The 115,343-nt window shown below is 58.7% G+C and carries 94 protein-coding genes and 5 pseudogenes; 36 read left to right on the top strand and 63 right to left on the bottom strand.

Features of this window, described 5'->3' with window-relative positions:
* Nucleotides 1-319: 319 nt before the first annotated feature.
* The 3 genes from ATC00_RS15930 to ATC00_RS15920 all read right to left on the bottom strand — a co-directional run bounded on the left by ATC00_RS15930 (nucleotide 320) and on the right by ATC00_RS15920 (nucleotide 2,446).
* On the bottom strand, nucleotides 320-613 hold the full coding sequence (locus tag ATC00_RS15930) for a hypothetical protein (protein WP_037381353.1): 294 nt from the start codon (nucleotides 611-613) through the stop codon (nucleotides 320-322).
* Nucleotides 614-1,185: 572 nt separating this feature from the next.
* The gene (locus ATC00_RS15925; RefSeq protein WP_064253533.1) at nucleotides 1,186-1,794 is read right to left on the bottom strand and encodes a hypothetical protein; all 609 of its coding nucleotides are present in this window, start codon (nucleotides 1,792-1,794) and stop codon (nucleotides 1,186-1,188) included.
* A 193-nt stretch (nucleotides 1,795-1,987) separates the two neighbouring features.
* Nucleotides 1,988-2,446, bottom strand: coding sequence for a transposase (locus ATC00_RS15920; protein WP_037381347.1), 459 nt, complete (start codon nucleotides 2,444-2,446; stop codon nucleotides 1,988-1,990).
* Between the two features lie 651 nt (nucleotides 2,447-3,097).
* Between ATC00_RS15920 and ATC00_RS15915 the strand changes: the two genes are divergently transcribed.
* Both ATC00_RS15915 and ATC00_RS15910 read left to right on the top strand, forming a co-directional pair.
* Entirely contained in the window at nucleotides 3,098-3,307 is a 210-nt protein-coding gene (locus ATC00_RS15915) for a hypothetical protein (protein ID WP_037381343.1), read from the top strand.
* Nucleotides 3,308-3,654: 347 nt separating this feature from the next.
* Nucleotides 3,655-4,080, top strand: a complete 426-nt coding sequence (locus tag ATC00_RS15910; RefSeq protein WP_064253532.1) for a Ros/MucR family transcriptional regulator — start codon at nucleotides 3,655-3,657, stop codon at nucleotides 4,078-4,080.
* Between the two features lie 121 nt (nucleotides 4,081-4,201).
* Here ATC00_RS15910 and ATC00_RS31180 read toward each other — a convergent pair.
* The 6 genes and pseudogenes from ATC00_RS31180 to ATC00_RS15885 all read right to left on the bottom strand — a co-directional run.
* Nucleotides 4,202-4,427 (bottom strand): annotated as a pseudogene (locus ATC00_RS31180) (pyridoxal-phosphate dependent enzyme); the annotation flags it as partial.
* Nucleotides 4,428-5,259: 832 nt separating this feature from the next.
* On the bottom strand, nucleotides 5,260-7,209 hold the full coding sequence (gene acs, locus ATC00_RS15905; protein ID WP_064253531.1) for an acetate--CoA ligase: 1,950 nt from the start codon (nucleotides 7,207-7,209) through the stop codon (nucleotides 5,260-5,262).
* A gap of 51 nt (nucleotides 7,210-7,260) precedes the next feature.
* Nucleotides 7,261-7,989 (bottom strand): glutamine ABC transporter ATP-binding protein GlnQ, encoded by a 729-nt coding sequence (glnQ, locus tag ATC00_RS15900; protein WP_064253530.1) that lies wholly within the window; start codon nucleotides 7,987-7,989, stop codon nucleotides 7,261-7,263.
* Nucleotides 7,986-8,642 carry a glutamine ABC transporter permease GlnP gene (gene glnP, locus ATC00_RS15895; RefSeq protein WP_037381332.1) on the bottom strand — a complete coding sequence of 219 codons (657 nt, stop codon included), beginning with the start codon at nucleotides 8,640-8,642 and terminating at the stop codon, nucleotides 7,986-7,988. Before glnP ends, glnQ begins: the two co-directional genes overlap by 4 nt.
* Before the next feature lie 90 nt (nucleotides 8,643-8,732).
* Entirely contained in the window at nucleotides 8,733-9,464 is a 732-nt protein-coding gene (gene glnH, locus ATC00_RS15890) for a glutamine ABC transporter substrate-binding protein GlnH (RefSeq protein ID WP_064253529.1), read from the bottom strand.
* Between the two features lie 186 nt (nucleotides 9,465-9,650).
* Nucleotides 9,651-10,997 (bottom strand): ArgE/DapE family deacylase, encoded by a 1,347-nt coding sequence (locus ATC00_RS15885; RefSeq protein ID WP_082912368.1) that lies wholly within the window; start codon nucleotides 10,995-10,997, stop codon nucleotides 9,651-9,653.
* 146 nt (nucleotides 10,998-11,143) lie between these two features.
* Here ATC00_RS15885 and ATC00_RS15880 point away from each other — a divergent pair, with 146 nt between their 5' ends.
* Nucleotides 11,144-11,560 (top strand): Lrp/AsnC family transcriptional regulator, encoded by a 417-nt coding sequence (locus ATC00_RS15880; RefSeq protein WP_234782321.1) that lies wholly within the window; start codon nucleotides 11,144-11,146, stop codon nucleotides 11,558-11,560.
* Nucleotides 11,561-11,794: 234 nt separating this feature from the next.
* Here the strand turns inward: ATC00_RS15880 and ATC00_RS15875 are convergent, their stop codons facing one another.
* A complete protein-coding gene (locus tag ATC00_RS15875) occupies nucleotides 11,795-12,274 on the bottom strand; it encodes an Lrp/AsnC family transcriptional regulator (RefSeq protein ID WP_064253528.1) in 480 nt (159 codons plus the stop codon).
* Between the two features lie 125 nt (nucleotides 12,275-12,399).
* Here ATC00_RS15875 and alr point away from each other — a divergent pair.
* The 4 genes and pseudogenes from alr to ATC00_RS15855 form a co-directional block, all read left to right on the top strand.
* Nucleotides 12,400-13,532: pseudogene (gene alr / locus ATC00_RS15870) on the top strand (alanine racemase).
* Between the two features lie 31 nt (nucleotides 13,533-13,563).
* Nucleotides 13,564-14,814, top strand: a complete 1,251-nt coding sequence (locus ATC00_RS15865) for a D-amino acid dehydrogenase (RefSeq protein WP_037381322.1) — start codon at nucleotides 13,564-13,566, stop codon at nucleotides 14,812-14,814.
* 35 nt (nucleotides 14,815-14,849) lie between these two features.
* Nucleotides 14,850-15,230 (top strand): RidA family protein, encoded by a 381-nt coding sequence (locus ATC00_RS15860; RefSeq protein WP_037381320.1) that lies wholly within the window; start codon nucleotides 14,850-14,852, stop codon nucleotides 15,228-15,230.
* A gap of 123 nt (nucleotides 15,231-15,353) precedes the next feature.
* A pseudogene (locus tag ATC00_RS15855) lies at nucleotides 15,354-15,900 on the top strand (aldehyde dehydrogenase family protein); the annotation flags it as partial.
* A 2-nt stretch (nucleotides 15,901-15,902) separates the two neighbouring features.
* Here ATC00_RS15855 and ATC00_RS15850 read toward each other — a convergent pair.
* The 3 genes from ATC00_RS15850 to ATC00_RS15840 form a co-directional block, all read right to left on the bottom strand.
* Nucleotides 15,903-17,204, bottom strand: coding sequence for an aspartate ammonia-lyase (locus ATC00_RS15850; RefSeq protein WP_064253527.1), 1,302 nt, complete (start codon nucleotides 17,202-17,204; stop codon nucleotides 15,903-15,905).
* 104 nt (nucleotides 17,205-17,308) lie between these two features.
* Nucleotides 17,309-18,718, bottom strand: coding sequence for an aldehyde dehydrogenase family protein (locus tag ATC00_RS15845; protein WP_064253526.1), 1,410 nt, complete (start codon nucleotides 18,716-18,718; stop codon nucleotides 17,309-17,311).
* A 147-nt stretch (nucleotides 18,719-18,865) separates the two neighbouring features.
* Entirely contained in the window at nucleotides 18,866-20,269 is a 1,404-nt protein-coding gene (locus ATC00_RS15840) for an aspartate aminotransferase family protein (RefSeq protein ID WP_064253525.1), read from the bottom strand.
* 178 nt (nucleotides 20,270-20,447) lie between these two features.
* Between ATC00_RS15840 and ATC00_RS15835 the strand changes: the two genes are divergently transcribed.
* Nucleotides 20,448-20,918: an Lrp/AsnC family transcriptional regulator gene (locus ATC00_RS15835; RefSeq protein ID WP_037381455.1), complete on the top strand. Its 471-nt coding sequence runs from the start codon at nucleotides 20,448-20,450 to the stop codon at nucleotides 20,916-20,918.
* A 270-nt stretch (nucleotides 20,919-21,188) separates the two neighbouring features.
* Here ATC00_RS15835 and ATC00_RS15830 read toward each other — a convergent pair whose 3' ends face one another.
* From ATC00_RS15830 to ATC00_RS15745, 18 genes are all read right to left on the bottom strand, one after another.
* A complete protein-coding gene (locus ATC00_RS15830) occupies nucleotides 21,189-22,628 on the bottom strand; it encodes an amidase (RefSeq protein WP_052035422.1) in 1,440 nt (479 codons plus the stop codon).
* A 924-nt stretch (nucleotides 22,629-23,552) separates the two neighbouring features.
* On the bottom strand, nucleotides 23,553-25,379 hold the full coding sequence (gene glmS, locus ATC00_RS15825) for a glutamine--fructose-6-phosphate transaminase (isomerizing) (RefSeq protein WP_064253524.1): 1,827 nt from the start codon (nucleotides 25,377-25,379) through the stop codon (nucleotides 23,553-23,555).
* Between the two features lie 410 nt (nucleotides 25,380-25,789).
* Nucleotides 25,790-26,842, bottom strand: coding sequence for a hydrogenase expression/formation protein HypE (hypE, locus tag ATC00_RS15820; protein WP_064253523.1), 1,053 nt, complete (start codon nucleotides 26,840-26,842; stop codon nucleotides 25,790-25,792).
* On the bottom strand, nucleotides 26,839-27,996 hold the full coding sequence (gene hypD / locus ATC00_RS15815) for a hydrogenase formation protein HypD (RefSeq protein ID WP_064253522.1): 1,158 nt from the start codon (nucleotides 27,994-27,996) through the stop codon (nucleotides 26,839-26,841). Before hypD ends, hypE begins: the two co-directional genes overlap by 4 nt.
* A complete protein-coding gene (locus ATC00_RS15810; protein ID WP_064253521.1) occupies nucleotides 27,993-28,220 on the bottom strand; it encodes a HypC/HybG/HupF family hydrogenase formation chaperone in 228 nt (75 codons plus the stop codon). Before ATC00_RS15810 ends, hypD begins: the two co-directional genes overlap by 4 nt.
* Nucleotides 28,211-30,487 (bottom strand): carbamoyltransferase HypF, encoded by a 2,277-nt coding sequence (hypF, locus tag ATC00_RS15805; protein ID WP_064253520.1) that lies wholly within the window; start codon nucleotides 30,485-30,487, stop codon nucleotides 28,211-28,213. The genes ATC00_RS15810 and hypF overlap by 10 nt, the downstream gene beginning before the upstream one ends.
* Nucleotides 30,488-30,490: 3 nt before the next feature.
* On the bottom strand, nucleotides 30,491-31,375 hold the full coding sequence (gene hypB, locus ATC00_RS15800) for a hydrogenase nickel incorporation protein HypB (RefSeq protein WP_064253519.1): 885 nt from the start codon (nucleotides 31,373-31,375) through the stop codon (nucleotides 30,491-30,493).
* Nucleotides 31,375-31,716 (bottom strand): hydrogenase maturation nickel metallochaperone HypA, encoded by a 342-nt coding sequence (hypA, locus tag ATC00_RS15795; RefSeq protein ID WP_064253518.1) that lies wholly within the window; start codon nucleotides 31,714-31,716, stop codon nucleotides 31,375-31,377. The genes hypB and hypA overlap by 1 nt, the downstream gene beginning before the upstream one ends.
* The gene (locus ATC00_RS15790; protein ID WP_064253517.1) at nucleotides 31,709-32,821 is read right to left on the bottom strand and encodes a nickel-dependent hydrogenase large subunit; all 1,113 of its coding nucleotides are present in this window, start codon (nucleotides 32,819-32,821) and stop codon (nucleotides 31,709-31,711) included. Before ATC00_RS15790 ends, hypA begins: the two co-directional genes overlap by 8 nt.
* Nucleotides 32,818-33,336, bottom strand: coding sequence for a [NiFe]-hydrogenase assembly chaperone HybE (hybE, locus tag ATC00_RS15785; RefSeq protein ID WP_064253516.1), 519 nt, complete (start codon nucleotides 33,334-33,336; stop codon nucleotides 32,818-32,820). The genes ATC00_RS15790 and hybE overlap by 4 nt, the downstream gene beginning before the upstream one ends.
* Nucleotides 33,326-33,583, bottom strand: a complete 258-nt coding sequence (locus ATC00_RS15780) for a rubredoxin (RefSeq protein WP_153045223.1) — start codon at nucleotides 33,581-33,583, stop codon at nucleotides 33,326-33,328. Before ATC00_RS15780 ends, hybE begins: the two co-directional genes overlap by 11 nt.
* Entirely contained in the window at nucleotides 33,534-34,370 is an 837-nt protein-coding gene (locus ATC00_RS15775) for a hydrogenase expression/formation protein (protein WP_064253515.1), read from the bottom strand. The genes ATC00_RS15780 and ATC00_RS15775 overlap by 50 nt, the downstream gene beginning before the upstream one ends.
* Nucleotides 34,367-34,810, bottom strand: coding sequence for a thioredoxin domain-containing protein (locus ATC00_RS15770; protein WP_064253514.1), 444 nt, complete (start codon nucleotides 34,808-34,810; stop codon nucleotides 34,367-34,369). The genes ATC00_RS15775 and ATC00_RS15770 overlap by 4 nt, the downstream gene beginning before the upstream one ends.
* Before the next feature lie 132 nt (nucleotides 34,811-34,942).
* Nucleotides 34,943-35,239 carry a HypC/HybG/HupF family hydrogenase formation chaperone gene (hypC, locus tag ATC00_RS15765; RefSeq protein ID WP_064253513.1) on the bottom strand — a complete coding sequence of 99 codons (297 nt, stop codon included), beginning with the start codon at nucleotides 35,237-35,239 and terminating at the stop codon, nucleotides 34,943-34,945.
* A gap of 297 nt (nucleotides 35,240-35,536) precedes the next feature.
* Nucleotides 35,537-36,112 carry a HyaD/HybD family hydrogenase maturation endopeptidase gene (locus ATC00_RS15760; protein ID WP_037381278.1) on the bottom strand — a complete coding sequence of 192 codons (576 nt, stop codon included), beginning with the start codon at nucleotides 36,110-36,112 and terminating at the stop codon, nucleotides 35,537-35,539.
* Between the two features lie 25 nt (nucleotides 36,113-36,137).
* Complete coding sequence (gene cybH, locus ATC00_RS15755; RefSeq protein ID WP_064253511.1) at nucleotides 36,138-36,833, bottom strand: Ni/Fe-hydrogenase, b-type cytochrome subunit; 696 nt, start codon at nucleotides 36,831-36,833, stop codon at nucleotides 36,138-36,140.
* Nucleotides 36,834-36,845: 12 nt separating this feature from the next.
* A complete protein-coding gene (locus ATC00_RS15750) occupies nucleotides 36,846-38,636 on the bottom strand; it encodes a nickel-dependent hydrogenase large subunit (protein ID WP_064253510.1) in 1,791 nt (596 codons plus the stop codon).
* Entirely contained in the window at nucleotides 38,633-39,739 is a 1,107-nt protein-coding gene (locus ATC00_RS15745) for a hydrogenase small subunit (protein ID WP_064253509.1), read from the bottom strand. Before ATC00_RS15745 ends, ATC00_RS15750 begins: the two co-directional genes overlap by 4 nt.
* A 564-nt stretch (nucleotides 39,740-40,303) precedes the next feature.
* On the opposite strand from ATC00_RS15745, the gene hemN reads away from it, so the two are divergent.
* Nucleotides 40,304-41,749 carry an oxygen-independent coproporphyrinogen III oxidase gene (hemN, locus tag ATC00_RS15740; RefSeq protein ID WP_234782320.1) on the top strand — a complete coding sequence of 482 codons (1,446 nt, stop codon included), beginning with the start codon at nucleotides 40,304-40,306 and terminating at the stop codon, nucleotides 41,747-41,749.
* 149 nt (nucleotides 41,750-41,898) lie between these two features.
* Nucleotides 41,899-43,120, top strand: a pseudogene (gene chrA / locus ATC00_RS15735) (chromate efflux transporter).
* Nucleotides 43,121-43,371: 251 nt separating this feature from the next.
* Here chrA and ATC00_RS15730 read toward each other — a convergent pair.
* Complete coding sequence (locus tag ATC00_RS15730; protein ID WP_064253508.1) at nucleotides 43,372-44,715, bottom strand: M16 family metallopeptidase; 1,344 nt, start codon at nucleotides 44,713-44,715, stop codon at nucleotides 43,372-43,374.
* Nucleotides 44,712-46,109 (bottom strand): M16 family metallopeptidase, encoded by a 1,398-nt coding sequence (locus tag ATC00_RS15725; protein WP_412458390.1) that lies wholly within the window; start codon nucleotides 46,107-46,109, stop codon nucleotides 44,712-44,714. The genes ATC00_RS15730 and ATC00_RS15725 overlap by 4 nt, the downstream gene beginning before the upstream one ends.
* Nucleotides 46,110-46,732: 623 nt before the next feature.
* Between ATC00_RS15725 and ATC00_RS15720 the strand changes: the two genes are divergently transcribed.
* The 9 genes from ATC00_RS15720 to ATC00_RS15675 all read left to right on the top strand — a co-directional run bounded on the left by ATC00_RS15720 (nucleotide 46,733) and on the right by ATC00_RS15675 (nucleotide 60,889).
* Nucleotides 46,733-47,689 carry a sulfotransferase family protein gene (locus tag ATC00_RS15720; RefSeq protein WP_064253506.1) on the top strand — a complete coding sequence of 319 codons (957 nt, stop codon included), beginning with the start codon at nucleotides 46,733-46,735 and terminating at the stop codon, nucleotides 47,687-47,689.
* 444 nt (nucleotides 47,690-48,133) lie between these two features.
* Nucleotides 48,134-49,576 (top strand): condensation domain-containing protein, encoded by a 1,443-nt coding sequence (locus tag ATC00_RS15715; protein WP_199275546.1) that lies wholly within the window; start codon nucleotides 48,134-48,136, stop codon nucleotides 49,574-49,576.
* Nucleotides 49,573-51,057, top strand: a complete 1,485-nt coding sequence (locus ATC00_RS15710; protein ID WP_064253505.1) for a GMC oxidoreductase — start codon at nucleotides 49,573-49,575, stop codon at nucleotides 51,055-51,057. Before ATC00_RS15715 ends, ATC00_RS15710 begins: the two co-directional genes overlap by 4 nt.
* A 13-nt stretch (nucleotides 51,058-51,070) precedes the next feature.
* A complete protein-coding gene (locus ATC00_RS15705) occupies nucleotides 51,071-52,318 on the top strand; it encodes an aminotransferase class III-fold pyridoxal phosphate-dependent enzyme (protein ID WP_064253504.1) in 1,248 nt (415 codons plus the stop codon).
* Between the two features lie 16 nt (nucleotides 52,319-52,334).
* Nucleotides 52,335-53,024 carry an HAD-IA family hydrolase gene (locus ATC00_RS15700; RefSeq protein ID WP_234782319.1) on the top strand — a complete coding sequence of 230 codons (690 nt, stop codon included), beginning with the start codon at nucleotides 52,335-52,337 and terminating at the stop codon, nucleotides 53,022-53,024.
* 33 nt (nucleotides 53,025-53,057) lie between these two features.
* On the top strand, nucleotides 53,058-54,470 hold the full coding sequence (locus tag ATC00_RS15695; RefSeq protein ID WP_064253503.1) for a glycosyltransferase: 1,413 nt from the start codon (nucleotides 53,058-53,060) through the stop codon (nucleotides 54,468-54,470).
* 320 nt (nucleotides 54,471-54,790) lie between these two features.
* Nucleotides 54,791-55,789 carry a helix-turn-helix transcriptional regulator gene (locus tag ATC00_RS15690; protein WP_064253557.1) on the top strand — a complete coding sequence of 333 codons (999 nt, stop codon included), beginning with the start codon at nucleotides 54,791-54,793 and terminating at the stop codon, nucleotides 55,787-55,789.
* 899 nt (nucleotides 55,790-56,688) lie between these two features.
* Entirely contained in the window at nucleotides 56,689-57,747 is a 1,059-nt protein-coding gene (locus ATC00_RS15680) for an efflux RND transporter periplasmic adaptor subunit (RefSeq protein ID WP_064253501.1), read from the top strand.
* A 4-nt stretch (nucleotides 57,748-57,751) separates the two neighbouring features.
* Nucleotides 57,752-60,889 carry an efflux RND transporter permease subunit gene (locus tag ATC00_RS15675; protein WP_064253500.1) on the top strand — a complete coding sequence of 1,046 codons (3,138 nt, stop codon included), beginning with the start codon at nucleotides 57,752-57,754 and terminating at the stop codon, nucleotides 60,887-60,889.
* Between the two features lie 246 nt (nucleotides 60,890-61,135).
* Here ATC00_RS15675 and ATC00_RS15670 read toward each other — a convergent pair whose 3' ends face one another.
* From ATC00_RS15670 to ATC00_RS31160, 5 genes are all read right to left on the bottom strand, one after another.
* Nucleotides 61,136-63,106: a flavin-containing monooxygenase gene (locus tag ATC00_RS15670; protein ID WP_064253499.1), complete on the bottom strand. Its 1,971-nt coding sequence runs from the start codon at nucleotides 63,104-63,106 to the stop codon at nucleotides 61,136-61,138.
* A gap of 595 nt (nucleotides 63,107-63,701) precedes the next feature.
* Nucleotides 63,702-64,580 (bottom strand): aldose epimerase family protein, encoded by an 879-nt coding sequence (locus ATC00_RS31170; RefSeq protein ID WP_072642885.1) that lies wholly within the window; start codon nucleotides 64,578-64,580, stop codon nucleotides 63,702-63,704.
* 528 nt (nucleotides 64,581-65,108) lie between these two features.
* Nucleotides 65,109-67,445: a S9 family peptidase gene (locus ATC00_RS15665; RefSeq protein WP_064253556.1), complete on the bottom strand. Its 2,337-nt coding sequence runs from the start codon at nucleotides 67,443-67,445 to the stop codon at nucleotides 65,109-65,111.
* Nucleotides 67,446-68,280: 835 nt separating this feature from the next.
* On the bottom strand, nucleotides 68,281-69,306 hold the full coding sequence (locus tag ATC00_RS15660) for an L-histidine N(alpha)-methyltransferase (RefSeq protein WP_234782318.1): 1,026 nt from the start codon (nucleotides 69,304-69,306) through the stop codon (nucleotides 68,281-68,283).
* A gap of 817 nt (nucleotides 69,307-70,123) precedes the next feature.
* The gene (locus ATC00_RS31160; protein ID WP_072597298.1) at nucleotides 70,124-70,417 is read right to left on the bottom strand and encodes a DUF982 domain-containing protein; all 294 of its coding nucleotides are present in this window, start codon (nucleotides 70,415-70,417) and stop codon (nucleotides 70,124-70,126) included.
* 667 nt (nucleotides 70,418-71,084) lie between these two features.
* Between ATC00_RS31160 and ATC00_RS32605 the strand changes: the two genes are divergently transcribed.
* The 5 genes from ATC00_RS32605 to ATC00_RS15645 all read left to right on the top strand — a co-directional run bounded on the left by ATC00_RS32605 (nucleotide 71,085) and on the right by ATC00_RS15645 (nucleotide 75,984).
* On the top strand, nucleotides 71,085-71,252 hold the full coding sequence (locus ATC00_RS32605) for a hypothetical protein (RefSeq protein WP_156877995.1): 168 nt from the start codon (nucleotides 71,085-71,087) through the stop codon (nucleotides 71,250-71,252).
* Between the two features lie 33 nt (nucleotides 71,253-71,285).
* Nucleotides 71,286-71,450 (top strand): class IIb bacteriocin, lactobin A/cerein 7B family, encoded by a 165-nt coding sequence (locus tag ATC00_RS31155; protein WP_082912367.1) that lies wholly within the window; start codon nucleotides 71,286-71,288, stop codon nucleotides 71,448-71,450.
* A 117-nt stretch (nucleotides 71,451-71,567) separates the two neighbouring features.
* Nucleotides 71,568-72,653 (top strand): HlyD family secretion protein, encoded by a 1,086-nt coding sequence (locus tag ATC00_RS15655; RefSeq protein ID WP_037381437.1) that lies wholly within the window; start codon nucleotides 71,568-71,570, stop codon nucleotides 72,651-72,653.
* A gap of 30 nt (nucleotides 72,654-72,683) precedes the next feature.
* On the top strand, nucleotides 72,684-74,843 hold the full coding sequence (locus ATC00_RS15650) for a peptidase domain-containing ABC transporter (protein ID WP_064253497.1): 2,160 nt from the start codon (nucleotides 72,684-72,686) through the stop codon (nucleotides 74,841-74,843).
* 313 nt (nucleotides 74,844-75,156) lie between these two features.
* Nucleotides 75,157-75,984: a calcium-binding protein gene (locus tag ATC00_RS15645; RefSeq protein ID WP_037381231.1), complete on the top strand. Its 828-nt coding sequence runs from the start codon at nucleotides 75,157-75,159 to the stop codon at nucleotides 75,982-75,984.
* A 756-nt stretch (nucleotides 75,985-76,740) separates the two neighbouring features.
* Here ATC00_RS15645 and ATC00_RS15640 read toward each other — a convergent pair.
* Nucleotides 76,741-77,316, bottom strand: a complete 576-nt coding sequence (locus ATC00_RS15640; protein ID WP_037381228.1) for a hypothetical protein — start codon at nucleotides 77,314-77,316, stop codon at nucleotides 76,741-76,743.
* A 158-nt stretch (nucleotides 77,317-77,474) separates the two neighbouring features.
* Entirely contained in the window at nucleotides 77,475-78,779 is a 1,305-nt protein-coding gene (locus tag ATC00_RS15635) for an ROK family protein (RefSeq protein WP_037381435.1), read from the bottom strand.
* Between the two features lie 667 nt (nucleotides 78,780-79,446).
* Between ATC00_RS15635 and ATC00_RS15630 the strand changes: the two genes are divergently transcribed.
* On the top strand, nucleotides 79,447-80,724 hold the full coding sequence (locus ATC00_RS15630) for a DegT/DnrJ/EryC1/StrS family aminotransferase (protein WP_037381225.1): 1,278 nt from the start codon (nucleotides 79,447-79,449) through the stop codon (nucleotides 80,722-80,724).
* A 73-nt stretch (nucleotides 80,725-80,797) separates the two neighbouring features.
* Here the strand turns inward: ATC00_RS15630 and ATC00_RS15625 are convergent, their stop codons facing one another.
* The 3 genes from ATC00_RS15625 to ATC00_RS15615 form a co-directional block, all read right to left on the bottom strand.
* Complete coding sequence (locus tag ATC00_RS15625) at nucleotides 80,798-81,217, bottom strand: SDR family oxidoreductase (RefSeq protein ID WP_234782317.1); 420 nt, start codon at nucleotides 81,215-81,217, stop codon at nucleotides 80,798-80,800.
* Nucleotides 81,218-81,347: 130 nt separating this feature from the next.
* Nucleotides 81,348-81,848: a GNAT family N-acetyltransferase gene (locus ATC00_RS31150; protein ID WP_037381219.1), complete on the bottom strand. Its 501-nt coding sequence runs from the start codon at nucleotides 81,846-81,848 to the stop codon at nucleotides 81,348-81,350.
* 213 nt (nucleotides 81,849-82,061) lie between these two features.
* Complete coding sequence (locus ATC00_RS15615; protein WP_037381433.1) at nucleotides 82,062-82,733, bottom strand: HAD family hydrolase; 672 nt, start codon at nucleotides 82,731-82,733, stop codon at nucleotides 82,062-82,064.
* Nucleotides 82,734-83,399: 666 nt separating this feature from the next.
* On the opposite strand from ATC00_RS15615, the gene ATC00_RS15610 reads away from it, so the two are divergent.
* A complete protein-coding gene (locus tag ATC00_RS15610; RefSeq protein WP_052035411.1) occupies nucleotides 83,400-84,113 on the top strand; it encodes a GntR family transcriptional regulator in 714 nt (237 codons plus the stop codon).
* A 553-nt stretch (nucleotides 84,114-84,666) separates the two neighbouring features.
* Here ATC00_RS15610 and ATC00_RS15600 read toward each other — a convergent pair.
* From ATC00_RS15600 to ATC00_RS15575, 6 genes are all read right to left on the bottom strand, one after another.
* Nucleotides 84,667-84,984: a hypothetical protein gene (locus ATC00_RS15600; RefSeq protein ID WP_037381215.1), complete on the bottom strand. Its 318-nt coding sequence runs from the start codon at nucleotides 84,982-84,984 to the stop codon at nucleotides 84,667-84,669.
* A 164-nt stretch (nucleotides 84,985-85,148) separates the two neighbouring features.
* On the bottom strand, nucleotides 85,149-86,315 hold the full coding sequence (locus tag ATC00_RS15595) for an ABC transporter ATP-binding protein (protein ID WP_037381212.1): 1,167 nt from the start codon (nucleotides 86,313-86,315) through the stop codon (nucleotides 85,149-85,151).
* A 77-nt stretch (nucleotides 86,316-86,392) separates the two neighbouring features.
* Nucleotides 86,393-87,418 carry a Gfo/Idh/MocA family protein gene (locus ATC00_RS15590; protein WP_037381210.1) on the bottom strand — a complete coding sequence of 342 codons (1,026 nt, stop codon included), beginning with the start codon at nucleotides 87,416-87,418 and terminating at the stop codon, nucleotides 86,393-86,395.
* 30 nt (nucleotides 87,419-87,448) lie between these two features.
* A complete protein-coding gene (locus ATC00_RS15585; protein WP_037381207.1) occupies nucleotides 87,449-88,279 on the bottom strand; it encodes a carbohydrate ABC transporter permease in 831 nt (276 codons plus the stop codon).
* A 1-nt stretch (nucleotide 88,280) separates the two neighbouring features.
* Nucleotides 88,281-89,210 (bottom strand): carbohydrate ABC transporter permease, encoded by a 930-nt coding sequence (locus ATC00_RS15580; protein WP_037381205.1) that lies wholly within the window; start codon nucleotides 89,208-89,210, stop codon nucleotides 88,281-88,283.
* Between the two features lie 69 nt (nucleotides 89,211-89,279).
* Nucleotides 89,280-90,740, bottom strand: coding sequence for an ABC transporter substrate-binding protein (locus ATC00_RS15575; protein WP_037381203.1), 1,461 nt, complete (start codon nucleotides 90,738-90,740; stop codon nucleotides 89,280-89,282).
* A 271-nt stretch (nucleotides 90,741-91,011) separates the two neighbouring features.
* On the opposite strand from ATC00_RS15575, the gene ATC00_RS15570 reads away from it, so the two are divergent.
* The 8 genes from ATC00_RS15570 to ATC00_RS15540 all read left to right on the top strand — a co-directional run bounded on the left by ATC00_RS15570 (nucleotide 91,012) and on the right by ATC00_RS15540 (nucleotide 100,922).
* Nucleotides 91,012-92,262: an ROK family transcriptional regulator gene (locus ATC00_RS15570; RefSeq protein ID WP_037381201.1), complete on the top strand. Its 1,251-nt coding sequence runs from the start codon at nucleotides 91,012-91,014 to the stop codon at nucleotides 92,260-92,262.
* A gap of 644 nt (nucleotides 92,263-92,906) precedes the next feature.
* A complete protein-coding gene (locus tag ATC00_RS31145; RefSeq protein ID WP_018097662.1) occupies nucleotides 92,907-93,110 on the top strand; it encodes a cold-shock protein in 204 nt (67 codons plus the stop codon).
* 659 nt (nucleotides 93,111-93,769) lie between these two features.
* A complete protein-coding gene (locus tag ATC00_RS15565) occupies nucleotides 93,770-94,045 on the top strand; it encodes a hypothetical protein (RefSeq protein ID WP_052035410.1) in 276 nt (91 codons plus the stop codon).
* A 206-nt stretch (nucleotides 94,046-94,251) separates the two neighbouring features.
* On the top strand, nucleotides 94,252-95,649 hold the full coding sequence (locus tag ATC00_RS15560) for a radical SAM family RiPP maturation amino acid epimerase (protein WP_327290354.1): 1,398 nt from the start codon (nucleotides 94,252-94,254) through the stop codon (nucleotides 95,647-95,649).
* A gap of 644 nt (nucleotides 95,650-96,293) precedes the next feature.
* Nucleotides 96,294-97,151, top strand: coding sequence for a sterol desaturase family protein (locus ATC00_RS15555; protein WP_037381195.1), 858 nt, complete (start codon nucleotides 96,294-96,296; stop codon nucleotides 97,149-97,151).
* 267 nt (nucleotides 97,152-97,418) lie between these two features.
* Nucleotides 97,419-97,931 (top strand): flavin reductase, encoded by a 513-nt coding sequence (locus tag ATC00_RS15550; RefSeq protein WP_037381191.1) that lies wholly within the window; start codon nucleotides 97,419-97,421, stop codon nucleotides 97,929-97,931.
* Nucleotides 97,932-98,697: 766 nt separating this feature from the next.
* Nucleotides 98,698-100,707, top strand: a complete 2,010-nt coding sequence (locus tag ATC00_RS15545; RefSeq protein ID WP_037381186.1) for a HAMP domain-containing methyl-accepting chemotaxis protein — start codon at nucleotides 98,698-98,700, stop codon at nucleotides 100,705-100,707.
* Nucleotides 100,708-100,718: 11 nt separating this feature from the next.
* A complete protein-coding gene (locus ATC00_RS15540) occupies nucleotides 100,719-100,922 on the top strand; it encodes a hypothetical protein (protein WP_037381183.1) in 204 nt (67 codons plus the stop codon).
* A 192-nt stretch (nucleotides 100,923-101,114) separates the two neighbouring features.
* Here the strand turns inward: ATC00_RS15540 and ATC00_RS34060 are convergent, their stop codons facing one another.
* From ATC00_RS34060 to ATC00_RS15520, 5 genes and pseudogenes are all read right to left on the bottom strand, one after another.
* On the bottom strand, nucleotides 101,115-101,249 hold the full coding sequence (locus ATC00_RS34060) for a hypothetical protein (RefSeq protein WP_412458391.1): 135 nt from the start codon (nucleotides 101,247-101,249) through the stop codon (nucleotides 101,115-101,117).
* Nucleotides 101,250-101,332: 83 nt separating this feature from the next.
* A pseudogene (locus ATC00_RS31135) lies at nucleotides 101,333-101,535 on the bottom strand (IS66 family transposase); the annotation flags it as partial.
* 34 nt (nucleotides 101,536-101,569) lie between these two features.
* Nucleotides 101,570-102,778, bottom strand: a complete 1,209-nt coding sequence (locus ATC00_RS15530) for an MFS transporter (protein ID WP_052035409.1) — start codon at nucleotides 102,776-102,778, stop codon at nucleotides 101,570-101,572.
* A 221-nt stretch (nucleotides 102,779-102,999) separates the two neighbouring features.
* Nucleotides 103,000-103,728 (bottom strand): siderophore-interacting protein, encoded by a 729-nt coding sequence (locus ATC00_RS15525; RefSeq protein ID WP_082912363.1) that lies wholly within the window; start codon nucleotides 103,726-103,728, stop codon nucleotides 103,000-103,002.
* A gap of 306 nt (nucleotides 103,729-104,034) precedes the next feature.
* Nucleotides 104,035-104,862 carry an AraC family transcriptional regulator gene (locus ATC00_RS15520; RefSeq protein WP_037381174.1) on the bottom strand — a complete coding sequence of 276 codons (828 nt, stop codon included), beginning with the start codon at nucleotides 104,860-104,862 and terminating at the stop codon, nucleotides 104,035-104,037.
* A 704-nt stretch (nucleotides 104,863-105,566) separates the two neighbouring features.
* Here ATC00_RS15520 and ATC00_RS32600 point away from each other — a divergent pair.
* Complete coding sequence (locus ATC00_RS32600) at nucleotides 105,567-106,010, top strand: helix-turn-helix domain-containing protein (RefSeq protein ID WP_161951915.1); 444 nt, start codon at nucleotides 105,567-105,569, stop codon at nucleotides 106,008-106,010.
* Nucleotides 106,011-106,046: 36 nt separating this feature from the next.
* Here the strand turns inward: ATC00_RS32600 and ATC00_RS34195 are convergent, their stop codons facing one another.
* The 9 genes from ATC00_RS34195 to ATC00_RS15480 all read right to left on the bottom strand — a co-directional run bounded on the left by ATC00_RS34195 (nucleotide 106,047) and on the right by ATC00_RS15480 (nucleotide 113,900).
* Nucleotides 106,047-106,496, bottom strand: coding sequence for an FAD-dependent oxidoreductase (locus ATC00_RS34195; RefSeq protein WP_459550345.1), 450 nt, complete (start codon nucleotides 106,494-106,496; stop codon nucleotides 106,047-106,049).
* Between the two features lie 536 nt (nucleotides 106,497-107,032).
* Nucleotides 107,033-107,356 carry a hypothetical protein gene (locus ATC00_RS34190; RefSeq protein ID WP_459550344.1) on the bottom strand — a complete coding sequence of 108 codons (324 nt, stop codon included), beginning with the start codon at nucleotides 107,354-107,356 and terminating at the stop codon, nucleotides 107,033-107,035.
* A gap of 105 nt (nucleotides 107,357-107,461) precedes the next feature.
* Nucleotides 107,462-108,256: an alkyl hydroperoxide reductase subunit C gene (gene ahpC, locus ATC00_RS15510; RefSeq protein WP_459550343.1), complete on the bottom strand. Its 795-nt coding sequence runs from the start codon at nucleotides 108,254-108,256 to the stop codon at nucleotides 107,462-107,464.
* A gap of 125 nt (nucleotides 108,257-108,381) precedes the next feature.
* On the bottom strand, nucleotides 108,382-109,353 hold the full coding sequence (locus ATC00_RS15505; protein ID WP_037381171.1) for a 1-aminocyclopropane-1-carboxylate deaminase/D-cysteine desulfhydrase: 972 nt from the start codon (nucleotides 109,351-109,353) through the stop codon (nucleotides 108,382-108,384).
* 27 nt (nucleotides 109,354-109,380) lie between these two features.
* Nucleotides 109,381-109,800, bottom strand: a complete 420-nt coding sequence (locus ATC00_RS15500) for a RidA family protein (protein WP_052035404.1) — start codon at nucleotides 109,798-109,800, stop codon at nucleotides 109,381-109,383.
* A gap of 145 nt (nucleotides 109,801-109,945) precedes the next feature.
* A complete protein-coding gene (locus ATC00_RS15495; protein ID WP_072642888.1) occupies nucleotides 109,946-111,166 on the bottom strand; it encodes a MalY/PatB family protein in 1,221 nt (406 codons plus the stop codon).
* Nucleotides 111,167-111,204: 38 nt separating this feature from the next.
* The gene (locus ATC00_RS15490) at nucleotides 111,205-112,002 is read right to left on the bottom strand and encodes an amino acid ABC transporter ATP-binding protein (protein ID WP_064253496.1); all 798 of its coding nucleotides are present in this window, start codon (nucleotides 112,000-112,002) and stop codon (nucleotides 111,205-111,207) included.
* Complete coding sequence (locus ATC00_RS15485) at nucleotides 111,999-112,946, bottom strand: amino acid ABC transporter permease (RefSeq protein ID WP_037381161.1); 948 nt, start codon at nucleotides 112,944-112,946, stop codon at nucleotides 111,999-112,001. Before ATC00_RS15485 ends, ATC00_RS15490 begins: the two co-directional genes overlap by 4 nt.
* Before the next feature lie 108 nt (nucleotides 112,947-113,054).
* The gene (locus ATC00_RS15480; RefSeq protein WP_064253495.1) at nucleotides 113,055-113,900 is read right to left on the bottom strand and encodes an ABC transporter substrate-binding protein; all 846 of its coding nucleotides are present in this window, start codon (nucleotides 113,898-113,900) and stop codon (nucleotides 113,055-113,057) included.
* Between the two features lie 247 nt (nucleotides 113,901-114,147).
* Here ATC00_RS15480 and ATC00_RS15475 point away from each other — a divergent pair, with 247 nt between their 5' ends.
* Nucleotides 114,148-115,110: a LysR family transcriptional regulator gene (locus ATC00_RS15475; RefSeq protein WP_037381158.1), complete on the top strand. Its 963-nt coding sequence runs from the start codon at nucleotides 114,148-114,150 to the stop codon at nucleotides 115,108-115,110.
* The last annotated feature ends 233 nt before the right edge of the window (nucleotides 115,111-115,343 follow it).

Genomic DNA, 115,343 nt, shown 5'->3' with positions numbered 1-115,343 from the left:
TCACTGACGAAGACCGGTACGGGTGACAATAGATAAATGGTTTTTACTGAGAGCGCAGGCAGGCGATGGACTCCTAAGGTGCGTTCGATCATCCGGAATATGGACGCGGCCCAATGTCAAAACGCTCTCAGCTGAAGCATGACTCTGAGGGTCACCTTCCGTGACAGGCAAGTTTTGAGCTACGCCGGGCGCCGCGGGGTCAAACATTGAACGTTGACGTCGTGCTGGCCGCAACAGTGCGGCTAGCAGGCGCCTACTACTGGATTTCGCGGGTGTTGCGGCTTTCCATCGTGAAAGGAACTCAACGTCAGAAAAGGGGTTAGAAATATGATCGTGCGAGCGGTCCCACATATTCGACTTTAAATCCATCCATGCGCGCCTTCTGTATAAAGGCGTTCGCTTCGGCAAGACCGGCCTCAAATACGTGCCCCTCTTGAGTGCTTCCAACGAAGTTGGTCTCGAACCAGCGGATTGCTCTAGGCGAGAGAAGGCTGATGCGCCATTTTTGCGCCTCCTTCCTTTGAATGCGGAAATCGGCGGCCGGAGAGCTCTGCTCGGGTAGCTCCAGGGTGTCCGGCTTGCCAGGTGTAAGACCTCCATCTGCGTGGGGCATAATTACGCTCCTCCTCTTGGTTGGCGCTCGGAGACAGGCCAGATACTTACCTTACCGAGAGTGGTCGGGGATGCGGCTAGCCCTGATCTCCCTTGCGGTATGTCACAAAATTGCTGTCGGTTGTGACAAAGCCTCCGGCTTTACAATAGCGACTGTATTGATCCCCATGCGTCATCGCCGGTCTTTGAGGGAGATCAATTTTTTCCGATAAATGCACGCTGTTGGCGAACATGGGTCGGGCCAACGGTTCCTGTCACTACCAGGGAAAGGTTTCAGATTGAAGACACGCTACATTATTGAGGAAAGCGTGCTCCGGTGCGCCGTCCTCGCGCCGGCAATCGATGCGAACGTATCTTGTAATCGTTCCCGCCACATACTCGGCTTTTTGAAGATCTTCATTCTAATGTCGCTTCGATAGAGGGAAGTGGGTGGCTCGCTCCGATCGCGGGCAAGTGTTCCCCCTAGGGTCTGGCGGTAGAGAATTTCGGCGGTGTATACGTCTGCATCCACCACCACTGCCCAGCCACACGATCACACCTTCGGGTCGCGGCGGCTGTGGCGGCACTCCCTGCTCATATGACATCGAATCGCTCAAGCATCCTCTTGAGCTGCAAGTTCTGTGCATAAAGCTGTTCAGCCAGCAGTCTCTTTAGCCGCTTGTTTTCTGCATCAAGGGCGGCCACGTCCCCCAGGGAGCTCGCGTCGTCAGCGTTCGTGGGTGGCCCGTTTTGGCGCTCGTTCGAATGCGTCGAACTAGGCGCAATCGCCCGGGCGGGTGTATGCCTGGCCCGCTTTCGAGTACGGCCCGTTGACGTTGCTTGGGGCCTCGACGCCGGCTGCGTCTCTTTTACAACAGGCTCCTCGGGCAGGCGCTCGGCCTCACGCTGCTGTTGTTCTTCACTGCCTGCGGCAAGGTCCAACGGCACCGCTTCTGCTGCAACGTCGATACCGCCCGAATGTTCGCTGGCAGAGCCAACATCGATCTGCTGAGATACCATATCCCCACTTGCGTCAGGCGTGACAGGTACTTCAGTCGAATTGAACAGGTGGGACGACTCCTCTTCTACTGCGCGGGTCAAAGCCTTGAGGTCTGTGTCCCCCCAAATGGAGTTTGTCCTCGCCTTGGCCTGTCGACGCCCCGACTTGAATTCAACGATGAAGCTCCGTTGTGGTACTTTCATATACCCTGAACCTTAAGCATCCTAAAAACCACTCCTTAGCCAGCGCCGGTGCTCCTGATTGCGGACGCATATATCTCCTCACCTAGCGCTTCAACTCACTAGCACGCGAGCCGCGGGAACATTCGCGTGACTGATCGCCCATCATGGACAATATCAGGCCGGCGGTTACGGGCCTGCGCGGGTCCTAGCTGGCTTAGTCTAGTCCGAGTCTTTTGCGCAGGTCGGCATTCTCCGCTCGCAACTTTTCCGCCAGAAGCTTGCGGAGCCGCTGGTTTTCCTCTTCCAGTCGAACGAAATCTGCCAACTCGTCGTCAACGGCCAGAACAGCCTTCTCGGGCTTTTGTTCAGCGGGCTTTGCCGTCCGTTTCCACTGATAGTAGGTCTGCTCCGATATGCCGGCGCTCTTGATGGCGTCTTTGAGTGTGCCTTTGCCTTCATTGACTTGCGTCTCGATCAGCTTGAGCTTCTCGGCTTTCTCTTGTTCGCCATACCTTCTGGACTTTGCGGCCGGCGCCTTCGATTCGGTGCGAGCTGGTTCGGCAGCCGCCTTCTGCCGTCTCGGCGACTTCTGCTTCTTACCCGTTGGTGTTTTCACCTCAGCATTCGTCTCTGCAACTGCAGAATTCAGTCCTGTGTTACTCTCGTCAGCCATCCTAAACCCTCCTTAGGCAACCACCTGTTTTGGTCTGAGTGAACTACAGAGTCAACAGACCGTCAAACTCCTAGTTTTTGCATACTTAATCTTGGGCTTGTGCCGTCAAGTGATGTCGCAAGAAGGACTTTCGCCTTCGCAATTGGAGCCTCGTGTCTCATCCTTATCGCGTCGACGCGAAATCACCTATACTGCGCGGGGATGGCCTTAGTACCACGCGCGGATCGGGAGCCGGCAACCCAAGCTGAAACGCATCGCCGCGTCTGTGCAATGGCGCTGCATGCGGTCAGCGGATTCTCGCCAACTCGGATGACAGTTTGTAAGCGACAAGGTCGGCTGCAACGCCTCGCAAAGGAAACCGGCATAACGTTAGAGTGACCCCGCAGCGGCATCGCAATCGTCGGGCTTTGGACCGCTCATCCAATTCATTTCGCCCCGGATGCAAGAGGCCCAGTGACTTGCGCAAAACCCGTGTGCGACCCGCAGCCTTACAAGGAAGGCGACGTGATACCCGCATTCGATCTCGCGAGAGTTGGCCCGTTCCAAGGCGAAGTTGGGATGATTATAGTGATCCGCCAAGAATCGACTTTTGGGACTGTGTTATCCCCCTCGGTTCGCTATACAGCATCCGTCCAGCAATCAGGAGAATTCATGGAAACCGTGGAAATCAGCAGCCGTAGCGAGTTTGCCCTGTGGGCGATCCAACGGGCGCAGGAAATTGTGACGACGGAGGGCGCAGCGTTTGTCATGGCCGCTCATGACATGAATGAGGAAGCGCTGACGGATACCGCAGTGATGCTTGGAAAGGCCATAAGTGACGCGTTGTTGGAGGTGTTCGATAGCCTGACAGCTGATACGTGATAGGTTCCGCTCTCCTTAGAAGTCGCGCCATGTCTTCGACGTCGGGTCGTTTCGCGTCGTCACTTCAAAGACGGCTGAAGCTTCATGACGGATTTCGGTTGCCTCACGCGACGCGCGAAGCATATCAAGCTGTGATGCCATTCCTCGGCGGGCTCCCGTGCTCCGAGTACACCAGGTGGGAGGAGCGTCGGACCCTGCAAATGCGAATGAATCGACAGCCCAAGACAAGTCAAAGACACCAAAGTCTGTTAAAAAAGGCATCCTAGGCCTGTCCCCGCCTTCCTTCCGACCGAAATACCTGCACGCTGAGCGAATCTGAGCGACTTGCAAAACAAAGGAGAAGACCGTTGAGCGAATGGAGTTCGGGCAATGAGGAACGGAGGCTCGAGCTGACGAGCCGTATTGTCGCCGCTTATCTGAGCCGCAATGTCGTTCCACCCGCGGATCTGCCTGATCTTATCGAGCAGACGTATTCCTCGCTGAGCAGCACATCTCAGTCAGACAAGGCCGACCTTGCCGTTGAAGAACGTCGCCCCGCCATTCCGATCAAGAAGTCGGTGACATCCGAATTCATCATTTGCCTTGAGGATGGCCAAAAGTTCAAATCGCTGAGGCGGCACCTGATGGCAAAGTACGGGCTCACACCTGAGGAATATCGTGCAAGGTGGGACCTTCCGGCTGACTACCCGATGGTTGCTCCAAACTATGCTGAACAACGCTCCGCGCTTGCGCGTGCAGCCGGCTTTGGCAAGAGACGGGAGGTACGCGAGTAGGACCTGCAGCTTCGACCGGCAAGACATCGGCCTGAGGTGTCGTTGAACTCTGCCTGAGACAGCTGTTGCACCCGTTGCGCAAGATGCAGGACTGCCTCTCCTGCATCGCGTCTCCGCAACCCTGGAGCTTGGCGGCATAGGCAAGCGCCTGAGCGTGATGACCGGATGAGTAGGCGACGACACCATTTAGCCGTGACAGACCGTCCAGCGCGGCGATGGCGTTGTAGGCCCCACGAAACTTGAATGCGCCGGCCCGCTGAAGGTTCTCGCCTTGAAGAAAACGGCCGCTCCGGTTCGCGCGTCCGCAGTTATGTCAATACGAGCGCGTGGTACGCAACGCCGTAAATGCGTACCTGCGCGGTAGGGCAGGCCCGAGACGTCGTAAGCGAACAAGGTCGTCGTGATATTCGATTGCAGAAGCATTCCCCGATGGTTACCGGGGAAGTTCTGCTGCCTATTATGCGATGAGCTTGCCGATGTCACCTCTGAAAGCGTGGCATTTTATGTTCGGTCGGGAGACCAGCGCACGTGCCTATATCGCGTCGAATCGAGGCACCCGATCCGTTAAATGGTGCGCGAGGGTGACTTGCTTCCACTGGCGACGGGTTCGGGCGGCCGTGTCGTGCTGCGTTTTCTGGTGAAGGCGGAGAACCTTAGAAACTATTCGGCGTCGAGGTTTCTACAGCTCGATTGGTGAGCGGGGCCCGGATACGGCCGGTATATCCGCACCTGTTTTTGGTCCGCGTCACGTGGTCATGGGGGCAATGACCCTCGCAGGCCCACGCACCCCGGTAGACGAAGGCCTCTCGCGGTTCGAACGCCCCCCTTTGCTTGAGGCGGCAGCGCGCGCTACCCGTGCGTTTGGCGATGAAGTGATCATTCGCTAACTGGTTATTGTTCAATCAGCAGCAAACCCAATCTACACTTAAGGTCCTCCAAAAGGGCCATAAGTAGCGTCGAAAACGCTCGACGGCCGCTTCTCGCGCGCGAAGCGGCTTGTCGGCGCATTGCGTCGGACTTCCGTCCCCACCCATATGAGACGATCGGCAGACCGGACCGCCTGCGCCGTTTGTCAGCTGTGTATCCCTCGCCTCGAAGGGATCTCAACCGGCGACTCCTTACATTGATGGGTTAAGTGCTTGATAAATTTGGCTTCGGGCATAACGCCAGGTTGCCGCTTCAACGTTCCTTGTTTTGGCGGTTGGCGATCAAATCGTCGACGACAGCAGGATCGGCCAGCGTTGACGTATCGCCCAATGCGCCGAAATCGTCCTCGGCGATCTTGCGCAGGATGCGGCGCATGATCTTGCCCGAGCGGGTCTTCGGCAGGCCGGGCGTGAACTGGATCTTGTCTGGCGAGGCGATCGGGCCGATTTCGGCACGGACGTGTTTCACCAGTTCCTGGCGAAGCGTATCCGTCCCCTCGTGGCCGGCCATCAGCGTCACGTAGCAATAGATGCCCTGGCCCTTGATCGAATGCGGAAAGCCGACGACCGCCGCTTCCGAAACAAGGCTGTGCGAGACAAGTGCGGATTCAACCTCCGCCGTGCCGAGCCGGTGGCCGGAAACGTTGAGCACGTCATCGACGCGGCCGGTGATCCAGTAATAGCCGTCTTCATCACGGCGGCAACCGTCGCCGGTGAAGTACTTGCCCTTGTAGGTGGAGAAATAGGTCTGGATGAAGCGCTCGTGGTCGCCGTAGACCGTGCGCATCTGGCCGGGCCAGCTGTCAGCAATGACGAGATTGCCGTCTGCGGCGCCTTCCAGCACCTTGCCTTCATTGTCGACCAACTGAGGCTTGACGCCGAAGAACGGGGTTGTCGCCGCGCCGGGTTTCAGGTCGGTGGCGCCCGGCAGCGGCGCGATCATGTGGCCGCCGGTCTCGGTCTGCCACCATGTATCGACGATCGGGCAGCGCGCGTCGCCAACCACGTTGTAATACCACTCCCAGGCCTCCGGATTGATCGGCTCGCCGACCGACCCCAGCAGCCTGAGCGACGAACGAGACGAGCGTTTGACGAAATCGTCGCCCGCACCCATCAGGGCGCGAATCGCCGTCGGGGCGGTGTAGAAGATGTCGACCTTGTGCTTGTCGATCACGTCCCAGAACCGGCCCTGGTCGGGGTAGTTCGGCACGCCCTCGAACATCAGCGTCGTGGCGCGGTTCGCAAGCGGACCGTAGACGATGTAGGAATGGCCGGTCACCCAGCCCACATCGGCCGTGCACCAGTAGATATCGCCGTCATGATAATCGAAGACGTATTGATGCGTCATCGAGACATAAACGAGATAGCCGCCAGTCGTGTGCAACACGCCCTTCGGCTTGCCTGTCGAGCCTGACGTATAGAGGATGAAGAGCGGGTCTTCCGCGTTCATCGGCTCGGGCGGGCAGTCGGCGGCGACCGTTCCGGCTTCGTCGTGATACCAGAAGTCGCGGCCCGACGCCCAGCCGACATCCGTGCCGGTGCGGCGGACGACCAGCACGCTCTTGACATGGACATGATGGCGCGCGGCGATGTCGATTGCCTTGTCGACATTGGCCTTCAGCGGCACGGATTTGCCGCCGCGCAGGCCCTCGTCGCAGGTGATGACGAAGGTCGATTCGCAATCGACGATGCGGCCGCCCAGCGCGTCCGGGCTAAAACCGCCGAAGACGACCGAATGCACGGCGCCGATGCGCGTGCAGGCGAGCATCGCATAAGCCGCTTCCGGAACCATCGGCATATAGATGGTGACGCGGTCGCCCTTCTTGACGCCATACTTCTTCAGCACGTTGGCGAAGCGGCAGACATGCTCGTGGAGCTCGCGATAAGTGATCTTCCTGTCGAGCGAGGGATCGTCGCCTTCCCAGATGATCGCGACCCGGTCGGCATGATTTTCCAGGTGCCGGTCGATGCAGTTATAGGAAACGTTGGTCTGGCCATCCTCGAACCACTTGATCGAAACCTTGCCGGTGAAGGAGGTATTCTTGACCTTGGTATAGGGCTTGAACCACTCGATGCGCTTGCCGTGCTTGCCCCAGAACTTGTCGGGATTCTCGACGCTCTCCTTATACCACTTCTCGTATTTCGCCTTGTCGATCAGGGCATGGCTCTCTGCGGATTGCAGCACCGGATAGGTTTCTGCCATGAGTTCCTCTCTTTGCACGCGTGTTATGCCGTCCGATAAAACGGATGTCGCTTAATGGACATGTTGTAGGAAGTCCTTGAGCCGCGGGTTCTCCGGATTATCCAGCAGCACCTTCGGGTCGCCATCAACGGAGATTTTGCCACCCTCCATAAAAATCAGTCGGGTGCCAACTTTTCGTGCGAATCCGATTTCATGGGTTACGACAACCATCGTCATGCCTTCCTCCGCCAGTGACTGCATCACGCGAAGGACTTCGTGCCGAAGTTCCGGATCAAGAGCTGAGGTCGGTTCATCAAACAGCATGATCTTTGGCTTGACGGCCAGTGCACGAGCAATGGCTACGCGCTGCTGTTGCCCGCCCGACAGTTCTGCTGGAAAATGATCAGCCCTCTCAAGAAGACCAACCTTTTTCAACAGGTCGCGGGCAAGTTCCTCAGCTTCGCGCCTCTGTAAACGTCTTACCCACCGGGGGCCACAGGCAACGTTCTGCAGCGCCGTCAATTGTGGAAAAAGATTGAATTGCTGGAACACCATTCCGGCTTCCTGCCTGATCAACCGTACCTTGTTCTTGCCGTCATGGACGCTGATCCCATCAACGATGAGGTCGCCGCCATTGATTCTCTCCAAGGAGTTTATGCACCTCAGGAGGGTTGATTTTCCTGATCCCGAGGGGCCAATGAGAACCACGACTTCACCCTTGTGGATTTCGAGGTCCACATTGGTCAGCACCTTTATGCTGCCGAACTCCTTGGTCACATTCTTAAACTGGACGATACTCATAGCACGCGCATCCTTTTTTCCGTGACCCGCAACAGAAATGACAGCACACCGGTCATGATGAGGTAGAGGACCGCCACGGCGCTCCAGATTTCGACCGCTCTGAAATTGGTCGCCATGATTTCCTGGCCCGCCCTCGTAAGCTCGGCCACACCGATCACGATAAAGAGTGACGTGTCTTTGATGCTGACGATGAACTGGTTCCCGAGCGGTGCTAGGACACGCCGTAATGCCAACGGGCCGACAACATTCGTGAGAACCTTCCAACCCGGCATGCCCAGCGCTAACCCGGCCTCCGACAGTCCCTTGTTGATCGAAAGCAGGGCGCTCCTGAAAATCTCGGCAATGTAAGCACCCGAATTAATGACAACGGCAATGACCGCAGCAAGGAAAGGATCGATCCGGATGTCGACCAGCAGCGGCAAGGCAAAATAGATGAACATCACCTGCACCAACATGGGCGTGCCACGGATCACCTCGACATATACGAATGCGATCGCGTTCAATATGATACCGCCATAGACGCGGCAGAGGCCCGCCAAGGCACCGACAGCTGATCCGCCGAAAAGGCCGATAAGTGCGATGACGATGGTAATCCGTGCGCCCGCCAGAAGTTCTGGCAACGCTGTCGCTACGACAGACCAATCAAGTTCCATTTCTCCCCCTATGAAGGGTCATGCGGAGCCTGCTCCGCATGACTTCTTCCTTGCTCCAGAAAATTGAGCGGCCTCTACAGCCGCTCGCCGTCAGTTGAACCACTTCTTGTAGATGGCGTCGTAGGTTCCGTTGGCCTTCAGCTTGGCGAGCGAAACATTCACCTTGTCGCGAAGTTCACTACCCTTGGGGAAGGTGATCCCGTATTCCTCGGACTGCTTCGCATCGCCGATGGCTTTGACCTTGCCCTGGCCATTGGTCTTGATGAAGTAGAGAATGTTCGGCTTGTCATGGAGTGCGGCGTCGGCCCTGCCGGTCACGACTTCCAAGAACATGTTGTCACCATTCGGGAACTGCCGAAGCTCCGTCTTCGGAAGGTTTTTCTTGGCATAGGCCTCGCTGGTCGTTCCCGTCTTGACGGCAAGAACCTTTCCTTCCAGGCCGGCCGGGCTGCTGACCTTGCTATCGGCCGGCACCATGAACGTCAGATCGCTGGTGTAATAACCGTCGGAAAAGTCAATGACATTTCCCCGTTCCTTGGTGATGGTGATGCCAGCAATCCCGACATCGACCTGCTTTGTCTGAAGCGCAGGCAGGATCCCGTTGAAGTCCATCGGCTGCAGCTTGTAGGTAATCCCGATATCCTTTGCGATGGCATCCCAAAGCTCGATATCGAAGCCAGTATATTTGTCGCCGTCCTTGAATTCGAACGGTACGAAGTCGGCGACGGTGGCGACGGTTACGTCCTCGGCAAACGCCGGAACCGACAACGACATCAACGAAACGAACGCGCCGGTGCATAGCGCAGTAATGAAGCCCTTCATTTCAAATCCTCCCATTCAGGTCAGGTTGGGTTGTCACGTGAGCACGCCCTCCAGAGTGCCCGGTATAAGAGGAGCGCCGACAAAACAGCCCTCCTCGCCGCAAGTGCATTGCGGCTGAGTTCGATAATCAGGAATGTCGGGTGGATCTGACCAACAGCCGTCCGGGACAGCCTAGTTCATCAGATATCACGCGTCCTCAACGCCGCACCAGGCCGCTGCAAACAAGGCGATCGTCTTGGTTACGTGCTTGAGGGATGCCAGGCTGACGCGCTCATCCACGGCATGGATGGCCTCGGCAACGGGTCCGTAGACAAGACTGGTCATGCCGCCATGTCGGGCAAAAACGGAAGCATCGAGATAGCAGGGCATCACGAACCTTTCGAGAGACCGGCCCTCGCCATCAGCCGTGCGATGGGCCATCGCAAGGCAGCTTTCGGCCTGCGAACCCGGCTCCAGTACGAATCCACCTTGCTTGACACCTACCCATTCGATCTCGGGACGCGGACATCCAGCGAGAAATGTATCCGTTTGAAACGCGTCCTCGACGAATTCCTCGAACTCCTTCGCGCGCGCCGAGACATCTTCATGAGGATAAAAACCAATTCGGCCTTCGAAGCGGCATTCGCTGGGCACTGATGCAAGCCATTCGCCCCCCGAGATCGTGCCGATGGTCAATGCGATCGGGTTGTCGACGGCATCGAACAACTCGCCTGCTTCCGAATGCTGGCTTCTCCATCGGCTTTCCAGAACACGAAGCTGTTCTATCGTCCGATAAGCTACATCGATCGCGCTTCTACCCCGCGCAACCTCGAAGGGATGCGCTGGCACGCCCTGTACCGTGATTGCGAATTTCATCACGCCGGTATTGGCCGCAACCAGCTTTTCATCCGTGGGTTCAGAGATCAGAACTGCATCGGCCTTGTAACCTGCGGCCAGCACCATTGCGGCACCGTTGCCGGTCACTTCCTCTTCTATCACGGACTGGATTTGCACCTGGCCTTTCAGCTTGAGTCCGGCTGCCTCCAATGCGTCCAAGGCAAACAGATTGGCACAGAGCCCAGCCTTCATATCACCGGCACCGCGACCATAGAGCCAGTCGCCTTCACGCTTGGCCGAATATGGCGGATACTTCCAACGCTGCTCGGGACCGGTTGGCACGACGTCGACATGGGCGTTCAGCGCCAGCGACCTGCCGCCTCCCCGCTCCGCCTCGCGCGTGCCAATAACAACACCCGTATCCCTAAGCTGGGTATTCATCGGCGAGAACGCCGGATCCACACCAATCAGCCTTTCATCAATAGCGAACCGGTCCACCTTGTAGCCACGTTCAGACAATGCATCGGCAACGATCCTCTGCACGCCCGCCTCGTTTCCCCGAAGAGAGGGCGACTGGACAATTTCCGTAAGGAAGGCCACTTGGCGTTCGAAACCCTCTTCCACGGCCTGCAGTATTTTATGCACTCGAGTCGAGCCCAACGCCTGCGCGGGAGAGGAGCCGTCCATGCCGGTAAGCGAAACCGCGTTTGCCTGCATTGTCACCAAGACCTCCCTCCAATCCGTTGAAGGCAAGAATAGCCTTGCGGTTTGCTGACCGTAAAGCGCACATATGCTAGCTAAACGCTTCTTTTTTTGATCAGTTTGCTATAGCATGAAACGCAAATTGCTGCATGAGGCTCGAAATGGATGATTTGGATAGGAAGCTTATCGCGCAGCTTCGGCTGGATGGGCGGATGCCAGTAGCGATCCTGGCGGCCAAGCTCGACGTGTCGAGAGGCACAATTCAAAAGAGGTTGGACAAGCTCATTAGCTCGAATGCCATCCGGGGGTTTACGGTCCGCACACGCGAGGAAATCGACGCGAATGTTTTGCGTGCGATGATGAATATCAAGACTTCGGGCAAAAAGCCTGCAGCCATCATAAAGGCGCTGAATGGATTGCCTGAGGTCGTCGCTCTCTACACGACAAATGGTGTATGGGATTATGTAGCAGAACTCCGCGCTGAAACGCTGGCGGATTTTGACCGGGTATTACGCGAAGTCCGAAGCATCGATGGAGTAGCGACTACCGAAACGAGCATATTGCTTGGTTCCGTTTGACGCGTTTTGAAACGAATACCTGATTTGCGATAACCAGTAAGAATCGAAAATGAAGGCGGGCTATTGCGGCGCCAGATATTCGGCAGGGGGACGACCTGCCCGTCGCCAAGCTCTGATGGTGCTCAAACGGGCACGCCTCTGATGCAGGGTTAACTCCCGATCGTCGTTTGCGGACGAACAAACATCACCCGCTGACCCGTGACCGAAAAGCTGTACGGCAACCCGGAAGAGTTTTCAGCCTTGGGCGCCAGATCGACGTGCTTTGGGCCGTACCGCCAAGACATTTCGAATTGAGAAGCTCGAATGGATACGCAGCACCCCGGGCAGGGTCGAGAGGATTTCCTTATGGATGCGCTCGAACTCGCCAGCACTGGCTACTTCCACGCGTAGCATGTAGTCCGATCCACCGGTCATCAGGTAGCATTCCCGTATTTCGGGATGCTTACGGACGGCGGCCTCGAACTTGTCGAGATAATCCTCCGTCTGCCGCTCAAGGGTAATGTTGATGATGACGGCGATCGTCGCATCCGCATTGACCGTATCGACCAACGCCGTGTAGCCGCGGATGACGCCCGCCTTTTCCATGATCTTGATGCGCCGCAGGCAGGCAGAGGGAGACAATCCCACCTCGCTTGCGAGTTTGGCATTGCTCGTGCGCGCGTCAACGCGCAGCAGCCTCAGGATATTGCGGTCGATATTGTCTAAAGCGGTCATGGCAGAATGTTCCAAACTATGAAATATTATGCGAGCCTGTTCTCGTTTTTGCTCGTTTCGAGCACAGATTCGCAGGCCTTGTCACCGATTATTTCATATTTTTCGCGCCGTCCAGGGAGTGAAAGATGAGCAGCACCTTTTCGCCACATCGTGTGAGCGCCAGCGCAGCAGTCGCGGGGGCAACGGGCTATCTCGCGATCGACCTTGCGGCGCTCGGTCGCAATTATCAGAAGCTCGCCGCGATGCTCGCCCCGGGGCGCGCCGCCGCGGTCGTCAAGGCCGACGCTTATGGCCTCGGAGCGGAGCGCGTCGCAAAGACTCTCTCCGAAAGAGGTTGCCGGCATTTTTTCGTGGCCCAGTTCGTCGAAGCGCAAAAGTTGCGCCCAACGCTCAGGAGCGATGCGCAGGTCTTCGTGCTGAACGGATTGCAGCCAGGCACCGAGATCGAGTGTGCCGAGGCGGGCATCATCCCTATTCTCAATTCGCTCGAGCAGTACCAGCGCTGGTCGGACGCTGCGGGCGAACTGAGGCGCACCCTCCCCGCGGTCCTTCAATTCGATACCGGCATGTCGCGGCTCGGCTTTCCGCCGCAAGAGCGCGCTGAGCTGGCGCAGGCTCTTGGTGAAAATAGCAATGTCGAAGTCCTTTTCATCATGAGTCATCTCGCCTCGGCAGACGAAGTGGATGACGTACAGAACGCTGAACAACTCGCCGAAATGTGCCGCATTGCCGACGAGTTCACCGGCTTCGACATTTCCTTCGCGAATTCCGGCGGTGTGTTTCTCGGCGGTGCCTATCATGGTGTGCTTGCCCGCCCCGGCATTGCCCTCTACGGCGGCGCTCCAACCTCGGGGGTGCCGAACCCGATGGAGCCGGTCGTCAGCCTCGATGTAGCGGTCGTCCAGACCCGGACGGTGCCGGCGGGGGCCAAGGTTGGTTATGGCGCAGCGCATGTCACCACGGGAGAAACACGGCTCGCGACCATCGCGGCCGCTATGCCGACGGCCTGCCGCGAGTCTTAAGCGGACGTGGCGCTGTCTATTATAAGGGGACTCGCCTGCCGATCGTGGGCCGCGTGTCGATGGATAGCATCACGGTCGATGCCTCCGCCCTGCCCGATGGCACGCTGACGCTTGGCAGCCTCGTTGAGGTCATTGGTCCGCACCAGACGCTCGAAGACATCGCCCGCGACGCCGGCACCATATCCTACGAAATCCTGACCAGTCTCGGTCACCGCTATGTCAGGCAGTATCGCTAAGAGCCTTGCTGGCTCCGTTATTGAGGAAATCATGAAAGTTGTAGTTCTTGGATCCGGCATCGTCGGCGTCACATCTGCTTATCAATTGGCGAAGGCCGGTCATGAGGTCACGGTCATCGATCGTCAGCCGGGTCCAGCGCTGGAGACAAGCTTTGCCAATGCCGGTCAGGTCTCCTTCGGCTATTGCTCGCCGTGGGCGGCACCCGGCATTCCCTTGAAAGCGTTGAAATGGCTGTTCATGGAGCATGCGCCGCTGATCCTGCGCCCGAAACTGGACGCAGCCATGCTGTCCTGGTTGCTCAGGATGCTGTCGAACTGCACCTCGGAACGCTATGCGATCAACAAGAGCCGGATGCTTCGGTTGGCGAATTACAGCCGCATTGCGCTTGCCGAGCTGCGTTCGGAGACCGGGCTCACCTATGACGAAGGCATGCAGGGCACGGTGCAGCTGTTCCGGACCCAGCAGCAACTCGATGCATCGACAAAGGACGTTAAGGCTCTCGCCGCCGACGGCGTGCCCTATGAGGTTCTCGACCGGGACGGCTGCGTTCGGGTCGAGCCGGCGCTGGCTCATGTCCGCGACAAGATCGTCGGCGGCCTGCTGACGCCGAAGGACGAAACAGGCGACTGCTTCAAGTTCACCAATGCGCTTACCGCCAGGGCAGAGGAAATTGGCGTGCGCTTCCTCTTCAATACGACGGTCAAGCGGCTCGATGTCGAAGGGAACCAGGTGCGCGGTGTCGTCATCGATCATGAGCGGGTCGCGGCGGACGCGGTCGTGGTAGCGTTCGGCAGCCATTCGCCAGTGTTCCTCCAGCGCTACGGCATCAAGCTGCCGGTCTATCCGGTCAAGGGCTATTCGCTGACCATCCCGATCACCGACGCCGCGCGCGCCCCGAAGTCGACCGTCATGGACGAAACCTACAAGATCGCGATCACCCGGCTTGGCGACCGCATCCGCGTCGGCGGCATGGCGGAGATCTCGGGCTACACCAATGATCTCGGCCAAGCGCGCCGCCGCACGCTGGAACATTCCGTCACCGATCTGTTCCCCGGCGGCGATGTTTCCAAGGCGAGCTTCTGGTCGGGGCTGAGACCGATGACCCCAGATGGCACGCCGGTGATCGGCCCAACGAAAATCGGCGGGCTCTATCTCAATACCGGCCATGGCACGCTCGGCTGGACGATGAGCACCGGCTCGGCCCGGGTGATCAGCGATCTCGTCAGCGACCGCAAGCCGGAGATCGACGCGACCGAATTGGCGGTTGCCCGCTACGCCTGAGGCTATCCTGACAATTTCATCCAAGGAGGACTGATTTGATCACCGCTATTTCCACCGCCGATGCGCCGGGCGCCGTTGGCCCCTACTCCCAAGCCATCAAGGTCGGCAATCTCCTGTTCGTCTCCGGGCAGCTGCCCATCGATCCCGCGACCGGCGAATTCAACTCTGCCAATGCCGTCGAGCAGGCCGAACAGTGCCTCAGGAACATGGCCGCCATTGCAAGGGAGGCGGGCACGAAGCTTTCGAACACGGTCAAGACCACGGTGCTCTTGACCGACCTTGGCGATTTCGCCGAGGTCAATCGCGTCTATGCCGAGTTCTTCTCGAAACCGTTCCCGGCCCGCGCCTGCTACGAGGTCAAGGCCTTGCCGAAGGGAGCCAAGGTCGAGATCGAAGCTGTCATCGCGGTCGACTGATCCGCCGCAGGTCAGCTATCACGCTCCATAACCGAGCGATCGGCAAGGATCGCTGTGCTGCCGTTTTCAGGACGACGGGCTAGAGACTGCGGCAAGCTTCAAAGGCCATGAGGAGGATCACCGTTGACGCTGACGCGTTCACTGACCGGGCATCTCAAGAACCCTGCGCTGTTCGCCGACCTGGCGTCAGTCCCCCACCTCACCACCACAAGCGACGCCGGACGCTTTGCACCCCTCCACCGGTGAACTTCTGGCAGAGCTTCCCGACATGGAGATAGCGGATGTCGCCGTAGCGATCGACCGGGCTGACGCCGCGAGAGAACGTCGGGCGGGTCTCACCGCGCGCGAGCGCTCCGATGCCCTGTAGCAATGGCACCAGCTGATCCTCGAACACAGCGACGATCTCGCGCGCATTCTGACGGCCGAGATGGGCAAGCCGCTTGCCGAGGCGAAATCCGAAATCGTCCATGCCGCGGCCTATCTGCAATGGTATGCCGAGGAGGCCCGAATCTATGGCGAGACGATTTCAGCGCCATCCAACGATCGTCGGATGCTGGTGATCAAGCATCCGATCGGAGTCGTCGGTGCGATCACGCCCTGGAACTTTCCCGCTTCGATGGTGGCGCGCAAGATCTCGCCGGCGCTTGCCGCCGGCTGCTCAGTCGTCCTGAATTAGCCGGCCAGCTTCTCCTTAACGAGCTCGGCCGCGGCTTCGTAGCCGATCGTTGCGACGAGTTCCGTTGCAAAGGCCGTACTGCTCGTGAGGTGCGCTTCGCATCTTGCCGCATTGGCTTGGACACCTTCAACACACGCCCGGGCGAAGCTCAGCACCGCGTTGCGAAGAAGGCTCATGGCGTTGTGGATGCTGAATACGATAACGGGTTCCATGGCATTAAGCTGCAGCTGCCCGGCCTCGGCGGCGATACCGACCGTCGTGTCCATGCCATAGACGTAGAAGCAGACTTGGTTCAGCGCTTCGGCGGCAACGGGATTGATCTTCCCCGGCATCAAGGATGAACCGGGCTGCAGGGCCGGCAGGATGATTTCGCCGATCCCGCCGCGCGGACCGCTCGACAGGAGCCGGAAGTCGTTCGCGATCTTGGACAGCTTGGCTGCGGTACGCTTCAGAAGGCCCATATGGAGCATGAAGGCTCCCATATCCCAGCTCGCCTCCAGCAGATCCTTGCAACCGACGACAGGAAGGCCGGTGTTTTTGGCAAGATGCCCAAGCGCGCGGGTGCGATAGGAGGAGGAGGCCGCGACCCCGGTTCCGATGGCCGTCCCGCCAAGATTGACTTCCAGAAACAGGCGCTCGGTTTCGATCAGGCGGTCGCAGTCTTCCAGAAGCGTTGTTGCGAATGCCGCAAATTCCTGACCAAGCGTCATCGGGACGGCGTCCTGCAACTGTGTCCGACCAAGCTTTCGAATACCGCCAAATTCTTCCGCCTTGTCATTCAGAGCCGATGCAAGAACGGCAAGCGCATCCCGCAGCGCGCGGCTCGCCGGGATCATCGACAGGCGAACGGCCGTGGCATAGGCATCATTCGTTGACTGAGACCTATTGACGTCGTCATTGGGGTGAACGAGCCGTCCCTGCCCTCGTGCGCTGCCCAGAATCTCGCTCGCGCGATTGGCGAGCACTTCATTCATGTTCATGTTTGTGGAGGTGCCGGCTCCGCCCTGAAACACATCGACGAGGAACTCCTCGTCGTATTTGCCGGCAAGCACCTCCTGGCAGGCCTGGAGTATCGCGTCGCGCTTCGCTTCTGATAGCAAGCCTTCGTCGAAATTGGCTTGCGCGGCAGCCATCTTGACGTGGGCCAATGCTTGAATGACGAACGGCATGCTTCTGATCGCGATCCCTGAGATCGGAAAATTCTCGATCGCTCTCGCTGTCTGTGCCCCGAAATATCGGTCCAATGGCACGCTTACGGCACCCAAGGGATCATATTCAATACGACTGTCGCTAGACATCCTATCCTCGACGAGGTTGCACTCGCCGTCCACCGGGTCAGTTCAGAACCCGTGCGGTCTATCGCGAGCTGCAGGTTTGATGGAAAAAACCAGTTCGCAATCGCTCACCCGCGATTGATGCAAACGACCTTCGGCTGGGTCATTTCCTCGTAGGCAAAGCGAACGCCCTCACGGCCCATGCTGCCATATTTGGACCCGCCGAAGGGCATGGCGTCAAAGCGGTAGTCCGAGGAATCGTTGACCATCACCCCGCCAGCCTCGATTCTGCTTGCGGCTCCCAGCGCGACAGACAGGTTGTTGGTGAAGATACCGGCGTGCAGGCTGTATTCGGGTTCATTCGCCAGTTCGATCGCTTCATCGAGCGTCTCAAACGGAGCCAGCATGACTACAGGGGCAAACACTTCCTCGTGCCACAGGCGGCAGGTCGTCGGCGTGCCTTCGAGCACCGTCGGATGATAAAGCGACCCTTCGCGCTTGTGACCGCAGAGCAGCTTTGCCCCGGCCGCGATCGCGTCATTGACTGCCGCTTCGGTGCGTTCGGCTGCTTGTTTCGAGATCATCGGTCCCACATCGGTATCCTCGCGCAACGGATCTCCCGCCTTCAGCTTCTCCGTCGCTGTGATGAACGCATCGCGGAAGCGATCATAGATTTCGGCCTGCACGAGTACACGCTGGGCACCGATGCAGTTCTGCCCTGCAGCCCAGAAGGCCCCGGAAACGCAAGCCTCAACAGCCCTGTCGAAGTCGCAATCGCCCATGACGATCACGGGCGCATTGCCGCCAAGTTCCATCGCCAGCTTCTTCAAGCCCGCCGTGCGGCTGATGGCTTCGCCAGTGGCAAAGCCGCCGGTGAACGACACCATGCGTACCTCGCGCGCAGCGACCAAGGCCCTGCCCAGATCGGTTCCACCTACCGCCACTGTAATGACCTCGTCGGGCAAGCCCGCCTCGCGAAGCGCGTCAACAAGGTTGATCGCCGAAAGCGGCGTCAGCTCCGACGGCTTCAGAAGCACGGCATTACCGCCGGCGATTGCCGGACCGAGCTTGTGAGCGACGAGGTTCAGCGGGTCGTTGTAGGGTGTGATGGCGGTTATGATACCAAGCGGCTCACGGCTGAACCAACCCTGCCGCTGCTCCGATCCGGCATAGGCGTCGAAGGGTACGATTTCGCCGGCGTTGCGCTTGGCCTCTTCTGCCGAGAGCTTCAGAGTGTTGACGCAGCGGAGAACCTCCTTGCGTGCCTGGACAATCGTTTTTCCGGCTTCGCAGACGATGGTTTCGGAAAACCGATCGCGGCTGACTTCGACGATCTGCGCAGCCCCTTCGAGAATGCTGGCGCGCTGGTGCCTTGCAAGCCCGCGCGACAGCTCGGCGCCGCGCCGGGCGCGTGCAAGAAGAGCGTCGATTTCACTTGCGTCCGTCGCCTCGACCGTTCCCACAACTGACCCGTCGAAAGGGCTTTGGACGGTAATCGACGCCAGGCTGGTCGTAACTTGAAGTTTCGCAGCGGTCATGGCCGGCTCTCAGTTCCTTGGTACGCCTCCATCCGGAGGACGAGTTCATCCATCAAGGCTGGCTCAATGACCAGCCCAATCCCAATTCGCTTCTGATGATATCTGTGCTGCCTGATCGGCGTCGCGGCCGGTGACGGCCGCGCTCGCTCAGATCTTCTGGCCGTCGCGCACCAGGTCGTCCATTACCGAGCGGACTGCCTTCTCAGCGATAGAGACGATCTCGTCGACTTCTTCCTTGGTTATGACCAACGGCGGTGCAAAGCCGAGGATGTCTCCATGCGGCATGGCGCGGGCAATCAGGCCGCGGTCGCGGGCAGCCTTGGAGACGCGGGCGCCGACCTTCAGCGACGGATCGAACCGAGTCTTGTTTTCCCGATCGCCGACAAACTCGATGGCGCCCATCAAGCCGACGCCGCGCACTTCGCCGACGATCGGCAGCTGCGCGAACTTTTCCTTCAGCTGCGCCTGGAAATAGGCGCCGACCTCGCGGGCGTTGCCGGGCAGGTTTTCCTTTTCGACGATGTCGAGCACCGCATTGGCGGCTGCCGCGCCGATCGGATGGCCGGAATAGGTATAGCCGTGCGAGAAGGCACCGACCTTGTCAGCCCCCTCTTCCATAACCTTGTAGACCTTCTCACCGACGATCGAGGCCGAAAGCGGGAAATAGGCCGAGGTGAGACCCTTGGCGACGGTGATCAGATCGGGTTCGATGCCATAATGCTGCGAGCCGAACATCGAGCCGGTACGGCCGAAACCGGTGATGACTTCGTCGGCGATCAGAAGCACGTCGTGCTTCTTGAGCACCGCCTGGATTGCCTCCCAATAGCCTTCCGGCGGCGGCGTGATGCCACCGGTGCCGAGAACCGGCTCGGCGATGAAGGCGCCGACATTATCCGGGCCAAGCGTTTCGATCATTTCGTCCAACTCGGCAGCACGGCGAGCAGAGAATTCGCGTTCGGTCTCGCCGGGGTTGGCGCCCCAGTAGTGGTGCGGGACACCGGTATGGTCGATCTGCGGCAGCGGCAGATCCATATGGTCGTGGTAGAAGCTCATCCCGGTCATCGAGCCGGAGACGACGCTGCAGCCGTGATAGCCGCGTTCGCGCGAGATGATCTTCTTCTTGGTCGGCTTGCCGCGCAGGTTGTTGTAGTACCAGACGAGCTTCGCCTGGGTCTCGTTGGCGTCCGAACCGGACATGCCGTAGAACACCTTGCTCATCTTGCCTGGGGCCATCTTCACCAGACGATCCGACAGGATCGCAAGCTCGTCGGTCGTGTGCGCCGCGTAGGAATGATAGTAGGCCAGGCGATAGGCCTGACGCGAGATTGCTTCGGCAACCTCGGTGCGGCCATAACCGACATTGACGCAGTAGAGTCCGGCAAAACCGTCGATCAGCTGGTTGCCATGCGCATCCTGGATGCGGATTCCCTTCCCCGTCTCGACGATTGTCGGCTCGCCGAGCTTGCCGGTCGCAAAGTCCTTAAGCTGCGTGAAAGGATGCAGGACCGTGTTGCGATCCTTCGCGGCGATGTCTTTGATATTGATGGTCACGGTAATGATCCTCTTGGCGGAAACTTCTCAAGCAAACGGGCTTTCGACACATCGTGTGCCGGCGTGCTTGCTTTGGCCTGATCGGAGAGTAGAGCCAAGCGGTAGTCACTTGACGGCGATTGTTGCCGCCCCTATGCAAGAATTTTGCATCCTGAACAAGCCTGACGCAAGATTCTACATGAGCCAGGAACTCGATCGAATAGACGCCGCTCTTCTCAACGCTGTCCAGCGAAATAACCGGCTCACATCCGATGAGCTTGCGGAGCTGGTCAACCTGTCACCCACGGCTTGCCACCGAAGGCTGAAGCGGCTGAGGGCGGAAGGTGTCATCGAAGCGGATGTCTCGATCGTCTCCCCAAAGGCTGTGGGCCGCCAAGTCACGGTGATCGTTCTGGTCTCACTGGAGCGCGAACGCGCCGATATCATTGACCGCTTCAAGACAGCGATCCGCAACACACGAGAGGTAATGATCGGCTACTACGTGACTGGTGACGCGGATTTCATTCTTGTTGTCACTGCGAAGGACATGGAAGGCTACGAAGAATTCACCCGACGTTTTTTCTACGAAAACCACGACATCAAGGGATTCAAGACGATGGTCGTGATGGATCGCGTCAAAGCGAGCTTTGTCCTTCCGATCGACGTCTAGTCAGGCTCCGGACACCGCCAGGCCAATTGAGTTGCCGAGATCACAGCCTGAGTGCACCTGAATAACGGAGCAAACCACGTTCCGCTTGGCGGATGGGGCCCGAACGATCACCAGAAGTGATGGCTTTGCGCGCTCATCTAAGTAAGCCGAGCCATAGCGCGAACTCGACAATAAAGCGCCCAACAGGAGGCGTTGGACCCTGAATGGCTCAACGACCTCCATGAGCGACTGCCGACGGTAACCTCAGACACGAGTTGGCCATCCGCTGCCTCACAATGACGCGTGGGCCAAAAGCGCCGGGGCTTGACGGACCCATGGTGCATTTCGTTCGAAGCACGAGACGATCTGCAGGAGCTCACGGTCGGCGCGCGCTCGTCCAAGCAGTTGGATACCCATTGCTCGACCGCTCCCATCGAAGCCTGCCGGAACCGCGGCAACGGGATGGCCGGACAGGCTGCCCGGAACGACTATTTCCATCCATCGATGATATGTGTCCATCGGACGGTCGTTGATTGAACTGGGCCAGGTGAGCTCAGCAGGAAACGCGAAGATTTGTGCTGTCGGGAGGGCGAGGACGTCGAACTGCGAGAACAGCTTTTGGAGGTACCGCACCCAATCGCTTCTGGTCACGCTTGCCCAATGTACGTCACCGGCGGTCAGTCGCAGGCCCTGCTCGAGTTCCCAGCGTGCTTCGGGTTTCAAAAGCTCGATTGATCCGTCACTGACAAGCAGTGGCTGCAGCCGTTGTGAAACGGCCCATTGGCGGAGGACAAGCCAAGCGTCCCACAGACGGTTTGCTTCGAACTCGGGCGTCAGGTCCTCGACCGTTGCGCCCTGATCGGCGAGAGCGCCAAGTCCCGCCCGCGTCAGTTCCAGTACGCCATGCTCCGTAGGGTAGTAACCTCCCCAGGACCCAATCCAACCGATCCGCAAGTCCTTGACGTCACGATCCAAGCCTTCGGCAAAGCTCGTCGGTTCGGTCGCCAAGGACAGAGGAGCCTCCGGCGCGTAGCCTGCAATGACGTCCAGGAAGCGCGCCAGATCACGCGCAGTCTTTGCCATCGGTCCGTTGGTGGATAGTTGATGCAGGAAGACATCCGGACTTGGAGCGCTCGGGACCCGTCCGAACGAGGGTCGGAAGCCAAAGACATTATTCCAGCCAGCCGGGTTGCGCAGGCTCCCCATCATGTCACTCCCATCGGCGATGGGAACCATGTCGAGGGCAAGGGCGACGGCCGCGCCACCAGAAGAGCCTCCAGCACTGAGATTGGAATCGTAGGCGTTGCGAGTAACGCCGAAAATGGGATTATAGGTGTGAGATCCCAGACCGAACTCAGGCGTGTTGGTCTTGCCTATGATAATCGCACCAGCTTCGCGGATCCTCTTTACCATGAGGCTATCTTCGGCCGGCAGGTTAGTTGCTTGCAGGGGCGATCCATACGTCGTGCGGATACCGGCCGTAGCGGATAGGTCCTTGATCGCGATCGGGAGCCCATGCATCCACCCGCGTCGATCGCCGCGTGTCAGCGCCATATCGGCGTTGCGCGCTTGCGCCAGCAGTTCGTCTTCGGGCTGCAGCGACACAATCGCATTGACCGAAGGATTGAGCCGCGCGATTTGATCGAGATAGGCTCGCATGACCTCTTCGCATGTGATCTGCCTGCACGAGATCTGCTCCGAAAGATCTGTCGCATCTGCGTGGGACGACATAGGTGTCATGTGGGTCTTTCAAAAAATCCAGGTTGAAAGGTCAGGTTGACTACCCATACTCACTGGGAAATGAAGCTGTCCGGAACCGGTCGATCTCGAGGCAGCCATATCTCACTTCTTGGGCGTGGCGTACTCGATGCCTCAGCAAGGTTGCGGGCCGTGGGCGTGATACGCCCCTTGAATTGCGGCTCATCGATATTTCTCCAAGTTCCCCTTTCCGACGGCAATCTTTTGTTGCTTGACCGGACAGCTGAAAAATACCGTTGGAGAGCCCGCGATTTCCGGCGGCTTCCGACGCGCTGGCGCAGCAATCCACCAATTTGACACAAGATTTTTGCTCCTGCGAAGATGTGGGCGTAGTTGCTGCGATCCCGTGATCTCCACACGAGTTCACGCAGTTGGTCGGCTGATCGCGAATAGAAGAAGAAGTTTGCTAAATCAAGCCTACGGGAAGGGAAACGGCGCCACATATAAGAGTAGCCAATCCCACATTCGGTCATAGTTGCCTCGCATCGCTCACGATCCACCCGGCCGTTCTCACATTGGTTGACCGTCGAGAAGAGTCTGGTACCCGCCCCGTGATGAACCGTTCGTTTGGAATAGGTAGCCAACGCTTCTCGTGGACGCCACGACCAGTGCGCAGCAGTTGTCACCAACCGTCAAATTGCTGATATCCGTCCGCTTTTCGGGAGGGCGGGTGAGGCGCGGCCGTCCGACGCGAAATTGCAATCCGCGCAACGGAGATTTAAGCAAAGGCAGACATCGACGCTGAGTTAATTAATTATGCGAGCGCCCGAGCGAGCGCTGTTATGGAGGAGGTGAACGACCAAAAAGCAGGGATCCATCGGAGCGATCAAGGGCGTCATCGTTTGCTGGCGCTAGGAAACTACGAATTCGCAACCCCTTGCGTCTCCGGCCGAATGATCATTCGACGGTGACCGATTTGGCGAGGTTGCGAGGCTGATCGACGTCGGTGCCCATGAAGACCGCCGTGTGATAAGCGAGCAGTTGGACCGGCAGCGAGAAGATCATCGGCGCGATGATTTCGTCGACGTTCGGAAGCACGATCGTATGCATCGTGTCGAGCTTCGAAGCGGCCGCCCCCTTCCCGTCGGTAATCAGAATGATCCGCCCGCCACGCGCCGCCACTTCCTGCATGTTGGAAACGGTCTTGTCGAAAAAGCGGTCATGCGGCGCGATCACGATCACCGGCATGTTTTCGTCGATCAGAGCGATCGGACCATGTTTCAGCTCGCCGGCGGCATAGCCTTCCGCGTGGATATAGGAGATTTCCTTGAGCTTCAGGGCACCTTCCATGGCGAGCGGGAAGCTTGTGCCGCGACCGAGATAAAGCACATCGCGGCACTTCGACAATTCGCGCGACAGGAACTCGATCTTCGGCTGGATGCTGTTGAGCACCTGCCCCATGAGGCGCGGCATCTCGGCAAGGCTCCTCACCAGCGCCTGCTCCTCCTGCTCGCTGACAGTGCCGCGCGCCCTGCCGGCAGCGACGGCGAGCGCAGCCAGGACCGCAAGCTGGCAGGTGAAGGCCTTGGTCGACGCCACGCCGATCTCCGGCCCCGCGAGAATCGGGAAGACGGCGTCGGACTCGCGCGCGATCGTCGATTCGCGCGTATTGACGACCGCGCCGATCTTCAGGCCGTGTTCCTTGCAGTAGCGCAGGGAAGCAAGCGTGTCGGCGGTCTCGCCCGATTGCGAGATGAAGAGAGCGGCCGACTGCGGCGAAAGCGGAATTTCGCGGTAGCGGAACTCCGAAGCGACATCGATTTCGACCGGCAGGCGTGCATAGCGCTCGAACCAGTATTTGCCGATCAGCCCGGCCAAATAGGCGGTGCCGCAGGCGGAGATCGCCAGGCTCGGCACCTTGGCGAAGTCGATCGCGTCCGAAACCGGCAGCACCCGATGGTCGACGAAGTTGATATAGTGGCTGAGCGCGTGGGAGATGACCTCCGGCTGCTCGTAGATTTCCTTCTCCATGAAGTGGCGATGGTTGCCCTTGTCGACCGGAAAGGCGACGTTTGCGAAGACCTCCCGCGGCCGGGCGGCTACATTGCCGTCGATATCAAAGATCTGGGCACCGGTCTTGTCGATGATCGCCCAATCGCCATCGACGAGATAGGTGATTTCATTGGTGAACGGCGCGAGCGCGATGGCGTCGGAGCCAAGGAACATCTCGCCCTCGCCATGGCCGATCGCCAGCGGCGGGCCGTTGCGGGCCGCCATGATCGTGAACGGATCATCTTCGTAAAGGACAGCGAGTGCATAGGCGCCCTTCAAACGCCTCAGCGTCGCAAACATCGCCTCCCGCCGCCCAAACCCATCCCGGCGAAATCTTGCCAGCAGCTGCGCGACGGCTTCGGTGTCGGTCTCGCTCTCGAATTCGGCACCCGCTTCGGAGAGCTCGTCCTTCAGCTCGGCAAAATTCTCGATGATGCCGTTGTGAACGACAGCGACGCCATCGGTAAAATGCGGATGGGCATTGCGTTCGGTCGGCGCACCGTGGGTCGCCCAGCGCGTATGGCCTATGCCGATGGCGCCGGCCAGAGGCTGTTCTCTCAATCTTGCCTCGAGATTGACGATCTTGCCCTCGGCGCGCCGGCGATCGAGCGCGCCGCCATCGATGGTCGCGACGCCGGCCGAATCGTAGCCGCGATATTCAAGCCGCTTCAACGCATCGACCAACCGCTCCGAGACCGGCTGCTGCCCGACGATACCCACAATCCCGCACATATCCCCTCTTCGCGTTCCTTCCGCCGATAACGGCATACTCAAATACCCCGTCTGAGCGGGCTATACCGATAGCTTCCCGGTCGCCTCACGGGCGATCGTGTCTTCGTTGCGCGTCACCTGCTGTTGCCAATCGGCCGAGCGAAATGCCGGCAGGTAAAAGCTACGTACCAGTGGACTTGATTTTCGTTAGTTTCAGCATTTTCTAATGGCGCTCGATGGATTGGGAAAATTGATTGTTTGGATAACACCCATTTACGTCATGGATGCATTGCGCTGATACGCTTCAAGGGCTCTGGCCTCAAAGTGCTCGCTGTGCTCGACGGGATGATGACGGAGCATCTCGCAAGTCGACATGCAACCGGTGGAACAGAGAATTGAAGCTGTAGCAGAGAAGCAGGACGGCATCTGCCCTAGCAGATTCTTGGCAACTGCTCACCCGTAAGCCAGTCAACGACCCGGCGGCCGCCGAAGGAGGTCGCCATCTGCACGAAACAGTAATCGTCAGCGACGACATGACCAATGAGGGCCGCCTCGCGCCCGAGGGGATGTGCACGCATCGCAGCCAAAATTGCTTCGGCGCCTTCCGGCGCGGCGACGGCGACAAGCTTGCCCTCATTGGCGACATTGAGCGGATCGAGCCCGAGCAACTCGCAGACCGCGGCCACCTCCGGCTTGATCGGGATCGCCTCCTCATCGATATGGAAGCCGACCTTCGACTGACTCGCGACCTCGTTGAGAGTGGCGGCGAGGCCGCCGCGCGTGGGATCGCGCATCAGCCGGATATGCCTCCCACCGGCTTCTGCCATCATGGCCACCAGCGTGTGCAGGGGAGCGCTATCGGAGACGATCGCCGCATCGAATTGCAAGTTCTCGCGGTTCGACATCACGGCGACGCCGTGATCACCGATCGAGCCGGAGAGGATGACCGCATCGCGCGGCCGGGCGGCATCGGCGCGCAGATCGAGCCCGTCCAGGACCCTGCCGACACCAGCCGTCGAGATGAAGACACCGTCGGCTTTGCCTCGCTCCACCACCTTGGTATCGCCGGTGATAATCGGCACAGCGGCCTCGCGCGAAGCCACGCCCATGCTGTCTGCGATGCGTTTGAGATCGGCGAGCGGAAAGCCCTCCTCGATAATGAAGCTCGCTGAGAGATAGAGCGGCCGAGCAGCGGCCATGGCGATGTCGTTGATCGTGCCGTGCACGGCGAGCGAGCCGATATTCCCGCCGGGAAAAAACAGCGGCGAGACGACATAGCCGTCGGTGCTCATCACCATGCGGCCGCCCGAAACGGCGAAGGCTGACTGGTCATTCCCGGCACGCAGCCATTCGTTGTCGAAAGCCTCGTGGAAGATGCCCTCGATGAGTTGTCTCATGGCACGTCCGCCGGCGCCATGCGAGAGGTCGACCCGGCCTTCCGCAAGATCGAGCTTTCGTGTGTAGGCGTCGGTCATCATGCTCATGTGACCACCTTCATGGCATTCGCCTGCCGTGCCTTCTCGCGGAAGCGGCCATAGGTCCAGTGTGCGGCGCAGGCGCCTTCCGAAGACACCATGCAGGACCCCATCGGCGTATCGGGCGTACAGACCGTGCCAAACAGTTTGCATTCGGCAGGTTGCTTGGCTCCGCGCAGAATGGCGCCGCAGTCACAGGCCGGATTGTCCTTGGCCCTGGGGGTCACCATCGAAAAACGCTTCTCGGCATCGTAGGCCGCATATTGTGGGCGCAGCCGCAGCCCGCTCAAAGGCAGTTCGCCAAGGCCTCGCCACTCGAAGCTCTCGCGCAGCTCGAAGAAATTCGCCACCTCCGCCTGCGCCTTCTCATTGCCGTGTCTGGTCACCGCGCGGATGTATTGGTTTTCCACCACATGCCTCCCGTCGTTGATCTGCTGCACAAGCATCAGGATTGCCTGAATGACGTCGAGTGGCTCGAAGCCTGCCACCACGACCGGCTTGCAAAATTTCTCGGCGAACAATTCGTAGGGCTTTGTGCCTATCACGGCGCTGACATGAGCTGGGCCGATGAAACCATGGATCTTGATCGTGCCGAGCTTGCGGACAGGCGGGCTTTCGAGAACGTGGTGCATCGCCGCCGGCGTCACTACATGATTGCAGAAGACCGAGAAATTGCCGAGGCCTTTGGCGATAGCCGTCTTGAGTGCAAGCGCAGTTGGCGGCGTCGTAGTCTCGAAACCAATCGCGAAGAACACCACCTCGCGCTCCGGCTCGGCTTCGGCGATCCTCAACGCGTGGAGCGTCGAATAGACTACACGGACATCGGCGCCGGCCGCCTTGGCCTCAAGCAGGCTCGAACGGTTTGTGCCCGGGACTCGCATCAGGTCGCCATAAGTACAGAGCGTGATCTCGGGACGGGTCGCAAGCGCGATCGCTGCGTCGATCCGGCCGATCGGCAGCACGCAAACCGGACAGCCCGGGCCGTGGATCATCCGGACATTGGCAGGTAGCAGATCCTCAAGCCCGTAACGAGAGATCGCGTGAGTGTGCCCACCGCAGAACTCCATGAGGCAATAGGAGCGGGCCGCATCGGCAAGAGCCGCTATCCGATCCCCAATAAGCTTGGCGAGCCTTCCGTCTCGATATTCGTCGATATACTTCATGGCGCAACACCCATCGAAGCCTCTTGGATCAGCGTGAGCGTCCGTTGCGCCTCCTCAGGTTTAATCTTCGTCAGCGCATAGCCTACATGGAGGATGACGTAGTCGCCCGGCCGGACATCGTCTATCAAGGCCGTCGATATGACCTTCAAGACGCCGTCAAGCGTGACTTTCGCCATATTGCCGGAGAGCACTTCGGTGACCTTGACCGGTATGGCTAGGCACATGTCGGGCTCTCCAGCGCCGATGCATGCTTGTTCATGATAACCTGCCGCGCATAGGCCGCTTGCCCCAGCGCAACTCCCCCGTCATTGGCCGGAGCCAGTCGTGGCAAATATGGCTTAAGGCCGTGCTGCCTCAGCGCCTGCGCTAGACCCGCCGCAAGGACGCGGTTTGTCATGCATCCGCCGCTGAGCGCGACCTGCTGCGAGCCGAGGTTTGTTGCACCCTTGGCCGCCCAAGCTGCAAGGCCGGCAATCAGCGTGCCATGGAAGAGGTCGGCGGCATCGGCGGCGCCGCTCCCTGTCTCAGTCAGACGCAGAATGAGCGGCCGGAAGTCGAGCACCCCGTTCTTTATGGCATACCCGCCAGGAAGGCAGCGCGGCGCCCGAACGAGCGCCTCGAATTCCATCGCCGCCTGTCCCTCATAGGTCTGGACAAGGCGAGTTCCCGATATCGCCGCGGCAGCATCGAAGAGCCGGCCCAGGCTGCTCGTAACAGGGGGCCGCACGCCGCGGCTGAACATCGCCGTTAATTGCGCCATGCCGCAATGAGCCGGCACGAGCGACAGCGCCAGGTCGATGCGGCCCGCGGCCTGAAGCGCCGCGACCCCCATGCGCCAAGGTTCGCGCGCCGCGCGGTCGCCACCCGGCAGCGGCAGCTGCATGAGTGATCCCAAGCGCCGCCAGCCATGTCGCTCGACTGCAAGCATCTCGCCGCCCCAACTGCTGCCGTCGGTGCCAAAGCCGTAGCCGTCAAGCGCGAGCCCTAGAACCGACCCGGCAAGCCTATGCTCCGCAGCGACGGCGGCGATATGAGCGAGATGGTGCTGGACTCGCACGACCGGCAGACCGAAGCTCTCCGCCATCCGCACCGAGCGAAAATCTGGATGCAGGTCGCAGGCAGCGAACTCCAGCTTCACATCAAGGATCGAACAGAGATGGACAGCCGCCTCAAGCTGGAAGCGTATCGTCTCCCTATTGTCGAGGCCGCCTACATGTTGCGACAGGAAGGCCTCGCTCCCCCGTGTGACGCATAGGGTGTTCTTGAGGTCTGCACCGGTAGCAATAACGGAAGGTCCGTCCTCGCCGAGGTCGATGGGCTCTGGCACAAAACCGCGGGCGCGGCGGAGGAAGGCGGGAGCGCCGTCAATCACCTGCATGACTGAGTCGTCGGCGCGCATGATGATATCGCGATCATGGGTGACGATAAGATCGGCGACCGCGGACAGGCGGAGCTCGGCATCCATATTGTCTGCGATGAGCGGCTCACCACGGGGATTGGCACTGGTCGCAACCAGCGCTGGGGGATAGACCGGCGAAAAACGAGCGAGCTCATCGAACAGGAGGAAGTGCGCGGGTGCGTAGGCCAGAATGAGACCTATCCGCCGGAGCGATGGCGCAATGCGATTGGAGAGTTGGCCGGCAAGGGCCTCGACCAGAACGATCGGGCTTGCCGCGGAGGTCAGCAATTCCTCTTCTGCGTCGGTCAGCTGGGCGATTTGCCGCGCCGCGGGGATATCCCGCACCATGACGGCGAAGGGTTTCTGGTCCCGAGCCTTGCGCAGCCTAAGGAGATCAATGGCCGCGTCGTTGCGGGCATCGCAGAGCAGGTGGAACCCGCCAACCCCCTTAAGCGCGATGATCGCGCCGCCTTCGAGCCGCGCCGCCAACTCGGCGACCGGATGGCTGAGCCTCGGACCGCAATCGGGACAGGCAATGGGCTCGGCATGGAAGCGCCGGTTCTCCGGGTCGTCATAGTCAGCCGCGCAGGCACCGCACATCGAAAACGAGGCCATCGAGGTCTGGGCGCGGTCATAGGGAAGCGCGCAGGTGATCGTGAAGCGCGGGCCGCATTGGGTACAGTTGACGAAGGGATAGCCGAAAAACCGGCTTCCTGGATCGTTGAGCTCCCGCTGGCATTCCTCGCAAATCGCGGCGTCGGCGCCGATACGAGTCGCACTCCTGCCGGCGAGGCTGTCGAGAATTTCGAATCGATTGTCGCCAACCGGTGCCAGCTCCAGCAGATCGACGGCGTCGATACGGGCAAGCGGTGGCGCCTGAGTTCGGAGCTCCTTGGAGAAGTCGTCTGCGTCCAGACCCTCGATCTCGATCAGCACGCCCGCACTGTCATTAAGGACGTATCCGGAGAGCCGCATTTTTCGCGCGAGCCTGTAGACGAAAGGCCGAAAGCCGACGCCCTGCACAGTGCCGCGCACCCGCAGCCTAAACCGCCGGCGGACCTCGCTTCCGGCCGGTTGTGCCACCCGCGCCATTGTTCACACCACCTTCGAGCGCGCAGCGGATGCTTCGAGCCAGCCATAGAAGGCTTCCATCCCCTCGCCCGTGCGGGCGGAGACAATCAGGCTGTGCAGCCGCGGATTCACGCAGAGCGCGTTGGTAATGCAAAGCTCGATGTTGAAATCCAGATGCGGCAGCAGGTCCGCCTTATTGAGGATCATCAGGTCGGCGGCGGAGAACATGTCGGGATATTTGAGCGGCTTGTCCTCGCCCTCGGTGACCGAGAGCACCACGACCTTGTAAGCCTCGCCGAGATCGAAAGCGGCGGGACAGACAAGATTGCCAACATTCTCGATGAAGAGCGCAGAGCCCGGCTCAGGCGCAAGGTCCTCGACCGCATGACCGACCATATGGGCGTCGAGATGGCAGCCCTTGCCAGTGTTGATCTGGATCGCGCGGGCGCCTGACTCGCGAATGCGAGCCGCGTCATTCGAAGTCTGCTGATCGCCTTCGATAACATTGATCGTCATACGATCCTTGAGCTCCCTGATCGTCCGCACAAGCAGGCTGGTCTTGCCTGAGCCGGGGCTGGAGACAAAGTTGAGCGCGAAAATGCCCTGGCCTGCGAAATACCTCCGATTTTCGGCTGCATAAGCGTCGTTCTTCGAAAGAATCTCCTTCTCGACCTGAATGATCCGTTCCTGACTCATCCCAGGGACATGCACGCCGGCAATGCCGTGGCTGCGGTGGACCGAGCCTTCCTTTGCATGGTGGTGATCAGCCGCGCCGTCGTTGTGGCGATGATCGTGAGTATGGTGATCGTGACCGTGGTGGTGATGATGGTCATGGTCGAGCCCTTCTCTGCCCGCTTCGTGCTTGTAGCCTCCGATAGGTGAGGTTCCGCAACCGCATACCGTGCACATCAAATCACCTCCATGTCCCTGATCTTCAATTCGTCGCCTGCCGTCATCTGGACTCGATGCCGCCCGCAGCCGGAGCAGGGACCGAACCGCTTTTGCAAAGCTACGGTCTTGCCGCAATCGAGGCACCAGCCCTCGCCGGCGATGCGATTGATCTCGAGGTTCGCCTGCCCGGCGAGCGTGCCGTGCCGCACCGCTTCGTAACAGAAGAGCAACGCGTCAGGATCGACGTGGCTCAGCACGCCGACATCGAGACGGATTGACTTGACCTGCCTTGCGCCATTCAGCCGCGCGGTCTCACACACAATCTCAATCACGCTTTCCATCAGCGACATCTCATGCATCGTCGGCCTCACGGATGCCGACATCGAAAGCGACGCAAGGGTCGAACAGAACGGCGAGCAGGGAGACGGACCGGGGGGCGGAATCGTCTGAGCCGATCCGCGACCGCAGCAATGTATCGACAAAAGGGCCGGCCGGGTGAAAGTTCCATTCTGTCGGGGCGAGGATGCGATAGGCCGAGAGCCTGCCGTCGCCACCAATCTCTGCCTGATGATAGAGCCGTCCGCGTGCGCATTCCACGGCTCCATAGCCGCCCGCGCCCGGCGTCGGTGCGCCGCAGGCGAGCGTTACCCAGTCATGTTCGCCTGTATCGGCGACAGCCTTCAGTTGCCCGAGGCAGTACCCGACATCGCCAATCCGGGCCAGGAAGCGCCGTGCGAGATGGGAGCCAGAAGCGGCTCCCCATGCGGGGCGCCGCGCGTAGGCCCCCGTCTCGACGACCCGGCCGGGAAGATGCGGCAGGTTACTGTAATCGGGTTCATCACTAAGGCGGAAGATGACCTCCTGGTCATCTTCGACGGTCAGCGCATCGAGCGGCCGGTCGGCAAAAACTCGATTGTTGACTATGTCCCGCAGCATTGCGGCACAGGCCGAGCCCGGCAATGGCATGTCGCCCGGATCGGAAATCCCGATCGCCCTGGCCGCAAAGCAGAGACGAGCGACCGCCGAAGCGAGTTGTTGGCGGTTGATCTTGCCGCTACTCGCCTGCCCGATAATCTCCTGTGAGGCGGCCAGTGCCCGTCGCAGACATCTGCCGGCGACTGGCGCGAGCTCGCTCGGCAGTGGCGACGGCCAATGGAGAATCAACGCCCGCAGAGTTTCGAAGATCCGTTCGGCGTACAAACCTGTGGCGGCGGCGACGCGCTCCCCTTCACCCATGGAAAGATCAGCTGCATTGAGGACAGCGAGCCTTGAGGCGACCGATTGCGAGAAGCCACAGAGCGAAAACACCTGCCGTGCCAGTGTGGGCGCCTCCTCTGGCCGGCGGCCGACGAAGATGCGGGTTAGGCCTGGCGGCCGGTTCGCCTTCACTGCGACGGAAGAAGCAACTCCGCTTGATACCGTCACCTCAATACTGATCGTGCCTGGCCGGCGAAGAAACGTCATCCCGAGGGCTCCTCGCACCTCTGGAAACGCCCGCGCAACAGGTCCCGCCGGTTGACGACAGCCGCTGGTGCCGGCGTAGGCTCGAGCGTAGCGGGATCAAAGTACGCACGGGCGGCCTCCTCCGCGATTTCGAGCGCCGCCTCCATCGTAGCGAATTCGAAGACCGGCGAGAGCAACGCGCAGGAATCGACGCGGCCGATCGCATCGAGCTCGCCACCAATGAATTCGACGTTGCCCGCAGGAAGGCCGAGGATCGTGCCAATGGCGGCAGGCGCGCCAGGTGCCCCTTCAGGCAGATCCACGCCCACCAGATTCATGAACCAAGGTGTGGTCACAATGCCGAAGGCGCGGCCGCGATAGGTTCGGAAACCTGTGGCCGCGATCTTAAGCGCCGGATTGCAGATCGGGACGTCAGTCATGGCGGTGTCGAGGATGTGTCGATAGCAGGCCACGACCCGTTCGCCCAGCGCCAGCGCCGCGTCGAGCTTGGCAGTTTCAGGGAGGTCAGCGATCATCGCCCAGCCTCGTGAACTTCGATGGCGGCGCAGCGCCATTCGGACAGAGCCGTTCTTCCGGCAGATCGGCAAAAAGGACCCTCGGTGGGATCTGCGGCGCCGGGTCGCCGATCGCAGGATCATGGACATGGCAGAGATGCCGCACTCCAATGTTTTCGCCCGATACGGCCCGTACTTGCCTGGACACTTCGAGCCGCTCATTTGAAATACGCCTCCTCCATCTCCCGGAGCCGCATCTTGGAGTCATGGAAATCCTCCTCGGCGGCAATAGCGACCGAGGGTATGTCGCAGATCTCCAGCGTATCGAGAATGGCCGTGTCCATGACGTCATAGAACTGCACCGACCAGACCTTGCGCGCCCCCGTCGCGACAATTCGGCAGGTTCGATATCCGCGGGAGGTGAGCCGCACCGGCCCGACCCCTAGTGTATGTTGCAGGAAGCTCATGTCTTCCGGGCTCATGGGGAAGAGCGAGAAGGTGATGACATGAGCTGTTTCGCTGCCGCAATGGCGGGTGATGCGGTCACCGATTTCGGTGAGCAAGGGCATGACATTCATGGCGCCAGCCGGCGCAGCGCCGTAGCTGATCGATGCCGGTAGCCGGGAACAGGCCAGCCTGACCGCAGCGGGAATGCTGCCCACTTCGATATAGTCGGCAACGATCCGCCCATCAGCGACGGTGAAGCGGATACGCCAGACGCCGGCCATGACAGCCTCCTGCATCTGGGCGATGATGCCGTTCTCCAGCACCGCGACGCCGGCAACCTCGCCCTCGCCGAGGATCTGGGTGATCAACTCTTTGTCGTCCTCTGGATAGTCGGTGATGTCGAACATCCGGCTCGGCCGGCCGGACTTCAAAACCGCCAGCGCATCCGCGAGCGCCGGCAGGAGCAGCGCCGTCCTCCAACATCGGCGTATCAGCTCCTCTGCGCTATTGGTGGCGAGCAAATTGAGTCTGGGCGCGCGGAGAGGTTCGGCGTCCGAGGGCATCACGCTTGCCTCACCCATTGGGGCGACCCATAAAGCAGGCTTCATCGCAGGATGGCCCTGGCGGCATGGGTAATCGCGATCTTCGGCCCGCCAGTGGGCACCTTGATTGACGCGCCGGAAAAGAACCGGCCCCCGAATTTTCCGACATTCACCGTCCGGTCGCAGACCTTGCCGATCACTCCTGCCGGCCGCTCACGTCCGATAGCGGCCAAGCTCGGAAAAACGGCGTTCGGGCGGCCCTTCAGCCTGCCATCGGCCGTTCGGCAAACCACAGCACCGCGCCGTCGGCAGCGGCACCCCTGCGGCAGACTGGGAGGAACGACCGCGACGCCTTCGACCTCTGGCCGCTGCGCGGGAGTACCGGTGACGACCGGCACAGGCTTTTCGGGCTCGCCCGCCGATCGTACGACACACGCATCGCTATTCGTCTCATCGACGACGAATAGTGTCCGCTTGCTCGCGGCGCGGACCAGGATGAATGGCATCGTTCTCCTCCACAAATCAGCACTCCGAACGTTCCTAAGAGGTCGTTGGCAAGCGCCGTGCCAAACTGAAGAATTCGAGCTACGGTGAGCTGTAAGGGGAAAAGCATCATCGACACCCTGGACGTGTTGCTTTCACTCGGTGCGAAGATGCGGCGGCAATTCGGGCTCGCGGCAAACAAGATCGGCAAAGAGCGGTTCGAAGGCGCGGCCCTCGCTGGCTTCAACGAGGGCGGCGAGCGCGTCGTCGATCGCGCGGGCCTCATCGGCCTCGAGCAGGCGAATGGCGGAGCCGAGATGAGTGAGGACGTGGGTCCCGGTCGGCTGGGGTCCGACAAGCAAGAGGGAGATTGTAGATATTGCGCCATAACGCTCGCAATTGGCGACGAACTCGTTGGCGGTGACGATCCGCATGGGAATGCCTATGCACATGGCGCTTCTCCTCTACTTTTCCGATGCTGCAGAATCCGCAGGCGCGGGAACAGCGTTGCCGTGCGAAGCCCAACAGCCCCGCCCTTTCTGAACCGCGCAGGCGAGCAGAGCCGCCTCAGCACAGCGATGGCGATCTGCGGCGGCGCCCTGCCATTGCCGAACCGGATCAAAGCCAGTCCGTTGCCGAGGGATTTCGGCCGCCTTGGAGCCGGCCATATCGCCCAGGCGTCATTTCCGGCAGGCTGGTGCCATGGAGTAGCCATGGAAGAGCGTTTCCGGAGGATCCCCCTCACCAGTTCAACGCGGCCGATAGGCACGGCACTCGTAGTTTTCCACGTCGATGTCGTTTTCGAGAAGCGGCGGAACCACTGCCCCCTCCGGCCTCACGGCAACGGCGACGCCCCAGTCCCGCAGCGTCCGGACGGCGGTGTCGACGGCCGCCGGAATGACAGTCTTGACCGGCGCCGTCAGCGGACCGCCCCAGTTTTCAAGATCAAGCGGCTGGCAACCGATCAGGGTCAGGCGCTCGGGGTATTGTCCCATGAGATCTGCCGCGCTCAGCACTTCCTGGAAACCGGTCTGGTGCAGACTCACTTTCTTGGCACCGGTGAACTTCGGCACTTCATCATCCTCCACCACCTTCATCGTCCCCGGTACGAGGCCGTAGTCGATCGCGTCGAAGACGATGAGCCGGTCGTGCTCGTTTATGAACTGCACCAGGTAGAGGCCCTGCGTGCCGCCGTCGAGGACGGTGACGTTGGCAGGCACTTCATAGGCCTTGTGGAAGGCTTCGACCGCGCGCACGCCAAATCCCTCGTCGGCCCAGAGGATATTGCCGATTCCAAGCACGAGAATGCGGGGCGCGGGGCGAATTGCGGTTTGATGATGGAGCAGCCGTCTAGTCCTCCATGTCCTTGGACAGCCGCTCGCCCGAGAACATCGATGAGATGATGCTTTGCGAACTCATGATGTCCTCGCGAACCACTACATAGATGTGGACGATCGCAAAGATGAGAATGACCCACATTCCGAGATGATGGTCGGTGTGGATATCCTGACTATTCGGCCAGATCGAGAATACCCATCCAAAAAGCACATATTCCCAACTGTCTCGGCCCGCGCCGTCGCTGTAGAGCGCAAAGCCGGTGATCACCATGAAGAACAGCGGCAGGGTGAACATGAGGAACATGGTGAACCGCGCCAACGGATTGTGGCCTGGATGCTTTCTTGGCTGGCGCCCCATAAACATGTACCAGCGAACTTCATGCGACCATTCCTTCCAGAAACGGCCGCTCCAGATTGGCATGTAGAAGATCTGCCGGGCATGCACGCCACCCACAAAGACCCAATAGACCCGCAGGATCAGGAGCACTGTGAGGATCTGTGCCGCCGCGAAGTGGATGAAGCGGATACGGCCCATCAGATAGTTGGCGCTCGCCTCCCCGGACACGGAAGTCAGCGGCGAGCCTATGAAGTAGCCGGTCAGAGCGAGTGTCAGGATCGAGAAGGCGTTTACCCAATGCCAGATGCGCACCGGTGCATCGTAAACATGGACGCTCAGGCGCCCGACTGCCTTTTTAGCATGAAGAGCCATGAGCAAACCTCCTCACCGGATCTGAACCCTCGTCCTTTCCTGCCCGTCCGGGCTCATGATATGAGTCGAGCATGCCAGGCAGGGATCGAACGAGTGGATGGTTCTCAGGATTTCAAGTGGCTGAGCAGGGTCGGACATCGGCATATCTAAAAGCGCCGCCTCGAAGGCGCCGATGTTTCCCGCAGGATCACGTGGACTGCCGTTCCACGTCGTGGGAACGACGCACTGGTAGTTATCGATTCTCCCCTCCTTGATCTTGATCCAGTGCGCGAGCGCACCGCGCGGCGCCTCCGTAAAGCCCACGCCCTTGACCATCCTGGGCCAAGTCTCCGGCTTCCACTTGTCGACATTGGCAGTGTAGGAATCGCCGGTTCTGACGCTGGCAATCAGCTTGTTCTGAAAGTGGCGCATCTGGTGGCCGGCCCAGGTAGATTCGAGCGCGCGGGCGGCGGTGCGGCCAAACGTCGAGAAGAGCGCTGATAACGGCAGGCCGAGATCCTTGAGGACCTTATCGACCGGCTCCTTGAACTCGGCCTTGTTCTGGGCGTAGCCGAGGACCCAACGCGCCAGCGGCCCGACCTCCATGGCATGGCCGCGCCAGCGTGGCGCCTTGATCCAGGAATATTTCGCGTTCTCGTCGAGCTGTTCAATATTGGTCTTGCTGCCCTTGGCGTTTGGCCCGAGCTCGTAATGGGGCTCGGTGACGCCATCCCAGGGATGCAGGCCCTTCGTCTCGTCGGGATATCTGTACCAGGAGTGTGTCACGAATTCCTGGATCTGCTCGGGATCGGCATGGTCGACCGGATGCACTTCCGCGAGATTGCCGTTGATAATCGCGCCCCGCGGCAGCTTCAGGTTCGCTTCCGAATAGTCGTTGGCATGCTCCGGCACGTCGCCATAGGCGAGCACATTTTTGCCGGAGAGACCGCCGCCATAGAGCCAGTCCTTGTAAAAGGCGCCGATCGCCATGATGTCGGGAATGTAGACTTTGTCGTTGAACTCGATCAGCTGATCGATGACGGATGCGACCATGTTCAGCCGTTCCATGTTGATAGCGCCGGCGCCACCGGTTCCGTCGACATTGATCGGACAGGGCACGCCCCCGACCAGCCAGTTCGGATGGGGGTTTTTCCCACCGAAGATCGAGTGAATTTTGACGATCTCTTTCTGGAAGTCGAGCGCCTCCAGATAGTGCGTCAACACCATCAGGTTTGCCTCGGGCGGCAGCTTGTAGGAGGCATTGCCCCAATAGCCGTTCTTGAACGGACCGGGCTGGCCCGACTCGATGAATTTCCTGAGCCGCGCCTGGACGTCCTTGAAATAACCGGGCGAGGAAAGAGGCCAGTCGGATACCGATTGTGCCAGCGCCGAGGTGGCCTTCGGATCGGCCGACAGCGACGAGATCACGTCAACCCAGTCAAGCGCGTGCAGGTGATAGAAGTGCACGACATGGTCATGAACCAGCAAGGCAAGCTGCATGAGGTTGCGGATGGAATTGGCGTTTTCGGGAATGGTGATGCCGAGCGCGTTTTCCACCGCTCGCACCGACGTCAGGGCATGCGTGCCGGTGCAGACGCCACAGATGCGCTCCGTGAAGGCCCAGGCGTCTCTCGGATCGCGGTTCTTGAGGATCACCTCGATGCCGCGCCACATGGTTCCGGTCGACACGGCGTTGCGGATGATATTGTTCTCGTCGACATTGACCTCGATCCGCATATGGCCCTCGATGCGGGTGACGGGATCGACGACTATGCGCTTGCCGGAATTTTCCAAAGTGTCGACTGTCGGAGTACCGATCGTCATGACGGTGTTTCCTGGCCATGCTGTGCTTCGGTCTTTTCGCGCTTCGTGGTTACGCGCTTGATGACGGTCGCAGCGGCATGCGCGGTGATCGCGCCACCGACGACACCAGCCGCGGTCAAGCCGATCTTGTCGGCATTGGCCTCGATGCCGAACTGTTCGACGTTGGTCAGCCGGTCATAGAAGCTGCCCTGATCCCAGAAGCCTTGTTCGGAGCAGCCGATGCACCCATGGCCGGACTGGATCGGGAATGAAACGCCCCCGTTCCAACGCACTGTGGAACAGGCGTTGTAGGTCGTCGGGCCCTTGCAGCCCGTCTTGTAGAGACAGTAGCCCTTGCGCGCGCCCTCGTCGTCCCATTCCTCCACGAACTGGCCGGCGTCGAAATGCGGGCGGCGATAACACTTGTCGTGAACGCGCTGCGAATAGAACATCTTCGGCCGCCCCTGACGGTCGAGCTCGGGCAGCTTGTCGAAAGTGATGATGAAGGTGAGCACGCCGGTCATCACCTCGGCAATCGGGGGACAGCCCGGAACTTTGATGATCGGCTTGCCGTGGATCACCTTGTCAACCGGCGTTGCCCGGGTCGGGTTCGGCTTAGCTGCCTGTACGCAGCCGGAGGCAGCACAGGTGCCCCACGCGATGACCGCCATCGCATCCTCTGCCATCCACCTCAGCTTCTCCACGAAAGGCCGGCCACCGGCAATGCAGTACATGCCGTCCTCGTTGAGCGGCGGATTGCCTTCGACGGCCAGGATGTACTTGCCCTTATATTTCGCCCTGGTTTCCCCGAGAATGGCTTCGGCCTGATGGCCGGCAGCGGCCATAATCATTTCATCGTAGTCGAGCGAGATCATCGACAGCACCACATCCTTTACCAAAGGATGGGCCGAACGGATGAAGCTCTCCGAACAGCAGGTGCATTCGAGCCCATGCATCCAGATGACAGGCACACGTTGCCTGGTCTGAAGCGCCTCGGCCATGGCGTTCGCCGCCCCCGGACCCAAGCCAAGGCTCGCGGCCGTCAGACTGCAGAACTTGGTGAAGCTGCGCCGGGTGATTCCCTGGCGGCGAATGACATCGTAGAATGTCTCAGCAGTTGCCATCGTGCACCTCGAGCAATCCGTCCTGAACAACGTCCGGATCGGCAAACCGGCTTTGTCATAAGGGGCACCGTGCAAGAAGCGGACCAGTTCACGTTGGCCGGCCACCTCTTCGTTAGGTCATTGTTCAGAGGAGAAACGAAGGGTGGCGTGCCAACGATGGGTGATCATCGTCCTCAATCGACTGCGAGAGAATGGCGGAGCATCGATTGCGTAATCTATCAAAGTGGGCCCGTCTTCGGCCCTTCGAGCGATCTTCCTCAAAATTGTTCCGAGCGAACCGGAAATTATGCTTTCCGCCCCACCATTACCCGTCGGCTGTGTATGCCCACTGTCGAGGGATAGTCGCCATTCACGCAAGGCGAAGGCGATGGCGCACAATACTGTCGTGTTTGTCGAATGCGTGACAAGAGTTTGTTTCGTGGTTTTCATTCAGTCGAAGATTGCTCACCCGAGAAGTCTACGAAAATCTATCTCTTCCGATGCAGCACGGAGTCGGCATGAGTTTTGAAAGCCCGTATTGATGCGGCGGGCACTGCCGACTGGCATTCGGATGCGGGAACCGTGATGGCTGATCTTGATAAAAGCGTCCGGACGACGGGATCGCATTCAATCCAACGGAAGAGGACGCCTGGGACCTGGACATCCTCGCGGTCCGACTGGAAACAAACCATCGCGCCGACGACTTCCCTTCACGCAAAGCATTATGATGCGCGCCTGCCCTGGTACACGATCTATCCGACAGTCTCGGAGTTTACCACGGCGGTTGGCGCCGACGCTTGCGCGAAATGGCTGAAGGGGCTGCCGGCCGACGAGGCCGTGTCGCTCTATCTCCACATTCCATTCTGTCGGACAATGTGCTGGTATTGCGGCTTTCCTACCAGGATCACTCGTAGGGAGGCCTCGATCGTCGAGTACCTTTCGGTGTTAGGTGAGGAAATCCGTTTGGTTGCGGAGCAAGCGCCGCAGGGGCTGCCGGTAAGCGACGTTCATTTCGGCGGTGGAACGCCAACCATCATGCCGCCCGCTGAGTTTCTCGTCCTAATGCAGATTCTGCGCCGCCGCTTCGCCTTTAAGAAAGCGGCTACCGTTGCTGTCGAGATCGACCCTCGCACTTTCACGCCGAAAATGGCCGAAGCCTTGGAAGTTGCCGAGGTGACCCGCGCGAGCCTCGGCGTGCAGAGCTTCGATCTGACAGTCCAAACAAAGATCAATCGGGTCCAGTGTGAGGCAATAGTAGCGGCTGCCGTCGAAAACTTGCGCCGGCATAAAGTAAGCCGCATCAACTTCGACCTCATGTACGGTCTCCCGCATCAAACAGTGCAGTCCTGTGTCCAGAGCGCAACGACAGCGGCTGCCATGCGCCCCGACCGGCTTGCGGTGTTCGGCTACGCGCACGTTCCTTCTTATAGGAAGAATCAGCGCCTGATCGCTGAGGCAGCACTGCCCGACGTTGCTGCCCGCGCTGAACAGGCAGCAGCCATTGCCGATACGCTGATTGCCGCGGGGTATCGCCAGATCGGGCTCGACCATTTCGCCTTGCCGGACGACGAGCTCGCGCTCGCACGGAGCGCCGGTCGTCTGCGGCGCAATTCCTTAGGCTACTCGGCCGACACATGCCAAGCCGTGATCGGCTTCGGCCCGTCGGCTATTGGTCGTCTCGGCAAAGGATATGTCCAGAACGAGATCGCACAGAGTTCGTATAGCCGGCGCATCGCAGCTGGCCACTTGGCGACAGCGCGTGGCTGCAGTCTCAGCGTCGAAGATCGCGTGCGAGCCGATATCATCGAACGGCTCATGTGCAATTTGGAGGTGGACGTGCCCGCAGTCTGCGCAGCTCACGGATTTGATCCGGTCCCCCTTCTGGATCGAGCTGAGCGCCTGTCTCGGTTGGCCGAGGACGGGATCGTAGATATTGACAATGGTTTCGTCAGCGTGCGGCAGGAGCATGGCTTTGTGCTTAGATCTGTCGCTGCCGCATTCGACGCTTATCTCGACCGCTCCCCGTACTAGCGCCGTGCGGCCGCGTCGTGCTGATGAGCTATACACTTGCTCCTTCTTCAGAGTTTTGCATTTCAAGGATAAAGAAGGCCTTTGGCTTAGCTGCCTAGCCGGCTGCGATACTCGCAACGGAAGCGGAGATTCACGAGAGATGACGGTCCATGGATGACACTGTTACCAAGGCGGCCCAACGTACGGATCACCGGGGCAGCGCCGGCGAGGTCTTCGCGACCTTTCTGAAGCTCGGACTGACCTCCTTTGGCGGTCCGATCGCGCACCTCGGCTACTTTCGTGACGAACTGGTCGTCCGGCGGCGCTGGATTGACGAAAGGGGGTACGCGGACCTCGTGGCGCTGTGCCAGTTTCTCCCCGGCCCCGCCTCCAGCCAGACAGGATTCGCGCTTGGCCTCCTTCGCGCCGGCCCGCTGGGAGCAGCGGCGGCCTGGGCCGCCTTCACGCTGCCTTCGGCGATCCTGCTTGTCCTCTTCGGGTTCGGGGCGGCCTCCTTTGGCGCGCCTATCGGATCCGGCGTCATCCACGGGCTGAAGGTTGTCGCCGTCGCCATTGTCGCGCAGGCGGTATGGGGCATGGCCAGGAACCTGTGCCCGGACAGGGAACGCGCGAGCGTCGCGCTCGCCGCCGTGCTGATCGTCGTTCTCGTTTCCGGCTCCGTCGGTCAGCTCGCGGCCATTGTTGTCGGCGGTCTCGCAGGGCTGTTGTTATGCCGGAGGAAGGGCGAGGCAATCACCGGCCATGTCAGCTTTCCAGTATCGCATTCCGTCGGCGGGATCGCGCTCGTCCTGTTCTTCGGCCTGCTCTTCGGCTTGCCGATTGCGGCCGCGATAACTTCGTCGCAAGGCTTGGCGGTCTTCGACGCCTTCTACCGCGCCGGCGCTTGTCTTCGGCGGAGGGCACGTCGTCCTGCCGCTCCTGCAGGCGGAGGTCGTCCAGCCCGGCTGGGTGATGGCCGATCAGTTCCTCGCTGGATACGGCGCGGCACAGGCGGTGCCGGGGCCGCTGTTCACCTTCGCCGCCTACCTCGGAGCGGCGCTTGGCCCCGAGCCCAACGGCCTGATCGGAGCCGCCGTCGCGGTTATCGCGATTTTCCTGCCCGGCTTTCTGCTGCTGATCGGCACCATTCCGTTCTGGGATGCATTTCGCACGAGGCCTGCGGCGCAGGCGCTGATGCGCGGAGCCAACGCGGCGGTGGTGGGCGTCCTAGGAGCCGCGCTCTACCAGCCCGTCTGGACCAGCGCGATCGTTGGCCCGCACGAATTTGCGCTCGCCCTGATTTGCGTTGTCCTTCTCATGTCCTGGAAGTCCCCGCCCTGGATCGTGGTGGTCGTCTCAGCCATCGGGGGCGTGCTTATAGGCTTCGCCTGATCTCCACTTCAGGATGGCGGCGCGCAAGATCTTCACCTGATGTCGTCGCCACGGGGTCGAAGCAAAGCCTTGGCTGACCTCGCTCCAGACAGGCGAATGTCGCGGGTGAACGCATCAACAATCTGAGCAGATGGATTACTTGTCGCATCTGTGGAAAGGATCGAGCGCCACCGGATCAGCCAGAGAACGCCTGCCCTGCAACAGCCGGTTCAGGGCGGTGGGGAAGATGGCTCGTCCGCCGCCGACCGGTCTTATCCTTTCCTATTCTCAAGGGGCGGTCCGACAATCATTACGGCGGGGTCGGCGGATAGAAGCCGTTTTGCGGCCGACCGGACGTCCTCGACGGTCACGGCCTGGATCAGCTGTTTCCGCCGCTCGATATGGTCGATGCCGAGATCTTCCATTTGGATTCTTACCAGAGTGTCGACGATCGCGCCGGAGGAGTTGAGATGGTCGATCGCGTAACTGCCGATCTTCTTTTTCTTCGCCGCTTCGAGCTCCTCCTTGCTGACGCCCTCCTCCGCGATCCGCCGCACCTCGGAGTGAATGAGAGAGAGTGTCTCTGCGGCCCGATCAGGGCGGGTCTCAGTGCCAATAACGAGCGCCTCGGCATGGTCGTTGTTCACGAGGGCAGATCCGATGTGGTAAGCGAGCCCTCGCTTCTCGCGCACCTCGTTCCAGAGCCTGGACGTGAACGCTCCCTCCCCGAGAATGTCATTCATCAGATAGGCTGCAAAGAACTGCGGGTCTTTGTCGCTAACTCCCGGATAGGCGAGGCGCAGACCAGTCTGCGGTAAGTCATACGGGATGCGAATTTCCTGCGCCAGCCTAGGGGCGGTGTCCGCAACCGGCACCAAGGAGGGTTCGGCAGGCAAGCCACCGAATATCCGATCCAGATCGTGCTTGAGTGCACCGGCGTCGATCGCTCCCGCTACGGCTATGGCAAGCTCGCCCCTTGCGAAAAGCCGCTTATGGAGCGCCTTCAGATCGGTGGTTGTGGCAATGGCAAGGGTCTGCTCCGTCCCTTCGGCGCTCCGGGAATAAGGATGATCCCCATAAAGCGCCTTCCTCCATGCGACCTCTGCGGCCGTCTCCGGATCCTTGGCCTCAGCGATAATGCCCGAGACGATCTGGGCGCGAATGCGATCCACCGACGCCTCGTCGAAGCGCGGCTGCTCGATGGCCAGGCGGAGAAGATCGAACGCCTTATCCTTCTGATCGGCGAGCACTCGCATGGAACCGTAGACCGAATCTCGCCCGGCCCCGAATCGCATCTCGGCGCCGGCATCGTCGAGCCGCTCCTGGAAGGCTTCGCTGTCTAGGTCGCCGGCCCCTTCCTCGATCAGGTCGGTCATGAGATTGGCTAGGCCTTCCTTGCCGGAAGGATCCTGCGTGGTGCCGCCCCGGAACGCGAACCGAATGGTGACGATCGGTACCGAATAGTCTTCCACCAGCCAAGCCTTGATCCCACTCGATGTCTCGACTTCCTGTATGGAGATGGCCGGCCTGGCCGACGTGGCGGCAAGACCCAGCAATACAAACGCGATCAGCAGTGGCCTGGCGGCTCTGATCGGCAGTCGGTTGCACCATGTCATCGGATCTTATCTCCTGAGACCGCGCACCCGCGCGGCAGCAGGTATCCTGCCACCGAACGGTCGGAATTAAGGTATTTCCTCGCGACCGCCTGCACCTCCGCCGCGGTCACCGCGCGAACCCTCAACGGCCATACCTCTAAGTCGTAGACCGTGCTGCCGGTCACAAGCGCCTTCCCGTAGATGTTGGCCATTCCCGCCTGGCTGTCGCGTGCGAAGACCATCGTGCGCACCAAGCGGTTTTTGGCCCTCACCAGCTCGACATCTGGAACACCGGTCTCGATGATTTTACGGACTTCAGCGTCGAGCGCGCGTTCCACCGCCTCGATTGTCGCCGCGCCACGCGGCGAGCCATAAATCGTGAAGCTGGACGGATCGAGCGATCTTCCATGGAAATTTGCGCCACCCCAGGAGGCTATCGCCTGTTTCACGACCAATTCCTGATGGATCCGGCTGCGCGATCCTCCACCGAGAATTTCTGAAAGAACCTCCAGGGCTTCCGCCTCATTCGGCTCGGCCGTACTGTAGGACGGCGTGACCCACGCTTTTTGCACGCTCGGCACGGTCACCCGCGGGTCGGTGAGCGCCACGGTTCGCTTGGTGTTCTGCTCCGGCTCCTGCGGCCTTACCCGCTGCGGCAGGTCCGGGCCGCGCGGCACGGCCCCGTAGGTCTTGTCCGCTAGCCACCACACCGCCCCGACGTCCACGTCTCCTGCCACGACCAGTATGGCGTTGTTCGGGGCATAGTAGCGATCGTAGAAGGCTAGGGCGTCCCCACGATTGAGCTGTTCCATCTCGTGCATCCAGCCGATGACCGGAATGCGGTAAGGATGGTTCTGATAGAGGGTCGCCCGCATCTCCTCCTCGAGAAGCTCCTCCGGGTCGCCCTCTACGCGCGAGCGCCGCTCCTGGAGAATGACATCGCGTTCGGGCACGATGACCGCGTCAGTAAGTTCGAGATGGCGCATCCGGTCAGCTTCGAATTCCATCATCGTCCCGAGCGCCTCCGACGTGACCGTCTGGTAGTAGGCAGTGTAGTCGGACGACGTGAAGGCGTTCTCCTCCCCGCCGATCTCGGCGATCCTTGCGTTATACTCGCCGGCCGGATGCTTCTTCGTGCCCTTGAACATGAGATGCTCCAGGAAATGCGCGATGCCGGATTTACCGGGTGGCTCATCGGCGTTTCCGGCCTTGTACCAGACCATCTGAGTGACGGTCGGCGTCCGGTGATCGGGTATGACGACCACCTCCATGCCGTTGCTCAGTACGAAATATCCGATCTCGGGGTTGCCTCGCGGGATCTCGGCAGCCGCCGCTTCCGAGGTCGTAAACGCTAGCAGCACAACCATGCTCAGGGCGATTGCACGGATACGCGGATCTATTCGAGCATACATCATCTGCCCCCACAAAGGCACGATCGTCGGCCTATGAGCTGGTTTGACTTGTCTTGTTTAGCAGCCGCAGCCAGGTACGCCCTGATCGAAGATCGACCGCTTCACGCCTGTGACCACATCCACAAACATGAAGCACTAAGCGTGCCAAAGAGGAAATTCTTGTAAAAGCAACGGGGCCGGGCGAAACCAGCGATGAGGCATGTTCGATAATCGTCGTACATCGGACAATTCCGATATACATCTGCCCGTGTTGCACGCCCGGGGGCTCCGAACCCTGGACTGCCCCGTCCAAGTGCTGTTCGGGTGCCGGCGTTTATGTGTGCAGCAGAAATGCTCTGGCAGCTGCCCAGGTCCAGTGCCGGAGTAATCTGCAGCGGCACTGTCGAACGCGCCAGTGAACAGTGCCGCGATAGTGCGCTTCTTTCAACAATTCGCGATCATCTTTCACCGACTAAACGGTCGCCGCTGCCGAACAACTGCGTCGGCAAAGAAGCAATAGCTGTACGTTTGACGAAAAACCTATCCAGGTTTCGAAATAAACTTACCAGGCACATTTGTATTAATAGCAACAATTGATTTTTGACATTACAGCTTTGACCGAACGCCACATGCCCCGCAGGAAAGTCATGTCCGGTCTCGTTTCTTCTCCTCTCGTCCTGCCTTCCAATCCAGTCCTGCTCGGCGGGGAGAACCGCTCCGGCACCACTGTGCTGAGTATCGTACTTGACTCGTACCCCGGTTTGGTCGTCGGTCCGGAGATCGATTTCACTGATCCGGTCAACCTCGGCCCGCACATTCTCGCGGCGTGCGACATGATCGACCGCCGCGACCCGCGGCTCGCCGGTGCCACGAAGGAGACCGTTGATCCTGAGTGGTTCGACGGCGCGCACTTTGTTGTGCAGTGCGAGCGTTTCGGTCTCGATCGTGACGACGTGCGGAACCTGGTGATCGGCTTGATGGCGGAGCGTGGTACCGATCTTTCTTCCCTCGACGACCGTTGCCGGCTCATAGATTCCATTGGCGAATTGCGACGTGAACAGACGGGAGCCGGACGATGGGGCCTGAAGCTTCAGCGGAGGATCCGGGACATCGGCACGTACGCGGCGATCTGGCCTCAAGCTCATTTCATTCACATAATCCGCGACGGCCGCGACCTGGCTGCCTCACACCTCAAGACCGTCCCCGACTGGGGCTACCGGACTATAGCAGAGGCCGCGAACGGCTGGCTGGAGATCGTCACCCGGCCCCGCGAGACTGCTCCTGACGGCCGTTACCTGGAAGTCAGGTATGAGGATCTGGTCGCCCGCCCCCGCCAGACCATCGAGCGGATGCTGGAACACCTCGGCTTGCCATGGGACGAGGCAGTCCTGCACCACGCGGAGCACAAGCACGCGCTGTTCGACAAACCCTGGGGGCATCCCGCAGCGGAAGCCGCGGCTAAACCGCTCGATACCGGGCGTCGGGGAAGGTACCGACACGACCTCACGCCCGCGGAAATCGAGGAGTTCGAGCGGATCGCCGGGAAGGAGCTGCAACACTTGGGCTATGACCTGTCGACGCCGGATCCTGGGAGCGCGGGGTGACGCAGGAGCCACACGAAACGCCCCGCCGCCGCCTGCCCCGAAGCTTCCACCTTCTTCCCGCGGGGCAGACGGTCACCCTCCTCGAATCCAGCGTGATGCTCGTCGTCCCGCATGACCGCAATCGAACCTCTCTACCCGAGCACGAACGAGACTGGGCACTGCGCGTCCGCGGAGGGATCCCACTTCCTACAGGGGTCTGCTTGCCGGATCCTCGTCGCCACCAGCAAGCTGGTTTTTTGCTACAGCGCCTGCTCCGGGTCGTCCTTTCGGAGCTGATCGAGAGGCTGGGTCTGACCGCCGCCGCTAGGGACTGCGCTTTCATGAGATGTGCCGTCGGCGCGTTCCTCTCGCGCACGGCAGCGCGGGCGTTGAGCTTGGTCAACCGACGCCCCAGACCCTCGTCCTCAGCACCATCTCCGTTCCTCGCAGGCAGGCGGCCATTTCATGAAGTTCACTGACATGTCATCCCTCGGTCTCTCTCCGGGCCGCCTCACCGTCTGGCGGGCTTGCGCACCGTGCATGTCCGAGGCCATTTGGGCGGAAGATAAGCGGCGGGCGTCTCACGTTCAGGAAGCACACATCGGATATGCACTTGAGGCGGCCGACGAGGCCTCCCAGCCACCGTCATGGCTGGGCTCTGTCTTCAATCTGCCCGCCGAACTCGATGCGAATGTCTTTGCTACGGCGCTTTGCGAGTGGACAGACCGCCACGAAACCCTGCGAAGCCATCTCAGCCTCCCCCCTCGCTCCACGCCAGGCAGTCGTCTCCGCCGCAGGACCCTACCGGCCGGAGCCGTGAGTATCCACCACAGTGCGGCGGGTGACTTCAGCGACGGGCAGCAGCTGGCGCGGTACCTGGAGGAACTCTTCGACGCCGAAGTCGGCCCACTCGAGTGGCCCGCATATATCTGTGCCACCATCAGCCGCCCGGAAGCCACGACCGTCTGTCTTGCCGCCGACCACATCCTGATGGACGGTTTCTCCATTCTCGCAACGGCGCATGAGATTCGCACTCTTTACGTCGAAGCACTTAGGGTTCGCGACGGCAAGACCGTCCCGGCTCCTCTTCCCCCCACATCCAGCTATCTCGATTTCGCGGAGGCCGAACGAACCGCGGCCGACACGCTAACCCCCGAAGACGAATCCATCGCCCATTGGCGGCAGTTCCTCGCCGAGGCGGGCGGTCGCCTACCGGAGTTCCCTGTATCAGTTAGCGACATGAGAAGCAGCTCGGCCGCCCAGCCTAGCGGATACACCGAGCTTCTCGACGCATCCGCGGCGCGCGTCTTCGACACCGTCTGCCGCAAGGCCGGGGGAGACTCATTCTCCGGCCTGCTCGCTTGCCTCGCCAAAGTTGGCCATGAAATCACCGGTTCGGGTGAATTTCGCACCATGGTCCCCTTTCATACCCGGACAGCTCCCTTCCGGTCCTCCATTGGCTGGTACGTAGGAATGGGCCCACTTGCTTTCCCGCTCGACGCAACCGACTCCTTTTGCGAAGCGGTGCGTCGGGCGGCCTCCAACCTGGAATGGTCGAAGAACCTGGCCAGGATACCTATTCCGCGAGTGGCGGATCTCCTCGGGCAGCCCCTCCGCGATCCCTTCATGGTCTCGTACATGGACCTTCGCCGTACCCCCGGCGCCCGGGACTGGAACAGTTGGCACGTTGTCACCCTGCGTAGCCGCAGCACGGATCCGGACGAGGTATGCCTCTGGTTCGTGCGGACCTTCGACGGCCTCGTCGCCAACTACCGCCACCCCGCCACCGGCCCCGCAGGCATCGCGGTCCCCGACTATGTGGCCCGCACAAAGCACATCCTGGCCTCCGTCGCGAGCACCGCTTGCTGGCCCGCCGCTTCACATCGGGCAGGAGACCCTTGCCAGTGACGGACATCAGACACATTGCAGCGACCTCTTGTGATTACACAGCCTTCGACGCGGTTATCGTTGGCTCCGGGCCGTCTGGATCGATAGTCGCGCGAACTCTAGCGGAGAAAGGCTGCCGCGTGGCCGTCCTGGAATATGGAGGCATGGTTTCTCCTGGTGCCATGCACGAGCCCCATCAAGCGGCATACAGCAAGGCGTTCACGTCCACTGGCGCCGCCGACGGTAACCCGTGGACAGCGTGTTGCGTCGGCGGCGGAATGCAATTCTACAATGCAATCACGTTCAGATATCGCCAATCGGATCTGTCAGCTTCCCAATATCTTTCGACCGACATGGATATCGATTGGCCCATTACCCTTCAGGATCTCGAACCCTGCTATTCTGAGATCGAGCATCTGCTGGAGATCGGTGCCACAAACGGGCACGCATCGTACCCAGCCAGCCCCCGTGGAGTGATGTTATCCGATGCGATGCAGGAACTCGGCATAAGGCCAAAGAAGATCCCCCTGGCACTCCGGGCGCCCGGCGACAGCAGTGGATGCATCAAGTGTTCAGCTTGCGATGAGCTGGTATGCCCTACGGATGCGAGGGCATCAGTGCTTGCAAGGAACATTTTGGATGACTCCGGACTGCCGGGAGCGATTTCGGTTTTCTACGGCTGTTTCGTCAACCGGATCGAGATTGGCCGCGACGGCCGGGCCGAAGCCCTGGAGTGCTATGTGCCGCTCTCATCGGAACTGATCCGGATCCCGGTTGGAACGGTCGTCGTGTGCGCAAACGCGATACAGTCGGCCGCATTGATGCTTCGGTCGAAGAGTGGGCATGCCCCGCAGGGAATAGGAAACGAATCGGACCTTGTTGGGCGAGGCCTCTCCTTCAAGATCAGCGGCTACTCCGTCGGCTACGTGGATGCGGCTGATTGCGGCTCCGATGCATTGGCTTCGCACTGGGGACCGCATGCGACCGTTTATACAGACGAGTTCTATGAACATAATGACGTACCGTGCAGATTTGGTGGCCTCATTTATGAAGCGAATTTCCTCTTGCCTAGGGAGAACATCGGCCGGGTGCGCCTGCACTATATAGCCGGGGAGGAGCCATGGTCGCACAATCGCCTAGTGCTTGACGACGTCGCTGACCGGCATGGTATCCCCTACATCCGTTTCGTATACAGGAACTCGGAAAACGACCGAGCCCGAATGGACTTTCTCGCCGACCGCGCAGACGACATTCTGCTCCACCTAGGCGCATTCCGCATCGAACGAGAACCTTCCTCGCATGCAAGAGGCAGTTCCCACCTGCACGGAACCATGCGCGCCGGATGTGACCCCAGGAGCTCCGTCGTAGACAGGTGCGGCAAGGTCCATGGGTTCACCAACATCCATGTCATGGACGGCTCCGTTATGAATTTCGCGGGGAACAGCAATCCGACACACACAATCATGGCCAACGCGAGGAGAATGGCTCTGTCACTGAAGTAGAGGGGTAATTTAGATGCTCAATCCTGGAGCCACCGGACATTTAGCTGAATGGGAGGGTGAAACTCCGTCCTCCATCATCTTCCGCTCCGCAAATGGCGCAATAGCGGAGGACATCCATGGCAAGACCTACCTGGATATGACGTCATGCAGCGGGGCTTCCCCGTTGGGCAGCAATAACACGGTATTCACGACCCGGCTTGCGCAGGCGATGGAGCAAGAAACTGACGTTCTGCCATCGCCGGTAAGCGAGCAACGCCAGCTACTTGCCGGTAAAATGTCGGAAATGTTCCCAGATACTCCTAGAGTGTTCTTTCTGAGAACCGGATCTTGTGCAACGGAAGCGGCCGTTCGGATCGCTCGCTACCGAACTGGTCGGCCGGTTATCCTGACGGCTGGCTTCCACGGCTGGCACGACATCTTTCAACAGCCTCCCTGGTCGGACAATCCTCCGGCTAAGGATCAACACATCCAGGATTATCAATACGATCTCGGTATTCTGGAACAGCAACTGGCCAGGAACCAGGGCACAGTCGCAGGCATTTTCTTCACGCCCGAGCCCTCGGTCTTTCCCCCCGAATTGCTCCAAGAAATCTCCAGCTTGGCAAGACTGCATGGGGTTCTACTGGTTGTGGATGAGGTCCTGTGCGGACTTCGTTATGCCAAGGGTGGCTACTGCCGAAAACATGGTGTGAAACCTGACATCATCACATTGGCCAAGGGGGTCGCACAAGGCGTCGGCCTTTCCGCGGTCGCCGGCACCGCGGATGCCATGGCGGGAGCAGACAGGGCTTATCTCGGCAACACGTATCTGCGCGAGAACCGCGCCTTTGTGGCCGGCAACCTGACACAGGAGATATTTGAGGAAGCAAAAATTGTCGAGCGCCTCGCCGAAAGGGGCTCAGCGCTCAAGAGGCAATTCCAAACCTCCTTCGAGCGCAGCGGAATACCTGCGCGCGTTCTCGGAAGCGATACCATGTTCGATATCCTTCTGCCTTCGCAAAAGCATGGAAGGGCCTTCGCTCACAGGTGCCTGCAACACGGTATCTACACCGGCTACCCGGGAACATACATGAGCAATGCTTCCATGAATGCCGCATTTTTCAGAGTTCTGCACGCAGCACTGGAGCTCGCACTCGCAGACTATCGCAAGGACGAGGACATGACTGCTCAGGTCACCGACGCATCGATGGTCGACTACTGCGCCGAGGCCTTTCACGCCACCGAGAAGGCATGTCTTTCCAATAGGCATCATTGGGCCTGATGCACGGAGGCAAACCGTGAACGATCAAACGAGAGCTACAATCCATTCGCACAATGACTCGAATCCTCTGGACGGAGTCACGATCGAAACTCAGCTTGAAGGTTATGATCACGTGGCCTTCGACCTGGACGGAACCCTTGTAGATTCCCGGGCTGTCGTCGAAAGCGCACTCCGTCGGTGGGCGCTGGAGGAACGGATTTGTCCAGATCACGCAATGAGGATGTCGGCCGCTCGCAGGGATATCGAGCTGGTGAAGGCTATTGCGCCCGGTCTCTCGCCGGAACGCGAAGCAGCTCGCATTGCGGATTACGAGATCCAAGCAATGAGCCTGTTGCGGCCAATCCAGGGGGCCGCGGAGTTCTATAGCTCGATCCCTGACGAACGGAGATCCATCGTCACCTCTTCGACAAGGGTTTCGGCCATCGCCAGACTCGAGGCGGCCGGAATCTCCTACCCGAGAATCATGATTGCAGCTGAGGACGTCAGTCACGGAAAACCGCATCCGCAACCCTATCAAAGACTATTGCTGATGCTGCGCATGGCCCCGGAAAGATGCTTGGTGTTTGAAGATACCCAAACCGGAATTGAAGCGGCAACCGCTGCAGGCTGCGACTGCGTGGGTGTCGGCCCTGGTGCCAAAGGTCACGCTGACACCAAGGGCTGGATCGAGAGTTTTCGCGAGCTCCTTGCTTACCGGCCGGACTGAACCTGCTTCCCAGACCAAAAGGAGGACCAGAATTTGAAGGTAACAACGAAACAGTGCACACCTCTATTTGACGAGGTGCTGGTGGAAGGGTCGGTCCTTGAGCGCTACGCCGAGGAACGGGCGGACTACGGGGAACTTCTCGATGAACTCTTTCGTTCGTCCAACGCAACTCGTGACAAGATTGGCGCCCGTTGTATCTGGCATATCAATTCCACCGCGTTCGGCGGTGGGGTGGCTGAAATGCTTCCCCATCACATACGCCTCCTTCGGGAACTTGGTTTCGATGTTCGCTGGCTTATCTTCAAGCCGAAGGACGAACACTTCTTTGAGTTCACCAAAGGGCTCCACAATTCTCTTCACGACACTATCGCAGCAGGGATGGATGAGCTGCTGCCGCATTATCTTCAGACGTCGCAGCAAGGCGCCTCGGAGCTGGAAAGGATCATCGGACCGGATGACTTCCTTGTCATTCATGATCCGCAGCCACTTTGTGCAGCCGCACAGTTCCTGGATTCTCACCCACACCCGGCTATCTGGCGATGCCACATCGGCTATCCGAAGCGCACTCCGACAGTCGAGAAAACATGGGACCTCCTGAAGGAATACCTTCGTCCCTTCCAGCGCGTTGTTCTAAGTGACGAGGCATATGCCTTTGATGCCGGTCGCCCCATCGATTTCATCCAGCCATCGATCAGCCCTTTCTCGACCAAGAACCGCAACCATGAAGGGCCACCGAGCCAGGCACTGGAGAATTTGGTATCGTTCAAGGGTCATGAATTCGAGCCAAACGCGACCCTTCAGGACATTCTCGGCTCGCAGTATTTCCTGCACGTCTCGAGGTGGGATGGACTGAAGGGCATCGACCGCATCATCGCTGCGTTCGATCGCTTTGTTGGAACGGCCCGCGCCGAGGTCTCCGATAATACCTGCCTGGTGATTGCGGGACCGGATCCTTCAGGTGTGTCTGACGATCCTGAAGGACGCGAGTATTTCGAGAAATGCGTAGGACTATGCTCTCAATTATCCGAGGAAGTGCGGCGGCGCGTATATCTCACCTGTATCTCGATGAAGGACAGCAACGCAAATGCCGAAATTGTCGGTCGGCTGCAACAGAACGCTCATGGGATATTTCAGCTCTCTCGCGAGGAGGGCTTCGGCCTGACAGTAACTGAGGCTCTTTTCCGTGGCAAACCCGTCGTAGTGTCTTCCGCCTTTGGTCTGAAGAGGCAGGTTGTAAATGGGCTGAATGGAGTTGTCCTCGACGAGCCGGACATCGAGGTCAAAGCTGCAGACGTGATGCATCGCCTTGTAGCCGCCGATCGTAGTGATTTCGAGGAGATGGCGAGAACGGCACGCGAAAACTGCCTGCGCTCCAGTACGCAAATTTCGCAAATTCCAAAATGGTATGACTCGATTCGATCGGCTCTATCCAGCTCACCGCCTTAAGACCGGGACCGTTCAAGTCAAACGTCAGCCGAGCCAGGCGGCCAGGCCGCAGAGGATGTATCGGCTCCCATTCCCGCGAAACCATGCCGTTTACAACGGGCGGAGGTGACACTCGGCTGCTCGTCGACGGATCGGTACACCGCTGACAGCCGTCACAGTCGACGGCGACAGCATGCTGGTATATGCGCGCGCCAGGCTTAGGGGCGGAGCGGAGGCGATAAGCCCTGGCCATCAGGGCCAGCCTTAGATTTATGACGCCGGACGTTGGCCGATCGCAACCTCCTGATCCGGCGTGAAGCAAAAAAGCAATGGAATCGATGATGCCGGAAAATAGCCCTTCACAGTTTTCATTTCGCGGTTCGTCCTTCGACGGCATGATTGAAGCTCTCGGCGGGGCTTTCGGTACATTTCGTGCCGAGCCAATCGGGAGGATTGGCGATTTTGATTGGGAAATCGATCTTGCTGCGTGCGACAATGCAGTTTTAATCAGTGGTTATCACCAGAACGAATTCCAGTTCAGCATCGCGCCGACTTCCGAAACAGCCCAGTATTTGTCGATTGTCATCCCTCGAAGTGGCGGCATGGCGGTGACATATGGGGACCGCACGGCCGAGGCCGGAGGTGGGAAGCTACTCCTCTACAATAATTTTGAGCCGGACAGAGTTATCATGCATGGTCAATCAAATGTAATAGACGAGTTGTTGCTGAATTGGTCCGTTATCCTGCAAGCTGTCAGCCAAACATTTGAGGTGCCGCTCAGCGGCTCTCTGGATCTATTGCCTGAGTTGGAGCTGGCCACACCAACTGGTCAGATGATCGGCGATCTGGTTTCAACGATGATGAGCGGCCTGCGGGACAACGGTGCGCTGCTGCGCTCTCCAATCGCAATGATATATCTGACGCAGGCGCTGGCCGATCTGGTGGTGCGCCAAATTCCCCACAGGTTATCGCATTTGCTCGACAAGACTCCTTGCTCGATCGCCCCGCGGCATGTCCGTCGCGCGATCGAATACATGCAGGCCAATATAGATCAGCCGATCACGATGCCGATGGTGGCAGAAGCGGCTGGTGTGAGCGGTCGAGCGTTACAACTGGGCTTCCGCGCTTTCAGGGAAACAACACCTGTTGCTTATCTAATGATGCTTCGTTTGCGGGCGGCGCGGCAGGACCTGCTCGATCCCGACAGCAATCAATCTGTGAGGAAAGTTTGCCTGAAATGGGGTTTCTCTCATTTTGGAAGGTTTGCAATAGCGTACAAAGCAACTTACGGAGAAAAGCCATCTGACACTAGGAAGCGCGTGAACCGATCCCCATTTTAAGACGAGGCGATGCGGGTCGAGCCGCATCCTGGTCTAGCGCAGCTCCAGACGCGCAGTCAGCATGGATCGCAGCGCGGGCGCGTTGCCATCTCAGGGTATTTTATAGGTGAACCGCCGGAAACGGGAAAGTTCGGCCGGAATGGCCTTCATGCCGCAGTCCGCCAAAAAACCTTGGATGCACTGTGGAGAACAGCGGATAGATGCATTCGATCCCAGGCCTCGTCATTTGCGACATCGGATCTGCCCTGCCCCGGCCCTTGTAGCTGCACGGGCGCCTGGCGGCTGGCGGGCATCTCACTACGATGTATCCATAAGATCGATGACTTCCATCCAAACAATCGATTGTGATTATGCCGCGGCGTGTTGCATGAAGATAGACGTGATCTGAGGGCGGAGCAGCATGCATGAGAGGAGCGGTCAACGGGCACTAGCATGCACTCTCCTGATTACGCTACCGAAGAGACGGCAACGGTGAATACAGGTCAGGTCCGGTCTGGTGAAGGTAATATTTCGCTTCGGTGGCTCGATGCCGCGATGAAGCCACCGACGCAACTGCCCGAGACCGCCCCGGCCAAGCTTCCGTGGCACGACGCTGCGAACGACTCGTTACCAATCCTGCCAGATGGTCTCCCGGTCGAGCTTCGGACGCTCAACGCCAGATCCAACCGGCTGTCCAACCTGCCCAATCTTCTCTTCCTGGGAAGCCAGATCCATCCAGCGGACCAGCCTGCCCGGGACAACCATCCTGCCACGCTCTGATAGGTTTGGCGGTTACCGAACAGGGCGGTCATCGCATGGAGGCGCGGCCCCAAGTGAGTGCGAGCAATCGAAAGAACAACTCCATGGCGCTGATGCGGACCTTGGAAATGTGCTGCTGCCGTGACGGACGAGGATTTTAGTTGAGAAGGCTGTTTATACCACTCGCCATTGCTTGCTCGGCACTGCTTCCCTTCGGGAGTTCCATGGCGGATCAGTCTGCAGCACCCGCCCTCACGGTTTCAGTGGTCGCGCCGGCGCGACGGGACTGGCCGGAATCAGTTCCTGCAAGCGGATGGCTCAAACCTTGGCAGGAGGCTGTTATCGCCTCCGAGACGAGCGGCCTGCGCGTAACCGACGTTCTGGTCGATGTCGGATCGGTTGTGATCAAAGGGCAGACACTGGTCCGGCTTTCCCAGGACAGCGTGCTGGCGGACCTTCGAAAGCAAGCCGCGGCGGTCGAGACCGCAAAGGCAAATCTCGCAAAGGCGAAGGCGAACGCGGACCGAGCCCGGCAGCTTCGCCCCTCGGGAGCAATTTCAGACGAGAAGATCGCCGAGCGATTAACCGACGAGCAGATGGCTGTAGCAAGCCTTGAATCGCAAAAGGCCGCGCTCGACAGCCAGAAGATCAAGCTCGCTCAGACGACCGTCACTGCCGTTGACGACGGACTGATAACGTCACGCACTGCCGATCTAGGTGCAGTCGTTTCGACTGGCACCGAGCTATTCCGCCTGATCCGTCAGCAGCGCGTCGAGTGGCAGGCTGAAGTTTCGGCGCGCTACCTAGCGCGCATTTCGGAGGGCCTGAGCGTTGAGGTCAACGGCCCGGATGAGCGCCCCATCCAGGGCAAGGTTAGGCTTGTCGGACCGTCTGTCAGCACGGAAACCGGCCGAGCGATGGTTTATGTCACGCTTCCTGCCGACGTTCATCCGCGTGTCGGCCTTTATGTCACCGGCAGCATTGAGCTGAAGACGACTTCGGCCCTTACCGTTCCGGAGACGGCGATCGTGTTCCGCGACGGGATAAGCTACGTCTTTACGGTCGGCGCCGACCGGCGGGTGCAACGGGTCCGGGCGGAAACTGGCCGACGCAAGGATGGCCAGGTCGAGATTGTCTCCGGCATAGATCAGTCCTCGAGGATCGTGGCATCGGGCGGTGCATTTCTGTCGGACAACAACCTCGTGAACATCGCTGAGTAAGGTGATGAATTTCTCTGCTTGGTCGATTCTCAATCCCATACCGGCGATACTGCTCTTCGCAATGCTCACCTTCGGTGGGCTCTTGGCCTTCGAGCGGTTGCCGGTCCAATACTTCCCCGATATGGACCTTCCGAGGATCAGCATCAGCGCTACACTCGAGGGCACGGCGCCGACGCAGCTCGAGACGGAGGTGGCCCGCGTTATTGAGGACCGGCTCGCGTCGCTGAGCAATCTCGACCACATCGCAACGACGATTGCAGATGGCACGGTATCGATCGACGTCACTTTCGAACTGGAAAGGAACAGTGACGAGGTTTTGAATGAAGTCCGCAATGCCGTTGACAGTGTAAAGCCAGATCTGCCGGCGCAGATGCAGACGCCGAGCGTCACCAAAATCTCCATGCAGAGCGCCCCGCTGGTCACCTACGCGGTCCGTTCGTCCAGTCTCAACGAAACTGAGCTTTCCTGGTTCGTCGACAACAATATGACGAAGGCACTTCTGTCGGTAGCGGGGGTGGGACAGGTGAGCCGGTTCGGCGGTATTGATCGCGAGGTTCATGTCGACCTCGATCCAGGGACCATGGCTTCCCTCGGGGTCACGGCAGCCGCCGTTTCAGAACAGTTGAAATCGGTCCAGGCAGATACGTCGGGTGGAATTGGCGAAATTGGCGGCACACGCCAAACGTTGCGGACGCTCGGTGCCGTTGCATCCGTCGAAAATCTGAAGGGATTGCAAATTCCGTTAGCCAACGGACAACAGGTCCGTCTCGACGATGTCGCATCCGTCAATGACAGCTTCGCGGACCGATCCTCGCTGGCCTATCTCGACGGACAGCCCGTGATCGCTGTCGCGGTCAAGCGCTCAAACGGGTTTTCGGACACGGGCGTTGCCGCCGACGTCGCGAAGGCGATGCAGCAGTTCGCCGCCGAACATCCCGGCGTGCAGATCGATGAAATCTACAGTAGAGACGTAGCGATCCTCGATAGCTATCAAGGTTCGATGCACATGTTGTTTGAGGGGGGGATCTTGGCCGTCGTGGTCGTGTGGTTCTTCCTACGGGACTGGCGCGCGACGCTCGTATCGGCCGTCGCACTGCCGTTGTCCGTCATACCAACCTTCCTCGCCATGTACTTCGCCAACTTCAGTCTTAATATCATTACCTTGCTTGCACTGTCGCTGGTGGTCGGCATACTTGTCGACGATGCCATCGTGGAGATCGAGAACATCGCTCGCCATCTCCAGATGGGCAAACGGCCGATTGATGCCGCCCTCGAAGCCGCCAATGAGATCTGGTTAGCCGTTATTGCGACTACGCTCGCGCTCGTGGCGGTGTTTCTTCCGACGGCATTCATGGGCGGCATACCAGGGCTGCTCTTCCGCCAGTTCGGCATCACCGCCGCAGTCGCCGTACTCGCCTCTCTCGTCGTTGCGCGCCTGCTGACACCCATGATGGCTGCCTATTTCATGAAGCCGCATTCCACCGAGGTAAAGGATGGACGAATCATGGGAGCCTACTTGGCGGTTGTGAAGGCGTCCTTGTACCACAGAAACAATACGCTTTTCGTGACCGCGATCTTTGTAGCGCTCTCGCTTTCCACCATCCCCTTCCTGAAATCAGGCTTTCTGCCTGCTGCCGACGATGCGCGGACCCAGGTGACGCTGGTCCAGCAGCCCGGCGCGACCATCGACCAAATGGACAGGACAACCAAGAAGGCGGCAGACATCGTGAGCAAGCTTCGCGATGTGACACACGTCTTCTCATCCGTCGGCTCGGCATCGTCGGGTGATAGCCCCGGAGCCAGCATCGAGACGGCTACGCTTGACGTCATGCTGACGCCGCTGAACGAGCGCGACCGTAGGCAGTCAGAGATCGAAAACGATATCCGCTCGGCCCTCTCCATGCTCCCCGGAGTGCGGGTTGCGGTCGGTAGCGGCGGCAACGGTACGCAGCTCGTCCTCAGCCTTGCCAGCGATGATTCCGATGTTCTTGAACAGGCGAGCGAGGCGCTTGAGGAGCAACTCCGTACGCTGAACGGTATTGGAGCGGTGACTTCGACCGCCTCGAGGCAGGCGCCCGAGGTTCAGATCACGCCGGACTTTTCACGCGCAGCCGCACTGGGAGTAACCTCAAGCGCCATCGCAGAAGCGGTGCGGGTTGCCACACACGGCGATTACACTTCCGCCCTGCCAAAGCTCGATCTGCCTCAGCGGCAAATCCCCATCGTCGTCCGGTTCAAGCCAGAGGCGCGCACAAACCTCGACGACATCCGGAACATAAGGGTGGCAGGAGCCCATGGCAGTGTCGATCTCGGATCAATCGCCGACATCCGTATTGGCGGAAGTCCGTCCGAGATCAAGCGGATCGATCGGATGCGCAATACGACTGTTTCCGTCGAGCTCAACGGCCGCATTCTGGGCGACGTTTATCGCGAGGCAATGGCGCTGCCAGCTCTTGAGCACCTGCCGCCGGGCGTCACGATCGTGAAGCAAGGCGAACTTCAGCGCAGCTCGGAACTGTTCCAAAGCTTCGCTTTCGCGATGGCAATCGGTGTAATTTGCATATATGCCGTGCTCGTTCTGCTATTTCACGATTTCCTGCAACCGTTCACTATCCTGATGGCCTTGCCCCTATCGCTCGGAGGGGCTCTGCTGCCGCTGGTGGCAACCGGGACCAGCTTCTCCGCGCCAGTCGTCATCGGTCTGCTGATGCTCATGGGCGTCGTGACGAAGAACTCGATTCTCCTCGTCGAATACGCGATCGTGTCGCGCCGCCAGGGAATGGAGCGGTTCGATGCTCTCGCGGATGCCTGCCATAAGCGCGGGCGTCCCATTGTGATGACGACCATCGCCATGGCGTCGGGCATGCTCCCGGTTGCTCTTAGCCTGACGGGAGGCGATTCAAGTTTCCGACAGCCTATGGCCATTGTGGTGATAGGCGGTGTGATCACGTCAACGCTACTTTGCCTTATTGTTATTCCGGTCATATTCACGTACTTCGATGACCTGCGTGAGGCACTGACGCGGCTCGCATGCCGTACCGGGCTATGCCACGAAACATCTGAGCAGGAAGCGGATGCGCCCAATTGCGAGCCCATCGCGTTTAACCGTAGCCCTGTCACTCGGGGACATGGCCAAAGATGACGTTGCTTGGGCATAACAACCTGGGAGATCAACGAGCCGCGCGCACGTTGCCCAATCCATTTTCCGAACGCGCGATTGTGCGGGGCAGTTTCTTGATGACGCATCAGCGTGCCTGAACATGGAGACGAACGCGCCAGATCTCGGGGAAGTTCGTGGACTGCCGCAAGTCGCGAATTCAACCTGGTCGCAAAGAGAGCCAGCGCTCGTCGTCAACACGGCCTTTGTTAGGCAAGGAGTTACATTGTATTACTGATGAGCCGGCTGACCGCCCTCTCGAACCGGCTCAGCCGGGACATCTGGTTGGGAGCCGAGGTGGCGCACCGTATGGTAGTCGGCGAGATTCGCTTCCTTCGTCAGGTTCCAATAATCGATCAGGCGCCACGGGCTGTTCGTTACAATTCGCCCTCTGTCATTGCGAAAATATGTGGACATCCCGGGATGGCTCCAGATCATCCGCTGGTGCATCTCTTGAATCGTCTCGTTGTAGCGTTGATACACTTCGTGACGGCACTCGACTTCATCGAGCTTCTCCTCGCCCATCTGGCGCAGAACACTCAGCACGTAATCTATCTGACTTTCGATCGTGAACATGAAGTTGCCGCGATGACCGAGCGCCGTATTGGGGCCATACAGCATGAAAAAGTTCGGGAAGCCCGCCACGACGGTGCCAAGATAAGCTTGGCAGTCGTCGTCGTTCCAGACCTCACGTACTGTCAGGCCTTTGCGTCCGACCACTTGAACCGGAAGTAAGAAGCGTGTGGTATCGTAGCCCGAAGCGACGATGAGAACGTCTGCCTCGTGCTTTTCACCATTGATCCCATGGATTGAACTGCCCTCCACACGCTCAGCGGCGGCGTCTATGAGCGTCACATGCGGCTTGAGAAGGGTCTTGTACCAGCCGTTGTCTAGGAGCATCCGCTTGCCAAATGGCGGGTAGGGCGGGATGACCTTTGCTAAAAGGTCCGGGCGCCCGGCCAGCTGTTCTTCGATATACCGGGTATAGGTCTCGCGCTGGCCGTCGTTCACCGCATTCACAGACCGGTCTGGATGCGGCCAGGCCGGATCCTTCTGCAAGGCCTCATGCACTTGACTGTCGAAAATCCAACTCAACCGCAGCCTGTACAGCCATTCATAGTGTGGCACCTCGCGAAGCAAGAACTGCACCGGCTCCGGAACCGGCATCCGAAATTTCGCGAAGGGCGCCGCCCATTGGCGTGAACGCTGGAAGATTGCCAGGGCGCCCACCCGATCGGCAATGGCGGGAACAACCTGGATTGCCGAGGCCCCATTGCCAATCACTGCCACCCGTTTGCCGTCGAGGGCAACCTCGGGGTCCCATTCGGAGGTGTGTACCACCGGACCTTCGAAGTCGCGTAGGCCCGGGATGTTCGGCCATTTCGGCGTGGTGAAGCCTCCCACGGCGGAAATGACCACATTGGTTACGAGGGTTTCTTGCGTACCGTCGGGCAGGCGTAAACGGGAATGCCAGGACCGGCTCTCTTCGTCATAGCGAGAGACAATACACTCGGTGCAGTAGCGGATAGAGCTCTCGATGCCGAATTCACGAGCAACGCGGTTGAAATAGTCGTCAATTTCCCGCTGCAACGGGAAGAACTTGCTCCAGTTGCCACCGGCAAAAGTGTAGGCGTAGAGATGTCCGGGCGTGTCCACCCCGCAGCCAGGGTAGTGATGTGAGTGCCATACGCCGCCGGTGTGATCCTGCTTTTCGATCTGGATATAGGAAATGCCGAGTTGTCGCAGCCGAATTGCTGCCGCTAGACCGGACATGCCAGCCCCGATGATGAGCACGCGAAAGCCATCCGGCAAGCACACTGGATCGGGAACCGCGCCTGAATACCTCCGCAGCTTGTGGATCATCATGTCAGCGTATTCCGGTGGAATAGGCTCGGCCTCTGAAATAGAGAGCATGCGTGTCAACTCATTTGCCGACAGCTCCGGCTTGGCGATGTGTGCGCCGTGGCGCCAAGCCATGATGGCGGGCAGTGCTGCATCGCGAATCTCCATCTGCAATTCGACTGCCAGGCCGCCGGAATCGTTCTCATCCCACCGACTCTTCACGGGAATAAACGGAGGGCTCAGCCAACGCTCTTGCCCTGTGAACTGGTACAGAAGGAGCAGCAGGGTGGGAATGTTGGCCGAAGGGAGTGCCTCGGCGATGCGTTGGCGGAACAGTTCAAGGTCCCTAGAGTCCGCCATGATTCAGGCTCCTACGATAGCTCTGCCGACGGCGCGGGCACATGCGCCCAGGACGATCGACCTAGCCCCGGCGGAAAGCATTGTGCTGGCATTCGACATCTCCGCCCAATCATCGTTGGTCCGTGACTTGTGCAAATGCCTGAGAGCAATATGCATGCCAAAGGAAAAATTCCTTCGGATGCAACACGATCGACCGAACCGGCTAATCAAAATGTTCAAGATTGTCGCATATCGGACTACCGCATCTGCGGCCGAGCCCGCAGTGCTCCCGTATCCTCAAAAGCGTCCCGATATCGGCGCCCCCTGGCAAGCTAGCCAGCCGACCCGCAGCCATCGTCAGCGGGGAAAATTAAGTCTCCACACGCCAAAAATGAAAAAGCCAGAACCTGCAAGCGCGCCATCTTCAAGGCGGTTTGTCACTTCGCTATTGTCGCCGCCATGGTTCGCTGTCGGAGGAACGGCCCATCTTCCTTCGACAAGGGAACATCGGCGCTTTCGGCGAAATCCGGTCTTGCCGGGCAGGAATTTGTCTGCTGGAACATAACGACTGGCAAGGTCAGTCAGCTAGACCTCTGACATGCCCTATAGTGCAGGACTAATCTTCATGCTGTAAGAACTCGAATCGTACTCGGAATTGTTGCTCATCTCCCGGGGCGAGATTGACATTGTATTCTCGCTCGTCAAATGGAATGCGTCTGCCCTCCATGTCACCGTGCCCCGTACATGGTTCTAACGCCAGAAAATCTTGCTGTGGAAGAGACCATACAACCCAGTGCCGTGCATCTGGCGCGTCAACTCTGATTGTGGCCTTCTCTCCAACAAGCGACAGCCGCCTACTGTTCGCATTCAAAAAACAAAGGGCATCATTTTGGAAAAGGCTCTCATTTAGATGAAGGCAACGCCCGTGGAATGAAATTTTCCGTTTTTCACCTCGAATTAGCCCTTGAGAAGATATGCACGGAACAAGGGGAGATTCCGATTTCTCGAACTCCAGCTGCCAGCTATCCTTGCGCGAAGACATCAATGGCCATCTAAACCCGGGATGTATTCCGATGGAATAAGGCAGGAATGCAGAATGCGACTTGTTTTTCACGGATACGTCAATGCTCAATTGACTATCCACAACTTTGAACTTAACTGTGCAACTGAAATGAAAAGGAAACATTGTTTTCGTAAACTCATCGTCAGATGCTTCTAATATCACCTCACCTTCTGAGCTGGAGACCACGTCAAATTCCTGCATCCCGATGAAGCCGTGAACCGGCATCGGATAATACTGCCCTTTTATTTCGACAAGCGACGACTCGCTCGATCCGCACGAAGGGAACATCAGGGGACAAGTTCGGTTCCAGCCCTGGGAGCCTCGTGGCCAAAGGAGGTCGTTTGCACCGACCTGCCACCCGATCAGCTCTGCTCCTTTGCGGTTGACAACTGCCTGTGCAGCACCGGAGCGGATAACGACAGCATCATGCATGAATGTGGTTACCTTAGAACCTTCGCCAGGTGGTCTTTTTCTTCTACAATCGTGGTGGTCGGATCAGAGTCTGCTGTTTTTCTTTGACGTCAAATCGATCGGGTCACGACAGGTTCCACTGCCCCGGCGTCAGGCTACGGAGATGACGCTGACGAGTGAGCAATTGCACTGGTTGCTTGTCGGCATGGACATCGCATTCAAGGGATGAGTATCACGCCCGATTTGGAGGGGGAAGCGCTTTGCGAAATTTCCAGAAAGGTCTTGAAGCTCACCGCCTCATGTCAGCTGCGTTAATGGACGGCGCGGTTTGATTTGAGCCGACCTGCAAATATCGGTGAGGAAATTATTCGTCAATGGCGTGGGGGTTTGGAGGTGGCAGCCGAAAATAGCTGCTGTCCTAGCGAAAGAGGACACAGTCAGTGCGGCGGACATTTCACAAAGCTGTTTCAGGCATGCGCCGACGGGCGTGTCCTCACTGCCGCGAGCAATCATCGCATCTGCACGTGACAAAGCGCTCTCCCCGGCCCGTCATCCCCTCGCTTTGTCCTTCTGCGACTCGAACGGCATGGCGTTCCAGTTCGGCGGGTTCTGCCCGAGAATGGTGCGAACGAAGAAGTCCAGGAGCTTGCGCTCCGTGAAAGGGCCGGGCGCATCATGATCCGCACCGGGTACATAGACCATTTCGAAATCTTTTCCCGCCTTGATGAGCCGATCGGCAAGCTGAAAAGTGGAGGACGGATCGACATTGCGGTCCATTTCGCCGACGATGAGCATCAGCTTGCCCTGCAACCGATAGGCATTGTCGATGTCGGAGGACTGCGAATATTCGATGCCGACCGGCCATCCCATCCACTGTTCGTTCCACCAGATCTCGTTTAGTCGGTTATCATAGGAACCGCTGTTGGCGGCCGCGACCTTGTAGAATTCGGGATGAAAGAGCAGCGCGCCTACCGCATTTTGGCCGCCGGCTGACCCGCCGAAAATCCCGACATTGGAGATGTCGTACCAGGGGAACTTCGCAGCCGCCGCCTGGTGCCAGAGGATGCGATCGGCAAAGCCCGCGTCCTTCAGGTTTTTCCAGATAACGTCATGAAAGGCGCGCGAGCGGTTGTTCGTGCCCATGCCATCGATCTGCACGACGATGAAGCCTAATTGCGTGAGCGGCTCAGTGTCGGTCGAGAATGATTTCGGCACGAACGAGCCCTGCGGCCCGGCATAGATGTCCTCCACCACCGGGTATCTCTTCTTTGGGTCGAAATTGGCTGGCAGGTGAATGACGCCCCAGATATCGGTCCTGCCGTCCCGCCCCTTGGCACGAAAGCTCTGCGGCGGTTGCCAGCCCGCGGCGGTGAGCTCGCAAATCTCGGCCGTCTCGACGTCCATCAGTTTGGCATTGTCACTGGCGCGGTAGAGCACCAGGCGCGGGGGCAGATCGGTGCGCGACCACAGATCGACATAGTAGCGGCCATCGGGCGAAAACTCGATGTGGTGGTTTGCCGGCTCGGGCGTGAGCGCGGTCAGCCCCGTCCCATCGAAGCCGATGCGGTAGGCATGGACGAAATAGGGATCTTCCTCTGGGTTCATACCGCTTGCCTCGAACCAGATCTGACGCTTTATCGGATCGACATAGTCGACCGCCCGCACCACCCAATCGCCACGGGTGATCTGGTTCTTGAGCGCGCCGGCCCGGCCGTCGAACAGGTACAGATGCTCGTGCCCGTCGCGTTCCGAAGCCCAGATGATCTCCTTGCCGTCATCGACATCATACCGGTAGGTTTTCCCTGTCCAGCTTTGGTCCCTCGCCAGCGGTACGTAATCAACGAAGGTCCTACTGGCCTCATCGATCAGCGCGCGCGTGCGGCCGGTGGCGGCATCCACCTCGACCAGGCGATAGAGCTGATGGCCGCGTTGGTTGAATTCGAAGGTGAACCCGCGCGAGTCCTTCCACCACCGGATGGGCGACAACTGGAATGGGTTCGAAAACAAGGCGTTGTCGATCGTTATCTCGCGCCGGCCGGCAATGTCGAACAGCACGGGCTGGGGAAGCGGAAGCACGTCGCCCGCCTTGAGATAAGCGATGGAAGAAAATTCGGGTTGAAGCTGCTCCTTCGGCGACGATTCGAGATAGTGCACCTTGCGCTCGTAGCCGGGGCGGACGCGGTAGGCCGCGAGGTGGCGCGAGTCCGGGGACCAGCTCAGCGTCGAGAAGGCGTAGTAGTTGCCTTCTGATCCATCCCAGCTCAGCGCGACATCCGGCGCGCCGTCCTTGCTCCGCAGGAAGACATTGTAGTTCTTGATATAGGCGCTCCATTTACCGTCCGGCGACACGCTCCTCTTATCGGGATCATTCGTTGCTGGCGGCGTGTAGTCGTATCTTAATTCCTGATAGTCCGGGTCGCTCGGATGCAGCGCGGTGTGCATGCAGGCATCGTTCGCAAGGTCACAGCTCCACAGTTCATTCCCGCTGGGGAAGTTGAGCCTGCCACCATTGTCAGTCAGTTCGAAGCGGTCAAACGGCAGGTTTTCGGGCTTGAAGCTCTGGTGGGTCGCCTCGTTCAGCGCCGCTGCGAGGCGGACCTGATCGAAGGCCGGCCGCTTCTCACCGGTGGCGGCGTTGACCAATATGAACTGGTGCTCGCCGTGACTGCTCCGGCGGTAGGCGAAGCTGTCTGCGCTCACCCAGAAAGGCACCTCGGGGAGATCGACGGAGAGTCGGCGATAGCGGTTGTTGATCGTGAGCGCCCGCTCGAAGTCGGTCACCGCCAGCGGCGGATCCGAAGGAGCCGGACCGTTCGGCAGCGCCTGCGCGCCGGCTGCTCCGGTTTCAACGATCAGCACGAGCATTAAAGCCCCGATCTTCCACATGGTCATTCGCCTTCCTTCAGTTTTGTCATTTACCGCTTTCTTGGATCGACGCCTCTCAAAAGCCGATTTGCAGCACCGTTCAGGCCCTGGGGAGCTGCGGCCACCTTGTTGCGCGACCGCGGCGCCGGAATGCCTTGACAAGTCTACGGACACTCCAGAACCTGACGGGGTTGAATCGATTGCGGAGTTGGAATGGACCTCCCGGCCCAGCCGCAGCCTGACCGGGCATTGTTATCTCAATCGGCATGGCGATGATCAGTGGGGAAGATTGGACTATCACTTTAATTCGGCGTCATTGACGGGTTGACGGGGGGGGTCTGCATGAGCCGAGCATTCTTCGTGCCAATGAAGAACCTCTTATAAATACAACGCGGTTGGTCGAATTCGATATGTCGCATACCTGACATTCGTCGCGCATCGAACATGTTCTACATCAACACAACCGCGTCAGGTGGACGCGTGTATAAAGGAGCTTCTCGCAGCGCGCTGGACATTGCTGGGCTGGAGGAGGACGTGCATTCCACCCTATGATTCACAGGAGTGGTCGCTTTCACCTCACGAACCCGGCGGACAGGGATGACAGGTCCTCTGGTGAGAGCGCCGCTTCTCTCCCCCGTGACGTCCGCAAAGACATCCTGCTTTCTCGTCGCACTTGCCCTGACCGCGGACTACCCAAGCCACCAACGAGTGCTTACTCACAAGCTTGATTTACTGCCGTGCCAAACGGCATGCCATCAACCTGATTAGGCGGGCTGGTTTCCTATTTGACGGCGCCGTTCCAACTGCGTCACATTTTCTCTCGACAACTGTCGGCTCTGGTCTCCTCTGTGATGCTTCAGGTCGCCTTCTCGAGCACGTGAATGTCTGAGCCGGCATTATCCGAGATCACGTCGATCGACGCGAGCCCTGCCAGGTGCGCACATTGTTCAAAAAATGGCCTGGAAAACGAAAACGAGTTCTTTAGATGCAACCGATCGCCGCGTAATAACCTGATATTGCCGCCCTTGAGGCAAAATGATGAATTCCTTTTTACGACGGCGGTGTGTACTACCTGCAGGAATTCATCATCACCTCTAATATCCGCTTCATACTCAAAGACCTCTGGATCGAAGTTGCCGTCGACGGGCAACTCTGCTTTCATTCTGTAGAAAACATTGAGCTGAAATTCCGGATGCGCTTCATAATATGCTTTGGCAGCATCCTTTCTCAGATCTGAGCCAATTGAGATCGCAACCCAGCACCGCTTGGCGCAGCTCGATATTTTCTTCAGCGCCTGGACGACCACTTCGGTCGGGGGTGTATCACATATGCAAGCAGCAAGATTCCCAAATGTCCGGCCAAACATGACAACAAAAGCCGCTTCATCATCGAAAAAATAGCGTCGCCCAGAGAATATATCATCGCGTATAAAGTCGATTCTTGACCCGAAAGCTGACGCTGATTCCGCGATTGCACCAAGGAACTCGTTCGACCGATCGACCAGAACGCAACGTGAGGCCTCGCCGCGCAAGTCTGTCACAAGGGGAAGCGTCTTTTGTTGGAATGCTCGCACTGTTCCGGGACCGTATTCCAGAACCGATACGCCCTTACGGGATCGCTCGTCTCGACGATACCATTGTACATAGTCTCGCACTCTCTGTCGTAGGTCTTGTGCCAACTTGATCTCAGCGTCCACCATATTGGTGGTCCCGGTGTCGAGCGCATTCCTGATCCTCTGAGTTTCAGCCTTAGCCCATAGCAACGCGCCACTCATCGAATTACCGTTTCGATCAACTCCGGTGTGTTTAGCGTATTGTTCAGGACCTAGTTCCGGCGAATATCGTTGCTGAAACAGCTCCAAACTCGTTTCAAGAAAGCTCACCGCTGCTCTCCTCTCGATCCTTAGCACCCATCGAAGTATTCCAGCTGAAATGGCTCCACTTATCGTTCAACCGAAGCTGGACGTCCTAGTGCGCGTAAGCCGCCATCATTTCACGGACTTTCGCCACACAGCCGCGGCCGCGCCTGCAAGCAGAAGTGCGGCGGCATCGCCGACGAGCGCGGTCTGTGGGTTCACGACCGTATGTCCATGGACCTGCAGGAGAGGCTACAGGATCGGAAGGATCAATCCTTGACGTCGATCAAGGACAGGCAACCCGCCACTTGAAGAGGTCGGCGGCCGGGCTGCGAAATCCTCATGGCTGGGCGCTGCTTTGGCGAGAGCTTCGGCATGCCGAGGTTGCTCGATGATGTACAGATGTGTCGTTGGCGATAATCGACCCACGAGTTCAGCAAACGTGTCCCGTGTTTGCCGCAACGGAGCACGTCATCGGCCAGCCCCCCGCGCTGAACGTCGAAATCGCTGCGGTAGACGCTACAGCTCATCGACGGCGTCACATCATCCCAGCGCCATTAGGCCATCAAAACCGGGAGCGATGAGGAGATCGAGAAATCGGAGACGCTGCCTGATGCCGCGGCGGGCTCGCTTGACGCGGAAAAATCATCGCGGCTATTGGCGCACACGCCCACGACCTATTTTCGTCCGTCAGGGCTACTCAATCAAGTCGACCCAAAACGTGCCGCACTATAGCGACGCCCTGCCCTTTGCAACGGCCACTCTAGTAGGTCCGAACCATGCTCCAAGCTAGACGTTCTTCTGCGCCGCATTGACCTGCACGGATGAGCCCCTCGGAGTAAATTTATCTATACCGGGTCACCGGCTTCGCTTCAGTTCGAGAGATCAGATCTAAAGCTTCACTGCATGCGAATGCCGCTTCGATGCATGCGGCCTTAAAACAGTTTCTTGCGGAATTCACGTATGATGGGTGATGCAACGCTTCACGGCAGGCTTGTACCGCCCGTGCGTGCTGCACTCGCTGGTTCGGCCATTCATTCTCCAGGAAATCAAGGGCGTCGTACGGCCCGCAAAACTGGCGCTTCATTCCATTTTGCAGTGTCACCCAAAGCGGGGTATGCCATGGCACTTCTCTCATGTTGGGACCTCCTCAAAGGCCGTATTGAGAACAGACAACCCCCCTTATCCGTTCCCAACTCTACAATGATTCTTGGCTCTTCGTCACCACGCACGCAAGACGCCAGATTGCTCGCAGCAGGGCAAAGTTTAACCGGTGCTGTGAGCGGGTGTGCCCACTCTCCCTGCGAGAGAGACCGAGCCATGCGCAGGAGTCGAACGCTGGCAAATTGCCGGTTTTTTTCAGCCATTCGGCTCCGCTATCGTGGGGCTTTTCCGTGGTTCGTTGACCAAGGGCATACTGGCAGCGGCATATAAAGTAAGCATCACCAGGTCAGGCTGCATGGGCAACAAAAACCAGCAGCGTGACCTTAGCTACGCGGACGGGTCCGCTCGGTAGTCGCAGAGGTTCTTGGCACTCTACCGTCCTCGCCGAACCGCGGACCTGTCGAGTCTGGGGCAGGGCGTTCATTCAGAGTCCACGGGCGGGTTTGTCGAGCTTGCGACACGGTGAGCTTCGGTCCGGCGCTCTTGGGGAGCCATTGAAAATCTGCAGAACAGTTTTTCTGAGGTTCTTTGGCTTTTGCTGCGTTGGCACGGCTCTTGCATCTCTCATTGCGTACCGGCCGGAGCTGCCGACTGGCACCCTGACTGATCTTCTTATTTGCGTCCTCGGAAAGGAGACAGCGATGAAGAGCGACATGGCAGCCTATTGCGTAACCGAATTAACGCCCGAAGAAGCATCCGGGACTTCGGGAGGGATGTTTTGGGCAATAGCTTTCGTAGTTATTGGGTTCGTAGGCTTTGTAGCTGCAACCATAGCAGGAAAGGCCGCCGACGATGCCCTCGGTTACTGATCTTCTCTTTTAGCTCTTGGAAAGGAGACAACAATGAAGAGCGACATGGCAGCTTATCGTGTAGCCGAATTAACCCCTGAAGAAGCATCTGTAACTTCGGGAGGATTCTGGCCGATAGTGTTCGGAATTGCTGCGCTAATAGCTCTTGCAGCTGCAACCATAGCGGAGGGGGCCATACGCTCTAAGAACCACGATTAAAACAGAGTGGCGCTGTTATCCATGCTTCACAGTGAATACAGACTAGCCGTTCCCATTTCTCCTGAGACGGCCAACTACACCGCAGAGAGCATTCTCTCCCGACGATCAGGACGATCTCTGGTCATCTATAAGGCGATTCTGCTCTCTGTGGCTGCGGCATTAGTCTCGTTGCCACTGATCACCATACCGGTCTCGGTCCAAAGTGCCGGTGCCATTCGCCCAAGCGTCGAAAAGACGCCCCTGGTCGCGCCCGTCTCCGGACGCATCTCTCGCGTCCTTGCCGTTGAGAACGATGAGGTTATCAAGGGGCAGGAAATCCTCGCCCTCGATGATGTAGTCGTTGAAGAAAAGCTCAGCGCGGTTTTAGCCGACCTTAACGCTAAAAGCGATCTGGCCCATGACTTCGAAACGCTGATCTCGTCCGGCACACAGGCGAAGGAGCCCACCCGCCTCCTAACCAAATTCGCCACGGCTGAACGGGCGCATTTTCTCAACCTGCTGCGGGAGAACCACTATGCCCGCAGTAACGCCGCAGCGGAACTCGACCGCGCAAAGCGACTGGCCTCGGCTGCAGCAGCGCCTGCGAAGGCGATTGACGAAAAGGCTTTCGCTCTCCAAACCATCGAGGTCCAGGGTGAAATCCTCGCCCGGCGCAAAACTGCCGAATGGAACCAGCGCCTCTTTGACGCTAACCTACGCCTCAAGGAACTCACGGCCACCTTGCATCAGCTCGAGAATGAACGAGACCTGAACCGCATTCGTGCTCCAGTGTCAGGCGCTCTCGAGCAATTCTCCGGCCTCACTCCCGGCAGCTACGTTCAGGCCGGTCAAACCGTTGCCTGGATCTCGCCGAACGGCGAATTGGTGGCGGAAATCTACGTCTCCCCCGCCGACATCGGCTTTGCGTGGCCTGGCCAGTCGGTGCGGCTGCAAGTGGATGCCTTCAACTATAATCAATGGGGTGTTATCGACGCGACAGTGCTCGACGTGGCGCAGGACTTCACGCTCCATGACAGGAACCCGGTCTTCAAGGTCCGGTGCGCGCTCTCTCGCAGTCAGCTCGCGCTCAAGAGCGGGGTCATCGCTCACCTCAAGAAAGGCATGACTGTGCGGGCCCGCTTCCTGTTGGCCAATCGCACTCTCCTGCAACTCCTCTACGATCAGGCCGACGATTGGCTCAATCCGCTGCTGGCGAGCCACTAATCTTCATTTTCAAACAGCGATCGAGCCGCCATGTCGAGCAAGGCCATTAAGTTCAAGCAGCGCGACATCACAGATTGCGCAGCCGCCAGCCTCGCCTCTGTCGCAGCCTTCTATGGCTACAGGCTGCCATTGTCGCGGATCCGCCAGTATGCCTCGACCGATCGCTCCGGCACGAACGTGCTGGGCCTCACGGAAGCGGCGCAGAAGCTGGGCTTCGTTGCCAAGGGAGTGAAGGGCGGCTTCGACAGCCTGTACAAGATCCCCAAGCCCGCTATCGCGCACGTCATCGTCAAGGAGGCCCTGCATCACTTCGTCGTAATCCAGGCGATCGACGCCAAGTGCGTCATCGTAATGGACCCCGCCTACGGTGAAATCCGCAAGCTGTCGCATGAGGAATTCATGGCGCAATGGACTGGCGTCCTGGTTCTGCTGGTTCCCGCAGACACCTTCAAGCGCCGCGACGAGACCACCTCGCCCCTCGCCCGCTTCGCCCGTCTGCTTGCGCCACACAGAAGGGTGATGGCGCAGGCTCTCGCCGGCGCGCTTGTGACGACGATCCTCGGCCTCTCGACAGCGATCTACGTTCAGAAGATCGTCGATCATGTGATCCCAGCGGGCAACCGCAACCTGCTCAACTTGATGAGCATCGCGATGCTGCTGATCCTGGTGGCGCAGATCCTCATCGATCTCCTTAGAAACCGACTCGTCCTGCAGACGGGGCAGAAGATAGACGTCTACTTGATCCTCGGCTACTACAATCACATTCTAGGACTGCCGCAGAAGTTCTTCGACGACATGCGCATGGGCGAAATCGTCTCACGCATGAACGACGCGGTGAAGATCAGGAGCTTCCTAAACGACGTCTCGATCAACATGTTCGTTGACGTGCTCATGATACTGTTCTCGTTGGGGCTGATGTTCATCTATTCTTGGAAGATCGCCTTGCTCGTGGCGCTCTCCATCCCTCTGTACCTCCTCGTCTATTGGACCATCAATCGGATGAATGGAAAGCGTCAGCGTGCCATCATGGAGAATGCCGCCGATCTCGAGGCGCAGCTGGTGGAATCACTCGGAGCCATCTCCACCATCAAGACCTCCGGCGTGGAGAGCTTCGCGAACGTCAAGATCGAGACCCGCTTTGTGAAGATGCTGCATTCCGTCTACAGCTCCGGCCTGATCTCCATCTTCGGCGACAACGCCTCGACGTTCGTGTCGACCCTCTTCACCATCGTGCTGATGTGGTTCGGAACGACGCTTGCGCTCGAACAGGCCATCACCCCCGGCGAATTACTGTCCTGCTGTACGTTGCTCGGCTATGTCACCCGGCCGATTGCTCGCCTGATCCAAACTAACCGGATCGTTCAGGACGCGCTTATCGCGTCGGATCGCCTGTTCGAAATCTTTGACCTGGAGCCGGTAAGCAGCGGCGGCATCGATGCGACAAAGGCTGATCTCGGCGATATTCGCCTGGAGAACGTCACGTTCCGCCATGGTGCGCAGCCGGAGCTTTTCCAGGATCTCAGCGTCTCGTTTCGTCGGGGCGAGGTGACGGCCGTGGTGGGGGAGAGCGGCTCGGGCAAGAGCACCCTTGCGGCGTTGCTGCAGAATGTCTACCCGCTTGAGGGTGGATGCATACGGATCGGCCCCTATGCCCTCCAGGACCTCTCGACCGCATCGCTGCACAAAGTCGTGGCTGCAGTACCGCAATCGATCGACGTGTTCTCCGGCTCGGTGATCGAGAACATCGCCCTGGGGGAGTTCGAACCGGAGTTCGAGAAGATCCTGCAGATATGCGATCAAATTGGGCTACGGGAGTTGGTCGAGCGCTGGCCAGGCGGCTTCCAGGCCTATCTGGGCGAGAACGGCGTACGCCTCTCCGGCGGCGAGAAACAGCGCCTTGCACTGGCTCGAGCCCTGTACCGGAATCCAGATATTCTGATCCTCGATGAAGCGACCTCCTCTCTCGACTCGGCCGCCGAGGCATTTGTCTTGCGGGTGGTTGAGGATCTACGTCGGGCCGGCAAGACGATCATCGTCATCGCTCATCGACTGAGCACCATTCGTGGGGCCGACAAGATCGTGGTCCTCGACAAGGGGCGGGTCATTACGGAAGGAAGGCACGCTGACCTGCTGAAAACTGATGGCCCTTACGCTCGACTGTGGCGGGCTCAGAGGTCTTCCTCCATTTAGTGGGACCCCGACAAAGCCCTTGCTGGCGACTTGCAGCGTGCCAATGGCATCAAACTGGCATCCTTGATGCTCTTTACTGATCAATAGACGCACTTTCGCCATCGTGAAACCCAGGGCGACAGGATGACTCGTTACCGACAACGACGGTTTAGTAGCGACCAGCGTCGCCTGCCGCGGGCCTCGTTCACCAAGCCGCACATCCATCCGTAGCGTCGATGCGTTCGATCAAAACAATGAATTACTCGGCTTATTCGATGAAGGATATCAAGGCGTCCCGCAGCGGTAGGGCACTGCATCACAAGGAGCGTTTGCGATGGAAAAGTTTTTTCGGGGAAGCGAGGCTGCCGACTGCATCTTAGGCAGCAATGGTGACGATGTGATCATCGATTTTTCTGGCAATGATTGGATCGACTCACGTTCAGGCACTGACCGGGCATTCGGTGGCGCGGGAAACGACCGGGTCTTGGGGGGCGCGGGCAATGACCAGGTCTATGGCGAAGAGGGCAGCGACAAACTCTCCGGCGACGACGGGCGCGACAAGCCTCGAATCGTTGGTGAGGACAATGACTATCTCTCCGGTGGAGCCGGCGATGATGTTCTCTTCCTCGGTGACGGTAGGGATTGGCTGAAGGGAGGCGAAGGCTCCGACACGTTCGTGTTCCAGTTCCACAATCCAATGCCCGGGCTCCACAACCCGATGCCCGGTGTCTTCCCAAAACAGGGGCCGGAACCGGACGTATCCACCATCCTGGATTTCGACCCGGCGCAAGACACTTTCGCCTTCGATGCGGCGGGGCTCCACAACGATGGCTTTGGCGCAAACTTCATCAACCACGCCAGCGTGCAGTCAGGTTACCCGGTGGACACCTTCTATAGCGGCAAGGCGTCGGGTGCGAACGGCGAGCACGTCGTGGTTATCACCGACAGGAGTTTCGCCGATGGCTCTGCCGCCGCGAGCGCGATTTCCGGCGAGAGCGCCGGCGACATCATTGTCTATCACGACTACAAGAACCACACCGCGGATCTTGCCTATGTCACCTCGGCAAATCACGTGGATGTGTTCGCTCACCTGTCTGGCGTGTACAGTGTGTCCAACCTTGCCAATCTGCACCTGACCGCGTCGGACTTCACATTCGTCTGATCGAAAACCCCACGGAAGTGCTGCCGCTTTGGCGGCAGGACACTCCAAATTCGTGACGCACGCCAATCTAGGAATTCTGACATCTTGCGAAGCGTCGCCAGCCGTCCAAGTTCGAGAGGGGAATCGCGGCTCGTTGTGCCCGAGGTTCGCACTGGCCGTACGTCAGATATTGATCGTTGGGAAAGCCGTCGGCGGCGATGCCAATCTTTGCAAGGGCTCGTCTTCACTACGCTTGAGGAAGAACCCAGCGTCGTTCTGCCAGCCTTCGGCCGCCCCGCATTTTAACGTACCCACCTGCAGTGGGGAGCTGACAGTCGGATGCCCGACCAAGCGCATCCTGAGCGGGGGCGGCTTCGCTTGCAGAGGCCACGCAGAGCTCTTGCGGTGACGACTGAATGCGCGGTGGGCGGTTCATGGTAGTGTCCTGCTCAATCATTCTGTGGGGAGTTGTGCTTAATCGAGCAAGTGCCGTGCCAATCTTATTAACCTTTTGAAACGATGGGGTCACTCAGTGGGGCAGTGCTTCATGCCCGACGGTGTCAGAAAGCCAACGAGCGCAACTGACCAACATCGCAAGCGCCATCGTGCTCTTATGCGAGCATCATTGCCCGATTGAGAAGGTGTGAGCCTGGCATGATGGCCGCGTGCTAGCGTTTGGACCAGAATGGATAGTGTCGGCCAGGCTCTGGAGATCATTCAATGAGGCGGCGAGCGGTTAGGCAAAGATGACGCAAGTATGCGGGGCATGACACACGCTCACGAAGTTTCGAATCGCTCAAGCATCTTCTTCAGCTGAACGTTCTGCAGATAAAGCTTTCGAGCCAGCTGGGTTCGAAGCATTTTGATCTCCTCGTCGAGGGTTGTCACTTCATGGAAGAACAAATTTCTTGAGGATAGGGTGGGTTGCACACTTTCATCATTCTTTGACGCGGTATTCTCCCCGGCCACGCGAACCTTGGCTTTCTTCCTACCTTCTCTACGCTGTGTGGCCGGTTTCCTTCGCAACTTTGTTCCCACCGTGCCTGTTGGCGCCGTCGAATTCGTTTTGCCGCCCGCGTGGTCTGCTTCGTGACGCGCTGTCGGTTGCGCCTCCTCAATGTCGTCATCGACTTTCGCCTTGTCCGATGCGACTGACACTTGGTCAACCGATACATCCTCAGCGTGACCAGATGGGCTGACAGCTTGCGTCGAATTGGTCGGAAGTGTGGACGTGTGCTCCACAGTGCGCTCGAGAGCCTCGGGATCGCTGTCATAGCCATCCGAACTCTCTGGCGATCTGGCCGAGGATCGCCGCGACGTCAACTTAACAAGGAAATTCCACGGTGTTTTCATAGCATTGAAGGCTTCGGCTCGGGAGGGAGAACGGTTTGTGTTGCGGATGTGAGGTTAAGCGGGGAGACTAGAGGGTCGGGCAGTGCACGTTCCGACGGTTCCGATATGATAAGGCCGGCTCCGGTCTCGAGGACGTGAACAATGCCTTTGCTCGTTGGTCAGATAACGAAATTAAGCAGTTCTGAGAGAATGAGTCCAGCTGCACCTCGCAGAGCAGCCACATTTTCGCTGTCCCCAAGCGCTAGCCTAATCTCGTCACCAGGGCGGTCGAGTAGCTGATCCCGAAAGCTTCTTTCGATCAGATCGAGCATCCGCCTTCCCCCATGCACGACATCTCCATGCAGAATAATGCAGTTTGGTGCTATTAGATGCTGAAGATTAGCCAACCCGACCGAAACATTGAACGCGTACTCGTCCAGTAGGTCCACGGCCTCTTTAACGCCTTGGTTGGCTAGCATCACCAAACGGCCAGCGTTGAGCGCGTGAGGCTGCGGCAGCCCTTTTGATCGCGCTTTTTCCCTTATCCACTTCAGCGTTGCGACTGTTTCCCAACATCCGCGTCGCCCACAGTGGCATGCCCGGCCATTGAGCTGCACAATTGTATGACCGATTTCGCCACCTGCCCCCGCGGCTCCCCGATGAACATGTCCGTTCAGGAACAGTGCCCCTCTTAGAGTTTCCCCGATGTAGACCACAGCGAAGTTTCGCCGGCCACGTCCTTGCCCAAACCACCGGTCGCCAACAATTAACGCCCTGGTATCTTGGTCGACGACGACCGGAACCCCAAACTTTTTGGTCAACTCCGCTCTTATTGGAAATCCGTCGAGATACGGCACCGGGCCGGTGCGTAGAATTGAACCGGTTTCCGTATCGATCATTCCTGCAACTGCAGCGCCGATCCCCAAGATTGGATAACTGCTGGATGTGATGGTTCTTTCGACACAGCCGCTGACAATCTGGAACACGTCGGAAGCGCCCGTCAGGGCTTGCGGCACCTCCGCGACATTCTCGGCATTGATCTCACCCTCCAGCGAAACCAAGCACGTATGCACACGATCATGCATCAGAAGAACCGCACATATAGGCTTGGCCTCTTTGGAGAACCACAATTTAGTGGCCGGCTTTCCCCCGGCTTGGTTAGGCGGAATCGCTTCTCCCTCTGCGAGAATACGCTGGTCGAGCAGAGGTTGAACAATTCCGCCGATGGTTCCTCGACTGACGCCGGTAAAGCGCGCGAGATCCGCTCTGCTGGACGGTCCCATGTCATACAAAGCTTGTAGCAGACGCCCCCGATTTGCGGGCCCTAACGTACCTGCTGAAATCAGGGATTGAGCCGGAATTAACCGATGGGTGTTTTGGCCACCCTCAACTAGCCCTGCGGAACCGGTCCTGTCACGATCACCAGGAGCTGTCCCATGTTCGCTTAAGTCTTGTTGCCTTAGTCGCCTTATCAGAAGATCCATCGCGTAATCCCCCTGCGCCAAAAGTTTGTTGCCCGTATTTCAGGTCATTCGCGAAAACGAAAGACAACTTAGGCAATGGTTTGCTGGATCGTTGATGGCCGAGAGCACGGTGGCGCCTGAATAATGGTGCTGTGCATAACGAGGTCGCCCCACTGCCTTCGCGGTCTAAGGTTTTTGTGCCTGCTCTACCTGCCAGACACGCCACGCCAGCTCTTTGACCGTTTCCCCGCCATTGGACAGCCTTGTTCAAATTCCATGACGTGATGACGGTTGATCCGTTGCCAAGGGCCGCTCGGTGCCCATCAAGGAAAGTGCCGCTCGACCGACGAGCGGAGCGGAAAATTGCTGGCAGCATCTGCCGCCCACAACTGTGGATACATGGTTCAGATCAGGTTTCATTGCGGAAGGACATCACTGAGCCTTTTACGAGCCGATCACCTGGATGTGTCCCCGCGCGCTGGGGGACGGCTGAACACAAGTGCATTTTTTGTTACATCTTCATATTCTTCTCTCACGCCCACAGCAGCTTATGGAACAACCGAACAAAATGCAAAATATATACCAGAATATATTTTACATATCCTGTTGAACTGATCAGAACGTGTTTTATCGTACTTTATGTCTCCCACAGACGACTTATACATTCCCTTATTTACCGGAGAAATGGATGAATAAACGCGCCAAGATTGACACCGACGCTAACCAGGCCATGGCCTACCCGGAAATGAAGCTGGCTTTCTTTGGCGGCGATCCTGTGTTCCCCCCTGGGCGTATCACTGCCTGGCCAGCCGCACAGAAGAAGCACTTAGATGCTCTCCGCGGAGTAGTGGAGAGTGGGAAATATCATCGCGTCAATCATCCGATTGTGACAGAGTTGGAGCAGAATCTCTCCAGGTGGACCGGGAAGTGGATGGTGCGCGCCGTCGGCAGTGGTACGGCGGCGATCCACGTTGCACTCGACTATTTCAAAAGCCGTGGCGAGCACGTGGTTACCGCAGCCCTGAATTGGCCGGGAGCGGTGGGGCCGATAGCAATTTGTGGTCTGCGTCCGATCTTCGTGGATGTCGACATGGATTTGGCTGGTATCGATCAAAAGTCCGCCGCCGAAAAGCTCGCACCGAACGTCGCCGCACTCCTCACCACTCATCTCTTTGGCAATAACATTCTTGTCCCCGACGCAAGATCGGCTGCGCGTACTCAAGGCGTCGCGCTGATCGACGATGTCTGCCAGACAATCGCGGCCGCCAAAGCGATCTTCAACGGAACGCATCTCGACAGCGACGTACTCGCCTTATCTGGAAACGGGGCCAAGCATTTGGGGGCAGGCGAGCTCGGATTCATCCTTACGGAAAACAATAATCTGATCGAGCATGTTGATCGCGTGTCACTGGCGAGCTCAGCTCGAAACGGTGAGCGCATATTCTCGCCTTGCGCACAAGGGTATAATTATCGTCCTAACGTTTTCTCCTCATCTATAGCAAACATGCGAATAACAAATCTGGACACGCAACTACAGAAGCGAAGGAATAACGGGCAGCTGCTATGGAGCATGATTGGGGAACTTCCTGGACTTTTTCCGCTCTTCAATCCGTCGGATCAGCATCAATCGATGCTCAACTTTCCTCTTCGCATCGAACCGGACTTCCTCGGTTTCGGCTCGGGCCCCGCAGCAAGGGATTTCATCGTCAACTTGCTCAAGGCTGAAGGTGTGCCTGTTTGGGTCTGGCTTCGGAAACCTGTGTTCGAATATCTCCCCGGCATTAACGACAGTTGGAGGGCTGCCGATTTTCCAAATACGATGAAACTCTTGGACACGATGTTCTACATATCCGAGATCGCTCCGCCGAACGATGCCGAGGTGATGGAACTTTACGCTGCAGCCTTTCACAAGGTCTGGAAAGCTCTCCCGAGACTGGTCGGAAAAGGGCTTGCGACAGCCGTCTAGTAATATCTGCCCCTCGTAAACTCATAAATCTGCAGCATGCAAGCCGGCGCTCGCGAAGAGGGCCGGCTTGCTGTCAGATCTGCGCCCAACCACCGTCGACGCACAATTCGGTGCCTGTCACGTAGGCCGAATCATCAGAGGCGAGAAACAGCACAGCCTTTGCTATCTCATCGACTGTGCCGCTGCGGTGCATCGGGATTTGAGCGTGCACCTGCGTCTTCGTCTGTTCGATCATCTCCTCGCTCATTCCTCCTTTGCGCGCGAGATCCGTATCGATGTAGCCAGGTGCCATGGCATTCACGCGGATTCCCTTCTCGGCCAGCTCCACGGTGAGCGACCGCGCCAGCGAGCGAATGGCCGCCTTCGTCGCCGAATAGACGCTCACATATGGACGGCCTTGTGTGCTGAGCGTCGAGGTGTTCAGGATTACGGAGCCGCCGGAAGTCATGAGCGGCAGGAGACTGGCTCGCACCTGGCCGAGATTCCCGAGCACTGTGGTCGTCGTACGACTAAGACTGGTTCGTCCGCTGCCGTAACGCCGGGGGTATGGAACCGGTTTTTGGCCGCCGTTCTCACGGCTTTGAAGCGCGAAGCGTGACGCAGCTCGCAATTTGCATCCGTGATCACTTTACACAGTCTTCGTCGGCCTGCGTCAACGCCTTGGTCATTAATGCCGCTTCGCCATATGGTGTTCGTACATACTCTATCTCCTGCCAATCGGCCTTTGCGTAGAGGTCTTTTGCGTCCTCGGTTGTAAGGTAAAGGCTTCGATAGCCGAGCCTCTGAGCCTCTTGTTCCAGCCTCTTGATTAGCAACAATGCTATTCCTTTTCTGCGGTGGAATGGATGGACGTACAGCGACTTAAGCCAGGGAGTCAGATCTAACCTTCCTCGAAAGTCGCTTTCCCACAGACTGACCATTCCTGCAGGTTTGCCAGCCTCGATCGCAATCAAAGTTAACGGAATTGATTGTGTCTGTGCTCCTTCGAAGAACTCACGTTCTGCCTGCGCGAATGAGCCATCCGAATGGCAACCCCATTGCCCGAAAGCCCAGCTTGCACACACAGGAATGAAATTCGGATATGTCGCCAAGTACTCGACTATGATTCTGCTACCGCCGTGCATCGTCTAATCCTCTTTTTCTTTCAGGTGTTTCGGCGTCCAGCGCGAAAGGAAAGCTCACGGAGCGGCAAATTAGCGTCGGGGTCGCCGATTGAGAAACGTCCCGGTAACTGCGGGCTCTGCTTGCCAGACAATGCCCGAAGTGCCCGACAGAGTCTTCGCACCTGGTACACCGGTAGACTGCGTGAGCAACTCCCCACCGTACAAACTGTCCGATTAGAGGTGCCTAAGAATCTCCGGTAAAACTGCCATGTGGTTGAAGGTTCTGGTGGCACCTGCTTCCAACAATTTCTCTGCTAGGCCCGAGACACAATGAGAACCGCCGACAAAGCCTATCACCCGCATCCGGGCTGCCACCGCCGCTTGAACTCCAGCAACACTGTCTTCGATGACCAGGCAGTTGGCGGGCTGTGTTTTCATGTTCTCCGCTGCGAACAGAAAGAGATCGGGTGCGGGCTTGCCGCGCGGAACCTCGGACGCGCTGAAGACGTGAGGCGAAAAACAGTCGTAGAGATGTGTAATCTGAAGTCCAAAACGCAGCTTTTCCGGATCGCTGCTCGATGCCACGCATTTTGCCAGGCTGATGGCGTCCAACGCCTGTCGAATACCCGCGATGGCCTTGAGTTCGCACGCATATCGCTTGGCGATCTCTTTCATCACACGTTGATGGTGGTCATTTGGCAGGCGCAGGCCCGCCTCGGCTTCGATGATAGAGTAGCTTTGCTGATCGCTCATGCCTATGAAACGACTATTATAAGCCTCAGCAGTTATGGCGTACCCCGATTTTGCGAGAGCCTCGACATGTACCTCGGTGGCGATGCTTTCGCTGTCGATGAGGACCCCATCGCAATCGAAAATGAGAACTCCTGGGGATTCGCAGGCGGGCATGCATTGAGTCATCCGTTAAGCTTTCCTCACGATTCAAGCTAATCCACAAATTTACGGATCCTCCCGGCCAGCGGGGGAGAGCCGCTTGAACTTTGGAAGTCTTATTGGCTTCGCCAGGGCCATCGGCACCTATTTTTGTCCAAAATGACATCACGCCGACACGGATTTAATGCACGAAATCGTTCACATCCATTAGACCCTTGGCGCTGTTTCGCTCTGCTCATCCCAAGACTACCGCGGCGGAAAGTGAAGGCATAGGCCACGATAATCAAGTAACATGTAAAATATATTTTCCAGTATATTTCCTCAGACTGCGGTCTTTTGCTCGGCTAAAGCCACCTGATATTTAGTCTCGCCTCAACCGCAGTCCTCTCGATCTGCACTCCATATATTTTTTCCGGCATCTATAAGCTCGCGTGGCTCAGCGATTGGAGGAACACGCTCTCGGATCTCGATGCACTGGTCCAGCGAAGCAGTACAATGCCGTTGGTGGCCGCAGAACATCTGAAAGCACGCGACACCTAGTCAACTCGCGCCAACGGCACGGTTGCTCTCCCCGCCACTATGTGAAATGTGCCCCCAACAAACTTGTTTCTGGCATCCTGCAGTGTTTCTGGCATCCTGCAGGAGATGGTCAAACGACATCCGACAAAGGAGAGTGGGAAGATGTGGGTCTGTGATAAAGCCGCCCAATGTCGTGGAATTGAACCACCAAAAACGCGCGGAAAAACGGATGCGGCCTATGATGCAGTCGTTCACTTGCTTTACAGTTACGGGCTTATGCCGGGGCAACAGCTGAGTGACGTCGAGTTGTCGGCCAAACTCAACATTGGGAGAACTCCGGTACGCGAAGCACTTATCCGACTTGCAGCTGAGGGTAAGGTCATTTCCATCCCCCAAAAGGGCTACTTCACGAGGCCCCTCACCGATTGGGCCATAGCGGACTCGTATGCTGTGGCACGGGAAGTCCTAGCCTTCGCACTCGCCCGCGCAGAGCCTCAGGCTCACTACAAACCGGCACCTTGTGAAGCATCATCAAGGTCCGAACCCGCGCGTCGAGCGGAAGCGATCTTCACCGAAATCGGCCAGAGGGCATCGAATTGTGAGATGTGCAAGATTATCGACAAATTTTGTTTTTGCACGCACCCCTTACGCGTGGAAATAACTGCGTCAGAGCATTCCCGATCTTTCAGGAAAAGCCTCGCAACGCTGACGAATGCGATGCCCCAACTCGGCAAAGCAACGAGCGTCGTGCAATCCGCATTGATGAGCCACCTTGATTTCGAACAACGCGCCCTGACACACGTTTTGGACGTCGTGAACGGTCGATCATTAAATGCATCCGTCTATAGCGAGCAGTTCATGAGCGTGCAGCGATGACTTTTGCCAGAGCTATGCCGAAATGCCATGCCTTTGCCTGGGCAGCAGACGTTTGGCCAGCATTGGGTATGATGATGATTCCGCGCGAGGTGGTTATTGCACCTGCAAAGGTGTGCACGTGAGTTAAACCCGAAGAAAAAATCGATCCGTCGCATGCCAATTACGGCAGCGTAGAGCCAGATGCGATCTATCTAGATGAGATCCGCCTTCTTGAGCGCATCCTCCATCGAGATCGCCCCAAGCAAGACAAGGGCTCGTTCCAAGCACAGATTGATCTCTGCTTCGCTTTTGCCCTCGAGCAAGGCGATCTCGGAGACGCTCCTGCCCAGCGATATCCACCTAAGGCACGATCTTTCAAAGGGCGAAAGTTTCCACGTCGTCATGAACACCTAGCAGAAATTCAGTCTGTTACCTCGTCATCGGAATCTGGTCTCGGCTTTTTCGACGAAAGCTCAAAATTCGAGATCCAACGAATTTTTGGTTCCCGCCGAGCGCTCGGCGCACAGAAGCGCTGAAAGGACGCGTCACGCCGATTCAGAACAGGTTTTCATTCTCAACACTCAGCAACGTTGTTGGGCATCCCAAAAGCATTTACAACCTTCGCCATTATACGCCGGACTGGCGACCCTTGCGGGCTGTCAGTGCCAGACGTGTCATTCGACAAGTCCCCCATGCTTGCCCGCGCGGCCTCGAGGCTTCGATTGGACTGGCTCAGATTGAGTGCTGCAAACGCGTCTCTATCGAGCAGCGCCTCATAGCTCCTGCTGATCTCGAACGTCTGTCTGCTCTGATAAAGCGTGAGGGCAAGCGCCGTCAGGCCGAAGATAGCCATGAGCAGGAAGAACTTCCCGAAGATCGATAGGTGTTTCACAGGCTACTCCCGATGATGCTGCTGATAAGGTCCGGAACCGCTCGTCCCCGATCGCAGAGCCAAAAAAAGGGCTGCCGTCGGGACCTGTTCGACGGCAGCCAAGGCGCCCTGGGAGGGTCGGGAAACGATTGTAAAGGCGAGTCGGTGCTTGATCTTCCATCCGGTCAATCGCGAATAGCAGTTCCTGTCAATGGGTCGAACCAGTGCAGCTGTTGCAGGTCCACTGTCAGAGGCAGTCGCTGATTGGGCGCTGGCGTCGCTGCCGGCGGGATCCGCGCCACCAGGCGATTGGTGCCCTTGCGCTTGAACTCCTCCGGCTCCTCGGCGTCGTTGACATCGACGGGCGGGGACGCGATGTCGAAGAAGACATAGGTGTCGGCCCCGAGCGCCTCGGCGACCGGGACCGGCTCGTTGAACAGCGCCTCAGCTTCGGGACACACCAGAAACATCTCCGGTCGTATTCCGACGACGACCTGGCGTCCGGCATAGGCGGACAAGACAGCGCTCGCGGGAACCGGAAAACTGATCCCGGTCCCCGCGATCGCCGCGCGCAGGCCTGCCCCCTCCGCCCGGAGTTCGGCCCGCACGAAGTTCATTGCCGGCGAGCCGATAAAGCCTGCGACGAAGATATTTGCCGGCCGGTCATAGAGCCGCTGCGGCGTGTCGATCTGCTGCAGATTGCTTTCCCCGGCGTTGCCGACGGGCTTGAGCACCGCGACCCGGTCGCCCATCGTCATTGCCTCGACCTGGTCGTGGGTGACATAGAGCGTGGTGACGCCGAGGCGCTGGTTCAGGAGCTTGAGCTCGGCGCGCATCTGGACCCTGAGCTTGGCGTCGAGATTGGAGAGAGGCTCATCCATAAGGAAGGCCATCGGATGGCGGACGATGGCGCGCCCCATCGCCACGCGCTGGCGCTGGCCGCCGGAGAGCGCACCCGGCTTGCGATGCAGATATTTTGTGAGATCGAGCATCTCGGCGGCGTCGCGCACAAGCTTTTCGATCTTGTCCTTCGGCATTTTCCGCTGCTGCAGGCCGAAGGCCATGTTCTCGTAGACGGTCATGTGCGGATAGAGCGCATAGTTCTGGAACACCATGGCGATGTCGCGGTCCTGCGCCTCGGTGTTGCTGACATCGTGATCGTCCATGAGCAGCCGGCCGCTGTTGAGCAACTCGAGCCCGGCCGCCATCCTCAGAAGCGTGGACTTGCCGCAACCCGACGGTCCGACCAGCACGACAAACTCGCCATCGGCAACCGTGAAGCTCACATTGGCGACGGCGACGGTCCCGTCCGAAAAGGTTTTTCCGATCCCGTCAAAAGTCATGGACGCCATATTTTGTTCTACTCCCAGTATGAAAACGCGAGCCAAGCCGCCCGATGGACGGAATGCCTCGGGAATTAATCACGACATCAGCCGATGGTCACAGGTATCCCACTGGCGACTGACTCCTCGATTGCCGCCAGAACCCTGGTATTGGCGAGGCCGTCGTTGGCGTCGGCAAGCAGGGGCACGTCGCGCACCACGCTGTCGACGAAGCGAGCAATCGACTCCTGCACGAAGCCGCCGATGCGGGTGGCGCCGGTCGGAGTCATGCCGATGTAGTCGTTGAACTTCATGCCGCCATCGACGATGCGGCGAAGGCCGCCGCTATGGGTAGGATCGGCCTGGATCTGACCCTTCTCGCCGACGAACTCGAGCTTGAAATCGACGAGCGACGGATTGTCGCGCGCAAGGATCCAGCTGTTCTCCATGGTCACCACCGTTCCCTTGGAGAATTCGAGGATCGACGCATGGAAATCCTTGGTGTCAACGCCGCCGGCCGACAAGGTGCCGGAACGGGCAACCGCGTAGACGCGGGTAACCTCGTCCGCGAGGATGAAGCGCAGAACATCGACGAGATGGCTGCCGAGGAACCAGAGCGCGGAGGACTTCGCAGCCCAGCTCAGCATCTCGAACGGAACGAAGGTCGTGTTCGACAGCCGCGCCGTGCCATGCTTTGCCAGCCCGATCTGGCCGTCCTGGATCATGTCGCGGACCTGCGCCAGGATCGGGTTCACACGGTTGTGGAAGTCGATCATCAGCTTGCCTTTGGACACCGCCGCAGCTTCGGCGATGTCCTCAGCTTCTTTCACTGTCGTCGCCAGAGGCTTTTCGCTGAGCACATGCTTGTCGGCCTTCAGCGCCGCCAGGATGATCGGCGTGTGGGTGAAGTCCGGCGTCGCCACCGACACCGCATCAATATCGTCACTGGCGATCAGCTTCCGATAATCGGTGAAAGCCTCAGCCGCGCCGAAATTCTCCTTCATCTTGAGCGCCCTGCCCTCGTCGAGGTCGCAGACGCCGACCAGCTCCGTTTCCGGCAGGACATTGAAGGTGTGGGCGTGGTTGTTGCCCCAAAGGCCGGCGCCGATAACGCCCATGCGAAGTTTGCTCATTCAATTCTACTCCATTCAAAAGGGGGGCGATCAGCCTTTCACCGAACCGAAGGTGAGGCCTCTGACGACGTAGCGGTCGAACACCAAAAAGATGATCATCGGCGGGATCATCGCGAGCACCGCGGCTGCGGCGATGTAGTTCCAGGTCACGCCGCTGGTCGCGAAATATCCGAGCGTCCCGATCGGAAGCGTGGCGGTCGAGCGCGAGCTCAGCACCAGCGGAAAGGCCGCGTTGTTCCAGGCAAAGACGAAGGCGAACATCGAGGTGACGATGATGCCGGGGCGAACGATCGGCAGCGTGATCCGCCACATGATCGTATGCCAGCGCGCACCATCGACACGGGCGGCCTCTTCGAGCTCCGCCGGTACCTCATCGATAAAGCTCTTCATCAGCCAGACGGAGAACGGGATCGTCAGGGTCTGCAAAACCAGCACCATCGACAAGTATGACCCTTGCAGGCCGACCCGCGTGATCAGCACGAAATACGGGATCAGGAAGGCGACCGGCGGCGCCATCAGCAGCCCGAGATACCAGAGCATGATGTTCTTCTTACCGCGCAGCTTGAAGCGCGAGAGCGCGTATGCCGCAGGCACTGAGAAAGGCAGATTGAGAAGCACCGCGCCGATCGCGACGATCAGCGAGTTCACCAGCTGCGGCGCATTGGTGCCGGGATCGACAAGGATATGGCGAAAGGCGTCGAGCGTCGGTTCGAAGGTGAGCTGCGGCGGCATCTCGAACGCCGTTTCGGCCGAACGGATAGCGAGTGCCAGGAACCACAGGATCGGACCAATGAAGACGGCCAGGAACAGCAGGCCGGCGGCATAGGTGAGCGCCGTGTAGAAGGTCGTGCGGCTTTTCATATCACCACTCCTCATTCCGGAAGGCGAAAAAGACGTAGAGGGCGACGATTATGTTGACGATCAGCACCGCGATCCACGTCTGAGCGCTGACAAGGCCGACATTGAAGTTGACGAGGCCCTGCTCGTAGAGCGAATAGCCGAGCGTGCGCGTCGAGGTGCCCGGTCCGCCGCGCGTCAGCACCAGCACCGTGTCGAAGGTGTTGAATATCTGCATGAAGCGCAGCATGACGATGATGATGGCGGTGCGCCGGATGAGCGGCAGCTTGATGCGCATCAGGATCGTCCAAGCCGAGGCGCGATCCAGCCTTGCTGCTTCGATGATCTCGTCGGGGACGGCGAGCAGGCTGGCATAGATCACGATGGCGAAGAATGGCGTCCATTGCCAGATGTCGACGAACAAGATGGCGGCAAGCGCCGTCGACGGCGAGCCGAGAATGCCTTCTGCCGGCACGGGCAGCCAGAGAGACTGCAGGACCCAGGTCACCAACCCGCCGCCGGGGTCATAGAGATAGCGAAACAGGAAGCCGACGACGATCGGTGCAATCGTGGTTGGCAGGATCAGAAGCGCCCGCACGACATTCATGCCGGGCAGCGCCTTGAGCAGGACGAGCGCAATCGCCAGGCCGAGCGAGAACTCGGTCGCGGTGCCGACGACCGAGAGGATCAGCGTATTGGTCAGTGCCGCGCGAAAATCGAAGGCATTGATCGCCTGAACGTAGTTGTCCAAGCCGACGAAGGCCAAGGGCTGCGGCCCGACCTGCAGGTTCCAGAAATAGAAGCTCGATTTGAGCGCAAAGAGCAGCGGATAGGCGATCAGTCCCAGCAGCATGACGACCGAAGGCGCGATCAACAGGTAGGGCAGGTTTCGCCGGACAAAGCTCTTGCGGACAGGCGAAAGCGCCTGCGGCGAGCGGATGGTTGTAGCGTGCATGGTCGAGGTCCAATTCTTCTTCGCGCGTGACTGCCGGCGCGGGCGTACCGCGCCGGCCGGGAAGAAACCTTACGCCTTGCCGAGCGTGCCGATCAGGGTTTTGGCTTCGTCGAGCGTGTCCGCGAAGCTTTCCTTCTGATAAGGAATCATCAGATTGCCCTTAAGGATGCTTTCGAACAGGCCGTTGGTGCGCTCGAGCGCAGTCTTCGGATCCTCACTGCCGGTGAGGAGCTGGTTCAATGTGAGGCCGAGCACGCTCTCGACGGCCGTATAGCCGGGGACCGGCGGGCGGGTGATCTTGCCGTTGCCCTGCTTCATCATCGCGTACTGGACGTCGAGGTAAGGATAGACCGCCTTCACCTCCGCGTCCTCGTAGAGCGATGCGCGGGCGAAGTCGGAGAACTGGTAATTGAGGTCCGGCCAGAGCGCCATCTTCTTCTGGGTCGCCTTCGACGTCGCCCATTTGATGAAGGCGTAACCCGCTTCCTGCCGCTCGGAGCTCGAGGGAACGCCGAGACTGTAGCCGCCGAGGCTGACTGTCTGCGGCAGGCCTTCGGCCTTGGGCAGGGCAGCGGTTGCGTATTTGTCCATGACATCCGACTTCTTGCCGGTCATGTAGCCGGAATTCTTGACCAGGTAGAAATACGGCGTCCACCAGTAGAACATGCCGATATCGCCCTTGGCAAAGCGGGTGCCGGCATCGAACCAGACATAATTGATCGCCTCGGGCGGCGAGAGCTTGTAGAGCTGGCGGTAGATCTCGACCGACTTTACCCAGGCAGGGCCGGTCAGTTCCGGCGAGAAATCCCAGGGAGCACCCGGGAAGGACTTGAACCAGCTGGCGCCATGGCTGACGGAAAGCTGCGTGAACATATGGGTGATCGGCGAGGGTTGCGAGCCGCAGACCACCGTCGGGAACAGCGGATTGCCGCCGAACGACTTGCCTTCGAGCGCCTTCAGCGTCTCAAGGTATTTCGTCCAGGTCCAGTCTTCCGAGCTTTCGGAGGGCGGTGCGGCGATGCCGAACTCATCGAAGATGTCCTTGCGGTACATGACGCCCTGCGCATAGGCCGCGACCGGCAGCGTACCAATCTGGCCGCGCCACATGTTCGAAGAATAGAGAACCTCGGGAATGAAATCCGAGAGATCGATGTCGCTGTCCTCAGCAATGAAGTCGTTCAGCGAAATGATCCAGCCGTTGTCTAGATACTGCCCCAGCCACATCTGGTCGACGGCTATGACATCGGCATCGGAGGTCTTGGCGACGAAGGCGGAAACAAGGCGGGTCTGCAGCGCCTCATAGGAGAGGCTTTCCAACTCGACCTTGATGCCGGTCTCCTTCTCGTATTCCGGGATCATCGCTTTCATCGCGAAGAAGAACGGGTCTTCGACGGATAGTACCCGTACCGTGCCGGCGGCGGCTGCACGCCGTGGCGCCACCAGCGAGCTGACCCCTGACGCCAGGAGCGCTGCGGCGGACGCCGACTTCAGCATGTTCCGGCGCGACATGTTTCCGATATCAAATGTCATGAATGCCTCCTCGTTGTCTGTAATCCAACCTCGATCGAATCCGGACCCCGGTTGGCGCCGTGCTCGACTTAGTTGTTACCCCTCGTCTGCCGTTTGCAGCAGTTTGTTTGTACTTCGCACAAACTTATGCTACTGTCAAGAAGTCGCCACAGAGTTTCCAGCGGAGCGGCCTCACCCGCTCGCGACCGGTCCTGGATGTGCGCGCGGACCCCGTCTGGTCGAGCAAGCGTTCACAGGCTAGAAAGACCAGTTGCCAAATCGGAGATGCAAGTTGAAATTCGAGAATCAACCACCTTATTCGCTCGGGCAGCGCAGTCCTTCCCAAAAGGACGCTGGCGACGGTGGCAACGTGACGCTTGTTTCACAGTCGACGCTGGGCGAGATCAATCGTGGCCGCGTGCTGCAGGCCCTGTACGACCACGGCCCCAAGAGCCGCGCGGAGCTTGCCCGTCTGGCAGGCGTGAACCGTACGACGATAACCGGCATCGTCCAGCCGATGATCGAAGAGGGCCTGCTCGTCGAAGGCGAAGCGGTCCCCTCCGACTTCAAGGGCGGCAAGCCGGCGCGTCCGATCTATTTCAATCCGGAAGCCCCGATGCTCGGCGCCGTGCTTCTCTTGCCGGGCAGAACCCAGACATGTCTCGTGACGCTAAGCGGCGAGATCAAGGCACTCACCAAGGCGGAATTCGATCCGCATGGAGACAGGGATGCGTTCCTGGCGATCATCAAGGACACCTTGTCTGCAACGCTCTCCCAGGCCCAACAGGCGCCCTTCGGGATCGGCATTGCCTCTGGCGGCATGATCGACAGCGACAACGGCGTGATCCTTGCGGTCAATCTCGCGCCGGTTCTGAGCGGCCTTCCCCTGGTCGACATCCTGCAGACGCATTTTTCGCTTCCCGTGGTCATCGATCACCACCCCCGGGCACTCCTCGTCGGCGACCGGTGGTTTGGACCGGGAAGAGGCCAGCAGACGTTCGCGGCCATCTACACCGGTGAAGTGTTGGGCGGAGCCTTCTACATCGACGGACGGGTTTATCGGGGGCTTGCCGGCTCCGGAGGCGAACTTGGCCATACGGTGGTTCAAATTGATGGCGAGCTCTGCAACTGCGGCAAGCATGGATGTTGGGAGACAGTCGCGGCCCTGCCCTGGCTACGGCGAGAAGCGGCTCGGCTCGGTTTGGCGAACCCCGTAGGTGTCACCTCCGCTCGCCTCGTCAAAGAGGCCGCCGAAGGATCGGAGGCCGCCGATGTCCTGCTCGATCGCTATACCCGCAATGTCGCGTTCGGGATTCTGAACCTGCAACAGACCCTGTCGCTCAACTCCTATGTCCTCCACGGCGACATCGCAGGAGGCGGTGCAGACGCCGCCGAACGCGTCAAGCAGCACGTCGAACGCCTGGTCAGGAAGCGGCCAAACCAAGAGATTTCCATTACGGTGAACGGGATCGGAGAAGGTCACACCGCGTTACGCGGGGCCGCCGGCCTGGTCTTGTCCAGCCATCTCAAGTTGGTAATCTAGGCAGGAGAAGATGGCGACGGCCGCGTTGCCATCGCGAACGGGCAGTAGCAAGCAGGCCCACCGCTCCACGGATAGGCGGCACCGGTTTAATGGCGCGCCGTCGACTTGGGTAACCACCCTCCCCTTTCAACGAGATCACCAGTGAAGGAGCGCCCCTTCGGGACTCGACCGCAGCGAGGTCAGCCGGCGGGAAAGGTGCCGTCACGCACCTGTTGCGTCCTCGACCGGCCTCACGTCGCCGGCCTTCAACAGGTTTATCGGCCGGTGGTCATTTAAGCGCTCATCCGGATTGACAAGGAAGTTGAGGACCGTGCCACTGCACTATCGTCATGCGTCGTTACTGTCGGGCGAGACCACGACTCGGATGAACACCATATCGGCCATGGTATCGCAGCAAATAGGTGCCGATGACACTGTTGGAACCTAGTCGCTCCTAAACCAAGCAATGGCCCCCGCGTCGTCACCGGCAACCGCTTGACCACTGATCCTTTCGGCCAACACATGATGAACCTCTGGCCGCCTCCATTTGCGTGAGTGGTCCGATGCTCGGGACAAGATGAGGATCAAATAGATTGCGGGCGACACATTGCCGGCTTAAAGCTCTTCAAGCGGCAATCAGCCGTGAAAGCGTCGAGGATTTGTTCATGGCCACTGGCACGATTAAGTTTTTCAATGGAGACAAGGGATTTGGCTTTATTACACCCGAAAATGGAGGGGCTGACGTGTTTGTGCATGTGTCTGCCTTGCAAGGTGGCAGTTCCCTGAGCGAAGGACAGAAAGTGAGTTACGACCTAGGTCAGGATCGCAAGACCGGAAAATCGAAGGCAGAAAACGTTCGCGTACTTTAACTGAGATCGTTCAATTCGTGGATCGGCCGCGGAGGCCGATCCTGTTCTGGTAGGCCGAGATCTCGACCGCGATGTGATCGAACCGTCGAACCGTGGAAGCCTTCGCGGAGACCGTTGGGATGACGACCCATAGCGGGGGCGGCGGCGCCCTCAGTTAGTCGCCGCTCTGCCTTTTGCTTCTCGTACGGCGCTCGGCTTGATAGCCACTTATTCAGTGTAGGGCTTGCCATAGGCGCGCGATCCTCGAGGCTTGAATGTGGCCTCTAGTTTGAAATCGCTACTCCAAGAGTATCTCGCGATGTCGTGACGCTTGTCGACAGAACGGCAAGCATCGCAAAGGAATGAGCGCGTCAGATTAATGTCGCCCCGCCACCCGATCGATGCCGCGCGGGGGGATCCACCAGGCGTCTCCACAACTGAGCTGGCGGCCGCAGAGCGGTGACTGAAAGAATGCGCGGTTGGCGACATTTTGGAGCAGGCCAATTGTCGGTTTCGGGAGCCAAATGTCGGCAAGTTGACAATGTATACGGTCATACAAGGCGCAAGGCCAGAAATCTCAGCTTGGTACGCCGCTTGCCTCGTTCACGGCATCATCACTTGAGCGTTTGCGAGAGCGAGATGGGTAGTTTGGCAACATTGAGAAAAGGCGGAAATCAGCTATGCCGCAAACTGATGTAGAGCGCTTCGTCAACGACTTAGGGGGAAAAGCGAGCCTGCTTGAAAACGTCAAACCAACTGCTACAGGCCTTGCAACGATCGCAGCGGTCGGAAAGAGCCTCGACTACAACATCACGCCTGACGAGGTGAAAAGTTACGTACGGTTGGCCAACCCACGGAGGGTGACTAGTAGTAAGAGGCTCGACGCCGAGGAAAAGTTCCCTGGCTTCGCCGCGGTCGTTGTACTTATTGTAGTTGTTGTTGCGGTGGCGACTTGACGTGATTCTGGTTCTGCCGGCATCGACTTGGCCGAGCCGGTGCCAAGAGAACATGGAAGCCATCCAATCGAGAAAGAAACATGTCATCAAGCCTGCAACGTATGGCTTCAGGGGCCGACCTGTGCCCTCGGGGCGAACACTGCCGACCGAATGTTGACCGGCGCACACCAGAGCAACGGCGCACGTTGTCACACGTCAAGCGCTTCATGGAACGGCTGTCTGGTGATGTAAAGTTCCGCAGGGCGCTTTCGGAGAACGTAGACGCGCCTGGAGCAGTAACAGAGCGCTACGGCATCGAAGTTGACCCAATGCAAATGCTGCCGCTCTGGCGCAGTGACCACCTGAATTACCGCTTCAAGCCGGAGTCTGCCCCCTGGCCATTGGCGATGATGTGGGATGACCATATCCGCGACATGTTGCGCCATCGCGACCGCCTGCGCGTCGAAGGCGATATGTCGAAGATCAACCCCCGATTTCATGCCTGGCGTGAGCGCCAGATGCGGCGCTGCAACGACGAATTGGGCGGATCGGCGCCCTCGATCACGCACCCCATTATCGCCTTCGAGCTGAGCGAAGGCTGCACCGTCGGCTGCTGGTTCTGTGGCCTCTCGGCCGATCGCTTTAAAGGCTATTATGACTACAGCGAAGAGCATGCAGAGCTTTGGCGCGGTGTGGTTGGTGTCGCAAGCGACATGTTTGGTTCGGCGGCCCGCACTGGTTTCTGCTACTGGGCCACAGATCCTATGGACAACCCGCACTACGATCAGTTTCTGTACGACTACTATCAAATCACGGGAGCATTGCCGCAAACATCGACAGCCGCCCCGCTCAAGGATGAGGCACTCACCAGGCGCGTGCTCGGACTCTTCGACCGTTACGGCACTACTACCAATCGTTTCTCCGTGCTGAGCACAGCACATCTCAATAAGATTCACATGGCGTTTTCGCCTGAGGAGCTCCTCGGGGTCGAACTCATCCTGCAGGGCAAGGAAGCACCGACCGCGAAGGCTTTCACCGGGCGCGCACGCGCGCGGAAGCAGAAGCTCAGGGTGGCTAACGAATGTGATGCAATCGCCTTGCCGGAGGGCTATCACACGACAATCGCCTGTGTTTCCGGCTTCCTCGTAAATATGCCGCAGGGACGTTCACAATTGGTGACGCCGGTACCGGGCAGCGTACGGTGGCCTCTCGGGTATCGCATTGTGGATCAACGTTTCTTCAGGACGCTTGACGAGTTTCGGGAGGGGCTGCAGAGCATGATGGATCAGCATATGCTCGAGAGCCCAGCCCCAGGCCTGCCGATTCGCTTCCGCAGCGACCTGCAATACAGGCCAGGAAACGGTTACTTCGAGCTCCGCTCACGCAACATGGAACACAGGGTGCTTGACGATGTCGCTCCGATTTCCGTTGGCCAACTAATCGCGTGCGGCAACTGCACAGCCTCGGAGCTCGTTAGGCGGGTCGCGACGGACGGGTCGAGCATACTTTCGGTCGCGGACCTGCTCGAACAGTTATACGCGGCCGGGGTGATCGAAGAGGACCTCGATGACCGCTTTGCTTGGCAGAACGGCGACGGGATGACGAGCCGCGTCGAAGGGGCCTGATGCGAAGGCCTTCGGGACGGGGATGTATTATTACGTTACCTCATTTGCCGGGGGGCCGAGCATGCGCACCGACCAGGTGAAAGAGTCGTCGTATCACGGCGAGCTTCGTGGTGATGGTCGTGTCCTTGCGCTTCCACCACCATCGCAGTCAGTTTCAGCGCAAGCATCGCATCGCTGACTACGCCTGCAACCCGCCGAACTACCATCAAAGGTACCAGCATCGCGATGTTCGCGACCTCGGTCTGCGGTTGACCCGGTAATCAGTCGGAGGGCGTCCCGTCGCCGATACTTGGCAAAGTCGCGCAGGAGACACGAACGAGTACTGCCGTGACCGGGATGGCTTGCGTCGCTCTGGTAGTATTCGTAGTCTTACCAATCCAAACGTCTCCCGTAAGCCTTCTCTGCTGGGCTCCTCCAACCATTTGGGCCACGGATGGGTATTATCCAAACAATGGATTTTACCAATGACCGAGAATAGCGCATAGCGTCATCGCGGTGCCCCGCCGTACGGCGGCATGATCACCGTTTGGATGCGTGCGAGGAAATTTGCCATCGTGCTTTCTGCGCCGATACCGATCCGGTTGGACTCGCCCTCGTGACGAAGGCGACCGCGCTGATCAGAAAGATTCGCCGGAGCAAAACAAATGCACATTCTCGATGTTGATCAGATGATCCAGTCCTTTGTGAAATCGCTAGAGCTGGTTGTGATTTTCGCTACCTTTTGCGCCGCGCTGGAGCTAACCCTTCCGGCTTATCGCTACAGTTTTGCCTCATACGTTCGCGGCGTGCGGAATTGGATTATTCGCCTCGGATGGGGTGCGTTGGTTTGGCACCTCTACGCCGTAAGCTTGGACTGGTTAGGGGTAACGCCGCTCGTAACAATCGACTTCGGTACGTTGCTTCACTCCGAAAACGCAATCATTAACACTGGATTGGCCGTCCTTTCAGGGGTTTTGGTCGCGATTGCCGGGGACTTCTTTTACTACTGGATGCACCGCGCTCAGCATGCTGTTCCATTCCTCTGGCGCCTGCACGCTACTCACCACTCGATCCGCGAATTGACGGCATGGAATTGCAATCATCACGTTACCGAGCCCCTCATTTACGCAGCGTTAGTGGCCCTACCTCTCGCGCTTATCCACTTCGAATCTGGCGTAGTGCCCGTTGTTGCCATGACCCTGATTACGTTCCAGGCCCATCTTTCACACTCTAGCACCCGCATCAATCTTGGGCCGCTTCGGTACATCATTGGCGACAATAAGTTCCACCGCATTCATCACTCGATGGAACCGCATCACCGGCACCGAAACTATGGGTTCTTTACAACCGTCTGGGACACGATTTTTCTGACGGCATACTGGCCAAAAAAGAATGAGTGGCCAGAAGTTGGCCTCCGAGACCAGCCCGAGCCGCTCACCGTGCGCGATTACATTATGTTCCCATTCGATCGACGTCGCTGGCGTAGAGCTAAAGTCGGAAGTGATGTAGGGGCTGGGGATTGAATGGGAATCTACGCGAATCTGGCTGTCGAGATCCCAAAAACCATAAAGAATGTGCATCGAGCGGGCACGGATGTTCGCGTCAAAGATTTCTGGCGAAGATGCTACCGGCAAGTGTGACCAGGACGTGTACTGATCTTCGCCTCCGAATCAAGTAGGCGGATTACCATCATCTGGGTGGGTCGCGCAGCAAAGAAACGCATTCGGCCGCGAAGTGTCGCGGCGATGCGGCTGCCAAAGTGATTTCACTTGTGAGATGCAGGATTTCACATGATTGATAGGTCCCAGTACCGAGACGCAATGGCAGGTCTTGCCGCGGCAGTTAATATCGTTACGTCGAACGGGGCCGCAGGCCTTGCAGGATGCACAGTCACCGCAGCCTGCTCAGTGACGGACGAGCCGCCGACGCTCCTCGTCTGCATCAATCGCTCGAGCGCCACCAACGAAATCATTCGCAAGAATGGAAATCTTTGTGTCAACGTTCTGTCGGCCGATCAGCGTGACGTGGCGATGCAGTTTGCTACGAAGGGGCTGTCAGTCCGCGAACGGCTCGCCTGTGCTAAATGGGGTGCTCTTGAAACGGGCGCTCCGGTGCTCGATGGGGCTGTCTGTGCTTTCGATTGTCAGGTCGATTCTGCTTCGGAAGTGGGCACCCACACCGTTTTCTATTGCGGAGTGACGGCCGTTCGATACGAGGCCGGTTGCGATGGGCTCATCTATTTCGGGCGAGACTTCCACCGCGTTGGCGTCAGTGCTGCGCGTCTTGCCGAGATCCGGGCCTGAAGAAGATGGCAAGAGGATGATTTGCGTTCGCTTGCCGCTCCACCCGGAAGGCATTTGGCCAATGTCAAATGGCGTTCCTTCGCACACTGATCCTTGCCCGCCCGCCAAGGTGTCGGCGATGAGCGTCTGGTTTTCATCCAGCGCAGGGATCGCGAATATGAAGCAGCAAAAGCCGTCACCTCAGCTAACCGGTGACCGGATCCGCAGATTAGCCGGTGGCATTTCCGCAGCAGCATTCCCTCCTGCAACTCCGCTCGAACCATCAGCGTAAATATGCTGATCTCAAAGGCACCCGAAAGCCGAGCGAGCAACATGGCCGGCGGGCTCGCCTCGCCGATACTCTCGATCCCTCGAATCGCCAATCCGTGAGAGATATATACCTGAAATAAGGCTTCCTTCACTTCGGCCACTTCTCCGCCGTCCATCGGAAGGCCTAGGGAGAGAACCGTCCGATAGGCGAGCGGCACTAACTTAGCCAGTTCGCCTCGTATGCATTTTCAGAAGCAGTGTCCAATTTGCGCATTGTTAAGCATCGTGGCTTGCGAGGCTTAGGTGTTGTTAAGCTTTACAACTGGATAACGGAAGCAGTCCCTGGATTGCCACTGACTCAATAACCGTTTGGAGTTGGCGCAGGACCCTGGCGGCGAGTTACGATTGCCCAAGCGAGTAGATGGGCGCCCCCTTTGCTAATCGAATGATTCGAACGGCTGATTTCCTTAGACTCGGAAGCATGAGGTCTCCCTGTCCGAATTGCAGGAAAACCCGAATGAAACTATCGTCGCTTTCTCTCAAAACATCATTGATTGGTGCGATTTCGCTGCTGCTTCTGTTGCTCTGTGGCCAAGGTCTCTTCGCGCTCTCGTCAATCGGGCGGGTCTTCGGCGATGTCGAAACGATGGCGGCCAAATGGGTTCCAAGCATCGACATCACCAACAAGATCAACACTGCGATTTCCGACCTCCGTGGATCGGAAAATCGGCATATCGTGAACCGCACCGAAGCCGGCATGAAGCGTGCCGACGACGCGATCGCCACCGATCTCAAGAAACTCGAAGAGCGGATGAGAATCTATGACGGGCTGGTTGACGACCCGGAGGAGCGCGAGCTCTACGCCAAGTTCAAGGATGTACTCGCCACCTATCTGAAGCAGCATGACGAGCTGATCGCGATGTCGCGCGCCGGTAAGAAGGACGAGGCGGGGGATTTCCTGACAAGCGCCATGCGTCAGAGCTACACCGAACTGGACAAGCTGGCTGACGGGTTCCGCGACATCAATCTTGCCGGCGCGAAGCACAGCTACGCGGACAGCTCGGCGGGCTTCGCCAGCGCCCGCATCGCGACCTTCATGCTGCTCGCTATCGCCTGCCTTGCCGGTCTCGGCGCCATGACCTTTGCGATCGTCGGCATTTCGCGCCCGATCAATCGGACGACCGCGGTCATGCGCACCCTCGCGGATGGCGATCTGTCGCTCGAAATCCCTTTTACCGACAGGGCGAACGAGATCGGCGCGATGGCGCGGGCCGTCGAGGTGTTCAAGCAGAACGGCATCAAGGTGCGCGAATTGAACGCACAGGAAGCGGCGCTGCAGGCGAAAAGCACCGATCTTCAGTCGAGCATCGGCGAGGTCGTCTCGGCGGCGGTCGCCGGCGATTTCACCCGGCGCATCACCAAGACCTATGACCATGCCGATCTCGACCGCTTCGCCACCCAGGTGAACGAACTGGTTACTTCGGTCGACCGCGGCGTTGCCGAAACCCGCCGGGTGATCTCGGCGCTGGCGGAAGGCGACCTGACGGAAAACATGCGCGGCGAATTCCAGGGCGCCTTCCGCGAGCTTCAGTCCAACGTCAATCAGACGATGGCGAACCTGCGCTCCGTCCTCGGCGAGGTCCGTAGCGCGATCGACACGATCAATGGCGGCGCAGGCGAGATGCGGGTCGCCTCCGGCGACCTGTCGAAGCGCACCGAGCAGCAGGCCGCCTCGCTCGAAGAGACCTCCTCGGCGCTCGAAGAAATCACCGCCACGGTGAAGAGCTCGACGGAGCGGGCGACGGAGGCCAGCCACATGGTCGACGAGGCCCGCAAGAGCACCGAGCAGTCGAGCGCTGTCGTCAAGGATGCGGTTTCGGCCATGGGCCGGATCGAAGAGGCCTCCGGCGAGATCGGCCAGATCATCAACGTCATCGACGAGATCGCCTTCCAGACGAACCTGCTCGCACTCAATGCCGGCGTCGAGGCGGCACGGGCCGGCGAGGCCGGCAAGGGCTTCGCCGTCGTGGCGCAAGAGGTGCGCGAACTGGCGCAGCGCTCCGCCAATGCGGCCAAGGACATCAAGGCGCTGATCTCGCGCTCGGGGACCGAGGTCGAGGCCGGGGTGAAGCTGGTGACGGCGACCGGCGCGGCGCTCACCCTGATCGAAGGGCATGTGATCAAGGTCAACGAGCACGTCCATTCGATCGCGACCGCCGCCCGCGAGCAGTCGACCGGCCTGTCGGAGGTCTCGACGGCGGTCAACCAGATGGACCAGGTGACGCAGCAGAACGCGGCGATGGTCGAGGAATCGACGGCGGCCACCGGCCGGCTGGCCGACGAGGCGGCGAACCTCGCCCGGCTGATCGCCCACTTCAAGATCGAGGTCGGCACTGCCCCACGTGCGGCCGCCGCGGACACCCGTCCGATCACCTCGCCAGCCCGCGCGCTCACGCGTAAGCTCGCCGGCGCCTTGGGCGGACGCGCGGCCACGGCGGCGGTCGCAGCCAACTGGGAGGAGTTCTGACGAACCACCCGTTGCACTTTCCATTCGGTTGCGGCGCTCTGGTCGACAGCCTTGACGTGGCAGCCGGTCTCGGCCGCGAAGAGGTGATCCGTCTGGAACAAATGCGCGACAACACCCTGCACGTGACCAATCAACTGAAAGCAATCTTCGCCGAACTCTATCGTGCCCGGTATGGCACGACACCGATCTCGTTCGTTCTCGGATCGGAAAGCTAGGCCGAGATCGTCAGGAGCCGAAACATCTTTTGTCCATCGCATACGCGACCATGCGGTGGACGTACACCACAGGGTGGCAGCATTTCTTTCAGGGCATTCATCGCGACAAGCCTGACTTTCCATCGGGAACGGCTGAGTTGAAATCATTCGCCGACACGCTTCGCAAATATCAGTTTGCGACAGCTGACGATGCTATCCGCCCGCAAGTCGAACAGCAATCTCGCTGAGCCGCGCTACCTGAATCGTTGGCACCGCCGAGCTCCAGTTCTCCGCGCGCAGCGGGTTAAACCAACAGCTCTCGATGCCGAACTGGTTTGCCCCAAGAATGTCCGCATCCAGTCGGTCACCGACTATTATTGCTCCTCCTTAGTGAAAGTCCGGAACCTGCTTGCCGCGAACTCAAAGAACCGAACGTCGGCAAGATAAGCCTGCGGGTTGATGCCGCCGATTTTGCAGGTCTCGATGATGGTGTAGATGACGGCGGCCGTTCACCGCCAGCGTCTGAGCCGCTGAAGAGATAATTCTTTCTTCCGAGGGCCAACGGGCGGATCGCTCGCTCGGCGGCATTGTTACTCATCTCAAGGCGTCCGTCGGTCGCGTAGACGGTAAACGCCTGGGGGCACTTCGCTGCGGGAACCTCCGATCATTCAATGCGCGGAGGTCGCAATCGTCGGGCGGCGGAATGAGATCGCTGGAATGAGAAGGAGAGCGACGATTGCCAATATGCCGACGCCAGCAATTGCATTTGCAAGCCCAACCATTTCGGCAGCGTGACCGATGAGTGCGGGTCCAATCAAGATTCCAGCATAGCCAAGCGTTCCCGTCGCAGCGATCGCTTGGGGCGTCGGCATCGATCGCTGTATCGCGGCGAGCGAGAAGAGGATCGGGACAATATTCCCCGCTGCCAGCCCTGCGACAGTGATGGCTGTCAAGGTCATCAGGACCGTCTCGACGTAGGCGGCGAAGATGATACTCAAAGCAGCCAGTGAGATGCCGACGAAGAGCATCCTGGACTCGCCCAGGCGTTCAACCGCTTTGTCGCCCAAAAATCGACTGACGGTCATCGCGATCGCAAAGAGAGCATAGCCGCTGCCGGAAAATGAGACGTCCAATTTCTTCGAGGTCAACAAAATGGCTCCCCAGTCGAGCATCGCGCCTTCCGCTAAGAAGATGACCAACAAAAGCAAACCGACCGGGAGCACGCCTCCTCTGGGAATCGCAAAAGACCCCCCATCCGAAGCTGGCTTCGTTCTAAGAAATCCGGGTACCGCGCAAATTATGCAAATGATCATAATCGATGATGCCACCGCAGAAGCGGCAAGAACCCCAGGCCCAAGCGCGACAAGAAAAGTCATACCTGCCGCCCCGACCAGCCCGCCAATACTGTAGACGCCGTGAAATCCTGACATCAACGGCACGCCTGCGAGGTCTTGAACTTCGGCTCCGTGCATGTTGGTGGCGACATCAATCGCGCCAATTGAGCAACCAAACAGCAGAAGTGCGATTGCGAGGGTTATGGGGTTCGCCAGCAGCGCCATGAGAGGCAGCACCGTGGCTAGGCCAACGGCCCCGGCAATCAGGACTGGCCTGCTTCCCACTTTGTTTGACACTATACCTGCAGTCGGCATGCCCACGACGGCGCCAAGACCAAGGCACAGAAGCACCGATCCGAGGGTTGCGGAATCTGCGTCGATGCGGCTTTGCGCATACGGCACCATCGGTGCCCAGCATGCCAGCGCGAAGCCTGAAATGAAGTACGAAAGCCGCGTTGCGCGCTTGCTGCCCCGCAACTGCGCATCAGCCTCGGGGTTGGTCGCAAAATCCCTGCGGGCCAGTTTCAATTTCGAATTTGTCATGGACCTATCTTTTGCTTTTCTTCGGCCCAGCCGTGTAATCGCTGATCAGAGAAACGGGTTTTCGATAAAATGCCGATTTGTGTCGCTATTCCGTCAAGGACGAGGTTCGGGGCCAGCTAGGCACTTGTTCGCGGCTCAACCGACCACGATTCTGCAGACGCCAGTTCGCGAGTTCCGACAGTGCCTCGGCGAAGATCGATACGCCGTTACCGATGGCAGCGTCAGTCGGGATCACGATGATCCGCCACGCCTCTCTTCCAGTAGCCGCTTGCATGAAGCGCGTAGGTCTCAACGGACTGCTGTTTTTTCAGCCCGGCCCTGATCGCTGCAACCTGGCCTGATTCTGCTGTCACCCAAACCAGGGATCCCGATGGGATGGACAGATCTTTAGCGGCATCGACCAGTGTCTCACCGAGCTCGCGGCAGAGCCAGCGCACCGAAACCGCCGCCTCTGCGCTGAGGGGCTGCATCTCCTTAGTATTGGCGATCTCGATCCAGAGGCGCGCTGTCGCTGTTGCAGGAAGCGCCTCCACGATGGCCGCGACAGCCGGCAGGCCCGTTTCGTCTGCGAAAAGGAAATAGTTTTTGCCTTCCGGATCGATCATGATACCGCTGCGCGTGTTCGGCCTGCTTATTTCCAGGGTATCACCGGCTTTTGCTCGGGACGCCCACCGGGAAATGTTGCCCTCGTCGCCGTGCAGCACGAAGTCGAGTTCGAGTTCACTCGTCTTCGGATCGAACCGTCTGACGGTATAAGCGCGCCCAGGCTGGCGGAATCCATCGGCGTCGCGAACGAAGACTTTCAGGTATTGACCGGGCAAATCCGCTCGCAGCCCCGATACCTCCTGCGCATCCACGCTTATGCGCTTCAAGAGCGGGGTAATCAGCGTCGCCTTTTTTACCGTCGCGCTGAAGATATCGTAGGGAGGATTGACATCCGTTTTGCTCATATCCGCACGGCCTCGTCGCTATTGTCCAATTCACCAGGCGTTCTCAAAACGCTTAAAGGACTTGCGCGACCACCGATATTGCGGAACGGACAGCCTTTAGCTGTATCCTGACAACGGTAGCCGGTCTGCGAATTTCTGGCACGCATGGAGCGTCTTGCAGCCGCGGAACGCCGTGCTTCTCGAGGACGTTAGCCGCGGAATTCGATTGGGCGTCATCAAGCCGAGCATTCCATCTTCCAGGCTCGCTCCATTGGTGGATCCGAGACGTTACCGACCATCGCGTTGTCCTGATCTGCCCCTTCAACATCAGCGCTTGGCCGAGGGCCTCCCCTTTTGGGCATACCGTTTTGGCGGAAGACCTATGACCCGACGGAACATGGTGGTGAAGGCGCCGATATTACGATAGCCCGCCTCCAGCGCGACTGATGTCACCGGCTGGCCGGCCGAAAGACGAGGCAAGCTTGCAAACACGATCGCGTGTTGGCGCCAATCGAGAAAACTTACGCCCGTCTCTCGGCGGAAAAACCGCGTGAAGGCTCTGCGGCTCATCCCCAGCTTCCCCGCCCAGTCATCAATATGATCGTTTGGCGTAGGAGCTTCCAAAAAGCCTCGGCATAGTCCTGCCAGCCTTAGATCTGACGGGAACGAGAGCACGAGATGTTTTTCTTCCAGGTTGGTGATCTCTTCGAGCAGGAGTTCCTGCACGAGACAAGACCTAGTGTTTGCGATGGCAGCTTCCTGAAGTTTGACGGCTTCGAGCACGAGGCTGCGAGCGAGGTCCGTCACCTGAAAAACAAACGGCTCTTTCCGCCCGGCGCCTTCCGCCGGATTCAAATAAACGGAGGCCATCGCAACGTCGCTGACGACGATGTGAGAATGCGGCAGCCCAGCCGGCACCAGGAGGCCATGACCGGGTGGCGTCATGAAGCGCCCATTGTCGGTTTCCACAACGACCACGCCGGCGAAGACGCAGACAAGCTGGACACGGGCGTGAAGATGTCGGGAAACGACGTGCGCCGACGGATAATGATTCCATCGGAAAACCAGACGCTGGTCGCCAAGGGCTTCGTCGCCATCATCAAGCGTTTCAAGTGTCGCATTCGACACCGAAATCGCGGGCTCATGATCCATCATGACGTTCTCTGATTTGCGCCGTGTGCCAAGGAAGGGCCTCTTCAAGATAGCTGCTTTCGACCTCTCCGCGGACTTCTGCCCCATGCAAAAGCTGCCCGAGGCCGCATTTTGGCTGTCCGGTCACCAATCGACGTGCTCGACAGGATCCGTTGGCTGCGAAAACAACCGCCCGTGTCGCAGGACCATGCAGCCCGCGCGTTGCGTCTGTCGTACTGAACCCTGGGCAGAATATCAGCCGAACCAACGGGTAAATATCTGCCGCCGGCCAATGTATATCGATGACACGACACCTCTGGGGTCGCAGCCGCGATAGGGGACTGAACCCGGGCCTCAACAAGGATGGATAGCGCGACGATTTATCGATATAATCAGGACCGATGTTGTGCGCTCGTCAAAACGACTCCGATCCTGATTTCGCCTCCGCTCCTGTTGTGGGACTGGTCGAAAGCTGGTCGTCAACAGAGGCATCTTTCCACAATCACCGGCGCCACCAACTCATTTACGCGATAAAAGGTGTAATTCACGTATCAACACATGCTAGTAGATGGGTGCTGCCTCCCACGCGGGCATTGTGGATACGTGCTAATACGGACCATAAGTTGAGCGTGGCTAGAACAGCCGAAATTCGGGTTCTTTACGTCGATCCGACGGTTGGTTGCGCACCCACCTCATCGTCGTGCATTGTTGTGGAGGTTACGCCGCTTGTGCGTGAACTGATCTCGTCGTGCGCGGGTTTGCCGTGGAATTACCAGCCGAGGTCGAAGGAAGCTCGGCTTTGCGAGGTTTTGCTCGATCAGATCGCGACACTCGACCGCTCGCCTGTCGATCTTCCCGTTCCCACCGATCCACGGGGTTTGCGCATAGTGGAAATGCTCAAGCGCGAACCCTCAAGTCGCGAACCTCTCGCCTCATTGGCTGCACGAGTGGGGGCGAGTCCAAGAACCATTGAACGCATCTTCGTCCGGGAAACCCATCTTGCGTTTGGAGCCTGGCGTCAACGGCTCCGCTTGCTGGCGGCGCTTGAACTTCTGGCCTACGGAGAAGCTGTCACCAATGTCGCCTTGGATGTCGGCTACGAATCCGCCTCAAGTTTTGTAGTAGCGTTCCGCGAAACGTTCGGAACAACACCCGCCCGGTTCTTCAAATGAGCCGTCCGGCTTAAGCGGCACCCGCCTTTTACCGTCTCACCCGATCGCCGGCTCGGTGTCGGGAACGTCGATATCCTCAGCGCGGATCAGGTGTTCGAAGGCGGATAATGATGCCTTGGCCCCCTCGCCGATTGCCACAACGATCTGCTTGAAGGGAACTGTGGTGCAGTCGCCGGCGGCGAAAACCCCGGGGACCGACGTTCGCCCGTGCCGATCGACGACGATCTCTCCAAGCTGCGAGAGTTCGATCGATCCCTTGAGCCAATCGGTGTTCGGCAAAAGACCTATTTGGACGAAAATGCCATCAAGCGGGAGATGGTGTTTAAGCCCGCTCGCGCGAGAGAGGTAGTTCAGGCCCGTGACCTTTTCGCCGTAGCCGAGTACGTCCATTGTCTTTGATGACAGGATCACATCGACATTCGGCAGGCTCCTCAACTTTCGCTGAAGAACATCGTCGGCTTTGAGCTTGCCGTCGAATTCGATCAATGTGATGTGGGAGACTATTCCGGCCAGATCAATCGCCGCTTCGACACCGGAATTTGCCGCCTCCGATCACCGCGACGCGTTTGCCCTTGAACAGGGGTCCGTCACAATGGGGGCAATAGGCTACCCGTCTGTTGCGGTATTTCCACCCCCATCTGGCGCCAGCGAGCCCCAGTGGCAAGAATGACCGTCTTGGCGCTAAGGGTCCCGCCACTTGAAAGTCGGAGCTCGTGGGCGCGCCCGGTTGAAACGAGCTTCTCGACCCGCTGCGACTTTACGATCTCGACCGGATTTTCCTTTACATGCGCCTCGAGCGCGGAGCTGAAGCTCGGGCCTTCCGTCTGTGGCAAGGATATGAAGTTCTCGATGTGCATCGTGAGAGCACCTGGCCGCCAAATCGATCGGCAACCATGCCGACCGCGAGCCCTTTGCGTGCAGCGTAGGTGGCCGACGCCGCTCCGGCAGGCCCGCCGCCGACGACCAGGAGATCGAAAGTCGCAAGATTGCCGATCTTCGCGGTGGCGCGCTGGTCCGCCCTGCTATCCAGCTTTGCCACGATTTGCTGCAAGTCCATGCGCCCCTGGGCAAACAAGGCGCCATTCAAATAGACTGAAAGGCTTCCCCCTGATCGCGACATGGCTGATGCGGGGATTGAGGATGGCCATCAGGTTGAGCGCTTGCACCACATCTGGGCAGTTCTGGCAGGAGAGCGAATAATAGGTCTCGAAATGGTAATCGCCCTCTAGACCAACGATCTGCTCGACGACGCCCTGTTCGACGCGTGGTGGATGGCCACCGACCTGCAACAAGGCGAGCACAAGCGATGTGAATTCGTGGCCGAGCGGAATGCCGGCAAAGGTCAATTTTGATATCGCGTCCCGGGCTACTCAGCGAGAAGGAAGGGGCACGATCCGCGATATCGTAACGCTGCTCGAGCGTGATTTGGGGCGACAGGCTGGCGATTTCGGTTAGGAGATCGTGCATCTGGAGAGATGTCGGGCTTGCGTCCACCGATGCGGTGATCTCGATCGGTCGGGCGATTTCTCGAAATGGGAGGAAGGCTCGCTTTTAATGGCGTCGTCAAGCATCGGATTGCCGTTCCTGGAAGCATCTTTGACCGAATGATCGAGGACCCCGGCCTGAAACCGGGGTCTCGTAGTTTGCGATCTAATCTTCCCGACGAGAGCCAACGACGGAGCGAGGGTTTTTCCGCCCTGCTCCCATTTAGCTGGGCAAACCTCGCCGGGATGCGCGCGGACATATTGCGCCGCCTTTACTCGGCGTAGCAGGTCGGCTGCATTTCGACCGATGCCCTCGGCGGTGATTTCGATCGCCTGAATGATCCCGTCCGGGTCGACGATGAAAGTTCCACGGTCGGCAAGGCCTTCCGTTTCCCGCATGATCTCGAAATTGCGGGTAACGGTCCCGGTTGGATCACCGATCATGGTGTACTCGATCTTCCTGATCGTATCGGAACTGTCATGCCACGCCTTGTGCGTCAAGTGCGTGTCGGTCGATACCGAATAGATCTCGACATTAGGCCGCTGCAGCTCTGCGTAAAGGTCAGCGACGTCGCCCAGTTCCGTTGGGCATACGAAGGTAAAATCCGCCGGGTAGAAGAAGAATATCGCCCATCTTCCGAGGACGTCGGCATCCGTCACTTCAACGAATTTGCCTCTACGGAAGGCATGTACCCTGAAAGGTTTGAGCGAGGTATTCAGAACAGACATCGGAGCTCCTGGGTTTTTGACGGAAACCCGCAAAGCAACGCACAACGCGCACTTGGCTCATTTCGAATCCCGCCTTGATGGGACGGCAAGGACCGTGATCCATGGCGATCGCGTGAGGTCGACATGCCGACAAATTTCACTTTGGTTGAACGCGCGAGTCACCGTGCTGCAAAGAGAGCGGGGCTTCCCCCCGTATGCACGAAGATCACATCGCTGCCTGCAGGGATCGTCTCACCGACAGCGGCGATCAGTCCGGCGAAGACCTTTCCCGTGTAAGTCGGGTCGAGGAAGACCCCTTCGGCTTCTGCCACGTTGCGGATTGCGGCATTGCCTTCTTGGCTGGCGACCCCGTATTCAGGCCCGATATGATCGTAATTCAGCAACAGGTCTTCCACGTCCCAGCGCCGATCGACACCGGCGAGACGAGCTGTTTCATTTATCAGTCTGGCCGCACATTCGCGCGCCGCAAAGGCCGCGGTCGTAATGACGATCCCGAGGACCTGCGTGTTGGGCAGATATCGCGCGCATCCTGCGACGAGACCGGCATACGTGCCGCCCGAGCCCATTGCGACAACGATATAATCTGGATGTCTCTGCCGCCGCGCATCAAACTGCTCACGCATCTCTTTGGCGCAATCGACGTAACCAAGAGCTCCCAAGGGGCTCGACCCGCCAATCGGGATGACATAGGCGCGCTCACCTGAGGCTTCCAGCTCTGCCTTGCGCTCCAGCATAAGGTCCACGACCATGGCGTTGAAGTCGTCATGATCGTGAAATTCCAACTGGACGTCCAAAAGTTCATCGAGAAGCAGGTTTCCCGAGAGCTTCGGCGGCAATTGCCCGCGAAGCAGAGCTAAAGACCGCATGCCATGTTTCCTGGCTACAGCCGCAGTTTGCCGTACATGATTTGATTGCGCAGCGCCCGCCGTGATCAGCGTCGTTGCCTTTTCCGCTTTGGCTTCGGCGAGAAGATACTGGAGCTTTCTAATTTTGTTTCCGCCACCGCCCAGGCCGGAAAGATCATCCCGCTTCGCGCTGAGCGAAATGCCGAGTTCACGCCCAAGGTTTTCCCAGTTATCGATCGGCGTTGGAAAGAAGCCAAGTGGGACCAAATCCATGTGATCTGTCATCGCGCTTAAACCCTCAGGGTATGGGTTTTACAAGGCCGCCGCGGCGCAGGATCCCTTACAAGCATGATCCGCTTCACCTGGAATGACGGCGATTGCGTCGATTTCAACTTGAGCGCCCATCGGCAACGCCGCCACCTGATAGGTCGCTCGTGCTGGACAGGGCATTGAGAATGCCGCAGCATAAATCTCATTCAACTGCTTGAACTTCGAAAGATCGGTCACGAGCACGGTCGTCTTCAGGACATCGGACATCTTTGCCCCCGCCGCAGTCACAATCGCTTCGATATTTGCCAGCACCTGGCGCATCTGCCCTTCCGCGTCGCTCGCCATGGTCCCCGTCACGGGGTCAAGAGGCAGTTGGCCTGAAACGAAAAGCAGATTTCCATGGCGTCTCGCCTGGCTGTAGGGACCGACAGCTGCGGGTGCGTTAGGGGTCGAGATTTCCATGGCTTCCTCACAAGAGTTGGAGATGCGCGTCTTACACAATGCATCACGGCATATCGAATTCGAACGGATCGCGTGTCGGCACTTGTTCGCGCCGACATATCGTTGAGTGATCGCAAACAGGGCGGCTAGTCTTGGAATCCCACGATCATCTTTCGCGGCTCGACAATGCTTCCGCCATTCGCTCGAGTCCTTGAGCAAGAACAGACTTGGGGGTACCGATATTCAGGCGGATATGTCCTTCACCGCCGGGCCCATAGTCTTCACCATAGTTGAGGACGAGGCCGTGCCTCGTTTCGAACAAGTCGAGCATCTCCTGGTGCGACATGCCGTACTCCGACAGGTCAAGCCACATGAAGTAGGTGGATTCCGTCGGACGCACGCGAATACGCGGAAGTCTTTCCTTGAAGAAAGCCTCGGCGAAGGCATAGTTTCCGGCAACATACCTCATGAGATCGACCAGCCACCCATCGCAATCCCGGTATGCCACCTCGGTCGCGGCGTGGCCGAATAAAGAACCGCCGTAGCCCGAGGTATCGCGCTTCAACCCCTCGAGATACTCATGCATGAGCCGAGGATTGGCGGCAATGACTTGAGAGTGCTTCAGTCCGGTCAGATTAAACATCTTGCTGGCGGAAAGCAGGCTCACCGAATTCATGAGCGCCTCTGATGAAACGCTCGCAAAAGGAGTAAAGTGAGCGCCTTCGTGCAGCAGGCCGCAATAGACCTCGTCGGAAACGACAACGATGTTGTGCTGCTGGCAAAATTCCGCAAGCCGTGCCAACTCCTCTCGAGACCATACCCGCCCGACAGGGTTGTGAGGGTTGCAAAGCAAAAGCAGCCTTGTGCGACTGCTCACGCAGCGGGAAAGCTGATCGAAGTCAAACTCATATCGGCCATTGCGAAGCATCAGAGGGTTTGCGACCGGCACGCGACCGGCGGCGGCCACGATATTCCTGAACTGGAAGTGGACCGGCGGCTGGTAGATGATCTCGTCGCCCTCGACACTCAGGCGATCGATCAGTGGTCGCATGGAGGGATAGATGCCAACATTGTGGGCGATCCACTCGCGCCTGATCTCCCACCCGAAATGCCTCTTATAAAAGCCGATCAGCGCATCGTAGTAGCTGCTTGGCTTGTAGGGATACCCGAAATGGCCAAGCCGCGCGGTGCGCTCAAGAGCCGCTGCAATTTGCTTGGGCGACCGGAAGTCCATATCTGCGGTACCGAAGCCGAGCAGGGATTTGTTTCCGGTACGATCAATTTCCATTTCCCATTTGACGGTGCTCAGGGTCGAGCGATCGAGAACTTCGTCAAAGTTGGTCGTTTCCGCGACGGTGTCAGCCGGCGCCCGGTGCAAATCGTGCATAATATTCTCCGATTATCTGTCTGGTCGTTCCAGCGCGGCTAGAGGACTTTAGCCAGGAACTCGCGTGTGCGGGGTGACTTGGGGTTGGCGATCATCTCGCGCGGATCGCCTTGTTCCATGACGGTTCCCCCGTCCATGAAGATCAACTGATCCGCGACTTCACGAGCGAATCCGATTTCATGCGTGACCACGACCATCGTCATCCCGTCACGCGCCAGGTCCTTCATGACCGAGAGGACCTCGCCGACCAATTCCGGATCGAGCGCCGAGGTCGGCTCATCGAACAGCAACACTTTCGGGCGCATCGCCAAGGCTCGCGCGATCGCAACTCGCTGCTGCTGGCCGCCGGAAAGTTGTCTTGGATAGGCGGAAGCCTTTTCGGCCAGCCCCACTCGCCGCAGAAGCTCCAAAGCGTGTTGCCGCGCTTCGGCCCGCTTCTCACCGCGGACGCGGACCGGAGCTTCCATGAGGTTTTCAAGCACGGTCATATGCGGGAACAGATTGAAATGCTGGAAGACCATGCCGATTTCGGCACGCCGTGCACAAATCTGCGACGCCCTGAGTTCATGGAGCCTGTCGTCTTTCAAGCGGTACCCAACGAAATCCCCATCGACCAGCAGCAGTCCGCTGTTGATATCTTCGAGATGATTGATGCACCTGAGAAATGTGCTCTTACCAGAGCCGGACGGTCCGATAATGCAGGCGACCGATCCGTTCGGCACCGAGACATTCACGCCCTTCAGCACTTCATAGCTACCGTAGGATTTCCTGACATCTGACGCGTGTATCATGACCGAGGAAGAGACACCGAACCGTTCGAAATGATTGGTCTTCATTGTGCGCCTCTCCATTTTTCACGCATAGTGAGGATCAAACCAAGCCGTGATAGGCCAACCGGAGCGGAGTCGTGCCCGGCTTCATCTCTTGAGTAGTAACGTTCCAGGTAGCTTTGACCGACGGTCATGATGGAGACGACAACGAGGTACCAGAAAGTGACGACGAGCAAGAGAGGGATGGTTTCGAACGTCCGGGCATAAATCGCTTGCGCCGAGTACAAAAGGTCGCCGACGGCAATGATACTGACGAGGGACGTCGTTTTGAGCAGATTGATCGTCTCGTTTCCGGTCGGAGGAATGATGACGCGCATCGCTTGAGGGATAACAATCCGTCGCAGCAACAGAGACGGTTTCATCCCAAGACACAGAGCCGCTTCGGTTTGGCCACGGCTCACTGATTTCAATCCATTTCTGATGATCTCCGCCATATAGCCCGCTTCATGGAGGGACAGCGCAACGACCGCCGCAACCAACGGTGTCATTATCGTGTTCGTGGGAATCGAAAAGATCGTACCAAGGCCCGGCAACCAAAGCGTGATGTCTTTGAAGATGAGCGACAAGTTGTACCACAGGATAAGCTGGACGAGCGCTGGTGTGCCCCGGAACCACCAGATGAACCCTGCGGCCGGGAGTGACAGCATTTTGCTCGGCGAAAGCATCATCAAGGCGACGATCATGCCAATGACGCTGGCAAAAAACATGATGGCTAGGGTCAAGCCGACAGTTATCCATAGCCCTTGTAAGATAATCGGGTTCAGGATGTAGGAGGCTACGACGGGCCACTGAAGGTTGGGATTGCTGACGACTGCCTGCGTCAGCAGAAGCATAAGAATTGCGACCAAACCAGCAGCCGTCCAGCGCCAGGGATGACGGAGAGGCACCACCTTGAACTGCGTCGTGTGCTTTGCAGCGACGCTATCGTCTTTGAGGGGGAGAACGTTCAAGTCCTCGATTCCTTCTTAGAGTGATACGATGACTTTTCGCAAAACGAGTTGCGGCCGAATTACCCGTTCTCCCCGCTCTGCCGGATCGGCAGAGCGGGGAGATGGAGATCAATCTTTGAGCTGGGATACGTCCGTGTAGACGATCGGCTTTGCGATCGCGGCCGAAGACATGCCGTATTCGTCGAGGATCGTTTTGTAGGTGCCGTCGTCAATTAATTTTTGGATCGCGGCAGCGAGCATGGTGGCGGTTTCGGCGTCACCCTTCTTGATGATATGGCCGATAGGCTTCTTGTGAAAGACCTCGCCCGCCAGAACGAGTTTTCCTTTGCTGACCTGCGAATAATACCCGGCTGACGTAGAGTCATCGAGATAAGCGTCCGCCCGTCCGGTGATGACGGCCTGAACAGTGTCCTGCTGCGACGGATAGATATCCTTCTTGAATTCCTGAAGGCCTGCGGTCTTGCACTCCTGGTTCAGCTGATCTGCAGAAAAATCGGCTGCCGTGCCGGACTGAACCGCGACCGTGCCACCACACAGTGCCGTGCGCTTCGCGTATTTGTCTTTGTTTTCGGGGAGGGTCGAAACGATGGTGCCGTCCTCCATCCACGCGACGAAATCCGCTTGCTTGAGACGTTCTTCAGTTACCGATGCATTGAGCCAGGCGATCTTGATCCGGTCAGCACTCAAAGACGGAATGAGAGATGTAAATGGGACCTGGTCGATGGTCAGCTCGACGCCAAGTGTTTTGGCGGCTGCCTGAGCCAATTCGACGCTGAGACCGACCTGCTTGCCGCTCTCGTCGATGTAAGAGAAGGGAGCATAAATGGTGGTCGCGATTGGCAATTTGCCACCGTCCTTCACATAGGCCGGAAGCGGGACCTCGTCTGCGAGCGAAGCAGTTGCGCTAACCATCAGCACCGCTGTCGATAGCATTACAGATTTAATGACAGTCATTTTATGTTCCCTTGTTGCGTTGTCTTCATCGCCGTAGTTTCGACGCGGGTCGACCGTCGGAGACGCAAGTGTGACTTGCCTCTCTGTCCGAACAGGTGCGCGAGAACAGGCTTTCTAGGGTGCTTCTCCTCAACACCCACGAAGGAATCATAGCTTTTGGCTCCTCGGGCGGCGAATGAATATTCGTAATGGCAATATGAGCCACATTCATTATTATACCGGGCCGAAACGTAAAACGAGGGCTCGGATGAGAAGCGATTTCAGTCTGAATCAAATTGACCTGAACCTACTGAAAGTTTTTGATCTGCTCATGCAGGAACGCAGTGTCACTCGCGCGGCGGACCGAGCTGGACGAACACAATCGGCGATCAGTCATTCGCTGAACAGGTTGCGCGAGATCTTTGGAGACGAGCTGTTCGTCAAGCATGCCGGGTCAATGAACCCGACTGCTCAGGCAAGAGAATTAGCAGCCGTAATCACGCAAGCGTTGTCCGACATTCAGGGAGTGGTGTCCCAGCACGTCAATTTCAAACCGAGTGAAAGCCAACGCCAGTTTCGAATCGGGGTCACAGACTATACCAGTGCTCTGTATATTCCTGCCCTTCTGGAGGAGTTCAACGCCAAAGCACCACACGCTCGGCTTCGCATCGTGCCGGTATATCTCTATGAGGCTTCCGAATTGCTGAGTGACCCGGATCTCGATTGCGTGTTACTCGGCAATCCTATCATCCGGGAGGCGCATGTGGTCGAAACTATTCTCGCACGGCATCAAATGCTCTGCGCCGCGTGGGCGGCGAACCCGGTTATAAAGGCTCTGACACTAGAGAAATATCTTGCGATGCCCCATTTGCAAATATCTCCGGATGGCGATGAATCCGGTGTAAGCGATGGGGCACTGAAGGCAATGGGATTGTCACGCCGCGTTGCCGCAACTGTGCCGTACTACATGGTTGCTCCGAAAGTGCTTAAGGGTACACAAATGATTGCAGCATTCGCCGATGGCATGCTGTCACTTTTGGATGAAAGCAGCGAAATATTGGTCACGCGTCCGCCGTTTGCTCTCCCTGACGTTCGAGTCTCTTTGATTTACGTCCGAACGAAGCAGGCAGACGCAGGGCACATCTGGTTGAGAAGTTGTATCCGCTCGATTGTGGCGGGTTGTGAGGAGAAAAGGAAGGCGTCCCTTCACCAAATCATTGGCCCTGCGTAACCCCCAATCGCTCTCTGAGCGAGTTCTTCCAAATGACCCCAGGTAACAAGAGGGCTTCCTCACGAAAAAATGCCCGGTATCGCAGATACCGGGCGAAAAGAGGCGGCGTCAGCTCTGGGGAACGTCGGAATATTTCAGAAACTATAGACGATCAGCAGATCCTTGGCATCGATCTGGTCGCCGGCCCGGACCAGCACCTCGGCAACGACGCCGTCCTTTTCGGCATGCAGCGC

It is taken from the genome of Sinorhizobium americanum (assembly GCF_001651855.1).
GTDB lineage: Bacteria > Pseudomonadota > Alphaproteobacteria > Rhizobiales > Rhizobiaceae > Sinorhizobium > Sinorhizobium americanum.
The sequence above is the reverse complement of the archived record's forward strand: the minus strand, read 5'-3'. Positions and strand labels throughout refer to the sequence as shown.

Bases quoted from the DNA above. Each gene is read 5' to 3' on its own strand.
- ATC00_RS15925 (WP_064253533.1), bottom strand. From the start codon at position 1,794: ATGAAAGTACCACAACGGAGCTTCATCGTTGAATTCAAGTCGGGGCGT.
- ATC00_RS15475 (WP_037381158.1), top strand. From the start codon at position 114,148: ATGAGAAGCGATTTCAGTCTGAATCAAATTGACCTGAACCTACTGAAA.
- ATC00_RS15920 (WP_037381347.1), bottom strand. From the start codon at position 2,446: ATGGCTGACGAGAGTAACACAGGACTGAATTCTGCAGTTGCAGAGACG.
- ATC00_RS15640 (WP_037381228.1), bottom strand. From the start codon at position 77,316: ATGAAAACACCGTGGAATTTCCTTGTTAAGTTGACGTCGCGGCGATCC.
- ATC00_RS15875 (WP_064253528.1), bottom strand. From the start codon at position 12,274: ATGACCGCTTTAGACAATATCGACCGCAATATCCTGAGGCTGCTGCGC.
- ATC00_RS15585 (WP_037381207.1), bottom strand. From the start codon at position 88,279: ATGAAAAGCCGCACGACCTTCTACACGGCGCTCACCTATGCCGCCGGC.
- ATC00_RS15560 (WP_327290354.1), top strand. From the start codon at position 94,252: ATGGAACGGCTGTCTGGTGATGTAAAGTTCCGCAGGGCGCTTTCGGAG.
- ATC00_RS15750 (WP_064253510.1), bottom strand. From the start codon at position 38,636: ATGACGATCGGTACTCCGACAGTCGACACTTTGGAAAATTCCGGCAAG.
- glmS (WP_064253524.1), bottom strand. From the start codon at position 25,379: ATGTGCGGGATTGTGGGTATCGTCGGGCAGCAGCCGGTCTCGGAGCGG.
- ATC00_RS15730 (WP_064253508.1), bottom strand. From the start codon at position 44,715: ATGACATGGTGCAACCGACTGCCGATCAGAGCCGCCAGGCCACTGCTG.
- ATC00_RS15930 (WP_037381353.1), bottom strand. From the start codon at position 613: ATGCCCCACGCAGATGGAGGTCTTACACCTGGCAAGCCGGACACCCTG.
- ATC00_RS15810 (WP_064253521.1), bottom strand. From the start codon at position 28,220: ATGTGCCTAGCCATACCGGTCAAGGTCACCGAAGTGCTCTCCGGCAAT.
- ATC00_RS32605 (WP_156877995.1), top strand. From the start codon at position 71,085: ATGAAGAGCGACATGGCAGCCTATTGCGTAACCGAATTAACGCCCGAA.
- ATC00_RS15690 (WP_064253557.1), top strand. From the start codon at position 54,791: ATGCCGGAAAATAGCCCTTCACAGTTTTCATTTCGCGGTTCGTCCTTC.
- ATC00_RS15780 (WP_153045223.1), bottom strand. From the start codon at position 33,583: ATGACTCCAAGATGCGGCTCCGGGAGATGGAGGAGGCGTATTTCAAAT.
- ATC00_RS15565 (WP_052035410.1), top strand. From the start codon at position 93,770: ATGCCGCAAACTGATGTAGAGCGCTTCGTCAACGACTTAGGGGGAAAA.
- ATC00_RS15745 (WP_064253509.1), bottom strand. From the start codon at position 39,739: ATGGCAACTGCTGAGACATTCTACGATGTCATTCGCCGCCAGGGAATC.
- acs (WP_064253531.1), bottom strand. From the start codon at position 7,209: ATGGCAGAAACCTATCCGGTGCTGCAATCCGCAGAGAGCCATGCCCTG.
- ATC00_RS15880 (WP_234782321.1), top strand. From the start codon at position 11,144: ATGGATGATTTGGATAGGAAGCTTATCGCGCAGCTTCGGCTGGATGGG.
- ATC00_RS15645 (WP_037381231.1), top strand. From the start codon at position 75,157: ATGGAAAAGTTTTTTCGGGGAAGCGAGGCTGCCGACTGCATCTTAGGC.
- ATC00_RS15480 (WP_064253495.1), bottom strand. From the start codon at position 113,900: ATGACTGTCATTAAATCTGTAATGCTATCGACAGCGGTGCTGATGGTT.
- ATC00_RS15885 (WP_082912368.1), bottom strand. From the start codon at position 10,997: ATGCAGGCAAACGCGGTTTCGCTTACCGGCATGGACGGCTCCTCTCCC.
- ATC00_RS15530 (WP_052035409.1), bottom strand. From the start codon at position 102,778: ATGACAAATTCGAAATTGAAACTGGCCCGCAGGGATTTTGCGACCAAC.
- ATC00_RS15650 (WP_064253497.1), top strand. From the start codon at position 72,684: ATGTCGAGCAAGGCCATTAAGTTCAAGCAGCGCGACATCACAGATTGC.
- hypB (WP_064253519.1), bottom strand. From the start codon at position 31,375: ATGTGCACGGTATGCGGTTGCGGAACCTCACCTATCGGAGGCTACAAG.
- ATC00_RS31170 (WP_072642885.1), bottom strand. From the start codon at position 64,580: ATGCATGATGCTGTCGTTATCCGCTCCGGTGCTGCACAGGCAGTTGTC.
- glnQ (WP_064253530.1), bottom strand. From the start codon at position 7,989: ATGAGTATCGTCCAGTTTAAGAATGTGACCAAGGAGTTCGGCAGCATA.
- ATC00_RS15575 (WP_037381203.1), bottom strand. From the start codon at position 90,740: ATGACATTTGATATCGGAAACATGTCGCGCCGGAACATGCTGAAGTCG.
- ATC00_RS15495 (WP_072642888.1), bottom strand. From the start codon at position 111,166: ATGCACGATTTGCACCGGGCGCCGGCTGACACCGTCGCGGAAACGACC.
- hybE (WP_064253516.1), bottom strand. From the start codon at position 33,336: ATGATCGCTGACCTCCCTGAAACTGCCAAGCTCGACGCGGCGCTGGCG.
- ATC00_RS15490 (WP_064253496.1), bottom strand. From the start codon at position 112,002: ATGAAGACCAATCATTTCGAACGGTTCGGTGTCTCTTCCTCGGTCATG.
- ATC00_RS15830 (WP_052035422.1), bottom strand. From the start codon at position 22,628: ATGTCGTCCCACGCAGATGCGACAGATCTTTCGGAGCAGATCTCGTGC.
- hypA (WP_064253518.1), bottom strand. From the start codon at position 31,716: ATGCATGAGATGTCGCTGATGGAAAGCGTGATTGAGATTGTGTGTGAG.
- ATC00_RS15590 (WP_037381210.1), bottom strand. From the start codon at position 87,418: ATGAGCAAACTTCGCATGGGCGTTATCGGCGCCGGCCTTTGGGGCAAC.
- hypC (WP_064253513.1), bottom strand. From the start codon at position 35,239: ATGTGCATAGGCATTCCCATGCGGATCGTCACCGCCAACGAGTTCGTC.
- ATC00_RS31155 (WP_082912367.1), top strand. From the start codon at position 71,286: ATGAAGAGCGACATGGCAGCTTATCGTGTAGCCGAATTAACCCCTGAA.
- hypD (WP_064253522.1), bottom strand. From the start codon at position 27,996: ATGAAGTATATCGACGAATATCGAGACGGAAGGCTCGCCAAGCTTATT.
- ATC00_RS15500 (WP_052035404.1), bottom strand. From the start codon at position 109,800: ATGGAAATCTCGACCCCTAACGCACCCGCAGCTGTCGGTCCCTACAGC.
- ATC00_RS15595 (WP_037381212.1), bottom strand. From the start codon at position 86,315: ATGGCGTCCATGACTTTTGACGGGATCGGAAAAACCTTTTCGGACGGG.
- ATC00_RS15675 (WP_064253500.1), top strand. From the start codon at position 57,752: ATGAATTTCTCTGCTTGGTCGATTCTCAATCCCATACCGGCGATACTG.
- glnP (WP_037381332.1), bottom strand. From the start codon at position 8,642: ATGGAACTTGATTGGTCTGTCGTAGCGACAGCGTTGCCAGAACTTCTG.
- ATC00_RS31160 (WP_072597298.1), bottom strand. From the start codon at position 70,417: ATGAGAGAAGTGCCATGGCATACCCCGCTTTGGGTGACACTGCAAAAT.
- ATC00_RS15705 (WP_064253504.1), top strand. From the start codon at position 51,071: ATGCTCAATCCTGGAGCCACCGGACATTTAGCTGAATGGGAGGGTGAA.
- ATC00_RS15770 (WP_064253514.1), bottom strand. From the start codon at position 34,810: ATGCCATTCATCCTGGTCCGCGCCGCGAGCAAGCGGACACTATTCGTC.
- ATC00_RS15775 (WP_064253515.1), bottom strand. From the start codon at position 34,370: ATGAAGCCTGCTTTATGGGTCGCCCCAATGGGTGAGGCAAGCGTGATG.
- ATC00_RS15525 (WP_082912363.1), bottom strand. From the start codon at position 103,728: ATGAGCAAAACGGATGTCAATCCTCCCTACGATATCTTCAGCGCGACG.
- ATC00_RS15835 (WP_037381455.1), top strand. From the start codon at position 20,448: ATGAGCCAGGAACTCGATCGAATAGACGCCGCTCTTCTCAACGCTGTC.
- hemN (WP_234782320.1), top strand. From the start codon at position 40,304: ATGGCTGATCTTGATAAAAGCGTCCGGACGACGGGATCGCATTCAATC.
- ATC00_RS15635 (WP_037381435.1), bottom strand. From the start codon at position 78,779: ATGGATCTTCTGATAAGGCGACTAAGGCAACAAGACTTAAGCGAACAT.
- cybH (WP_064253511.1), bottom strand. From the start codon at position 36,833: ATGGCTCTTCATGCTAAAAAGGCAGTCGGGCGCCTGAGCGTCCATGTT.
- ATC00_RS15630 (WP_037381225.1), top strand. From the start codon at position 79,447: ATGAATAAACGCGCCAAGATTGACACCGACGCTAACCAGGCCATGGCC.
- ATC00_RS15670 (WP_064253499.1), bottom strand. From the start codon at position 63,106: ATGGCGGACTCTAGGGACCTTGAACTGTTCCGCCAACGCATCGCCGAG.
- ATC00_RS31145 (WP_018097662.1), top strand. From the start codon at position 92,907: ATGGCCACTGGCACGATTAAGTTTTTCAATGGAGACAAGGGATTTGGC.
- hypF (WP_064253520.1), bottom strand. From the start codon at position 30,487: ATGGCGCGGGTGGCACAACCGGCCGGAAGCGAGGTCCGCCGGCGGTTT.
- ATC00_RS15615 (WP_037381433.1), bottom strand. From the start codon at position 82,733: ATGCCCGCCTGCGAATCCCCAGGAGTTCTCATTTTCGATTGCGATGGG.
- ATC00_RS15665 (WP_064253556.1), bottom strand. From the start codon at position 67,445: ATGTGGAAGATCGGGGCTTTAATGCTCGTGCTGATCGTTGAAACCGGA.
- ATC00_RS15850 (WP_064253527.1), bottom strand. From the start codon at position 17,204: ATGTCTAGCGACAGTCGTATTGAATATGATCCCTTGGGTGCCGTAAGC.
- ATC00_RS15915 (WP_037381343.1), top strand. From the start codon at position 3,098: ATGGAAACCGTGGAAATCAGCAGCCGTAGCGAGTTTGCCCTGTGGGCG.
- ATC00_RS15505 (WP_037381171.1), bottom strand. From the start codon at position 109,353: ATGACAGATCACATGGATTTGGTCCCACTTGGCTTCTTTCCAACGCCG.
- ATC00_RS15610 (WP_052035411.1), top strand. From the start codon at position 83,400: ATGTGGGTCTGTGATAAAGCCGCCCAATGTCGTGGAATTGAACCACCA.
- ATC00_RS15545 (WP_037381186.1), top strand. From the start codon at position 98,698: ATGAAACTATCGTCGCTTTCTCTCAAAACATCATTGATTGGTGCGATT.
- glnH (WP_064253529.1), bottom strand. From the start codon at position 9,464: ATGAAGGGCTTCATTACTGCGCTATGCACCGGCGCGTTCGTTTCGTTG.
- ATC00_RS15580 (WP_037381205.1), bottom strand. From the start codon at position 89,210: ATGCACGCTACAACCATCCGCTCGCCGCAGGCGCTTTCGCCTGTCCGC.
- ATC00_RS15725 (WP_412458390.1), bottom strand. From the start codon at position 46,109: ATGATGTATGCTCGAATAGATCCGCGTATCCGTGCAATCGCCCTGAGC.
- ATC00_RS15715 (WP_199275546.1), top strand. From the start codon at position 48,134: ATGAAGTTCACTGACATGTCATCCCTCGGTCTCTCTCCGGGCCGCCTC.
- ATC00_RS15555 (WP_037381195.1), top strand. From the start codon at position 96,294: ATGCACATTCTCGATGTTGATCAGATGATCCAGTCCTTTGTGAAATCG.
- ATC00_RS15790 (WP_064253517.1), bottom strand. From the start codon at position 32,821: ATGACGTTTCTTCGCCGGCCAGGCACGATCAGTATTGAGGTGACGGTA.
- ATC00_RS15550 (WP_037381191.1), top strand. From the start codon at position 97,419: ATGATTGATAGGTCCCAGTACCGAGACGCAATGGCAGGTCTTGCCGCG.
- ATC00_RS15865 (WP_037381322.1), top strand. From the start codon at position 13,564: ATGAAAGTTGTAGTTCTTGGATCCGGCATCGTCGGCGTCACATCTGCT.
- ATC00_RS31150 (WP_037381219.1), bottom strand. From the start codon at position 81,848: ATGCACGGCGGTAGCAGAATCATAGTCGAGTACTTGGCGACATATCCG.
- ATC00_RS15845 (WP_064253526.1), bottom strand. From the start codon at position 18,718: ATGACCGCTGCGAAACTTCAAGTTACGACCAGCCTGGCGTCGATTACC.
- hypE (WP_064253523.1), bottom strand. From the start codon at position 26,842: ATGAGCATGATGACCGACGCCTACACACGAAAGCTCGATCTTGCGGAA.
- ATC00_RS15520 (WP_037381174.1), bottom strand. From the start codon at position 104,862: ATGATGGATCATGAGCCCGCGATTTCGGTGTCGAATGCGACACTTGAA.
- ATC00_RS15720 (WP_064253506.1), top strand. From the start codon at position 46,733: ATGTCCGGTCTCGTTTCTTCTCCTCTCGTCCTGCCTTCCAATCCAGTC.